This window comes from Amycolatopsis vancoresmycina (assembly GCF_000716785.1).
Lineage (GTDB): Bacteria > Actinomycetota > Actinomycetes > Mycobacteriales > Pseudonocardiaceae > Amycolatopsis > Amycolatopsis vancoresmycina.
The window spans coordinates 1-102,327 of the sequence record NZ_JNYY01000027.1; the positions used below are offsets into that span (position 1 = coordinate 1).

Sequence of the window (102,327 nt, forward strand, 5' to 3'; positions counted from 1 at the left end):
ATTCGAGACCTCGCACGTCGCGAATGACTCATTCGAGACCTCGCACGTCGCGAATGACTCATTCGAGACCTCGCACGTCGCGAATGACTCATTCGCGGCATCGGGGTGACGGCTGGTCACGGGCCCGGAACCTGCCGTCCCTCGGGCCGGAGCGGGCAGCAGCCCCGCGCCGGGCAGCGATCGCAGTCCACGTTTTCCTGCGCCTGGTAGTCCGGCCCCGCCGCCGAAGCGGCCGCCTTCTGGACCAGCTCCAGCCACTGCTTCCCCCCGACCTCGTCGAGCGGCGGCTGCGACCGCTCCGTCGCTCCCGTCTTGTTGTTCGCCTTCGCGACGTACACCAGCCGCGCGCCGCCCGCCTCGGTCCGGCCCTCGATCGCCCCCAGCAGCACCGCCAGCTGGTACGCCGCCAGCTGCGGGTGCGCCTCGGCGTCCGCGCTGGACACCGGCACCTTGCCCGTCTTGATGTCCACGATCACCGGCCGCCCCTCGGAGTCCAGCTCCACCCGGTCGACCCGGCCGCGCAGCAGCACCCGGACCTCGTCCGAGCCACCCACCGGCAGCTCGACCTCGATGTCCTGCTCGACGCCCGCTTCCTTGAGCTCCGCCCGGCTCTGCTCCAGCCACGTCGTGAAGTTGCGCAGCATCTGCTCGACCCGCCGCCGCTCCCGCCGCGAGAACCACGGCGCCCCGGCGTCGACGCGCACCCACGCCTCGTCCAAGGCCGCCTGCAGCTCGGCGTCCGTGCTGCCGGAGGCCACCGCCTGCGCGAGCCCGTGCACCAGCGTGCCCGTCACCGCCGCCAGCTGCGCCGGGTCGCTGCCGCCGTGCCGCTCGATCATCCAGCGCAGCGGGCACTTCGTGAGAATCTCCACTGTGGACGGTGAGATTCGGATGAGGTCGCCCGGCGGGTGCACCGGCTCGTCGGTGGACGCCGGGAGCAGGCCGTACCACGTCGACGGGTGCGCGCCCGGCACCTTCGCCTCGGCCAGGCGCGCCAGCTGCGTCGCCGCGCGGCGGCGCCGTGCCGGCTCCGCCTTGTCGTCGCAGACGACTTCGCGCAGCTCCCCGACCAGCTCGGCGAGCACCAGCGACCGGCCGGGCGGCTTCATCCGCGAGTCGAGGCCGCCGTCGTCGGCGCCGTTCTCCTCCAGGTCGTCGAGGAACCGGGAGGGCTGCTCGTCCTCGCCTGAGACCGCCGTGACCAGCAGCGTCTGCTTCGCCCGGCTCATCGCGACGTAGAACAGGCGCCGCTCCTCGGCCAGGATCGGCGCGGTCTGGGAGACGGCGTCGTCGTCGACCCCGGCCATCAGGTCCTTGAGCCGTTCCACGCCCAGCACGGATCCGCGCAGCCGCAGGTCCGGCCACGCGCCCTCCTGGACACCGGCGACGGCGACGACCGTCCATTCGCGACCGGCCGCAGCGTGCGCGGTGAGCAGCGAGACACCGTCGGACGGCACGGCCGCCGGTGCCAGCGTGTCGCCCGCGATCCGTTGCGCGCCAAGGTAATCCGCGAAGGAAGCCACGCTCGCCCGGGGCAGCCGGTCGACGTACCGGCCCGCGGCGTCGAACAGCGCGACGACGGCGTCGAGGTCGCGATCGGCCTGTGCGCCCAGCGATCCGCCGCGCTCGACCTGCTTCAGCAGCTTCTCCTGCAGCCCGCTTTCCCGCCACAGCTGCCACAGCACCTGCTCGACGCCGTCGCCGCGCGCCACCGCCTGGTGCGTCACCCGCAGCAGCCCGCCGACGCGCCGCACCGGCTCGGCCTCGGCGTCGGCCAGCCCGGCGAGGATGTCGCCGCCGCGCAACGCCTCCACGAGCAGTTCGTCGCTCGACCGCTGCCCGCCACCGGCCAGCTCGAGCCGGCGCAGCCCGCGCCGCAACCGCCGCAGCGCCAGCGGGTCCGCGCCGCCGAGTGCCGACGACAGCAGCATTTCGGCGAGGTCGACGTCGAGCAGTTCCGGCGCGGGCGCGAGCTTCAGCACGGCCAGCAACGGCCGGACCGCGGGCTGCTTGGCCAGCGGCAGCTCCTCGGTCGCCGACCCGATCGGGACGCCGGCGGCGCGCAACGCGCGTTGCAGGACGAGGAAAGTCCGCGCGGGCGACCGGACGAGCACCGCGATCTCCGACCACGGCACGCCGTCGACGAGGTGCGCGCGGCGGAGCTGGTCGGCGATCCAGCTCGCCTCGGCGGCCGGCGTGGGCATCACGCGCACGCGGACGTTGCCGCCCGTCGCTCCCTTGGGCGGGACGATCTTGCGGTGCGGCGACGCGCCGGGCAGCGTCGCGCCGATCTTGGCCACCGCGAGCCGGACGGCCGGGGCGAGCCGGTGGGCCGTGGTGAGCGTGACGGTCCGGCTGCCGTCCGGGTCGGCGTCGGCGAACAGGCTCGCGTCGGCGCCGCGGAAGGAGAACACGTTCTGGTCGGGGTCGCCGGCCACGACGAACTCGGCCGCGGTGTGCCCGATCACCCGGACCAGGCTGGTCTGCAGCGGGTCGAGGTGGTGGGCGTCGTCGACGAACAGGTGCCGGACGCGGGTGCGCTCGCGTTCGCGCAGCTCGTCGTCGTCCTCCAGGGCCAGCAGCGCGGAGGTGACGAGCTCGGCAGCGTCCAGCGCGGGCGCGCTCGCCACGCCGAGGGCGTTGCCGCCCGCGCCCTGCAGCTGGGTGACCTCTTCGTACTGCGCCCAGAACTGCCCGGCGGCGATCCACTCCTCGCGCCCGCGGCGGCGGCCCAGCTCGGCGAGGTCCTCGGGGCCGAGCCCGCGCTCGGCGGCGCGCATCAGCAGGTCACGCAGCTCTTCGGCGAAGCCGGGCACCATCAGGGCGGGCCGCAGCGCCTCGGGCCAGTACTCGGCCTCTTCGTCGAGGTCACCGGCGAGCAGTTCGCGCACGACGACGTCCTGTTCGGCACCGGCGAGCAGCCGCGGCGGCGGAAGCTCTTCGGCCATCGCCTCCAGCCGTAGCAGCGAGTAGGCGTAGGAGTGCACGGTGCGGACCAGGGGTTCGCGGACGGTCCGGGGCAGCGGCCGCGCCAGCTCGGGGTCGGCGGTCAGCCGCCGGGTGATGTCGGCGCGCAGGGCGTCGGCGGACCGGCGAGACGTGGTGAGCACCAGCACGCTCTCGGGATCGGCGCCCTCGGCGATGCGGCGGGTCGCGGCCGAGGCGAGCAGCGCGGTCTTGCCGGTGCCGGGGCCGCCGAGCACGCGGCGGAACCCCCCGGGCGCGGAGAGCAGCCGCCGGGCGCCTTCGTCCCAGGTGAACGAGGGTGTGGCGGTGACCGGCGTGCGCACCAGCCGCGCGTTCGCCTGCGCCGTTCGCCTCCCGTTCACCCCGCGATGGAACCACGCCGGGTCCCCCGGGTGGTGCACCGGCACGCTTGACAACGGCGAAGCTCGCCCCCGGTGCGGCGGACGGCTGCGGAAAGTGTCGGTGGTGTGCGGCAGAGTGTCGGTATGGACGACGTTCTGCACGAGCGCGTGCGGGAGATCATCGAGTCGGTACCGGCCGGCACGGTGGCGACGTACGGCGACATCGCGGCCCTGGCGGGCGCACCGTCGCCGCGCATGGTGGGCGCAATCCTCGCCGAGGACGGCCACGACCTGCCGTGGCACCGGATCCTGCGCGCGAACGGGACCCCGGCGCCGCATCTGGCCCACGACCAGCTGGAGAGGTTGCGGGCGGAGGGGGTGCTGGCCGATGGGCAGCGCGTGGACCTGCGGAAGTACCGGTGGAAGCCGGAGGGGGAGGAGGAGGTCGAGGGGTTGTTGTTCTAGGCGCGGCCGGGGAGGGGCCGGGGGGCCGCGGAGGAGTAGGACCGGACGGCAGGGCGGGCCTGGGTCCCGCGGGGTCGGCCAGAGGCCGGAGGGCCCGGGCGGGTGGCCGAAGCTCATGCGCTGGGCGCCGAGGCCGGAGGCGCGCCGATGCCATGGAACCCCGAGGCCGCGACCCAGTAGCCAGGGCCGGTAGCAGGCGGAGGCGCCGCGACCGCGGCCGTCCGGCGCTACCCCTTGCCCAACTTCGTGACCAGCAGCTTCACCAGCGCACCCAGCCGCTGGCGGTCCGGCTGCACCGTCCCGATGCCCGCCTCCTCCAGCGGTGCCGCCGTCACCGGGCCCACGCACGCCACCACCGTGCGCCCCCGCAGGGCCGCGAGCAGCTCGTCGTGGCGGCCGTACGACCGGGCCAGCGTCAAGAAGTTCGCCGCCGCCGGGGCGCTCGTGAACGCCAGTGCGTCCAGCTCGCCCGCCAGTACCGCGTCGATCAGCTCGTGCACCGGCGTCACGTCCGGCGGCGAATGCCAGCGGTACGGCTGCACCTGCACCACCGCCGCCCCGGCCCGGACCAGCGGGTCCGTGTGCTCCGGCAGCGGCGTTCCGTGCAACTGGACGGCCACCCGCGCGCCGTCCACCCCGGCCGCCGCCAGTGCGCCGAACAGCTCGGCGTTCGACTCCGAAGCCGCTGAAAAGGACTCCCGCAGGCCCGCGCCGCGGATCGCGCCGACCGCTTTCGGGCCGCGGGCGTAGATCCGGGAGTGCTCCAGCTCCGTCACGAGCCGGTCGCGCAGGCCCCAGTCCTCGGCCGCTGACAACCAGCCGCGAAAGCCCGCTCCCGTCGTCACCACCGTGAAGGCGACCGGCTCCGCCAGCACCGCCTCGGTGCCCGCGCGCAGCGAAGGGTCCGTGGCCAGGGGGACGATGGTGATCGTCGGCGCGTGGCGGACGTCGGCGCCGTAGCGCTCGAGGGCCGTGATGAAGTCGTCGGCTCGCCGCTCGGCCGTGACCCCGATGGCGATCCCGCTCAGCTCACCCATAGCACGCGCCCATCTCCTCGATCGCCTCGGCCAGCTCCGCCCGCAGGTCCGCCGGTTCGAGGACCTCCAGGTGCGGCCCGAAGCGCAGCAGCTCGCCGATGGCCGGTTCGCCCGGCTCCACCGGCAGCTCCACGGTGAGCCAGCCGTCCGCGTCGGGCTCGTTGCGGCACTCGCGCAAGGCGCGGGCGCCGACAGAACCTGCGTAGAACGGTACGAGAGCCTGCGCCCGCGGCGAAAGCCGCACCACCGCGACGCGCGGGTACATCCGGCGTTCGAACTGCTCGGACCACTCCTGCCAGTACCGCGCGAGGTCGAACCCGGCCGGCCGCTCGAACGCCTCGCCGAGGTCGGTCAGCTCGAGGATCCGCGAAATCCGGTACGTCCGGTCCGTGCCGTCGCAGCGGGCCGCCAGGTACCAATTGCCCGCCTTGAGGATCAGCCCCAGCGGTTCGACGTCCCGCTCGACGACCCGCTGCCCCCACCGCTCGTAGCGGATCCGGATCCGGTGCGACGACCACACGGCGTCGGCGATCGCCGACAGCGTCGGCAGGCTTTCGATGCCCCGGTGCCAGCCGGGAACGTCCAGGTAGAACCGCTCGGCGACGCGGCCGGCGCGGTCGCGCAGCTCCTCCGGGAGTGCGGCGTACAGCTTGAGCTGCGCCGCCGCCAGCACCGTGCCGAGCCCCAGCTCGGCCGCCGCGACCGGCAGCCCGGCCAGCGACAGCGACTGGGCCTCCTCCTCGGTCATCCCGGTGAGCCGGGTGCGGTAGCCGTCGACCAGCCGGTAGCCGCCGGTGCGGCCGCGGTCGGCGTACACCGGGACACCGGACGCCGAGAGCGCGTCGATGTCGCGGTAGACCGTCCGGACCGAAACCTCCAGCTCTTCGGCCAGCTCTTCGGCCGTCATCCGGCCGCGGTTCTGCAGCAGCAGGAGGACGGACAGCAGGCGGCTCGCACGCATGGTCCGATTTTGGCAGAAATACCTGACACGAGCTGACAGGTATGCCCGGCAGGGTGAGTCCCATGAACGGATTCACCACGAAGAACTGGGAAGAGAAGATCGTCAGCGGCACCGAGGGCGGCCCCCGCGTGGCGTACGCGCACGCCACCTTCGCGTACGAAGGCGTCCTCGAGGGCGAGTCGATCTGCGACCTTCTGCTGTACTACGCAGGCGAAGGGTACGAAAGCGGCGAGACGACGTCGCCGTGCTTCGAACGCTTCGAGGGCAAGGTCGACGGTCGCGAAGGGACGTTCGTCGTGCGCCACGAGTACACGTTCGACGCCAAGGGCATCGCCTCGGCGTTCACCGTGGTGCCGGGTTCGGGCACCGGCGAGCTGGCCGGGCTGACCGGCAGCGGCACCGCCGGTGGCGCGCTCGGCGAGGACAAGGTGGCCTACACCTTCGAGTACGCGTTCTAGGAGCTGCCGTGGACCGCCGTCAGGTACTCGCCTACCGCATCGCCGAGCACGGCCTGCACCGCTCGGCGAAGGACGTCGCCGACCTCGCGGTCGTCCGGGCCGGGCTGCAGGACAGCATGCGCGACACCGCGCTGCTCGCCCTGGTGGCCCGCCTCGGCGGCGAGGTGTCCCTCGAGGACGACCGGCTGGTCCTGGCCTGGACACTGCGCGGCGCGCCGCACTACCACCTGCGCGCGGACCTGCCCGAGGCGATCCGCGCGCTGATCCCGCTCGACGACGCGGACGCGCTGGCCCGCATGTTGTGGCAGCGCAAGGAAATGGCGGCGACCGGGCTGGCCGCGACCGAGGTGGTCTTCACGGCGGCCGCGGCGCTGCGCGAGGTCGTCACGGAACCGATGACGAAGGGCGCGGTCTCGACGGCGGTCACCCAGCGCCTGCCCCCGTCGTTCTCGCGCTGGTGCCGGGGTTGCAACGCGACGCACATCCAGGAGCAGCTGATGCGCATCGCGTCCCCGCTCGGCGGCGTCCGCCTGGTGACGGGGGCGTCCCCGGCGACGCTGGCCCCGCTGGAGGGCCGCGGCCGGCTGCGGAAGACCCCGGACCCGGCCGCGGCGACGGCGGTGATCGAGCGGTACCTGCGGTTGAACGGCCCGGCGTCCCCCGGCGAAGCGGCGGAGTTCGCGGGCACGGCCCGGGCGGTGGTGGACCGGACGTGGCCCGCGGACCTGGCTTCGGTGGAGGTCGAGGGCAAGACGCGGTACCTGCCACCGGACCGCCTCGCGGCTTTGGAAAGCCCACCGGAGCCGGACGTGGTGCGGCTGCTGCCCCCGCTGGACCCGTTCATCCAGGCCCGCGACAAGGCATTGCTCGTTCCGGACCCGTTGCGGCGCAAGGAGGTCTGGAAGATGCTGGGCAACCCGGGGGTGCTGCTGGCGGACGGCGACATCGCGGGGACTTGGCGCACGAAGGGCAGCGGCGCGAAGCTGACGTTCACCGTGACGGCGTTCGACCCGTTGCGCCCGGCGGTCCGGGAGGAAGCGGAAGCCGAGGCGGCCCGGGTGGCGGCGGCCCGGGGGTTCGAGAAGCACGCGGTCACCTGGGCCGGCTGAGCGCCCGCGGGGGCGCCCCCCGTCTTCCATTCTACCGGCCGGCACCGACAATTTCGGCGTCCCAACCGGGCCTCACACGCTGTGGGCGTCGATGTCGCCGTAGGACGTGGTCGCCCGGATGGTCAACCCCGCCGCACCCTCGTTCTTCAGCGCGTTGCGGATCCGCCCGTACGTCGTCCCCGCGTCCAGCGACGCCGACACCCCCGCCGCCGCGCCGACCGTGATGTTGCCCGCCTGGGTGCTCAGGACCACGTTGCCGCTCGCCGCCTCCGCGATGCGGATGTCGCCCTTGCCCGTCGTGATCTCCGCCGGGCCCGTCAGGCGGCCGATCGAGATGTCGCCCGCGTGGGCCGTCAACCGCAGGCTTGCCGCCTCGTCGATGACCACCTCGCCGTGCGCTCCCGAGACCGTGACGTCGCCCAGCGGGCCGTCGCCCCGCAGCTCCACGCTGGCCGCCTTGGCCTCGACCGACGAGCCCGATGGCAGCTCGATCGTCACGTCGATCGCGCCGGACGGGCCGAAGTACTGGTTCTTGGCCTCGAGCGAAACCCGCAGCACGCCGTCGGCGAAGGAGACCTCGGCCTGCGAAGCCGCCTTCACGTCGCGGCTCTTCGCGGGGTCGGCGGGGCGGACCTGGACCGTGCTGTCCGAGCGGTCGGAAGCGACGAACCGGACGCGGCCGGCCGGGATGTCGAGGACGGTGGCGATCGGGGCGGTGGTGGTGAACTTCTGCATCGGATTCTCCTTGACTCGGTGTGTGAACCCACCTTCGCCGGGCCCGCTGACACCGGAAGGCCACCGCACTGACACGGCCGCTGACACAGCTGACGCAGCCGGTCAGACGTCCACCGCCAGCCGGTATCCCCGCTTCACCACCGTCTGGACCACCTTCCCGCCGCCCAGTGACGTCCGCAGCCGCCCGATCGCCGTCTCCACCGCGTGCTCCTCCCCGCCCCCCGGCAACGCCGAGATCAGCTCCCGCCGCGACACCACCCGCCCCGGTGACGCAGCCAACGCACGCAGCAACGCCATCGGCGCCGGCGCCACTTCGCACCACTCGCCGTCCACGATGGCCGCCTGGCCGCGCAGCTCGATCGACCTGCCGCCCGCCCGCAGCCGCGGGGATCGCGCCACCAGGGTCTCCGCCACCGTGCGGGCCAGTGCGCCGATGCGCGCTCGGTGGGGCTGGACCGTCGGCACCCCCAAAGCCGCCAACGGTCCAGCCGTTATGGGGCCGACGCACGCCGCCACCACCGGGCCCGACAGCGCCGTGACCAGGCCGGGGAGCCGGCCCGTGCGCCGGGCCAGTGCGATGAGCGACGCCGCCGCCGGGGCGCTCGTGAACGGCAGTGCGTGGATCGAGCCGTCCAGGACACCGTCCAGGAGGCGGTCCACCGGGCCCGGGTCGGCCGGGCCGACCCAGCGGTACACCGAGATTTCGATGACCTCCGCCCCGGCCGCGCGCAGCGTGTCCACGAAGTACGGCAACGGCTCCCCGTGCAGCTGCACCGCGATCCGCAGCCCGTCGACCCCCGACGACAGCAGGTGCTGCAGCAGCTCCGCGTTGCTCTCCGACGCGGGCGAGTACGACTCCGACAGCCCGGCCGCCCGCAGCGCGCCGGTCACCTTCGGGCCACGGGCCAGCAGCGACGCCGACGAAAGCCGCGCCAGCAGCGGGTCACCCAGTCCCCAGCCCTCGGCCGCCTCCAGCCAGCCGCGGAAGCCGATGCCGGTGGTCGCGACGACCGCGTCCACCGGCGAGGACAGCAACGCGGTGGTCGCCGCGTGCAGCTCGGTGTCGTCCGTCAGCGGCACGATCCGGATCGCCGGGCCGTAGCGGACGCTCGCCCCCTTGCGCACCAGCAGCGCGCCGAGCTCGTCAGCCCGGCGCGCCGCGGTGATGCCGATCACGAAACCGGCCAGTGGGAGCACATCGCTCACGGGCTCTCCACTTCGACTACGCCTTCCCGCACGCGCACCTCGTACACCGGCACCGAAACGTCCGGAGCGTCCAGGCACCGGCCGGTTTCGAGGGCGAACCGTTCCTTGTAGACCGGCGACGCGACCACCGGCACGCCGTCCGCGTCGCCGACGATGCCGCGCGAGAGCACCGCCGCGCCGCTGCACGGGTCCCAGTTGGACAGTGCGAAGAACCGGTCGCCGGGCAGCCGGAAGATCGCCACCTGCACGCCGCCGTCGAGCAGGGCCGCGACCCCGGCGTGCTCGGGCACCGCGCCGGCCGGGCAGATCGCCGTCCAGGTCCGCTGGATCGAAGTAGTCATCGACGCACCTCCGGCACTCCGAGCATCACGGGCACTTTCTGCTGCCGCTCCGAGCGGAACGAGATGGCCGGGTCGGGCGTGCCCGGCGCGTTGACGAACGAGGTGAAGCGCGCCAGCTTCTCCGGGTCCTCCAGGACGCCCTTCCACTCGTCGGCGTAGTTGTCGACGTGCTTGACCATCGCCGCGTCGAGGTCCTCGCAGATGCCGAGCGAGTCGTCGACGATGACCGCGCGCAGGTGGTCGAGCCCGCCTTCGAGCTCCTCGATCCACGGCGCGGTCCGCTGCAGCCGATCGGCCGTGCGCACGTAGAACATGAGGAACCGGTCGATCGTGCGGATCAGGGTAGCAGTGTCCACATCGGACACGAGCAGCTCGGCGTGCCGCGGGGTGGTGCCGCCGTTGCCGCCGACGTAGAGGTTCCAGCCGTTCTCCGTGGCGATGATGCCGAAGTCCTTGCTCCGCGCCTCCGCGCACTCCCGGGCGCACCCCGACACGGCCGACTTGAGCTTGTGCGGCGACCGCAGCCCGCGGTAGCGCAGCTCCAGCTCGATCGCCAGCCCGACGCTGTCCTGGACGCCGTAGCGGCACCACGTCGACCCGACGCACGACTTCACCGTCCGCAGCGCCTTGCCGTACGCGTGCCCGGACTCGAAGCCCGCGTCGACGAGCCGCCGCCAGATCAGCGGCAGCTGGTCCACCGTCGCGCCGAACAGGTCGATCCGCTGGCCGCCGGTGATCTTGGTGTACAGCCCGAAGTCGCGCGCCACCTCGCCGATCACGATCAGCTTGTCCGGGGTGATCTCGCCGCCCGGGATCCGCGGGACCACCGAGTACGTGCCGTTGCGCTGCAGGTTCGCCAGGTACCGGTCGTTGGTGTCCTGCAACGTCATCTGCTCGCCGCCGAGCACGTGCCCGTTGCCCAGGGTGGCCAGGATGGACGCCACCGCCGGCTTGCAGATCGCGCAGCCGCTGCCCGAGCCGTAGCGGCCGATCAGCTCGCTGAACGTCGTGATCCGCGTCGCCTGGACGATCTCGAACAGCTCCGCGCGCGACTGCGGGAAGTGCTCGCAGACGGCCTTCGACTGCTCGACCCCGGCCGCGCTGAGCAGCTTGCCCAGCAGCGGGACGCACGACCCGCAGGCGGTGCCCGCCCGGGTGCACGCCTTGAGCTTCGGGACGGTGTCGCAGCCGTCCTCGTGGATGGCGTTCGTGATCGCGCCCTTGGACACCGCGTTGCACGAGCAGATCTGCGCCGCGTCGGGCAGCGCGTCGACGCCGACCGCGGCGCCGCCACCCGCCGGGGCGAGGATCGCGCCCGGCTCGGCCGGCAGCGGACGCCCGACCAGCGCACGCAGGGTGTTGTACTCGGTCGCGTCGCCGACGAGGACGCCGCCGAGCAGCGTCTTGCCGTCGTCGGTGACCACGAGCTTCTTGTACGTCCCGGCGACCGCGTCGTTGACGGCGACCTCGAGGGCACCTTCCGACTGAGCGTGCGCGTCCCCGAAGGAAGCGACGTCGACGCCCATCAGCTTCAGCTTGGTGGACGTGTCCGGTTCCGGGAACGTCCCGGCCCCGCCGGTGAGCTGCGCGGCGACGATCTCCGCCATCGCGTACCCGGGCGCCACGATGCCGTACACGCGGCCCTCGACCGCGGCGCACTCACCGATCGCGTAGATCGCCGGGTCGCTGGTGCGGCAGGAGGCGTCGGTCAGGACACCGCCACGCGGGCCGAGGTCCAAACCGGACTGCCGGGCCAGGTCGTCCCGCGGCCGGACCCCGGCGGAGAACACGACCAGGTCGACGTCCAGCTCGGTGCCGTTGCCCAGCTTGGCCAGCAGCCGCGAGCCGTCGGCCTCGATGGCGTCGGTGGACGTTCCCGTGTGGACGGTGACGTCCAGGTTGGTGATCAGCCGCCGCAGCAGCGCGCCGCCGCCCTCGTCGACCTGCAACGGCATCAGGCGCGGCGCCATCTCGACGACGTGCGGGGACAAGCCCATGTCCCGCAGCGCCTTCGCCGCCTCCAGGCCGAGCAGGCCACCGCCGATGACGACGGCCGAGCGACGACCGCGGCCCGGCTTGTCGACCGCGGCCGCGCGGATGCGGTCGAGGTCCTCAATGGTCCGGTAGACGAAACAGCCGTCCAGGTCGTGCCCGGGCACCGGCGGCACGAACGGCCGCGAACCGGTGGCCAGCACCAGGGCGTCGTAGGAAACGACGTCGCCGGAGGCCGTGGTCACGGTCTTCGAAGACCGGTCCACCGAGACGGCCAGCTCACCGAGCCGGAGATCCACAACGGAGTCGCCCGCGTAGTCCGAGCCGGGGAGCGCCAGCGTGGCCGGGTCCCAAGTGTCCACATAGGACGTCAGCGCCACCCGGTCGTACGCCGGGCGCGGCTCCTCGGACAGGACGACGATGTGCCAGCTGCCGGAAGGGTCTTCCGCACGCACCGCCTCCACGAGCCGGTGGGCGACCATGCCGTGTCCGGCGACGACCAGGGTGGGCATCTCAGACCTCCGCTCCCGCGAGCGCCAGACCGCGCTCACTCGTGGGCTGTTCGGCGGGCTTGCGCAGGTAGACCGCCCAGGTGACGGCGAAGCAGAGCCCGTAGAAGACGAGGAATCCGATGAAGGCGGGCACGCCGCTCTTCGCGTCGGCGAACGACTGCCGGAAGGCCAGGTTGATGAACAACCCGCCTTCGGCCCCGATCGCGCCGGCCAGGCCGATCAGCGCGCCGGACAGCCGCCGCGCCTTGAGCAGCTCGGCCGCCTCTTCGGCGCCGTTCGAGATCGCCACCTTCGCCTTGGCCCGGAAGATGGCCGGGATCATCTTGTACGTCGAGCCGTTGCCGATGCCGGTGAGCACGAACAGCACGATGAAGGCGATCGTGAACAGCGCCAGGGACTTCGACGTCGAGGCGAGGATCAGCACGACCGTGGCCAGCGCCATCCCGATGAAGGTGGCGAAGGTGACCTTGCCGCCGCCGATGCGGTCGGACAGCCAGCCACCGGCCGGCCGCGAGATCGAACCGAGCAGCGGGCCGAGGAACGTCACCGCGGCCGCCTGCAACGGGGTGCGGCCGAACTGGTTCTGCAGCACCAGGCCGAAGGCGAAGCTGTAGCCGATGAACGAGCCGAACGTGCCGACGTAGAGGAAGGACATCACCCAGGTGTGCGGGTCCTTGACGACCTCGCGCATCGCCTTCGTGTCGCCCTTCATCGTGGCGAGGTTGTCCATGAAGAAGTACGCGCACAGCGCCGCGATCACGATCAGCGGGAGGTAGATGAACAGCACCAGCCGGGGCGCGGTCGCGCCCGCCGTGCCGATCACCAGGAGCCCGACCAGCTGGATCGCCGCGACGCCGAGGTTGCCGCCGCCGGCGTTGAGGCCCAGCGCCCAGCCCTTGTGCTTCTCGGGGTAGAAGGCGTTGATGTTCGTCATCGACGACGCGAAGTTGCCGCCGCCGACCCCGCCGAGCGCCGCGACCAGCAGGAACGTGCCGAGTGACGTGCCGGGGTGCAGCACGATCGCGGCCAGCGTGGTCGGGATCAGCAGCAGCACGGCGGACACGACGGTCCAGTTGCGGCCGCCGAACTTCGCCACGGCGAAGGTGTAGGGCAGCCGCATCAGGCCGCCGATCAGGGTCGGCGTCGAGACGAGCAGGAACTTGTCCGCGGCGGAAAAGCCGTAGTCCTTGCCCATGAATAGGACGATGACCGACCACAGGGTCCAGATCGAGAAGCCGATGTGCTCGGCGAAGACGGAGAACCACAGGTTGCGGCGGGCGACATTCTTGCCGGTGGACTCCCAGAACTGTTCGTTCTCGGGTTCCCAGTGCTCGATCCAGTGCTTTCCTCGGTGGGCCACGGCGTTCTCCTCAGTGCGGGTCGGATCGGTCATTGCGCGGCGAGCCAGTTCGCGATGCCGCCGACGGTGTCGGTGCACCCGCCGCATCCCGTCGTGGCTCGCGTGGCCCGCGCCAGTGCGGGGGTGTCGGTGGCCCCGGCCTTCCAGGCTTCGATCAGCCGGCCCTTCGTGACGTTGTTGCAGCGGCAGATGACGGCCGCCGCGGGCAGGTCGGCGGGGCTGGCCGCGGGGGTGCTGCCGCTGGGCAGCGCGCGGCCGAGCAGGACGGCGAGCCGGTCTTCCGGCAGCGGCGTCCCGCGGTCGTGGAACTGGGTGATCGTGGCGGCCGCGTCGGGCAGGCCGAGCAGGATCGCCCCGGTGACGCGGTTTTCGCGGACGACGAGCTTGCCGTACCGGCCACCGGTGGGGTCGTTGAAGGTGAGCACCTCGGCGCCGTTGTCGGATGCTTCGAGCTGGGTCTCGCCGAGGGCGGCGAGGTCGATGCCGCGGGCCTTGAGCCGGGTGACGGCCGTGGTGCCGCGGTAGCGGGCCGCCGCGTTCGTCCCGGTGAGGACGTCGGCGAGGACCTCGGCCTGCTCCCAGGCGGGCTGGATCAGCCCGGCCGGGGCGCCGGGGTGACGGGCGCAGTCCCCGAGGGCGTGGATGCGGCCGTCGCTGGTGCGCAGGACGTCGTCCACAAGCACAGCTCCGTCGACGTCCAGCCCGGCTTCGGCGGCCAGGCGCGTTTCGGCGCGGACGCCGGCGGCGACCACGACCAGGTCGGCCGGGACGAGCGTGCCGTCGTCGAGCTTGAGCCCGTCGCCGGGCAGGTAGCGGGCGGCGGTGGCGCCGAACTTGAACGTCACGCCCATTTCGGTGAGCTGCCGGGCCAGCACGTGGCCGGCGGCCGGGTCGAGCTGGCGTTCCATGACGTGGCCCAGCGGGTGCACGACGGTCACCTGGTTGCCGCGCCCGGCCAGCCCGCGGGCGGCTTCGAGGCCGAGCAGGCCGCCGCCGAGCACCGCGACCGGGGCGCCGAAGCGGGCGGCGTCGAGGATCTTGGCGCAGTCGTCCAGGCTGCGGAACGCGACCACGCCTGGTCCCGCCTCCAGGCCCTCGACCGGCGGGATCCAGGGGTTCGCGCCGGTGGCGAGCACGAGGGCGTCGTAGTCCACAGTGGATCCGTCGGCGAGTTCGACGCAGCGCTTCCCGCGGTCGATGCGGGCGACGTCGACACCGAGGCGGAGGTCGATGTTGTGCCGCTGGGCCCACTCGTCGTCGTGGAGGCGGACGCTCTCGGCGCTCATGCCCCCGGCGACGACGGCGGACAGCAGCACGCGGTTGTAGGCCGCGTGTTTCTCGGCGCCGAGGACGGTCAGGCGGACCCGTTCGGCGATCGGGTCGCGGCGGCGGATCTCGTCGGCCAGCCGGGCACCGGCCATGCCGTAGCCGACGATGACGACTTCGCGGGGGGTCATGCGGCACCATCCACAGTAGACAGGGACACGGCACACACCTTGAACTCCGGCATCCGGCTCACCGGGTCGAGCGCGGGGTTGGTGAACAGGTTGGCGCGCTGTTCACCCGGGAAGTGGAACGGCAGGAAAACGAGATCGGGCTTGAGGCTTTGGACGAACCGGACTTTCGCGGTCATCTCCCCGCGCCGCGATCGGATCCGCGCGGGATCGCCTTCTTCGAGCCCGGCACGCTTGGCGGTGTCCGGGTGGACCTCGACGAACGCCTCCGGGACGACGTCGTTGAGCTCCTGCACGAGCCGGGTCTGGGCGCCCGACTGGTAGTGCTGCAGCACGCGGCCGGTGGTGGCCTGCAAGGGGAATTCCTCGTCCGGCAGCTCGGCCGGGCCGGTGTGCTCGACCGGGGTGAACCGCGCGCGGCCGTCCGGGTGGGCGAAGGCGTCGAGGAACATCCGCGGGGTGCCGGGGTGGTCGTCCGCCGGGACCGGCCAGTGCAGGGCCTCGCCCGCGCGGAGGCGGTCGTAGCTGACGCCGGAGTAGTCGGCGATGCCGCCCTTGGACGCGATCCGCAGTTCCTCGAACACCGTCTCGGCGTCGGCCGGGAACCGGCCTTCGGGCTGCCCCAGCCGGTGCGCGAGGCCGTTCAGGACGTCGAGGTCGGACCGGACGCCCGGCGGTGGCGTCAACGCCTTGCGGCGCAGCAGGATCCGGCCTTCCAGGTTGGTGAGCGTGCCGTCCTCTTCGGCCCACTGGGTGACGGGCAGGACGACGTCGGCGAGCGCGGCGGTCTCCGAGAGGACGAAGTCGGCGACGACCAGGAAGTCCAGTTCGGACAGTCGATCTTGGACGCGCTGCGAGCGCGGCGCCGAGACGACGACGTTGCTGCCGAACACCATCAGCGCCTTCGGGCCGTTGTCCTGGCCGAGCGCTTCGAGGAGTTCGGTGGCCGAGCGGCCGGGGCCGGGCAGGCTTTCGGCGTCGACACCCCAGACACCGGCGACGTATTCGCGGGCGGCCGGGTCGTCGAGCTTGCGGTAGCCGGGGAGCTGGTCGGCTTTCTGGCCGTGCTCGCGGCCGCCCTGGCCGTTGCCCTGGCCGGTGAGGCAGCCGTAGCCGGAGCCCTGGCGGCCGGGGAGGCCGAGGCTCAGCGCGAGGTTGATCCAGGCGCCGACGGTCGCGGTGCCGGTGGCGTGCTGCTCGGTGCCGCGGGCGGTGAGGACGTAGGCGTTGCGGGCTCCAGCGAGCTTCTCGGCGGCGAGGCGCATGTCGGCGGCCGAGACGCCGGTGACGCGCTCGGCGCGCTCCGGCCACCAGCTCGCCGCGATGCGCCACATTTCGGCGAACCCGCTCGTCCTCTCGTCCACATAGGACTGGTTCAGGTGACCGCCTTCGACGACGGCGTGCAGGATCCCCAGTGCCAGCGCGAGGTCCGTGCCGGGCGCGGGTGCCAGGTGCAGGCTCGCCAGCTCGGCGGTCGGGGTGCGGCGTGGGTCGACGACGATCAGGTCGCTGCCGCGCAGGTGCTGGGTGAACGGCGGCATGGTCTCGGCCGGGTTCGCTCCTGCGAGCAGCACGACGTCGGCGTTCTTGAGGTCGGTGACGGGGAACGGCATCCCGCGGTCCGCGCCGAACGCCTTGATCCCCGCGGCGGCGGCCGAGGACATGCAGAAGCGGCCGTTGTAGTCGATCTGCGACGTGCCGAGCGCTACCCGGGCGAACTTGCCGAGCAGGTAGGCCTTTTCGTTGGTCAGGCCGCCGCCGCCGAAGATCGCTACGCCGTCGGGGCCGTGTGCTTCCTGTGTTTCGCGGAGTTTCCGGGCGACGTGGTCGAGGGCGAAGTTCCAGCTCACCGGCTCGAGTGCGCCGTTCACCCGCAGCATCGGCGTGGTCAGGCGCTTCGGGGAGGTGAGGAGGCTGCCGGAGGTCCAGCCCTTCTGGCACAGGCCGCCTGCGTTGACCGGGAAGTCCCGCGGTGTCACTCGGGTGCCGTTGAGGCTCATCCCGCACTGCAGGGCGCAGTACGGGCAGTGGGTGTCTACCTGCGGCATCGGGCACCTCCTCGGCGGTTCGGGCTTGCCCTGACGCTAAGGAGGCCGTGTTAACCGGATTCGACCGAATGTTTCAGGCAGTTGACATTGCGGCGGTGTTTCCGGGGCCCGGTCGGTGAGATCGCCGTCCAGCTGGCGGGAGTTCGGAGGTCAGTGGGGCTGTCGGGGAGGTGACATGGGGGCTTGGGATGTGGGTCACAAGCTGCCAGTACTTGTTGGGTCGCCACCCCGAAGCCTGATTGTGACTACGGCCGGTAGCACCGCGTCAAGGCGGGAAAGCGTGCCTTGACCCGGTACTACCGGCCGTGTTCTGGCTTCGGATCGGGGTTGCGGGGGGCTGCTGCGCGGAGGCCGTCCAGGGATGCCTGGGTTGATCTTGGGTTCAGTGCGTTCGAGGCCAACCTGAACAGCACCGCTCTCAGCAGGAGCTGCGGCCACTCCGGCAGGTGCGCCCAGCGTTCGAGCAGGTCGCGGCCCGCTCCGCCCCAGGCCAAGGCATCTACCGCGACGATTGCCGCGCCGTACTCGCCCGGGCGGTAATACGGCACGAAGTCGACTACTCCCGGGATGTCGTCGCCGTCGAACAGCAGGCCTGCTAGGAGCTCTCCGTGCGCCACCTGCGATGGAAGCTTGATCGGGCGGCGGGCGCCTGCCAGGACCTCGAACCAGCGGCCGCCCTTTGTCTCCTCCAGGGGGACCTCGTGTTCCTCCCACGCCACTCGGTCGGCCACCGCGTCGACGTCGGTGCGGGCGTCCAGGAAGTCCGGGCGGGGTAGGCCCACCGTGGCCCGGTGCAGCTTCACCGCCGCCAGTACCGAGGCGTCGCCGCGGTGTTCCGGGGTGCCCGGGATGAAGCGAGCCGCCGTCCAGCCGCCGACGATCCAGCGGCCGTCCGTTGAGCGGACCGGGCGCCCGACCCGCAGGCCCGGCTCACGGATGTAGTCCAGTGCGTGTGCGGTCCACAGTGTGCGGACCTTGTCCGTTACCGGCTTGAGCACCAGGTCACCGCAGCGCCATGCCGTCGAATCCGGCAGGCGTTCGGCGCCTTCGGTAGGGCCGCCGAAAGTTGCGCAGACGTGCGGCGGGGGGCGTTCGAGGGTTGACCTCACCGCCGTGACGTTACCCGGCCGGGTGTTCCACGAATGAGAAGACGCGCTGCTCACGCACGGTTTCCCGGCCGGGCCGAACACACACTCTCAGTAGGTCGGCAGGCTCGGGTCGATCTGCTTCGCCCAGGCGAGCACGCCGCCGCCGAGGTGCGTCGCGTCCTTGAAGCCGGCCGCGTGCAGGGCCGCCAGGGCCTCCGCCGACCGCGCACCCGACTTGCAGTGCAGCACGATCGGCTTGTCCTGCGGCAGCTCCGCCAGCGCCTCGCCCGAGAGGATGCGGTCCTTCGGGATCAGCGTCGCGCCCTTGATGTTGACGATCTCGTACTCGTGCGGCTCGCGGACGTCGATCAGGGCGAAGTTCTCGCCGCTGTCGAACTTGGCCTTGAGCTCGGCCGGGGTGATCGTGCTGCCCGACGCCGCCGTGGCAGCCTCGTCCGACACGACGCCGCAGAACGCCTCGTAGTCGATCAGCTCGGTGATCTTCGGCGTGTCCGGGTCCTTGCGGATCTTGACCTCGCGGTACTTCATCTCCAGCGCGTCGTAGCTGATCAGGCGGCCGAGCAGCGGCTCGCCGATGCCGGTGATGAGCTTGATCGCCTCGGTCACCATGATCGAGCCGATGGACGCGCACAGCACGCCCAGCACGCCACCCTCGGCGCACGACGGGACCATGCCCGGGGGCGGCGGCTCCGGGTAGAGGTCGCGGTAGTTGAGGCCCTTGCCGTTCGGCGCGTCCTCCCAGAACACGCTGACCTGGCCCTCGAACCGGAAGATCGAGCCCCAGACGTACGGCTTGCCCAGCAGCACCGCCGCGTCGTTGACCAGGTAGCGCGTCGCGAAGTTGTCGGTGCCGTCGACGATCAGGTCGTACTGCTCGAAGATCTCCAGCGCGTTCGACGAGTCGAGCCGGTCGGTGTGCAGGTGCACCTTGACCAGCGGGTTGATCTCCGCGATCGACTCCTGCGCGGACGCGGCCTTGAGCTTGCCGACGTCGGACTGGCCGTGGATGACCTGGCGCTGCAGGTTCGACTCGTCCACGACGTCGAAGTCGACGATGCCGAGCGTGCCGACCCCGGCCGCGGCCAGGTACAGCAGCGCGGGGCTGCCGAGGCCGCCGGCCCCGATCACCAGGACCTTCGCGTTCTTCAGCCGCTTCTGCCCGTTCACCCCGACGTCGGGGATGATCAGGTGACGGCTGTACCGGGCCACCTCTTCCTTGGTGAGCTCGGCAGCCGGCTCGACGAGCGGCGGCAGTGCTGACATGGGTCCTCCATCTCGCGCGCGTATCGCGTCCATCCCACTATGCACAACGCGCGCAGGCAAATATGCCTTCCCGCGTCCAAGGAGTGGGACGGCTCAGCCTTGCGGTGTGGGGTTCGGCCAGGAGTTGGTCTTGCAGATGCGGCCGTCCTTGGCCACCTTGCCCTTGTCGCCGCCGGGGATGTCGTTGAGCATCGACACGTAGTCGTCGGAGACGCCGAACGACTGCTGCATCATCACCGGCGCCGGCTGGTCGTTGCCGCCGCAGCCGACGTGCTGGTTGCCCAGTGCGTGCCCGACCTCGTGGTTGATGGCGTACTGCCGGTACCCGGTCATGTCGGGCCCGTACGCCTTGGCGCCGCGCACCCAGCGGGCCAGGTTGATCAGCACCCGGCCGAGGCTCTTGCGGTAGCACGAGGCTTCGAACTTGATCTGGAACCCGCAGGCGTCCGGCCGGTGCGTGGTCTCCGGCGTGGTGAGGCTCACCTTGAAGGACGGGTTCGGGAAGTTGCCGTCCACCCGCTGGAACGCGATCTTGCCGTCCCAGGTCCAGCCCTGGGCCGGGTTCGACAGCGTGCCCTGGACGGCCGTGGCGAAGGCGTCGTCACCGGCGTAGCTCGCCGGGTCGATGCCGTCCTCGACCTCGACGGTGTAGGTGTACAGCTTCCCGGTGCCGATCTTCGGGCCGCTGCCCGGCACGACGTGCCACTTGCCGGTGCCGGCCTGCGTGAACGGGATGCCCTCGGGCAGGTCCGCGGTCGGCACCTTGAGGTCGACCGGGGTGGCCGGGTTCTCCGGGATGGGCTGTTCGCCGTTGCCGTCGATCGCGCCGCCGGAGGAATCGCCGCCCGCCGATTCGACGCCGGCCGCCGACGCGCCGGTGCTCTGCTCGGCGATCGGCTGGGCCGGGCTGTTGGCCGTGTTGACCACGACCAGCACGGTCAGCACGACCAGGATCGGCAGGGCGTAGACGCGCCAGCCGTAGGTCTTGGTGAGCTTCGCAACGCCGGACTTCGGCGGCGGGTCCGCCTTCTCCCGCGCGACCGGCACGTCCGGCTTCCAGGAGGCGCTCAGCGGCTCGGCGCTGGTCCGCCTGCTGCCCGGGCGGTAACGGTCCTCGCCGACGCGCTGCGCCGGCGCCTTCGACGGGCGGTACTGCCCGGTGCGCGGGGGGTCCGCGGGCTCCGGCGGCCGGCGGGCCGACGCGCGGTGCGGTGCCCGCCGATCCTCGCCTCGCGCGTCCTGCTTCACCCGGTCCACCGCACCAGGGTGCCACAGCGCCACCGAACCGTTATCGGCGACTGGCGGATCATCGAGTGAACCCGGCATCCCCCGATCGGGCTACCAGGTGCCCGCTTCGACGTGCTCCCACATGCCCAGCACGGCCTTCGCGACGACGACCGGGCGTTCCATCTGCGCCACGTGCCCGGTGCGCGGGAGCACCAGCAGCCGGGCCCGCGGGATCGCCCGCGCGGTCCGCGCCGCGCGCTTCACCGAGATGACGCGGTCCTGCCGCCCCCAGACCACCAGCGTCGGCGCCCGGACGAGCGGCGCGACCGACCACAGCGACGCCTTCCCCAGCGTCGACCACGCGCGGAAGATCGCGAAGGTGCTGCGGGCCATCGCCGGAGCGGCCCAGGCGAAACCGGCGCGGGCCCCGTGTTCCTCGGTCAGCTCGTCGAGCCGGCTGTCCGGGAACCGGGACGGGTCGGCGAAGCACAGCTTGATGACCTGCGCGGCGCGCTCCCGCGGCCCGAGCGCGGCCAGCTGCGCCCGCACGCGCGCGCCGACCAGCGGCAGGTAGGCGAACGCCATCCGCGGGTCCGACAGCCGCCGCGGGTCGAGGCGCAGGTCGGGCACGGCGGGCGAAATGAGCGTCAGCGTCTCGACCAGCTCCGGCCGCTGCGCCGCGACGAGCAGCGCGATCGCCCCGCCCATGGAGTTGCCGAACAGGTGCACCCGCCCGCCGCACTTCTCGACGTGCCGCACCACGACGTCCGCGTGCGCCTGGAGCGTGAAGTCGAAGCCGTCCTCGGGCTCGGAGTAGCCGAACCCCGGCAGGTCGATGGCGGAGCCGCCGGCCACCGGGGCGAGCAGCGCGGCCAGGTCGGTCCAGTTCGTCGACGAGCCGCCGAGGCCGTGCACGTAGACGGCGGGCACGCCGTCCGGGCCCGGCGTGCGCCGGACGTGCAGCCGGGCGGTGCCGACCTCCTCGAAGGCGGCGGGCCACGGCGGCGGGACCGGGTCGAGCGAGGGCAACGCCCTGGTCGAGAGGGGCACGTGGGTCAGCGGCGCCCGCGCCGGCACGGGGGTGTTCACGGATCCAGAATGCCCGACCCTTGGCGCGGCACACGTACCGGCGAGTAATCTTCAGGGCGACTTCACGCGGTGGCGACCCCGCCCGTCGAAGAAGAGATGACGGGAGGACGAAGCATGACGGAGATGACGCGGCTGCAGCAACGTGGGGTGCGGCTGCCCCGGACCGAGCGCCGGGCCCAGCTCCTCGCCGCGGCGCAGCGGGTCTTCGCCGAAAACGGTTACCACGCCGCCGCGATGGACGAGATCGCCGAGGTCGCGGGCGTCTCGAAGCCCGTGCTGTACCAGCACTTCCCCGGCAAGCTCGATCTGTACATCGCGCTGCTGGAGAGCCACGTCGACGAGCTGGTCAAGCGCGTCCAGAACGCACTGGACTCGACGACGGAGAACAAGCAGCGCGTCCCGGCGACGGTGGGCGCGTTCTTCGACTTCGTCAGCAACGACGCCGGCGCGTTCCGGATGGTGTTCGAGTCGGACCTGCGCGGCGAGCCGGCGGTCCAGGAAGCGGTCGACCGGGCGACGTCGGCGAGCGTGGACGCGATCACCGAGACGATCACCGCGGACGCCGGCCTCGACGAAGACAAAGCGCGCCTGCTGGCCGTCGGCCTGGTCGGGATGAGCCAGGTCAGCGCCCGGTTCTGGCTGGCCCACCACCAGTCGATGAGCCGCGAGGAAGCGGTGGCACTGACGGCCAACCTCGCCTGGCGCGGCATCGGCGGCGGCTTCCCGCTCAAGGACTCCTGACCGGCAGGCGGCGGCACTCCCCTGAAAGTGCCGCCGCCGGCCGGAATCAGCGGACGGCGGCGCGGACCAGGGCGCTGATCCGGCGCGCCACCTCGTAGGGGCGTTCCTGCGGGAGCATGTGCCCGGCGCCCGGGAACCGGACGAACTCCGCGTGCGGCAGCTCGTCCGCGATCACCTTCGCGTGCGCCAGCGGGCACAGCCGGTCCCGCTCCCCCGCCAGCACCACCGACGGCACGTCGCAGAGCGCGCCCAGGCCGCCGACGCCGCGGTGCGCCGCGATCGCGTCCAGGAACAGCCCCGCACTCGCCGGATGCGCGCGCAGCAGCTGCTCGACGACGCTGTCCACCTGCTCGCGGCCCGGGCGCAGGCCGAACACCAGCCGCCGGGCCCCCGACCGGACCATGCCCGGCCGCAGCCGCAGCGTGTCGCTCCGAAGTCCCGCCAGCAGCTTCGCCACCCGCGGCTCGAACCGTGTCACGCTCCGGCCCACCAGCCCGGGGAAGCCGAGGGTCAGCTTGTCCATGTCGCCGGACGACGTCGCGACGAACGCCGCGCCCGCCAGCCGCGACGCGACCAGCTCCGGGTGCCGTTCGGCGAGCACCATCAGCGTCATGCCGCCCATCGAATGCCCGGCCAGCACCAGCGGCCCGTCGGGGACGCGGTCGGCGATCAGCTCGGCGAGGTCGTCGGCGAGGCGGGCGATCGTGGCGCCACCGGGCCGGGCGGGCGTGGAAAAGCCGTGCCCGCGCAGGTCGTAGCGCAGGACCCGCAGGCCGGGGTCGAGCTGCGGCAGCACGAAGTCCCACGTCCGGTGGTCCTGCGTCCAGCCGTGCACCAGCACCAGCGTCACCGCCGAGTCGGCGGGCCCGGACTGCGAGACGTGCAGCGCGGCGCCGTCGCTCGTGACGAACCGGTGCGCGGGCGAGACGACGGCGGTCATCGGCCCGCCGGCAGCAGGAAGGACTTGCGCCAGAAGTACTTCCCCGGCAGCCCGACCAGCCCGGACTCCTGAAGGAACGGCATGATCTTCTCCCCCGCCCACGCGATCGTCCCCTGCCAGTGCGGGTTGTTCAGTGCCGCCTCGACGCCGTCGCGCGGCCGGATGCCGACCGCCTTGTAGACGTCCGGGTTGATGAACGCCCGCGTCACGAAGTACGAGATGAGCGCGATGATGAACTGCTGGTAGGCGATCTCGGCCTTCGACAGCTTCGCCATGCCGCGCGTCACCTCTTCGCGGGCGAAGGTGACGTGCCGGGCCTCTTCCAGGACGTGGATCCGGTTGACCATCCGGACCAGCGGCTGCACGCCTTCGTCGTTCATCTGCTCGCGCTGCAGCCGGTCCAGGACCTCCTCGGCGACCAGGATCGCGCCGTAGCGCGCCGGGCCGTAGGAGATCGTCGGCATCAGCTTCGCGAGCTTCCGCAGCCACGGCACCGGGCCGTAGGCGGGGCAGCCGATGCGCGCCGCCATCCGCGCGAACATCGTCGAGTGGCGGCATTCGTCGGCGATCTCGGTGAGCGCGAACTGGGCGTGCGCGGACGTCGGGTCCTGTTCGTAGACCTCCTTGAGCAGCATCTGCATGAGGAGGATCTCGAACCAGAGCCCGGTGGTCGCGACGCTCGCGACCTCGTGCTTGCCCAGCTCGATGCGCTGGTCGGGGGTCAGCTTGTCCCAGAGGTCGGTTCCGTAGAGGGAGGAGCGCTCTTCGAGGATGAACCGCTTGCCCTCGACCAGCGGCGCGGTCCAGTCGATGTCGACGTCGGGGTCGTAGAACTTGTTCGCCGACGACTTCAGCAGGCGGTCCGCGGTCTTTTCGCGGTCCGGTTCCTTCAGCGTCCGCGTCATTGCCGACACCCCTTCCGGATGTGTAACTTGAGGTAACAGTTACCTGTGCGTAGCATGACCCCCGTGATCGAACGTGTCAAGCGCTCAGGCAAGCAGCCCGGCAAGTCCTCCCGCGGCGAGGAAGCGACCGGCGACGCCCGGCGCGACCGCTGGCGCAAGCACCGGATCGCGCGGCGCAAGGAGTTCGTCGAAGCCGCGCTGCGGGCGCTCGACACGCACGGCCCGGACCTCGGCATGGAGGACGTCGCCGCGGAAGCCGGCGTCACGAAACCGGTGCTGTACCGGCACTTCGACGACAAGGCCGATCTCTACGTGGCGCTCGGCCAGCGCGGCACCGAGATCCTCTTCGAGCGGCTGATCCCGGCGATCAACGCCGAGCTGGCCCCGGTCCCGCGGATCCGGATGGCCCTGGACGCGTTCTTCACCGTGATCGAGGAGCACCCGAACCTGTACCGGCTGCTGGCGCACGGGCGGCCGGAGAAGCCGGTGTCGTCGGACGTCGTGGCCGAGGACAAGGAACTGATCGCGAGCGCGCTGACCGCGCTGCTCGGCGACTACATGCGGATGTTCAACATGGACTCCGGCGCGGCCGAGCCGTGGGCGCACGGCATCGTCGGCATGGTCCAGAACACCGGCGAGTGGTGGCTGGACCGCCGTTCGATGAGCCGCGACGCGGTCGTGGAGTACCTGACGCAGATCATCTGGGCGGCGATCGACGGGCTGACCCGCCAGAACGGCGTGGTCATCGACCCGAACCAGCCCCTGGAAGCCAACAAGGTGGTCCAGCTGGGCCGCGCCTCGGACGCGTTGGAGGAAACGTCATGAGCGAGCACGACGAAGACGGCTACAGCGGCGAAGCCACCCTGGTGGTGGACGGCGTTTCCCTGGCGGCGACGGTCGAGCTGCGCGGCTACTTCCAGCCGATCGACGGCTACTACCGCTGGTACGGCCGGGTGGCGGTGAACGACGAGCTGACCCGCCTGGCGGGCGGCAAGAAGAAGGCCGTCTCCATCCAGGCGGGCGCCCACTCGGCGACGGGCGAGCTGTCGGACCCGGACCCGTGGGGCCGCTACCGGATCACGGGCACGAGCACACCGCCGTTCCACGTCCCGACGACGCTCGAGGAACTCAACGCCTGATGCCGCGAATGACTCATTCGGGACCTCGGAGGTCCCGAATGAGTCATTCGCGACCTTCCAGGCCGTCAGGGTAGGCGCGGGCCGGGCAGCTCCACGCCGGGCAGCAGGCCGTTGGCGATGTCGGTGGCCCGCCACTTCCGCACGCTCAGCCGGACCGCTGTGACCGGCGCGGCCAGGAAGGGCGCGGCCTCGGGGACCTTGGCGACGAGCAGCTCGCGCACCCGCGCGTCCTCGTCGGCGGGCACGACCTCGGCGAGGGCCTGGGCCTGCAGGAACGGCTGCATCGGCGAGCCCGTCGAGACGACGACCGAGACCACCGGGTTCTCGCGGATGGCGGCCAGCGTCCGGCCGCGGTCTTCGAGGACGAGGTTGAGGGTGAATTCGCCGCTCTCGGCGAAGTAGACCCCACCGACCCACGGCCCGGTGCTGCCCGAGGTGGCGAGGAACAACGACTTGTGCGCGGAGAGGGTGCTCCGCACGAGATCCGCGACAGCGGTCGGCTCGAGTGTGGTCACCCGGCGAAGCTAGGCGGCAGAAAAGCGACACTCCAAGGAAAACAGCACAATCCGGTGAAACCGCTCCAGAAGGCGGCCTCCCGCGGCTGGTCGTGAGTGGTAAGGCGCGTTCTAACGCGCCTTACCACTCACGACGGGTCAGTCGCCGACGCCGAAGCCGACCTTGCGGACGTCCGAGGGGGCGATCTCGACGTACGCGATGCGGTCGGCGGGGACGATGTACTTGCGCCCCTTCTCGTCGTTGATGCGGAAGAGCCCGTCACCGGCCGTCAGGGCCTCGGCGACCAGCTTCTCCACCTCTTCGGGAGACTGGCCGCTGGACACCACCAGCTCGCGCGGTGTGTCCTTGATGCCGATCTTGACCTCCACGTGGGACCTCCGCTGGAAATTCGTAAGGGATGTGCCGGCCAAGGCTAACCGAACCGGCTCGTTCCGGTGGCGCATGTCCGCGCCCGACCGCGTCGTCACTTCCGGGTACTCCATCGCCGATCACCCCAGGCCGAGCGCCTGCATGCGCTTGGTGTGCCCCTGTTGCAACCGCCGGAACAGCGCGGCAATTCCGGAGAGGTCGCCCGAGCCGGCGATGATGAGCTCGGCCAGCCCGTCGCGCTCGGCGACGACGTACTGGGCCTGGGTCAGCGCCTCGCCGAGCAGCCGGCGCCCCCACAGGGCGAGTTTGTCGCGGGTCTTGGGGTCGGCCTCGATGCCGGCCGCGACCTCGCGTTCGGCGAAGGCCGAGTGGCCGGTGTCGGCCAGCACGGTCAGCACCAGGTCCTTGGTCTCCGGGTCGAGCCAGCTGGCGATCTCCCGGTACAGGTCGGCGGCGAGCCCGTCGCCGACGTAGGCCTTGACCAGCGACTCCAGCCACGACTTCGGGGGCGTCGAAGCGTGCCAGGCGTCGACCTGGGCCACGAACGGCGTCATCGCGTCTTCGATCTTGACGTCGTGCGCGGCCAGGTGCTGGGCGAGCAGGCCGTAGTGACCGATCTCCGCGGCCGCCATCTGCGCCAGCGCGGCCCGCCCGGCCAGGGTCGGGGCACTGCGCGCGTCTTCGGCCATCCGGTCGAAGGCGGACAGTTCGAGGTAGGCGATCACACCCAGAAGGTCGACTACGCCTTCTGAGATCTCTTTCGGCTCGGTCACGGGGGCAGGGTATCGCCGAAGCACCCGGGCGTGCCGCGACGAGACCGATCACACTGGTTCCGGCGCGCCGGGTACTGTCGAAAAACTGCTGACCAGGTACACTGGCGACCGAGATCAAGCTTCCGTACGCCATACCGGCGTCGGGAAACAGGCAGGTCACGAGACCTGCCGACGTACTGCAATGTGCGTGCACGCCTCTTCCGGCATTCCCGGGACGGACCGGTTCCGCGCTTCGAAACCAAGCGCCAGGGACCAGGGTTTACTCCCGGTCGAGTGTCGAGCGGACCAACGGCGGTGCGCGCTGGTCACGAGAGAGGCGATCACCCTGACCGCAGAAATTCCCACAACCGAACAGACCCCCGCCGTCGCGCTGGAACACAGCGAGACCGGCCCGGCCGCGCTCGACACCTCGCACCCGCTGCAGGCGGGCGTCGAGGTCGAGCCCGAGGCCCCGACCTTCGCGTCCTTCGGCGTCAAGCCGGAGATCGTCAAGGCGCTGGGCGAGGCCGGCATCGAGCGGACGTTCGCCATCCAGGCGCTCACCCTGCCGCTGGCCATGGCCGGGGACGACCTCATCGGCCAGGCCCGCACCGGCATGGGCAAGACGCTGGGCTTCGGCGTCCCGCTGCTGCACCGCGTGCAGGTCCCCGGCGACGGCACCCCGCAGGTGCTCGTCGTGGTGCCGACCCGCGAGCTGTGCATCCAGGTCGCCAACGACCTCAAGGGCGCCGGCAAGCACCTGGGCATCCGCACCCTGGCCATCTACGGCGGCCGCCCGTACGAGCCCCAGATCGAGGCGCTGCGCAAGGGCGTCGACGTCGTGATCGGCACCCCGGGCCGCCTGCTCGACCTGGCCGAGCAGCAGCACCTGGTGCTCGGCAAGGTCCGCGGGCTCGTGCTGGACGAGGCCGACGAGATGCTCGACCTGGGCTTCCTGCCCGACATCGAGCGCATCCTGCGGATGGTGCCGGACGAGCGGCAGACGATGCTGTTCTCGGCCACCATGCCCGGCCCGATCATCACGCTGGCCCGCACCTTCCTGCGCCAGCCGACGCACATCCGCGCCGAGGAGAACGACGCCGGCGCGGTCCACGAGCGCACCACCCAGTTCGTCTACCGGGCGCACTCGATGGACAAGCCCGAGGTCGTCGCCCGGATCCTGCAGGCGGCCGACCGCGGCCTCACGATGATCTTCAGCCGCACCAAGCGCACCGCGCAGAAGGTGGCCGACGACCTGGTCGAGCGCGGCTTCGCGGCCGCCGCCGTGCACGGCGACCTGGGCCAGGGCGCCCGCGAGCAGGCGCTGCGCGCGTTCCGCTCCGGCAAGGTGGACGTGCTGGTCGCGACCGACGTCGCCGCCCGCGGCATCGACATCGACGACGTCACGCACGTGATCAACTACCAGTGCCCGGAGGACGAGAAGACCTACGTCCACCGGATCGGCCGCACCGGCCGCGCCGGGCGCACCGGCGTCGCCGTCACCCTGGTCGACTGGGACGAAGAGCCGCGCTGGAAGCTCATCTCGGACACCCTCGGCCTGGACATGCCGGAGCCGGTGGAGACGTACTCGTCGTCGAAGCACCTGTTCGAGGACCTGGGCATCCCGGAGGGCACCACCGGGCGGCTGCCGCTGGCCAAGCGGACCCGCGCGGGCCTGGCCGCCGAGGAGGAAGAGGACCTGGGCGGCAAGAAGCGCGGCCGTCGCCGTGGCGAGCCCGCGTCGGAAGACGCGCCGCGCAAGCGCACCCGGGCCCCGCGGAAGCGGACTCGCGGCGGCGCGCGGGCGGCCGAGGCGATCGAGGCCGCGGACAACGCCGCTGGTGCCGGTGCTGCGGAGGACGCTCCTTCGGAAGGCCGCACCCGGACCCGCCGCCGCACCCGCACCGGCAACGCCCCGGAGGCGACCGGCCCGGCCGTCGAGAAGGAGGCCGGCGAGAACGCCGAGCGTCCGGCTCGCCGACGCCGCCGTCGCCGTCCGGCCGCGACGTCTGATACACCTGCGTCGGCAGACTGAGGCTTCTCCATCGGGGGTTCGGTACGTGAGCGACGGCGAGAAGGCGGCTGAAGAGTCGCCTGCCTACGGGTCCGAGGACGTACTCGAGGACGACGCCCCCGAGAGCCCCCCGCCCGTCCCGCGGGTCAAGGCACGGCGTTCGCCGTGGAACCGCGGGCGGGACCGGGTGATCGCCGCGCTGATCGCGGTGCTCGTGCTGGCGGTCGCGCTGGTCATCGGCGCGACGAGCGACAGCGCGGCCACCGACCGGACCGAGGCGGGCCCGCCGCCGCCGTTGCCCGCGGCGCCGGACAAGGTGCCCGGGTCGATGGCGGAGATCTGGAGCGCCCCCAGCGGCGCGACGCCGATCCCGGTGGTGGCGGGCGACTCGGTCGCCACCGCGGACGGCGGCGAGGTCGCCACCCGCGACCCGCTGACCGGGCAGATCCGCTGGCACTACACGCGTGACCTGCCGTTGTGCACGCTGGACTCGGTGTGGGGGCGGCTGAACGCCGTCTACCACAAGACCCGCAACTGCAGCGAGGTCACGCAGCTGGACCCGGCGACCGGCCGGATCACGGCGCAGCGCAACGGCAACGCGGAGCTGGGCACCCAGCTGGTCGACGACGGCTCCCACGTGACGGCCACGGGCAAGCAGCTCCTCACGACCTGGCGCGACGACCTGGTGCAGAGCGCGGAGTACGGCCAGGTCCCGGCGCTGGTCAACGCGGGCAAGCAGCCCCGGACGGGCTGCACGTACGGCACGGTGGCGGCGGCGTCGAGCAAGGTCGGCGTGATCGAGCGCTGCCCGGGCGACCCGGCGGACCGCCTGACGGTGTACAAGGCGGCCCCGGAGAAGGACGACGAGCCGCAGGTCGCGTTCAGTTCGGTGCTGGCGGGCAAGCGAGCCCGCGTGGTGGCGATGTCGGGCGACCTGACGGCGGTGGTGCTGCCGGACCAGAAGCTCCTGGTGGTCTACAACGGCGACGGAACCCAGCGAGCGGCGTACCCCCTGGACGTCCCCCCGGCCGACTTGGCGGCCGACCCCCCGTCGGGAGTGGAGGCGACGACCCAGACGGCGGCAAACGTGTACTGGTTCAGCGGGTCGAAGGTGGTGGCCCTGTCCCGCGACGACCTGGCGCCGCGCTGGACGTTGAGCAGCGCTTCGGGCCCGGGGGTGACGTTCGCGCAGCAGCTGGTGGTCCCGATCAAGGGCGGCCTGGCGGTGCTGAACGAGAACGACGGTTCGACGATCCGCACGGTCGGGGTGGACCGCCGCGGTTACGCGGGAGTGGTCCGCTTGGCCGCGGCCGGCCCGGTCCTGCTGGAGCAGCGCGGCCCAGTCCTGGCGGCGCTCAAGTAACGCGCCGCAGCGTCTTCACGAGGAAGCCGTCGATCCTCAGGAGGGTGGCCGGCGAGACCGGCGGCGCCTGCCAGCCGGCCCGCTCCATATGGTCCACAATGGACTGATCGAGGCCGATGCCGTAGGTCTCGACGTACTGCGCGGCATCACACCGCCAGTAGTAGGCACCGTCGGTCATGACGCCCGACCCACCGGAGACGCCGAACCGGCCTTCGAGCACGTCCTCGGTGTACTCCATGAGCGCGATCACGACGGTACCGTTCCGGAGGTACCGGGCCACCTGTTTCCGCAGGTCACCATCGAGCCGGCCGACGAGCGGCCGCAGCAGGCCGGGCTCGAGGCCGAACGGGGTGTCCCCACCGGGCCCGAAGACACCGAGCGGCTCGGGCACCGGGCTCTCGTGGTTCGCCGCGGCCACGTCAGCCGAGCCAGAAGACGGCCGCGGTGGCGGCCGCGAACAACACGACGGCAACACCCCCGCCGGCGGCGGGCAGCCCGACGCGCCGATCGGCCACGCGCTGAGCCGCCAGCGCCAGCACGGCAGCCAGGGGATGCCCGACCAGCGAAGCGGCCCCGGGCCCCGGAGCACCGGTGAACAGGCACACCAACCCGACGACCAGCACGCCGACGGCCAGCACGGTGAGCCCGGCGGCCAGCGAGCCGGTGAACCCCCGCCACCAGCGACCACGATCCTTCGCCGGCTTCGTCGCCGAGCCCGCCTCGGCAGCCACCGGTGCGATCCGCTCAGGCTCGACACGCCCCTGCTCCACGGTGGGTGCCTCGGCCGCAATCTCGGCCTCGTCAGCAGGCGAGGTGGCCCCGGCCGGATCCCGGCGTGCCGCCGATACCTCCGTACCGCCACGCCCCTCAGCCGAAGCCGGGGGCCCTCCAGCCGGCCGCGCCGCGCTACGGCCGGCGGCCGAAGCCGCGGGCCGCTTGGACGGCACCTGGCCCTCCGGCCGCACCTCGGCGCCGGGAGCTGCCGGGCCCGGGCGGTCGGGCTCCGGCGGTGGCGCTGCGGCCAGTTCGTCGGTGTCCGGTGAAGCCACGTTCCCTCCCGTTCAGGGCGCGAGCAGGTCCCAGGGCTGCGCCTGCGGGGCCGCTTCCTGGCCCGCCGGGCAGCTCGGCCGGAAGTCGCACCAGGCGCAGCGCCGGTCCGGGCGGGGTGGGAACAGCACGTCCCCGTCGCCGCCCGCCTCCAGGGTATCCGTGGCCAGGCGGAGGTCCCCGGCCGTCTCCTCCGCGCGTTTGAGCTGCCGCTGCAGGCTCTCCGAGGTGTGCTCCGCCGCCGCGATCGTGCCCGTCGGCAGGTGGTGCAACTCCACCGTCGTGCACGGCATCCGCAACGTCCGGGCCGCCGCCACCGCGTACAACGCCAGTGCCTGCGACGCCCGGGCCTCGTACTCGTCCGGGGGACGGCGGCCCGTCTTGTAGTCCACGATCACCAGCGAACCGTCACGCGCGTCGATCCGGTCCGCGCGGCCCTCGATGATCATCGACGGGCGCTCCCCCGGCGTGGCCGTGACCGGCGCCGACACCCAGCGCTCCAGCCCGACCGGGTCGTGGGTCACGTCGTTGTCCTCGACGTACTCCGCCACCCAGCCCTTCGCGCGCGCCCGGTACCGCGCCGCCTGCTCCTCGCTCTCGAAGCCCGCGTCCTTCCAGAACTCCGCCACCAGCGCCACCGCCCGCTGCGGCACGCGCTTGAGCACCGGCAGGTCGAACAGCGCCCGCAGCGCGTTGTGCACCACCGCGCCGAGCGTGCTGTGCGCCCACGGCCCGGTGCGCTGCGGGGTCGGCCGGTCGAGGTACGAGAGGCGGTACCGGCGCGGGCAGTCGTCGAAGGTCGCCAGCCGTGCCGGCGAGACCTTCGTGAGCCGCACCGGTTGCGCGACGCCGAAGTCGAAGCCCATCTGCTCCTTCACTCCGCCCACGCTACGCACCACCACCGACACTTTTTTCGGGGGTTCGGGTGGCGGAGCCCCCGACATGGGGCGAAGCCCCAGATGTCACGGCCACTTTCCGCGCGGGGCGACCCGGGCCCCGCGCGGAAAGCCCGGCTAACGCACTACCAGGACCGTGTGCGTGCCACCGGAAACCGTCAACGGACCCGCGGCCCGCACCGCACGCCCGTCCAGCAGCACGAGACGCCCCGAAGGCACCACCAGCGAACCCGAAGTCCCCCGCGGCGCGGAAACCGTCAACGAGAACACCGAACCCTGCTGCGACCACGAAGCCGACAACGCGCCCTTCGGCGTCGGCACCGCTCCGCGCGCCCACGAAACCGGACCCGGGTGCGGCGAAACCGTCCAGGTCGCGAAGCCCGGCGACGTCGGCGAGACGCCCAGCAGCTCGTTCGTCAGCGCCGGGACGACTCCGGTCGACCAGCCGTGCGCCGCCGACGTGTACCCCTGCTCGTAGTGCGAACCGCCCTCGCCGATGCCCTCCCACGCCGTGATGCCCGGGTCGTGCGTGGCCATCCAGCCGTACATCCGCTTGATCTGGTCGATCGCGGACGCCGCCTGCCCGGTCCGGAAGCGCGCCTGCAGCTCCGGGAACGACGTGAACGCGTACACGCGCTTCGTCCCGTCAGAGACGAGCGTGTCGTTGTCCATGAACGGGTTCCCGTACGGCAACGCGCCCGCCGCAAGCCGCGCCAACGCCGAAGCGGCCTGGGCGGGCGAAGCGATCCCGGCCAGGATCGCGTGGCTGTTGCCGTCCTGACCGTGCCGCACCGCGCCCTCGGCCGAGTCGAGGTAAGCGCCCGCCGCCGGGTCCCACAAGTGAGCATTCACGGCCGTCGCGACGCCCGAAGCACGCGAAAGCCACCGCTCCGCGTCGGCCGCGTGGCCCGTCGCGCGAGCCAGACCGGCAGCGCCCTGAAGCGCCCGGACGTACAACGCGTTGTAGTACGTCACTTCGCCCGTACGCGGCAGGAAAGCGTAGTCGCCGTAGCCGCCTGTGCCGTTAAGCCCCTTCGCGAGCAACCCGCGCGAATCGGTGACCGACGGATACCAGCTGTCGAGCGCCTTCACGAGGTGCGAGTAGCACGAAGACGCGTACGCGGTGTCGCCCGTGTAGAGCACGTAGTCCCAGCTCGACGTCACCCACCAGAGCGGATAGTCGAACAACGGCAACGTGTAGCCGTTGATCGACGCGGGCGGGATCCAGCCGTCCGCGCGCTGGTGGTCGGCCAGGTCGGCGAGGACGTTCCGCGCCGCCGTGCCGTCCTGGTGCGTCAGGTACTCCGTCAGGCCCGACACCGCGACATCGCCGACGTACGGGTCCCGGTCGCGCTTCGCGCCGTCGTGCAGCACCAGCTTCCCGTCCAGCGACGGCGAGAACGCGCCGCGAGGGTCCACATCGGACTCGCGGAAGGTGTCCATGCCCAGCTCGTTCGTGTAGGACGCCGCGTACCAGTAGCGGTTCAGCTCCTCGTCGGACGACTCGAACCAGCCGCGGTAGGTCGACGGCGTCCCGAGGAACGGCGTGAAGTCGAGCGAGACGCCGCTGATGCGCACCTCACCGGACGGCTGGGCCAAAGGCGCATCCGAGGCCAGCGCGTCCAGGCTGATCCGCAGGTAGCGGAAGCCGTGCAGGCCGTCGGCGCACACCTGGTTGCCGGAAGCGCAGCCCTTCGTGTCGCGCCACACCGTCGGCGCCGAGGGCACGGCGTACTGGTCGGTACCCGGACCGCCGGAGAAGTCCGAGCGGGTGAAGTCGGAGCGTTCGCCCAGGTACTGGCGGGTTTCCGAGAACGCCAGCCGGACGCCGGGGCGGTTCGCCGACGCCCCCGCGAAGGCGATCTTCGGGTACCCGGCGACGACCTTGCCGAAGTCGACGACGGCGGTCGGCACCGGCGGATCGGCGACCACGCCGGGCCACACCTCGGCGACCCGGCTGAACTCGCCCGACGGGGTGTTCTGGTCCTTGGTCACGGTGATCCGGACCTGCGCGGTCGTCACCGGCCGGTCGAAGGTCACCGCGCGCTGCACGGCGGTGTTGCCGGTCACGGAAGCGGCCACCCGCCACGCACCCGCGTCCAGCACCTCGACCGTGAAGTCCTGCGGCACGCCGTCCACATTGGACAGCACGGTGACGCCGGGCAGCGCGACCGGCGCGCCCGCGGTGATCGTCAGTACGTCCGGGTAGGCGCCGATCGTGTCGTCGTTCCAGAACGTCCCGGTGTTGCCGTCGACGGCGTTGCCGGGGTCGTAGGTCCGGGGCTGGCCGTTCCCGCCGTTGTTCGGCGAGTGGAACGACGACGCGGCCGCGGTGGTGCCCGCCGGCCAGACCGGCTTCGGCGGCGGCGCCTGCCGCTTGAACGTCGCCACCCCGCGCCCGAGCAGGCCGTCCGGGTTCGCGACGTCCCCGGTGGCGGACAGCACCTTCACCGGCCGGACGTCCCGGCTCGAAGGGGCGACGACGTACTTCTGCCAGCCGGGCGTGGCGCCGGCCGGCGCGGCGACGACACCGCTCGCCACCAGCACCGTGACCGGCAGGACTGCTCTGAGCCACTTCATCGAGGCCTCCGCAAGGCGTTGAATCGTTTCAACCGCTGAGCTGAGCTTCAGGCTGCGGGAGCGGTGCCAACGATGTCAACGACCCGGACGCATCCTGTCCGGCAGGACAACCCGGGTGGCGGGTCAGTTCCCGCCGGCGATGAACCCGCGGACGGAGTTCGCGACGAGCTCCACCGCGATGGCCGCGAGCAGCAGGCCGGCCACCTTGGCCAGCAGCGTGATGCCGCTTTCCTTGATCAGCCGGATGACGACGCCGGAGTAGCGCATGCAGAGGTAGATCACGAAGTGCACGGTGACGATGGCCAGCGCCAGGGCGATGTACGCGCCGAGGTGCCCGTCGGCCTGCCGGACGAACACGATGGTCGCGGCGATCGCGCCCGGCCCGGCCAGCAGCGGCGTGCCGAGCGGCACCAGGGCCACGTTGACGTCGTCGGCCGCCGCCTCCTGCTCGTGGCCGTTGCTGGTGAGCAGCTGCAGCGCGATCAGCAGGAGCAGCAGCCCGCCCGCGCCCTGCAGCGCGGGGATGCCGATGCCGAGGTAGGCCAGGATCGCCTGGCCCGCGATCGCGAACAGGCTGATGACCAGCAGCGACACCAGGACGGCCTGCCGGGCGGCGCGCGCCCGGGTCGCCATCGGCTTGCGGCCGACCAGGCTCAGGAACACCGGCACGGTGCCGGGCGGGTCCATGATGACGATCAGGGTGATCGTCGCGCTCATGAAGAGCTTCGGGTCGAAGAAGTCGGCGATGGCCATGTCAGCCCTTCACGACCTGGAACCCCGTCGCCCGCGAAACGAGTTCCTCGAACTGCCCGGGGCCGGTGGTGCACTCGCCGAGCGCGATCGTCTTGTTGGTGCCGTGGTAGTCGCTCGAGCCGGTGAAGACGAGCCCGAGCTCGGCGGCCAGCTCGCGGACGCGGGCCCGCGTCGGCGCGTCGTGGTTCGGGTGGTCGGCTTCGACGCCGGTGAGCCCGCGCGCGGCCAGCCCGGCGAGGGTGTCCTCGCTGATCGTGGCGCCGCGGCTGAAGGCGAAGGGGTGCGCGACGACCGTGACGCCACCGGCCGCGGCGATCATGTCGATGGCCTCTTCGACCGGGGTGTCCCGGCGGGCGACGTAGTAGCCGCGGCGGGGGCTCAGGTAGTCGGCGAAGGCCTCGTCGACGGACTTGACCAGCCCGGCCCGGACCAGCGCCTGCGCCAGGTGCGGCCGTCCCGGCGGCGAGTCCTCGGGCAGCAGGCCGAAGATCTCGTCGATGTCGATCGGGAGCCCGTCGGCGGCCATCCGCTCGGCCATCCGGCGCAGCCGCGTGCGGCGCTCGAGGCGCAGCCGGGTCTGCTCGGTGACGACGGGCTCGGACGTCGGGTCGAAGAGGTAAGCGAGCAGGTGGACGCTGATCTGGCGGCCCGTGTCGGGGTCGATCGACACCGTGGAGAGCTCGGCGCCGGGAACCAGGGTCAGGCCGGGTGACACCGCTTCGGAAGCGGGCGCCCAGCCCGCGGTGGTGTCGTGGTCGGTGATCGCGACGACGTCGAGCCCGGCTTTCGCGGCCGCGGCGACGAGCCCGGCCGGCGTGTCGGTGCCGTCGGAAGCGGTGGAATGGGCGTGCAGGTCGATGCGCATCGTGTCCATTGTCGACGATGCGCTGCGTCACACGCGCGGCGGGATCAGCCGACCGGCTTCTTGCCCCGGGCGGCCCGCTGCGCCTTGATCATGGAGAAGCGTTCGGCCTGCTTCTGCTTGTCGCCGAAGACGAGCTCCGAGATCGTGTCGTAGAACTCCTCCGGCCGCGGCAGGAAGTCGATCTTGTTCAGCGCCTGGATCTGGCCGGCGGACTCGACCACCATCGTGCCGTAGCCCATCATCCGGCCGGTGGCCGTGCGGACGTAGCTGAGGTCGGTGACCTTGCTGATCGGCATCATCAGCACCTTGGTGGTGAACACCCCGGTCGTCATGACGAACCGCTTGTCGGTGACGACCAGGCGCTCGACCCACCACTCCATCACCACGTAGGCGAACCGCAGGACGACGAGCAGCGCGACGTACCAGAGGATGTTCTGGCCGATGTACAGCGCCGGCGGCAGCAGGTAGGACACCAGCACGCAGACGGCCAGCAGCGCGGCCGCCTCGAAGGTGTCCCACAGCAGCACCGCCCAGTGGCGGCGGATCCGGATGACCCGCCGCTCGGTGTCGAGGAGGTACTCGTCGGGGTCGCGTGGCGCGAACATGGTTCGAGGGTAGCCCCGAATCAGCCCTTGAACACGTTGCTGACGAAGGTGATCACCGATTCGGCCGAGCTGCGCAGGAAGTCGATGATGTTGCCGACGAGGCCGGCGGCCTGCCCAGGCTGGGCGATGACGAAGAACAGCACCAACGCGATACCGGCGAGGCCCGCAATCTTCTTCACGTTCACCGCGATCAAATCCCGTCTCTTACGGTGACACCGGACAACAGCAGTTTTTACGTTGTACCGCACTGAACAGGCACGTGGGAGGAAAGTCCCGCGCTTGGGTCAGCACGCCGTCCGAAGTGTACCGTACGGCTACTCTCCGTGTACAGGACATCCGTTTTCAAGTCGATTGCGTCTACCCTTCGGGACATGGAGGGCCTCACCAGCACCACGATCCGCTGTGTCGGCGGGATCGTGTTCGACGCGTACGGCCGTTTGCTGCTCATCCGGCGCCTGAACGACCCCGGTTCGGGGCAGTGGTCGCTGCCGGGTGGCCGAGTCGAACCGGGCGAATCGGACGAAACGGCCGTGATCAGGGAGCTGCGGGAGGAGACCGGCCTGGACGTGATTCCGGGCACATTGGTCGGTTCGGTGCGGCGGGGGAGCTACCAGATTTTCGACTACGCCTGCGAGGTCGGTGGCGGAATTCTCACGGCTGGTGACGACGCATCGGACGCGCGTTGGTCCGATGCGGCAGACCTTGCCGGGCTGGAGGCGGCCGGCGCACTGGTCGACCGCCTTTACGTGACGTTGCGTGACTGGGACGCCCTGCCGCGGGCCTGACAGCGGCTCGCCAGTGTCGCGAATGACTCATTCGGGACGTCCGAGGTCCCGAATGAGTCATTCGCGACGTTCGGGCCGGGCCGCACTCACAGCGGCAACCAGGTCATCCGCTGCCCGTGCGGCGCGGTCCGGGCCAGCGCGTGCGCCTCCGGCTTGCCGTCCTCCCACCGCACGACACCCAACGTCGCCAGGCCGTCCGCGCCCGCGAGGTCGTCGCGGCCCGGCAGCACGAGCTCCAGCCCGGCGCCGTAGAACTCCTCCGAGACCCACCACACCGGCCGCGAAGCCGCCAGCTCGGCCAGGCCCGCGACGAACGCGGACCGCCGCTCCGCCGGGAAGTACGCCAGCGCGTGGCTGGTGATCACCACCAGCGGCCCCGCCAGCGACCCGGCCGCCGAGGCCAGGTCGTCGACGCCGTCCCCGGTGATCAGCCGCGGGCGGTGCTTGGCCTGCTCGGCCGCCGCCGTCCGCAGCAGCCGGATCCGGTCCGGCTGGTCCGCCCAGACGCACGCCTCCAGCCACGCCAGCTCGTCCTCGTCCGACAGGTCCACCGGGGCCCGGTCGAGGCCCGCCCGATCGAGCACCGCCAGCTTCTTCGGCAGCTTCGGGACCACCGCGCCCGCGGCCAGGTCCAGTGCGCAGTGCAGCCCCACCGCCGCCTTGGCCGGGCCGGCCGTCAGCTGGTCGCCGCCGTCGCACTGGTAGCGGTAGCCGAACCGGTCCAGCCCGAGCAGCAGCCCCGCGCTGCAGCCGACCTCCAGCAACGAGACCTTCCCGCCCGCTTCGCGCGCCGCCCGCGCGACCCCCGGGTACAGCAGCGCGGCCCGCCGGACCTCGTTGGTCTGCGTGTAGCGCGAAGCGATCAGGGAACGCGCCTTGTCGGCGCGCTCCAGCAGGAACGACCGGAACAGCGGCCAGGTGTCGGAATCCACGCCGTCGAACCCGCCCAGCGACGGGTAGTACCGCGACAGCGGGTGGATCGGGTCCGCCTGCACGAGCCGGTGCGCGACCGCCATCAGCAGCGTGCCCCGGACCTCGCCGTCGCGGGCCGAGGCGAGCAGCCCGGCGACGTCGTCGTCCGAGGCCGCCTGCAGCGCCAGGTGCTCGTACAGCGGCGAGACCCCGCGCGCCTCGACTTCCGCGAACGTGCGGAGTACCGCCTTGATCCCGTCCAGGTCCATCAGAGCCTCATTCGTGCGGCACCGGCCGGCCCGGCTGCTCCCCGCCCCGAGTCTCCCCGTACGAGCGCTTGGGCACCATCACCTTCCGCCGGAAGGTGCACACGATCAGGCCGTCCTGCTTGTAACCGCGCGTCTCGACGTACACGACACCGCGGTCGTCCTTGGACTTCGACGGCGTCTTGTCGAGCACCTCGGTCTCGCCGTAGATGGTGTCGCCGTGGAAGGTCGGCTTGACGTGCTTCAGCGACTCGACCTCGAGGTTCGCGATGGCCTTGCCGGAAACGTCCGGCACGGACATCCCCAGCAGCAGCGAGTAGACGTAGTTGCCGACCACGACGTTCTTGCCGAAGTCGGTGGTCTCCTCCGCGTAGTGCGCGTCGAGGTGCAGCGGGTGGTGGTTCATGGTGATCAGGCAGAACAGGTGGTCGTCGTATTCGGTGACCGTTTTGCCCGGCCAGTGCTTGTAGACCGCACCGACCTCGAACTCCTCGAAATACCGGCCGAACTGCACTCGTCATCTCCCGTCACGTAACACCGCGTGAGCCTGGTACGACACGCATCCGTAGTGAGGAGTACCCTCAACCATCGGTGTTCGCGCGTCAACGCGAGCCCCGCCACGTTGCACCCGGCCCGGAGGAGGTGAGGAACTCGATGAGTAGTGGCGATAGTCCGCTCCCTAGTAGTCCCAGCGTTCCTGCCACTCCCGCCGGCCGGCTCATCTCCTGGTAGGCCTTCTCGTCCCGGGAACGCTGGTGTGTCGCCGGGCGGACGCTTTCCGCCCCTGGTCCGTCGTCTCGCACGACCACGCACGACACCAGGAGATCCCATGCCTGCCATTCCCTCGCTCGGCGGCCTGCGCGGCCGCGGCAACAAGGGCACCGTCCCGGTCCGCCCGGTCCCGGTGCCGCTGTCGGCCTACGTCGTCGACTGCGCCGTGTACGTCGGCGGCGAGCGCCTGCCCGGCCGCTGGAGCCACTCCGAGGCGATCAAAGAGGTCCGGAAGCGGCACGAGGGGTTCGTCTGGATCGGCCTGCACGAGCCGGACGCCCAGCAGATCCAGGGCGTCGCGGACACGTTCGGGTTGCACGAGCTGGCGGTCGAGGACGCGCTCGAAGCGCACCAGCGGCCGAAGCTGGAGCGCTACGACGACACGCTGTTCCTGGTGGTCAAGACCGTGCGGTACGTCGAGCACGAGTCACCGACCACGGCGAACGAGATCGTCGAGACCGGCGAGCTGATGGTGTTCCTCGGCCGGGACTTCGTGATCACCGTCCGGCACGGGAACCACTCGGGCCTGGCGCGCCTGCGCCGCGAGCTGGACGACGACCCCGAGCGCCTGCAGCTGGGGCCGGCCGCGGTGGTGCACGCGATCGCCGACCACGTGGTCGACCACTACCTGGACGTCACGGGCCGGATCGAGAACGACATCGACGTGATGGAGGCGCAGGTCTTCGCGCCCCGGTCGCAGATCAGCGCCGAGCAGATCTACCTGATGAAGCGGGAGGTGCTCGAGCTGCGCCGCGCGGTGATGCCGCTGGCGACACCGGTGCAGCGCCTGGCCGAGGGCTACACGCGGCTGGTGCCGGACGAGGTCCGCTCGTACTTCCGCGACGTCGCCGACCACCTCACGACGGTGTCCGAACGGGTGGCGGCGTTCGACGAACTGCTGTCCACCCTGGTCGACGCGACCGTCGCGAAGATCTCCCTGCAGCAGAACACCGATATGCGCAAGATCACGTCGTGGGCGGCGATCATCACCGTGCCGACGATGATCGCGGGCATCTACGGGATGAACTTCGACTACCTGCCCGAACTGCACTGGAAGTTCGGGTACCCGCTGGTGATCACCGTGATCCTGGCGATCTGCCTGTTGCTGTACCGAATATTCCGGAAGAACGGCTGGCTCTAGGTCCCCTTTCGTTCCACCGGATTCCTTCGGAGAACCGTCATGTCCAGGATGCTGTCCAACCTCAAGTTCTGGGCGCTCGCGCTCAGCCTCGTCTGGATCTTCGTGATCACCTTCGTCATCGTCGCCGACCCCGGGTTCGCGCACGGGATGAAATAACGGCGGAGCGTCCTATCCTGGGCGCATGCCGAAAGCGCTGGTCGTCTCCGACGAGGTCGACGAGCGGTTGTGGACCGACGCGGTCCGCGCCGTCTCCGTCGACCTCGTCATCGGCGCCGGCGACCTCCCCTACGACTACCTCGCGTTCCTGGCCAGCGCGCTCGACGCACCGTGCGTGTTCGTGCCGGGCAACCACGACCCGGACCTGAGCGGCTACACGCGCTACGGCGGGCTGTCCATGAAGGACGGTTTCCCGACGGTCTGGCCGGGCCCGGCGGGCGGCATCAACGCCGACGGCCGGGTCGTCGACGTCGCCGGCCTCCGGTTCGCCGGCCTCGGCGGCTCGATCCGCTACAACGACGGGCCGAACCAGTGGACGCAGCGCCAGCAGGCCCGCCGGGCCCGCGGCCTGGTGCGCCGCGCCCGGTTCCGGCGGTGGCGCGACGGGCGTGACGTCGACATCCTGCTGACGCACTCGCCGCCGCTGGACCTCGGCGACCGGCCGGACCCGCCGCACCGCGGGTTCGCGTGCCTGCACCGGACGATCGAGGTGCTGCGCCCGAAGTGGCTGCTGCACGGGCACATCCACCCGCACGGCGAGCCGGTGCCGGACCGGGTCGCCGGCGCGACGCGGATCCGCAACGTGGTGGGCCACCGGATCATGGAGTTCTCATGAAAGAGACCGGGTTTCCCCGCGCCGACGCGGAGAACGACTTCCTCCGCGCACGCCGGGGCCAGGTGCTCTCGCGGCTTTCGACGTGGCTGCGCCGCGAGCCCGACGACGTCAACATCATGCTGCCGTTCCACGAGGTGGTGGAGGCGCTCGGCTACCTCGGCGAGCACCGGATCGGGCTGCGGGTGATCAAACTGGACTCGATCGTCGGCACGGTCGACCGCAGCCGCGACTTCGACCGCCGGTTCCGCCCGACGTCCGCGCGCGTCCGCGAGCGCTGGGAGCGCCTGGCGCTGGCCGCCCGCCGCGGCGAGGAGATCCCCCCGATCGAGGTCTACCGCGTCGGCGAGCTGCACTTCATCATCGACGGCCACCACCGGGTCTCGGTCGCCCTCGCCCAGGGACTGTCCACAATAGAGGCAATGGTGACGGTGGTCCGCACCAAACTGGACCCGAGCGGGATCCGCCACCGCGGCGACCTGATCGTCAAGGACTACCGGCGGCTGTTCCTCGAGCGCGTGCCGCTGACCGGGCACGCCCGGGCGTCGGTGATCGTGTCGGACCCGTGGGACTACGCCCGGCTGGGCGAGCACGTGGAGGCGTGGGGCTTCCGGTTGATGCAGGACGAGGGCAAGTTCTGCGACCGGGCGAGCGTGGCGCAGCGGTGGTTCGACGAGGAGTTCGTCCCGGTGGTGGCGATGCTGCGCCAGGCGGGCCTGATCGGGGACCGGACGGACGCCGAGGCGTACATGTGGGTGGCGGCGGAACGGTACCGGCTGATCCGGACCCACCGCTGGGACGACGACGTGATCGAGGCCCTGCGGGCACGGCAGCACTAGAAGTCCAGTCCCGGCGTCAACGCCAGCTGCCGCACCTCCGCCAGCGTCAACGTCGGCTCCGTGCGCTGCTTCGGCAGCGGCACCCCGGCCTGCTCCAGCACCCCGCTGTCGTTCGACCAGAACTGCACCACCGCTTCCGGCGTGGCCAGTGCCACGCGGTGGGTCAGGATGTCGCCGGACTGGAGCGTCGACAGCCACAGCAAGCCCTGCGGGGTCGGCTCCGTGCGGCAGAGGATCTCCTCCGGTTCTTCGCACGGCGGGCCGCCCGAGTTGCGGCTGGGCACCATCAGGACGTACACCGATCCGGAACCCCGTGCGTCGGTCACCCGGACCCCCATGTGGAACAACGCGTCCCGTGGCTCGTCTCCCGCCGGGTCGGCGATCAGGTGGAACGGGTCCTCCGGTGGCTTCTCCCCCGGGATCGTCAAGCGCGTGATCTGCGCGTCCGGTGGCAGCAGCGAGCGCACCGCGCGGCCCACCACGCAGCTCAGGCGGTCGACCAGGGCCGCGCGTGTGTCCGAAGCCGTCGGGCAGGGCGCGTTCGCCACTCCGCCCCGGTGCGGCAGCACCACTACCGCCAGGCCCATGGCCAGCACCACCACGGCCAGCGCCACCGCTCCCGTCAGCAGGTGACGCCGGCGCGCCAGGCGGGCCGCCGACAGCACCGCCTCCCCGGACAGGCCGATCGGGGGCTCGTCTTCGGTCACGTACGCCGTCAGCAGGGACCGGATCTCTTCCATCACCACTCCTCGGCGGTCGGCGCCGGCAGGGCCGCGCGCAGGGCCTCGACCCCGCGGGCCGTCTGGGACTTGACCGTTCCTTCGGCGACGCCGAGCAGCGCCGCCACCTCGGTCACCGGGAGGTCTTCGAGGAACCGCAGCACCACCATCGCGCGCTGCCGGGGCGTCAACCCGGCCAGTGCCCGCTCCACGTCGAGGCGCAACGGCGTGTCCCGGCCCGGCGGGGACTCCGCCTCCGGCACGGACGGCGTCACGTACTCCCGCCCGGATTTCCGGCGCCCGGCCAGGAACAGGTTCAGCAGGATGCGGCGCGCGTACGCGTCGGCCGTGTCCGGGCGGACGCGCCGCCAGCGCCGGTACAGCTGGACGAACATCGCCTGCACCAGGTCCTCGGCGCCGTGCCAGTCACCGCAGAGGGCGAAGGCCACGCGCCGGAAACGCTGGACGCGCGCGGCGAAGTACTCGCTGAAATCGAGGTCTCTCGACACCCCCTTATTAGTGCGCGGGGCCCCCGGAAGGTTCAAGCGTCCCCCGTGCGAGCTACGCGCGGTTGTCCACTCGACGGTGACGATTCCCGGCCGCCGCATCCCTAGCGTTCGAGACATCCGCGGGACGGGCCGCGGACGACGCGAAGGGGTTCTCATGAGGCTCGTTTGGCAGTTCCTGGCCGTGGCGGCGGTGGCGTTCGCCGGGCAGCTGTGCGTTGCCGCGGTGGACGGAAATCCGTGGCTCACCCTGCTCTTCGGCGGACTGACCGCCGTGCTCGCGGTGTTCGCCTACCGCTGGGTGGTGCGCAAGACCGAGCAGCGCCCGGTGACCGAGCTGGCCGGGTCCGGCGCCCGGAGTGCGCTCGGCCGGGGGGCGGTGATCGGGCTCGCCCTGTTCGCGGCCGTCATCGCGAACATCGCCCTCCTCGGGGACTACGAGATCCGCGGCTGGGGCAGCGTGCCGGGGGCGCTCGGGCTCGTCGGCTTCATGGCCGCCGCCGCGGTGACGGAGGAGCTGCTGTTCCGCGGCATCCTGTTCCGGATCGTCGAGAAGTGGCTCGGCACCTGGCTCGCGCTGGTGCTGAGCGGCCTGGTGTTCGGCCTCATGCACCTGTTCAACGAGCACGCGACCCTGTGGGGCGCCATCGCCATCGCCATCGAGGGCGGCGGCCTGCTGACTTCGGCGTACATCGCGACGCGCAGGCTGTGGCTGCCGATCGGCCTGCACTTCGGCTGGAACTTCGCCGGGGCGGGCATCTTCGGCGCGGTGGTCTCCGGCCAGGGCGCCCCGCAGGGGCTGCTGGCCGCGGCCACGTCCGGGCCGTCGATCGTCACCGGCGGCGACTTCGGACCGGAGGGCAGCCTGTACTCGGTGCTGTTCTGCTTCCTGGCGACGTGCGTGTTCCTGCGGCTGGCCCACCGCCGCGGCCGGCTGGTGCCCCGGCGCCGCGGCGAGCGGACCGCCGACGTCACTACACTTCCCGCGTGATCGAGCACCGGGCGGCCCTGGCGCGCTGGCGCCGGCTCGACCCCGTGGTCCGGGACCTCCCGCTCGGCCTGGTGTTCCTGGCGGCGGCGTTCGTGCCGATCCTGCAGAACCACGGGACGGAGCTGGGCGGCGTGCCGTCGCGGGCCCTCGACGTCCCGGGCGTCGGGGTGCTCCTGCTCGAAACCCTCCCGCTCGCCGGGCGGCGGCGGTGGCCGGCGCTGTGCCTCGCCCTCGTGTCGCTCGGCTTCGCGCTCGACCAGCTCCGCGGCTACCACTCGGTCGCGGGCACGGCACTGGGCATCGCGCTGGTGAGCGCGGGCGCCCACATCAGCCGGCGCCGGCGCACCGCCGCGGTGGCGTTCTCCGCGGCCTACGTGCTCCTCTCGGTCGTCCTGCACCAGCTCGGTTCCGAGCCCGTGGCGGAGTACGTCACCTTCTACGTGCTGCTCGCCTTCGCGTGGGGCATCGGCGCGTGGTTGCGTTCCACCCGCGCGGCGGAAGCCGAGCGCCGCCGCCGCGTCGCCGCGGACACGCTCGCCGCGGAACGCACCCGCATCGCCCGCGAGCTGCACGACGTCGTCACCCACCACGTGACGGCGATGGTCGTGCAGGCCGAGGCCGCCCGGTACCTCACCGCCGCACCCGAACGCCTGGCGGAGACGCTGACCGCGATCACCGGCACCGGCCGCCGCGCCATCACCGACCTGCGGCACCTGCTGGACCTGCTCAACCCGGACCACGGCGAGGACGGCACGCCGCCGCCGGGCGGGCTCCGGCCGCTCGTCGAGCACGCCCGTCAGGCCGGGCAGCCGGTCGAGTTCACCGAAGAGGGCACGCCGGCGGAGTCCGCCGGCAGCGCCGACCTGGTGGCCTACCGGGTCGTGCAGGAAGCGCTGACGAACGCACTCAAGCACGCCCGCGGCTGCCACACCGAGGTCCGGGTGCGCCACGGGGAACGGGAGATCGAAGTGGAGATCGCCACGGCCGGTCCGCCGAGCGTGTCGCCCGGCGGGAGCGGGCGCGGCCTCGCCGGTCTCCGCGAACGGGTCGGCCTGCTCGGCGGGGACTTCAGCGCGGACGCGGACGGCGGTGCCGGCTTCGTCGTGCGGGCCCGGATCCCGACCGGGAGCGGGTCGTGATCCGGGTCCTCGTCTGCGACGACCAGATGCTGATCCGCACCGGGCTGGTGACGATCATCGGCGCGCAACCCGACTTCGAGGTGGTCGGCGAGTGCGGCGACGGGCGCGCCGCGGTCGACCTCGCCGCGCGGCTGCGCCCGGACGTCGTCGTGATGGACGTGCGGATGCCGGTGCTCGACGGCATCGAGGCCACCCGGCTGCTGGCCGGGGCCGGGGTGCCGCACCCGGTCAAGGTGCTGGTGCTGACGACGTTCAACCTGGACGAGTACGTCTACGAGGCCTTGCGCGCCGGCGCCAGCGGGTTCCTGCTCAAGGACGCGCCACCGGACCGGCTGCTGCACGGGATCCGGACCGTGGCCACCGGCGCGGCGCTGCTGGACCCGGAGGTGACGCGCCAGCTGGTGGGCAGGCACGCCGCCCGGATCCGGCCCGCACCGGGCGGTGCGCCCGAGCTCCCGCTGACCCCGCGTGAGTTGGAGGTCCTCCGGCTCATCGCGGACGGCCTGTCCAACAGCGAAATCGCGGCGCGGCTCGTGATCAGCCAGGAAACCGTGAAGACGTTCGTTTCGCGCATCCTGACCAAGCTGCAGCTGCGCGACCGCGTGCAGGCCGTCGTCTACGCCTACCGCCACGGCCTGGTGACGTGACCGGGAAACCCGGTCACGTCACCGGGAATCACATGTGCACGGCGCCCGGCGCCGCTTCACCCTTCGGGACGCCCGGGCGCAGCAGCAGGCCGCTGAGCACCGCACCCGCCACGAAGATGACCGCGGCCCAGGTGAACGCCGTCGTGTAGCTCTCGATCGCGGCCTCGGCCGCCAGCTGCGGCGTCGGGACCTTGCCCGCGAGGTAGGCCGTCGCCGCGTTGCCGGCGAGCGTCGACAGCAACGCCGTGCCGATCGAACCGCCGACCTGCTGCATCGTGTTCACCGCGGCGGACGCGACACCCGCGTCATGCGCCTCGACGCCGAACGTCGCGACGCTCATCGCCGGCGCCATCGCCAGCCCGATGCCGAAGCCCATCACCAGCAGCGGGCCGAGGACGCCGGAGGCGTAGGTGCTGTCGAGGCCGATCCCGCTCAGCCAGAACAGGCCGGCGGCGGCGATCGCCATGCCGGTCGGCACCAGCGGCCGCGGGCCGATCCGCGGGAGCAGCACGCTCGTCGCCACCGTGGCGGCCAGCATCAGCGTCGCCACCATGGGCAGGAACCCGACGCCGCTCTGGATCGGCGTGAACTGCAGGTTCTGCTGCACGTAGAAGGTCAGGAACAGGAAGATCGCGAACATGCCGATGGCGAGCAGGAACATCGCCAGGTACGAGCCGCCGCGGTCCCGGTCGAGCAGCACGCGCAGCGGCAGCAGCGGGTGTTCGACGCGCTGCTGCAGCCACACGAACACGCCGAGCAGCACCACGCCGGCGGCCAGGAAGCCCCAGACCGACACCGCCGACCAGGAGTCCGACTCGGCGTTGGCGAAGCCGTAGACCAGCGCGAACAGACCGGCGGAAGCGGTGACCGTGCCGGGGAGGTCGAGCTTCGGCCGCGGGCCGTCGTCCTTCTGGTTGCGCAGGAGGACCGAGCTGCCGGCGAACGCGACGACCGCGAAGATGATGTTCACGAACATGCACCAGCGCCAGTCGAGGTACTCGGTGAGCACGCCGCCGAGCAGCAGGCCGACCGCCGCGCCGCCACCGCCGATGGCGCCGAACACACCGAACGCGCGGCCGCGCTCCTTCGGGTCGGTGAACGTCGTGGTCAGCAGCGAAAGCGTGGCGGGCGCGAGCAGCGCGCCGAACACGCCCTGTGCCGCCCGGGCGACCAGCAGCATCTCGATGTTGGTCGCGAAGCCGCCGAGCGCGGACACCGCGGCGAAGCCGGCCAGGCCGACGAGGAGGGCGTTCTTGCGGCCGAAGAGGTCCGCGATCCGCCCGCCGAGCAGCAGCAGGCTGCCGAAGGCGAGCGCGTACGCCGTGACGACCCACTGCCGGGCGTCGTTGGAGAAGCCCAGGTCGAGCTGGGCGGACGGCAGCGCGATGTTCACGACGGTCGCGTCCAGCACGACCATCAGCTGCGCGATGCCGATCATCACCAGGATCAGCCAGCGTCTGGCGTGGTGGGGGTTCTCGGCGGCGCGCGTGTCCCCCGACGGCGCGACGGCGAGCGTGGACTCGGACATGAAAGATCCTCACAGAACGTGATCGGAAGACTATGTGGAGTAGGTATCTCCCCTTACTCACCCCAAGGTACACAAGAACCGGAGATAGCGCCTCTACTTCTCGGGTTAGACTGGACGCATGGCACGGGACGCTGGTCCCGCCGCACCGGCGCGGCCGCTGCGGCGTGACGCTGAACTCAACCGCCGTCGCATCCTCGCGGCGGCCCGCGAGGTGTTCGGCCGGCGCGGGCTCGAAGCCACGCTGGACGACATCGCCCACCACGCCGGCCTCGGCGTCGGCACGGTGTACCGCCGCTTCCCCAGCAAGGAACACCTGGTCGAAGCGATGTTCGCCGAGCGGATGGAGGAGATCGGCACGCTCGCCGAACAGGCGCTGAAGGCCGACGACGCCTGGCAGGCGTTCGTCGACTTCACCTGGAAGTCGATCGAGCTCCACTCGGGCGACCGCGGGCTGCGCGAGATCATGCTGTCGAACAAGTTCGGCCACGACCACGTGGCGGAATCGAAGGCCCGCCTGGTGCCGTTGATCACACAGCTCGTCGAGCGGGCCCAGGCGGCGGGCGGCCTGCGCGCCGACTTCGCCCCGACGGACACCCCACTGCTGCACATGATGATCGGCTCGGTGATCGAGTTCACCTCGGCGGTGGAGCCGGACCTGTGGCGCCGCTGCCTCGCGATGCTCCTGGACGGGCTGCGCGCGCAGCCCGGCAAGCCGTCGAAGCTGCCGCGGCCGCCGCTCGGGGTGGACGAGATCGACGAAGCGATGTCCTGCTGGCGTCCCTGAGACGCGAAGCGCCGGTGACCCCTTCGGATCACCGGCGCCGCGAGACGATCTGTCGGATCGGGAGTGCTACTCGGCCGGGATGACCGCCCACAGGATCAGGTAGGCCACGAACTGCGGCCCGGGCAGCAGGCAGGACAGCACGGCCAGCAGCCGGACCGTGCCGGGCTTCATGCCGTACCGCTGGGCCAGGCCCGCGCAGACGCCGCCGATCATGCGGCCGTGACGCGGACGGGACAGCCTGCGGGTGACCGGTGCGCTCATCGTCTTTCCCTTTCCTCGAATTTCCGATACCTCCACTTCACCACCGGAGTACCCGCTTCCGCATCGCTCGCGGGAAGGATCGCTCCCTTAGGGGACGGCAAAGGCGAAAAACGTTCAGGCGACCGGCGAAACCCGGGTGCGCTCTGCGAAATCCGCCTGAACAGCGGGTTCGTCCGGAGCGATCCGGAGAATATTGAGAGATGTCCCCGTCAGGGCTGGTTTTTCCGCGCGATGTGGTGATACTTGCACCCCGTGTACCCGCGTCCGAAAAGCTTGGCCGTCGCGATGCTCTGCGCCCTGCTCACCGCCGGCTGCGCCGCCACCCAGGCCGCGCCCGAGCAGAATTCCGGGCCGACGCCGCTGACCGCCGCCGATGCGCTCGGCGACTTCGGCAGCGTCGACTACTGCAGCCTGCTGAACGTGCCGGCGGTCGCGCCCGGCGCGGTCGCCGTTCCGACGTTCGAGAGCTGCCACGCCCAGGCCGGCCCGCGGACGATCCTCGTCGGGCCGCTGGCCTTCGACTCCGACCCGAACATCAAGCCCTACGACTACCCCGGCCCGGTGCCCGACGGCGTGGCGGTCCAGCAGTCGATGTTCAACGACCGCAGCGCCTGCACCCGCGCCATCACCTTCGCCGACGGCAACCGGCTCGACCTGTCGGTCACCGACAACGGCAGCGACCAGGGCGGGCGCTGCGACGTGGCGGACGCCGCCGTCGGCTCGGCGCTGGCCGCGATCACCGCGCACAAGGTCGGGCGGCTGACGTTCCCCGACCGCTCGTGGGGCCGCGTGGCGCCCTGCGTCCTGCTCGACACCCACGACCTCGACAGCGCCGCCGGCCCCGGCGGGCGGCCCGCGACCGGCCTGTCCGGGCACAGCTGCATCCGCGGCAAGGTGAGCCTGAAGCTGACGGTGGAGACGGCGGAGCCGGCCGGGCCGTCCGAAAAGCTCGGCGGCCGCGACGCCCGCGTCCGGCTGGCCGGCGCGTTCTGCCTGGTCGACGCGACCCAGCCGGCCCCCGGCCTGCCGGGCCGGCGCGAGCTGGCCGAGATCAGCGTCGTCGAAACGGCAGGCACCGCGGGCGACGCCACGTGCGCCCTCGCCCGCACGGCGGCAACATCGATCCTCCCCCGCCTCCCGACCCCCTGACCCCTCGTGAGTGAGAAACAGTGTTAGAACACTGTTTCTCACTCACGACCGGTGCGGCAGGGTCAGTCCTCGTAGGTGAGGTTCTTGCCGTTCGACGGGTCGAACAGCTTGATCTTGTCCGCGTCGTACCAGACCTCGAGGTCGGCGTTCTCCGCCGCCGACGACTCGGCCGACAGGCGGGCCACGATCTGGGACTCCGCGCCCGGGACGTCGGACGAACCGCTGTCCGCGGCCAGCTCCGCCAGCTCCTCGGACGTCGCCGTCTCGCCCTCCAGCGTGAAGTGGGCGAACTTCTCGGAACCCATCGACTCGAGCACGTCGATGTGCGCGGTGAACGTCCCGCCGCTGCTCTTGTCGACGACCAGCGCCGCGTCCTCGAAGTGCTCCGGCCGGATGCCGACGATCACCTCGCGGGGCGCGTTCGCCCGCTCCACCAGCTGCCGGACGCGGTCCGTCAGCGGTGTCGTGCCCAGCGCGCTGCGCAGCTCGTTGTTCTCCAGCGTCGCCGGGACGAAGTTCATCGACGGCGAGCCGATGAACCCGGCCACGAACAGGTTCGCCGGGTTGTCGTAGAGGAACTGCGGCGAGCCGATCTGCTGCACGTACCCGGCCCGCAGCACCACGACCCGGTCGCCCAGCGTCATGGCCTCGGTCTGGTCGTGCGTCACGTACAGCGTCGTGGTGCCGAGCTGCTTCTGGATCTTCGACACCGACGTCCGCATCTGGCCGCGCAGCTTGGCGTCCAGGTTGGACAGCGGCTCGTCCATCAGGAACGCCTTCGGGCTCCGCACGATCGCCCGGCCCATCGCGACGCGCTGGCGCTGGCCACCGGAGAGGTTGGCCGGCTTGCGGTCCAGGTGCGCGGTCAGGTCGAGGATCGTCGCCGCTTCCTCCACCTTCGCCCGCACGGTCTTGTCGTCCACCTTGGCCAGCCGCAGCGGGAAGGCCATGTTCTCCCGGACGCTCATGTGCGGGTAGAGCGCGTAGGACTGGAACACCATCGCGATGTCCCGGTCCTTTGGCGCCTTCTCGTTGACGCGCTGGCCGTCGATGCGCAGCTCACCGGCGGAGATGTCCTCCAGGCCGGCCACCATGTTCAGCGTCGTCGACTTCCCGCAGCCGGACGGGCCGACCAGGATGATGAACTCGCCGTCGGCGATGGTGATGTCCACTTCGGACACGGCGAGGGCGCCGTCGGGGTACTTCTTCGACACCTTGTCGAGCACGATCTCTGCCATAGCGCTACCCCTTCACCGCACCGGAGGTCAGCCCCGCCACGATGCGACGCTGGAAGAACAACACGAACACAATGATCGGGATGGTGATCACGACCGCGGCCGCGCACACCTGCCCGGTCGGGTCCTCGAACTGCGAGGACCCGGTGAAGAACGACAGCGCCGCCGGCACCGTGCGCGACGCCGTGGTCGACGTCAGCGAGATGGCGAACAGGAAGTCGTTCCAGCAGAAGATGAACACCAGGATCGCCGTGGTGAACACGCCCGGCGCGGCCAGCGGCGCGATCACCTTGCGGAACGCCTGCGCCGGGGTGGCGCCGTCCATCTTCGCCGCCTTTTCCAGCTCCCACGGGATTTCCCGGAAGAACGCCGACAGCGTGTAGATCGACAGCGGCAGCGCGAACGTGATGTAGGGCAGGATCAGCCCCGGCCACGTGTCGAACAGCCCGATGTTCCGCTCGATGTTGAACAGCGGCGTCACCAGCGACACCTGCGGGAACATCGCGATCAGCAGCGACAGCCCGACGAGCACCTGCTTGCCGGGGAAGTCGAGCCGGGCGACCGCGTACGCGGCCATCGTGCCCAGCACCACCGCGATCACGGTCGAGATGATCGCGATGCCGATCGAGTTGACCAGCGCCAGCAGGAACTCCGACGTCTGGAAGATGTCCGCGTAGTTCTGCCAGGTCCACGACTGCGGGACGAACGACCCGTCGGTGATCGTGTCCTTGGTCTTGAACGACAGCGAGACGACCCAGAGCACCGGCACCAGCGCGAACACCAGCACGAGGATGTCGACCAGGCCCCACCTGACTTTGCGGCCCGTCGTGACGGTTCCCATCGTCATCAGCGCTTACCCCCGTTGTCCGAACCAGGTGCGGCCGTGCCGAACACCTTGATGAAGATGAACGCGATGATCGCCACCGTGATGAAGATCAGCACGGCCATCGTCGACCCGATGCCGAGGTTGAGGCCCTTGACGAGGTTGTCGTAGGTCTGCATCGACACCGACCCGGTGTCCTGCGCGCCGTTGGTGAGCACGTAGATGTTGTCGAAGATGCGGAACGCGTCGAGCGTGCGGAACAGCAGCGCCACCAGGATCGCCGGCTTCATCACCGGCAGCATCACCTTCGTGAACCGCTGCCACGCGCTCGCGCCGTCCATCGCCGCCGCCTTGAGCAGGTCGTCCGGCACCAGCGCCAGGCCGGCCATCAGCAGCAGCGCCATGAACGGCGTGGTCTTCCACACCTCGGCGCCGATGATGATGAACAGCGACGGCCACTGCTGGGTCAGCGGGGCCGCGTCGGCGGCGAGGAAGTTCGCCAGGTAGCCGGTCTTCGGCGTCCACGCGTAGTACCACGAGAACGCCGCGACGACCGTGACGATGCCGTACGGGATCAGCGCGACGGTGCGGACCAGGCCGCGGCCGACGAGCGTCCGGTGCATGATCAGCGCCAGCGCCATGCCGAGCACGAACTCGATCGCCACCGACACGACGGTCAGGAACATCGTGGTGCCGAACGCCGTCCACCAGTACGAACTGGACAGCACGGCCGCGTAGTTGTCGAAGCCGATGAACTTCTGCTGCGCCGGGAACCGCAGGTCGTACCGCTGCAGCGACAGCCAGAGCGAGTAGAGGATCGGGTAGCCGGTGACCGCGATCATCACGACGAACGCGGGCGCGCACAGCCACAGCCCGAGCCGCCGCTCGGCCTTCTTCCCTTCGGAGAGGGCGGGTTTGCCCTTCTTGTGCGACGTCGCCTCCCCGGCGACCGTGGCCCCGGCGGTGTCGGCCGGGGTCGAGTCCTGGACGGTCACGGGATCACTCCCTTCGACTGGAGCGCGTCACCGAGCTGCTCCCGCAGCTTGGCCGCGGTGGCCTGCGGGTCGATGTCCGACGGCGGCGAAAGGATCTTCGAGATGACCGTCGAGGCGTTCTGGTACGCCGGGGTCAGCGGGCGCACCGCGGCGGTCTTGAGCGCGGCGAGGATCGCGTCGCGCATCGGGTACTTGATCGCCATGTTCGGGTTGTCGTCCGACGCCGGCTTGCCCGGGTCGAGCGGAACGTCGTTGTGGTAGACGGATTCGATGCTCGGCGGCACACCGTCGTTGATCGCCGAGATCTTCTGGCTCTCCGGGCTGCGCAGGCACAGCGCCGCCTCGAACGCCTCCGGCTTGTGCTGCGAATACGTGCTCACCGCCAGGTCGAACCCGCCGATGGTGGTCCGGGCCGGCATCCCGGCCTGCGCCGCCGGGTAGACCGCCCACTTGAAGTGCGGCAGGTCCGCCTTCTTGTCCTTGGCGTAGGCGGCGTAGACGTACGGCCAGTTGAGCTGGAAGCCGGCCTGGCCGCGCTGGAACGCCTGCCGGATGTCGTCCTCCTTCATGTTGCTCAGCGACGGGTCGGTGAGCCCGGAGGTCGAGACCTTTTTGAGCAGCTCCAGCGCCTTGACGGCCCCGTCGTCCATCACGACGGACTTGCCGTCGTCGGACAGGATGTGCCCGCCCATCGACGCGACCAGCGTGTTGTAGAAGACGACCAGGCCCTCGTACTGCGCGCCGGTGAACACGATCTCGTAGGGCTTGCCCTGCCCCTTGAGCTCCTGGGCCTTCTGCATCATCTCGTCCCAGGTCGCCGGCGGCTGCGGCGAGATCCGGTCGTCGTACCAGAGCAGCTGGACGTTGGTGTTCTTCGTGGCCGCGTAGAGCTTCCCGTTGTGGGTCGCGGTGTCCAGCGGGCCCTGCAGGACGCCCTGCGACGCCTCGGTCTTGTTCTGGCCGGTCCACTCCTCGGCCCAGCCGGCTTCGGCGAACTCCGAGACCCACGTGACGTCGAGGCCGAGGATGTCCATGGCGGTGTCACCCGCCGCCAGCCGGCGCGCCATCTGCAGCCGCTGGTCGTCCGCGCCGCGCGGCAGCTTGTTGTAGACGATTTCGTACTTGCCTGCCGCCTTCGCGTTGCAGGTGTCGACAACTTTCTGGAAGTTGTCCTCTGGCGACATGTAGATGTTGATCTTCAGTCCGGAACTCGTCCCGCACCCGGCCAGCATGCCGGTCAGCAATGCCCCTGCCCCCAGCAGGACTGCGGTGCGGCCGGGCGAGCGTCCCCGTTTGCCCGCGCCGATCCTCTTCCCCATAAGGCCTCCTCACCCGCGTGCACGCCGGATGCCATGGCGCCCGGAGGGCACCACGACGCGATGAGGCGAAACCGCGCCAGCACCCCGACGTGCTAGTGCTCGGGCCGCCGCGCTGGTGGGGCGAGGCCGCCCGACTGGTGTCGGACAACCTATGCCGGGCGATCACACCCCGCAAGCAGTATCGGTAACGATTCAGCCCACCGCGCGTCGAATCGTGATTTTTCCCTGGTAACAGAGGGGTTTTCTAGGGGTTGGCGGGCGGCGGTTTCAGTGCCAGCTTGGCCAGGAGTTCCCGGCCCTGCTCGGCCGAGCGAGGCTGGCACAGGACGTCGTACCGGCCGGCGACGAGCTGGCTCGCCGAGGAGAAGTCCCGGCGGCGGCCGCGGGACATGCTGTACCCGATCGCCGCGAACATCAGCCCGGACAGCACCCCGAGCACGACCCCGGTCAGCACCTGCAACGCGAAGCCCTGGTTGACGAACAACCCGAGCAGCAGCCCCGCGAACAGCCCGAACCACGCGCCGGACACCGCGCCGGTGCCGAGCACGCGGCCCCAGGTGAGCCGCCCGATCACCCGCTCGACGAGCATCAGGTCGACGCCGACGATCGTGACGTCGCCGACGGCGAACTCGCTCTCGGCGAGGAAGTCGACCGCCTGCTGCGCCTCGCCGTAGGTCGCGTACGACCCGATCGGCCAGCCGGTCGGCGGGGTCGGCAGCCGCGGCAGGCCACCGGGCGCCCGGCCCCCGCCAAAGGGACTACTCACCATCATCACCTGCGCACTCGTGGGTCCTGGGTGTCCATCTTGTCAAGAACACCCGGACCGTGCGAGCGGCTTACCCCGAAAGGCCGGGCACAGTTTGTCGACAGAGCGACAATCGCGGTCACGACCGCGACTTGTACTCCCGCAGCAGGCCGCGGCTGATGATCGTCTTCTGGATTTCGCTCGTGCCCTCGCCGATGAGCAGGAACGGCGCCTCGCGCATGAGCCGCTCGATCTCGTACTCCTTCGAGTACCCGTAACCGCCGTGGATCCGGAACGCGTCCTGGGTGACCTCGGCGCAGTACTCCGACGCGATCAGCTTGGCCATCCCGGCCTCGACGTCGTTGCGCGCGCCGGAGTCCTTGAGCCGGGCCGCGTTCACCATCATCAGGTGCACCGCCTCGACCTTGGTCGCCATCTCGGCCAGCTTGAACGCGACGGCCTGGTGCTCGGCGATCGCCTTGCCGAACGTCTTGCGCTGCTGCGCGTACTCCACCGCCAGCTCGAACGCCCGGATCGCGATGCCGCAGGCGCGCGCGGCGACGTTGACGCGGCCGACCTCGACACCGTCCATCATGTACGCGAAGCCCTTGCCGGGTGCTTCGCCGAGCACCATGTCGGCACCGATCTCGTAGCCGTCGAAGACCGCTTCGGTCGTGTCGACGCCCTTGTAGCCCATCTTGTCGATCTTGCCGGGGATGGTCAGCCCGGGCGCCACCTCGCCGAAGCCCTCGGGCTTTTCGACCAGGAACGTCGTCAGGTTCTGGTGGGGCTTCTCGGCGCCCTCGTCGGTCTTCACCAGCAGCGCGATCAGGTTCGACGAGCCGCCGTTGGTCAGCCACATCTTCGAGCCGTCGATGACGTAGCCGTCGCCGGTCTTCTTCGCCCTGGTCTTGATGGCCGCGACGTCCGAGCCGAGGTCGGGCTCGGACATCGAGAACGAGCCGCGGACCTCGCCGGTGGCCATCCGCGGCAGGAAGTGCTGCTTCTGCGCGTCCGTGCCGTGGCGGGAGATCATGTGCGCGACGATGAAGTGCGTGTTGATCACGCCGGACACGCTCATCCAGCCCCGGGCGATCTCCTCGACGACCAGCGCGTAGGTCAGCAGCGACTCGCCGAGCCCGCCGTACTCCTCCGGGATGGTGATCCCGAACAGGCCCATTTCCTTCATGCCCTCGACGATGTCGGCGGGGTAGGTGTCGGCGTGCTCGAGCTCCTGCGCGTGCGGGATGACCTCCTTGTCCACGAACTGGCGGACGGTCGCGAGGATCTCCGACTGCACGTCGGTCAGGCCGGCGGTCTGGGCGAGACGGGCCATCACGGCTCCCTTTCCGGAGTACGACGCCGCTCCCGGCGCTGGGTTACCGGTGAGTATGACCCGAAACGCCCGGCGCTGCTATGAGGGCGCTCACGCTCCGGGGAACCGCGCCGGGCCGGGACGGTCCCGGACCGCCCCGGCTAACGTGGTCCCCACACGTACGAGGGGGACCCGCCATGACCGACCCGTCCGGGGACAAGGACCGCCCGGCCGCCGACCCGACCGCGGCCTACGACCCGCCGCCGGCCGCGGAAACGGCGTCCTACGAGCCGGAGAAGTACGACCCGCCGTCGGGCGACGCCACCATCGCCGAGGCGACCCCGGCGGACACGACCGCGTCCACGGACACCCCGGCCGCCGCCGACACGACCGTCGCCGCGGAACAGCCCGGCCACGTTCCTCCCGGCGCGTACGCCCCCGGCGATCTGCCCCCCGGCGCGTACGAAACCCCGGCCGCGTACATCCCCGGCACGCCGTACGCGCCTCCCGGCCAGCCTTACCCGCAACAGCCGTACCCCCCGGCGTACGGGCAGCCGTACACGTCGCCGTACCCGCAACCCGTGCCGTACGGCCAGCCCTATGCCGCGGCTCCGCGCGGGCAGGACAACGCGCTGGCGATCGGCGCCCTGGTGTGCTCGATCCTCGGCTTCTGCTCCGGGATCACCGCGCTCGCCGGGCTCGTCATGGGCCACATCGCGCTGAGCAAGACGAACCGCGGCGAAGCGGGCGGCCGCGGCTTGGCCACGGCCGCCGTGATCGTCGGCTACGTCGTCGTCGCGCTCTGGGTCGGCTTCGTCACCACCCTGATCATCCTCAGCGGCAGCGGCTACCTCGACAGCTAATCCGCGGGCAGCACCGCGTCGCCGGGGCTGCGCGGCGACGGCGTCGCGTGGCCGTTCACCTCCGGCTTCGGCTCGGCCGCCTGCTGCTCGGGCGGCGGCGCGGGCTTCGGCGTCTGCGCGTCGAGGAACCGCAGCAGCTCCACCGGGAACGGCAGCACCAGCGTCGAGTTCTTCTCCGACGACACCTGCACCACGGTCTCCAGCAGCCGCAGCTGCAGCGCCGAGGGGGTGTCGGCCATCGTCGCCGCGGCCTGCGCGAGCTTGTGCGACGCCTGCAGCTCACCGTCGGCGGAGATGACGCGCGCACGCCGTTCCCGCTCCGCCTCGGCCTGCCGCGACATCGAGCGCTTCATCGCCTCCGGCAGCGCGACGTCCTTGATCTCGACGCGGTCGATGTGGATGCCCCAGTCCAGCGCCGGGCTGTCGATCATCAGCTCCAGGCCCTCGTTGAGGCGCTCGCGGTTGGAGAGCAGGTCGTCGAGGTCGCTCTTGCCGATGATCGAGCGCAGCGACGTCTGCGCGACCTGGCCGACCGCCGACCGGTAGTCCTGGACGTTGACCGCGGCGACGACCGGGTCGATGACCTTGAAGTAGACGACCGCGTCGACCCGGACCGTGACGTTGTCCCTGGTGATGCCGTCCTGGGCCGGGATCGGCATGGTCACGATCTGCATGTTGACCTTCTGGATCCGGTCGGCGAACGGCATGAGCACCGCCAGCCCCGGTTCCCGCACCTTCGACCGCACCCGGCCGAACCGGAAGACGAGTCCGCGTTCGTACTGCTTCACCACCCGCAGGCTGGACGCGAGCCAGGCCCCGCCCGCGATGACGACGGCGCTGAGTATCTCCACCACCATGGCTGCTCCCGGGGTTGCGTTTCCCCCTGAAAGCCCAGCGTACGCCCGCCGGGAAGCCGACGAAATGCGTTCGACGCGGCTGCCAGGCTGGGGTGGTGACCGACCTTCGCATCCCCCCGTTGTTCGCCGCCCGGGCACCGCGCGTGCTCGGCGACGGCGCCGTCCCGTGGCTGGCGGCCCTGCCGGAGCTGGCCGCGGAGTACGCCCGCAAGTGGGGCCTGACCTTCGAGGGCGAGGCGATGCACGGTTACGTCGGCGTGGTCCAGCCCGCGCGCCTGCCCGACGGCACGCCGGTGGTGCTGAAGCTGGGCTGGCGCGACGCGGAGTCCGCCGACGAGCCGCTCGCACTGTCCACATGGGCCGGTCGGGGTGCGGTGCTGCTGCTGGACTCCGCGCCGGACGACGGCGTCCTGCTGCTCGAACGGCTCGACGCCGGCCGCACCCTCGACGACCTCCCGCTGCGCTCGGCGATCCCGCTCATCGGCGCGCTGGCGCAGCGCCTCGCCGTCCCCGCGCCCGCGTCGATGCGGCGTCGCCTGCGCACCGAAGCAGCGGCGTTGACCGAGGAACTCCCCCGCCGCTGGGCCGAACTCGGTGAGCCGTTCGAGAAGCGGCTGGTCGACGACGCCGTCGCGATCTGCCGCGAGCTCGGGCCGTCGGCGGGTGAGCTGCTGGTGAACGAGGACCTGCACTTCCAGAACGTGCTGGCCGGCACCCGCGAGCCGTGGCTGGTCATCGACCCCAAGCCGCTGGCGGGTGACCTCGAGTGGGGCGTCATCCCGCTGTTCTGGAACCGCTTCACCGAGTCCACACTGGACGAACGGTTCGCGCTGATCGTCGCTTCGCACGAACTGGACGCGGAGAAGGCACGCGCCTGGACGCTGGTGCGCGCGGTGCAGAACTGGATCTGGATGGTCGAAGAGTCGCTCGAATCGGGCGAAGACAGCGACGACCCGGCGTTCATCACAGTGGCGGAAATCGCTCCCTGGGCAGCCAGCCGATAGTGTCAGCGGCATGGCCGCGGTCAACAGGGTTTTCGCAGCTCAGCTGTCCGGGTTGCCGGTATTCGGCCCCGACGGCGAGTCCATCGGCCGGGTCCGCGACCTGGTCGCCGGGCTGCGGCTGGACGCGCAGCCGCCGCGGATCCTCGGCCTGGTCGTCGAACTGACCACCCGGCGGCGCGTCTTCGTCCCGATGCTGCGGGTCACCTCGATCGAACCGACCGCTGTCACGCTCGCCACCGGCTCGGTCAACATGCGCCAGTTCAACCAGCGGCCCAACGAGGTCCTGGTGCTCGGCCAGCTGCTCGACGCGCACGCGACGCTGGCCGGGTCCGGCACCCGGATCACCGTCGTCGACGCCGGGATGGAGCCGACCCGCACCCGCGACTGGGTGCTGGCGAAGCTCGCCATCCGGGAGCGGCGGGTCGGGCTGGGCCGCCGCCGGTCGGCGATGCAGGTGCTGCCGTGGCCGGAGGTGGCCGGGCTCGGCCTGACCGACCTCGCCGTCCAGCCCCAGGGTGCCGGCCAGCTGCTCATGCTGTTCGACACCATGCGCCCGGCGGACATCGCCGCGACCGTGCGCGACCTGCCGCTCAAGCGCCGCCACGAGGTCGCCGACGCGATGGACGACGAGCGCCTCGCCGACGTCATCGAGGAGCTGCCGGACGACGACCAGAAGGAGCTGCTGGCCTACCTGGCCGAGGAGCGCGCGGCCGACGTCCTGGAGGCGATGAACCCCGACGACGCCGCCGACCTGCTGGCCGAGCTGGCCCCGGCCGACCAGAGCCGGCTGCTGGAGCTGATGGAGCCGGAGGAGTCGGCGCCGGTCCGGCGGCTGCTGGAGTACTCGTCCGACACCGCGGGCGGCCTGATGACGCCGGAGCCGGTGGTGCTGACCCCGGACACGACGATCGCCGAGGCGCTGGCCCACATCCGCAACGCCGAGCTGCCGCCGGCGCTGGCCAGCATGGTGTTCGTCTGCCGGCCGCCGACCGCGACGCCGACCGGGCGGTACGTCGGCGTCGTCCACTTCCAGCGGCTGCTGCGGGAGCCGCCGGCCGAGCTGGTGGCCAGCGCGGTCGACACCGGGCTGCCGCCGCTGAAGCCGGGGGCGTCGCTGGCCGAGGTCACGCGGTACTTCGCGGCCTACAACCTGACCTGCGGGCCGGTCGTCGACACCGAGGACCACCTGATCGGCGCGGTCACCGTCGACGACGTCCTCGACCACCTGCTGCCCGAGGACTGGCGGGAGACCGGGCTGCACGACACCTTGGAGGAAGACCGTGCCTGAGCTGTCCCCGGGACGGCGGCTGGACCAGCCCCGCAGCCAAGCGCGGTTCCGGCTGAACATCGACCCGGACTCCTTCGGCCGGTTCACCGAGCGGATCGCGCGGTTCCTCGGCACCGGGAAGTACCTGTTCTGGCAGACGCTGATCGTCGTCGTGTGGATCGTGCTGAACATCACGGCGGTGTCGCTGCAGTGGGACCCGTACCCGTTCATCCTGCTCAACCTGGCGTTTTCCACGCAGGCGGCGTACGCGGCGCCGCTGATCCTGCTGGCGCAGAACCGCCAGGACGACCGCGACCGCGTCTCCCTGGAGGAGGACCGGAACCGGGCGGCCCAGACGAAAGCGGACACGGAGTACCTGGCCAGGGAGCTGGCGGCGCTGCGGCTGGCGATCGGCGAGGTGGCGACGCGCGACTACCTGCGCAGCGAGCTGGACCGGCTGCGGGAGGACCTCGACGTCAAGCCCAGGAAGTCCCGCACTCCTACCGGCTCGTAACTGAGCCGTTAACGGGGGTAGCCACGGTTGGTCCTGCGGCGGCCACCACCTCGGCGGTGCTACCGAGCAGGGCGCCGGCGGAGATGCCGAAGATGCGGCCGATCTCGTAGAGGTCCTCCACGCTCCACCGCCTGTCACCCTTGAGGGTTTTGGTCATCTTGGCCGACGTCCATCCGAGGGAGTCGGCGAGCTCTTGCTGGGAAAACATGTCGCGTGCGGCCATCAGGATCCTGACGTTCCTGGTGATGTTGCGCTGCGCGTCGGTCGTTTCCATGGCTGCCATGTTGGCATATCTCAAACTTTGATCGCAACGATGTCCCGGTTTTGACCAGCTGAGCTACCCGTTTGGAGCATAGTTACCGGTTTGAGACTTGTGAACTTCCAAATTGGAAGCTAGCTTTCCACTATGGCACTCACCCCCACCGAACAGAAGGCCCGGGTCCGTCTCGGCGAGGACCTGGGGACGTGGATCGAGCGCTACCGCAAGGACGACCGGTCGTGGCGCTGGATCGCGAAGCAGCTCGCGACGGCGACCGCGGGGGAGGTCGACGTGACCGGCGAGTACCTGCGGCAGATGTTCAACCGCCAGAAAGCCGCTTGACCAGCAAAAAGGACGCCCACCCCGAGGCCGTGCAGGGCTTCGGAGCGGGCTTGACCACGAGCCTCAGGAAAGGACCCTCGTGACCAGCACGGAGACTACCGCCCCGGCCGGGAGGTACCCGTACCTCGCCGACGCGGGGCGTCAGCGGGATCAGCTCGACTGGCTGCTCGCCTACGAGCTCGGCGAGAAGCCGACCGACTGGAAGCGCGACCCGGACGTGCTCGAGCAGCTCGTCAGCGCGGGGTACGCCTCGTGGTCGGTGCAGGGCTACGCCTTGACCGAGCGCGGCCGGGCCCTCGCGCTGCGGATGCGGCGCCTGAACCAGCTCGTCGACGAGCAGCAGCCGACCGAGGTGTTCGCCGCCGTTCCCGCCGAGCCGGAGCCGGTCGTCGAGCAGGTCGAGACCGAGCCCGCCGAGGGCACGCTCACCGGCGTCTCGGGCACCGGCCGGCACCGGGTCGTGAAGAAGACGCCGGGCTGGCTGATGGTCGCCTGCCTCGCCGTGCTGGCCGTGCTCGACGAGCTGGTCACGCGGGTGGCGTACCGGATCGCCCGGTTCGTCACCGCGCACGCCCGCGGGCTGGCGTGGTTCGTCCTCGGCGTGCCCGCGCTCGCCGCGGGGATCGTGCTGGGCACCACCGGCGTGCTGTGGGTGATCCGATGACCGCCCGCTTCACGTTCGAGCTGCCGAGCGACGTCACGCGGCGCGCGCTGCGCTTCCCCGCGGTCCGGCTCGCCGCGTTCCGGCTGCGTATCCCCGCCGGAGAGCTGGCGACGTCGGCCGCGGTGCAGGAGCAGCACCGCGCCGCCGTCGACGAGGCCGCCCACGAGGGCGAGCGGCAGCCCTGCCTGCACTGCCAGCTGGAGGGCCACGACGTCCGGTGGCGCGGCTACCCGGTGCTCGACCCGGGGCCGTGCCCGCCGGGCGACGTGATCCAGGACGTCGTCGAGGGCTGCCACTGCTGCTTCTGGGGCGTCCCCGGCCGCCGCGCGCTGTCGCTCTACGACCGGCTCACCCGCGAGGCCCACCAGGGCCGTGACGTCCCGGTCGAGCACCTCGACCGCCGTGGCCGCTGGTCCAAGTTCCAGACCCGATTCGAGGTGGCGTGACCATGGTGAACCCCGCTGACCGGATCCTCGGCGAGGAGCTGGGGCCGGACGACGACAACCCGACGCCGCGCGGCCGGTCCGCGAACGCGACGCCGATGGGCGGCGGTGGCTGCCCGCTGCGGCTGGCCGAGCTGGCCGGCGTCGGTGGCGTGGTCGTGGCGACGCTGGCGGCCGCGCTGGTGGGGCGGTGGCGCCGATGAGCACCGCCGACGAGCGCCCCGTGCACGTCCGCCGCGCCGAGGCGCTGCGCAAGCTGGCCGACCTGATCGAGAACGACCCGGCGTTCGACGAGCTGGTCGTATTCCCGCTGACCTACTTCCACTCGCCGCTCAACGCCCGCGACGACGCGCGTGCCGACCTGCAGCTGTACGTCAAGACGCTCACCGAAGCTGGCGCGGTCGTCGAGATCGACAACACGCCGGACCGGTGCGAGGTCCGCGTGGACCTCGGGCCGCTGCAGATGAAGGCGTGGGCGTTCGCTCACCAGCTCGCTGTCGACGCGCCGCCGCCTCCGCCGAAGTACGAGCCGATCACGCAGGGGCTCACGTCGTGACCGCGGTGGCCGAGAAGATCACCAAGCCGGGGATCTACCCCGGCGTGCCGGACGAGGTCTACCACGCGGACCCGGTCGAGGGCGGCTCGCTGTCCTCCACCGGCGCCCGCGAGGTGCTGCACTGCCCGGCGAAATTCCACCACGGGCGGCTGCACCCGCGGCCGCCGAAGCGCGAGTTCGACCTCGGCCACGCCGCCCACCACCTCGTGCTCGGCGTCGGCCCGCGGCTCGAAGTCGTCGACGCGATGGACTACAAGACCAAGGACGCCCGCGCGCAGCGGGACGCCGCCTACGCGGCCGGCGCCGTGCCGCTGCTGCCGCACGAGTACGACCAGGTCGAGGAGATGGCCGCGGTGCTCCGCGCGCACCGCACCGCGTCGGCTCTGCTCGGCGGCGCGCTGCACTTCGAGCTGACGCTGGTGTGGCAGGACCGGCTGACCGGCGTGATGTGCCGGGCCCGGATCGACTGCCTCAGCGTCGCGGCGAACGGGCGGGTGCTGATCGTCGACTACAAGACCGCCGTGTCCGCGGAGCCGCGGACGATCGACCGCGTGGTCCAGGACCGCGGTTACCACCAGCAGATGGACTGGTACATGGCCGGGGTGATGGAGCTCGGTCTGGCGAAGGCCGCGCCGGTGCCGCTGCTGATCGTTCAGGAGAAGACACCGCCGTACGTGGTGACGGTGTCGCAGATCTCGCGGTCCTTTTTGGACATGGCGGACGTGAAGAACCGTGCCGCGCTGGAGCTCTACGCGCTGTGCTCCCGCACCGGGCACTGGCCCGGCTACGCCGAAGACGTCGTGATGACGACGCCGCCGCCGTGGGCCGAGCGGCAGTTCCAGGAAGAGCTCGACCTCGGGCGCTACGACATCAAGGGGAAGGCAGCAGCATGACCACCAGCAACGGGCGGGAGATGACCCTCGCCGCCGCGGCCGCCGCGCCGGACCGGCTCGGCCAGGCCACCGCGGTCGAGCAGTCCCGCGCGATCGCCGAGGTGCAGGGCGCGATCGTCGTCGCGCAGCAGTGCCCGCGCGACGTCCAGGGCGCCATCGCGTCGATGCGCGAGTCGGCGCGGCAGCGGGAGTTGGCCAAGCGCGCGTTCTTCAAGTTCCCGCGTGGCGGTTCGAGCGTGCAGGGCGCGTCCGTGTACCTCGCCCGGGAGCTGGCGCGCTGCTGGGGGAACATCCAGTACGGCGTGTCCGAGCTGCGCCGCGACGACGTGCACGGCCAGTCGGAGATGCAGGCGTACGCCTGGGACGTCCAGACGAACTCCCGGGTGGTGACGACGTTCGTCGTGCCGCACATGCGTGATCGGGCCGTCGAGAACGGTGGCCCGCAGAAGCTCACCGACATGCGGGACATCTACGAAAACAACGCCAACGCGGGTGCCCGTCGGGTCCGCGAGTGCATCTTCTCGATCTTGCCGCCGTGGTTCGTCGAGGAGGCCAAGAAGATCTGCATGAAGACGCTGGAGGACGGCGGCGGTGTCCCGCTGGCTCAGCGCGTCGCGAATCTCACGGCGCACTACGCGCAGGACAGCATCACGCTCGACGACTTGGAGAAGAAGGTCGGCCGCCCGAATCCGAAGTGGACGCACGTCGATCTGGCGCAGCTGGAGATCACGCTGACGTCGCTGCGGAACGGTGAGACGACGCGGGAGCTGGAGTTCCCGCCGGATGACTCGGCGATCAAGACGAAGGACATCGTCGGCGGCGAGCAGGAGAAGGCCGCCGAGCCGAAGCCGACACCCTCGGCCCCGTCCTCCGGACAGGAGCACCCGACCGGGGAATCGGTGTCTCCGCCGCGCGACGGCGACGCTGGGACCGTGCCGCCCGAACAGCCCAACGAGCCGACGAGCCAGGGCGGCTACGAGGTGACCGAGCAGACCGGCGTCACGGTCGAGGAGCTTCCGGGCCCCGGCGCCAAGCCGACGACCCACGAGGACCAGGCGGACGACGACGGCGGCGAGCAGCTGCCGTCCAGCGACGGCCCGAAGCCCAAACGCGACCGGCTGAACGAGTTCGGCGCCCTCCTCAAGGACGGCCACGGCCTCAGCCGCGAGGACGGCCTCGCCGTCGTGTCGATGATGCTGGACCAGCCGATCACCGCGCTGAGCCAGCTGTCGGCCGCCGAGGTCGAGTACCTGTTCCGCCAGGTCGGCAGCCGCTCCAAGGACGAGTTCGCCGGCATGGTCGAGCGGGCGCGCCGGATCGCGGCAGGTGGCTGATGTCTGCGGCGCGGCAGTGGGTGGAAGGCGACCGGCAGCCGCGCAACGACGACGTCCGGCAGGTCCGCGGCGTGAGCGGCGTCGTGTGGTCACGCAGCGAACCCGCCGGGCTGTTCTGGTTCCCCCGCGAAGGCGGCCTCATCGCCTCGTGGGACGAGCTGCTCCGGATCGACGGCCCCGTCACCGCCGACCGGTCCGCGCTGCCGCTGGCGCTGTTCGACCTGCCGGAGGCATCGTGACCAACCGGTGCCAGCGCCCGCAGTGCGGGAAGAAGCTAACGGACCCGAAGAGCCAAGCGCTCGGCTACGGGCGCGTGTGCTACCGCAAGCAGTTCGGGCGTTCCGCTCCCGCGCGGCGCGGGACGCCCGTCGGCCCGATCGCGCTGTTCGACGTGCCCGGCGCACCGGAGAAGCCGCTCGGCCGGGACGCCCGGCGCACCGTCCGGCAAGCGCAGGAGATCCAGCGCGGCTTTCACCCGCTCGGCGTCGCGCTCCGGATCTTCCTGACCTGCACCCCGACGCCCCGCGCGGCGACGACCGCAAGGCGCCCGGCCCGCGGTGCAGCACCTGCAAGCACCGCGTGCTGCCGATCCGAGAGACCGCCGGCACTACCCGAAGTGCAACTTCGGCGGCGACCTCCGCCGCGCCACCGCCGGACCCGGCACCGACTGCCGGAAGTGGTGGCCCGCCTGCCAGGACTACAGCCCGAAAGGAACTCCATGACCGAGAAGTACGAGGTCACCCTCAGCTACGAGCGCGTCCTGACCTTCCAGATCGACGCCGACAGCGCGCACGACGCGTACGAGCGGGCCCGCGAGGGCTTCGAGTACGGCGACCTCCGGCCGGACGACGAAGCGATCAGCGAGCTGCAGCTCGAAGAGATCAAGGCAGGGGCCCGCGAAATCAGGGTCAGCCGTCACCTCAACTACAGCGCGCCGAAGGACTCCAACGGCCTGACGCCGTGGACGTTCGTCGCGCACGGCCGCGGCGGTCGGCTCGGCCAGAACCCCGACCTGAAGGCGCTCCTGCAGGAGCACTTCCCCGCAGCTTGACCCGCTGGCCGTTCGGCCCCTTCCCCGCCGCACGGCCAGCACCCGCGGGGCCCGGAGGCGCGGCCGGGCCCCGCACCCCCTACGACCAAACCGGGAGGTGATCTCCAGTGGCAGACACCAGAACCTGCCGCACGTGCGGTGAAACTAAGCCGCTCCTCGGCGGCTTCTACTGCACCAGGCGTTCCAACGGGCGCCGGTACTGGCGTTACGACTGCAACGAGTGCGACAACCGGAAGCGAAACCGGTCCGTGCTCCAGCCCACCGCGCCCGCCCCGCCGCTGCCAACCCGCGAGCAAATGCGGGCCTGGTACGAGTCCGGCTGCCGGATCGCATGACCACTGCCGAAGCCGACCCAGACACCCCGCGGCCCGTCGGCCGCTACGAGTGGGAGAACGTCATGCGCCGCCTCGCCGATCCGAAGCAGCTCTCCGACGAGCTGCAGCGCGCCGCCCTGCTCCTGGCGACGTACGCCGACCCGGACGGCACCCGCGTGCGGCCCGGCGAGCGCGAGTTCGCCGACGCGCTGCGCAAGAGCCCGGCGACCGCGCAACGCCGCGTGGCGCAGCTGCAGCAGCTCGGCTTCCTTCAGCTCGTCGCCCGCGGCGGCGGCCGCGGACCCGGCCGGCGGGCCTCCGTCTACCGGCTGACGCTCCCCGCCGATCTGCTCGACCGGTTCGACGTGCGGCCGCCGAGCACGACCTCGCGCGGCCCGATGACCCTCGTAACTCCCCTCAACCAGAGCGAGGGCAGTTCCCCGAAGAACTTCCATCACCCAAGCATGAGGGGAGTTCCCGCACCGTCCCCTGTGGACAACTCCGAAACTCCCCTCACCCAAGCTGAGGCCAGTTCCGACGGCGCCGCACAAGAACTCCCCTCAAATAACACCGTCACGAAAAAGAACTCCCCTCAAATCAACCAAGAACTCCCCTCACCCATGGGTGAACCACACCAACCAACTACACCAACCACAAAAGCCACCACCACTACTCCCGACCCAGCGCAACCACAGCACGCGCACGCGACCAGTTCGACCCCGATCGAACTCCGCCCCACCCGCTGCCCCCACGGCCTCCGCAACGCCGAACGCCCCGACGGCACCCCCCGCTGCCCCGCCTGCCGCCGCGGACTCCCCGCCGGAGGTGCCACGTGACCGACTTCGCCACGGCCTTCGGCAAACGCCTCAAGCTCGCCCGCAGCACCGCCGGCCTCACCCAGACCCAGCTCGGCGAACTCATCGGCCTGACCCGCAGCAGCGTCGCCAACCTCGAAGCCGGACGCCAAGCGGCCAGCGCCGAACTCGCCGTCCGAGCCGCCAACGCGGTCGGTGCCGGCGTCCAGTGGCTGCTCACCGGCGACGCCAAGATCGCGCTGCCGCGGGACCCGATCGACCGCCGAGCGCTTCGCGTCATCGCCGCCAGCCTCCGCCACGCCGTGCACGACCTCGACGTCACGCTCGGAGCCGACCCATGACGCGTCGCAAACCGCGGGCCAACCTCCGCGCCGGCCTCTGGCAAGACCTCCCTGGCCGCGGCCCCGTCCCCGCCGAAGACCTCCGCTTCGAAGAGCAGACCAGCCCGCTCACCCGCCCCTGCAAAGGCTGCGGATCCCAACCCGGACAGCGCTGCACCCGAGCCGGACGCGGCGGCCGAGTCGACCTCAAGGGCTACCACGACAGCCGCCTCAACCCCGTCAACCCATCAGCATCTGAAACCCAGGAGAACCCGTGAACCAGCAGAAACACACCGAAGACCTCCACATTGGTCGAGGTTGGCTCAACCGTGCCGCCGAGATGCTCGACTCGTGCGAGGACCACCTGTCCGACGCCGAGTTCGCCCGCGCCGCAGCGACGATCGGGCACGGCTTCGTCGCCCTGGCACACGCCAGCCAGGCGCTGGACGCGATGGCCGCGACGGCTCGTCGGCGTGCGCTGTTCGATGTCGCGGCTGAGCGGGAGGAGCGAGCGGCGGCCGAGGCTCGGCCGCATGACGACGAACTCCACGCGTCCGGCGTCGGCTCGCTCAGCGAGGCCATTGCGCTCGCCCTCGGCGACGCCTACGCCGGAATCGAGTTCGAGGACCCGACCTTCGAGCGCGGCACCGAGGCCGTTATGGAGGTTCTCCGGGAGCGCGACGAGCAGCAGCCGAAGCACGCGCTCGACGAGGACGTGCTCTGGGTCGTCGCCGACTCGGACGGCCCGATCCACGCCGGTACCCAAGCGGCTGCGCAGAAGTGGGCCGACGAGAACCGCGACGACTACGAGGGCCTGACCGTCACCACGATGGAGGTGGACCGTGGCTGACGACGTGGCCGGCGCTGTCCGCCGGACTTCCCGCCCGACGCCATACCCCCGGCCGTCCGGTGATCACCAGACCCCCGAAACGGGCGCCCCAGTCGCGCCGAGCGCGACGAACACGGCCACCCCGGTGTCCCAGGACCCCGGAACCGACACAGGCCAAATGGGGGACGAAATCGCCGAGTGGATCGGCGGCTCCCGCGCGGACGTCGACCAAGTCGTCGCCGAGTACGGCGCCCTCCCCGAGTGCACCGCCTGCGGCGGCTCCGGCAAGGACGACCACGCCACCGCCTTCGAGGCCCCGCTCGCCGTCCACTTCGCCGGGCCACCCGTCGAGATCGCCGGCCGCCGCCGCCAGCTCTGCATGTGGTGCGGCCACGTCCTACGCGACATCGACCTCGCCGAGGGCCCCGTCGCGCCCTGGGTGGACGTGTGGCCCGTCGGCAAGCTCGTCCGCCTGGAGGACGGCGTCGGCAGCGTGCTGGACCAGGAGCCCGGCGCCGAGTTGCCGCCCGGCTGCTGCGCCCTCCCCGACGACGAACCGGGCGAAGAACCGCCGGCGCAAGCCGCTGACCAGCCGGAGGACCTGGGCGAAACCGGGCCCGACGAAGCGCAGGAAACCCGCGCCGCCGCCGACTGGCCGGCCGAACCCGCCGACCAGCGCTGGGACGAGCGTGAGCTCCTGGAGAACGACCCGGGCGACGCCATCGACGGCGGCGCCAGCGACGAGGACGGAGACCGCGGTGCCTGAGCCCGAACTCTGGCCGAACGAGGCCACCTCGAGCGCCGTCGGCCGTGCGCTGACCGACGTCGAGGCGATCGCGCGCAGGGCCGCCGACGAAGGTTTCGGCGAGCTCGTCGACGTCGCGCAGGACACCATCGCCGCGCTCGACGACCTGGCGACGCAGATCGACGCCACGATCGACGCGCAGGACGAGGACGGCGACCGTGGCTGACATCCCGCCCGACTGGATCCCCGAAGACCCCGACGGCCACCGCTGGGTACGCCCCGAGTCACCCGCCTGCCCGAACTGCAAGTGCTGCAGCGACCAGCTGTGCACCACGGCGAAGCAGGACGACTCCATGTGCTTCTTCCTCGTGGGCGGCCGCCCCGGCGTGATGGACGTCAGCGACTGCCCGTGCGCGCCGCTCGTGCCCCCTGGGGTCGACCGTGGCTGACCGCACCCACACCTGCCCCGGCGGCTGCGGCCGCCAGGTTTTCACCGATCAGTTCGCCTGCCGCGCCGACTGGTACCGGCTCCCGCTCGACTACCGCCGCGCCATCACCAGCAACTACCGCGTCCACCCCACGAACCACCTGGCCGCCATGGCCGCCGCGATGGAGTGGTACCGCGCCAACCGGGGGACCACCAGTGCCTGAGCACACCGTGCAGTCCCTTGGCCTGACCCGGATCTGGACCGGCCTTGGCCCCCGTGACTTCGCCTACCGCGGCCACGGCTACTCGGTCGAACCCGGCACCAACCGGTACTGGCGGCTGCGTGCCCTCGGCGGCGAGCAGATCGCCACCGCAAGCACCCGCCGCGAAATCCTCAACCACCTCGGCCGCATCCTCGACGGCGGCGGCCCCACCACCGGGCCGCCCGACGTCACCATCCGCCCCCTCACGAAACCGATCATCACCCTGCACCTCCCCGAGGAGGTACCCCGTGGCTGACGACTGGAAGTCCTATGTGGACCTCGACGGCACGCACGTGATCGTCGCCGCGAACTCACCCAGCACCGCCGGCGAGCTGCTCGAGCAACGCGGTCTGCACCGCGCGCAGATCGTTCAGGCGTGCGGCAGCGAGCCCTACGCGCTCGGCGAGCTGGCCGACTACGTCTGGAGCTCCGGTGAGTTCGCCGTCCGCTACGAGCTGGTGCCGCGGATCCGGTACGCCGTCGGCGTGCTCGACCAGGTCGCGCAGGCCCTCAACGGGGAGGTGCCGGCCGGGATGCTGCGGAAGGTCTCCCGGGTGCTGCAGGGCGTCGACGAGGTGCCCCATGGGTGAGCACCGGATCACGGAAGCCGAGCTGCAGCAGCGCATCGTCCAGGCCGCCGGGCTCTACGGCTGGCGCGTCGCCCACTTCCGCCCCGCCCGCACCGTCCAGGGCTGGCGCACCCCGATGCAGGGCGACGTCGGCGTGCCCGACCTGATCCTCGCCCGCGACGGCCGGGTGCTGCTGGCCGAGCTCAAGTCCGACCGCGGCCGGCCGACTCCGGATCAGGAGCTGTGGCTGGAGGCGCTCGGTGACCACGGGCGGCTGTGGCGGCCGGCCGACTGGATCAAGATCAATAGCGAACTCCTCCGGAGGCACCGATGACCGACGTCCGCCAGCTACTTGACGCCTACGCGGCATCGACCCCCGGCGTGTTCTCGACGTTGCCGCCCATCGTGGCGATGGAGCTGCGCGAGGCCGTCGCACCGAAGGCGTTCGCCGCGCTGCGCGCCGCCCTCGACGAGCACAAGCCGCACCAGTTCTTCTCCGACGAGCCGATGGTCTGCGTCGGCTGCACCTGGGACCCGGACGACACCGAGACGCACGTCGCCTACCCGTGCCGGACTGTCCAGGCCATCACGACCGCGCTGGAGGCGAAGTGAGCACGCCGGAGAAGCCGCGGCCATCGCTCGACGAGACGCTCTCGCTCATCGACGACACCCTCGCCGCGCAGACCGCCCTGCCTCCGCTGCCGCCCGTCGTCGGCGACTACCTGAGCGGGATCCCCCTCGACGTCCGGCCGCTCCCATGCCGGTGCGTCGTCACGCCGGTCGAGCCGGTCGTCCGCGACGGCAACACGTTCACCGTCACCACACCCGGCATCTACGCGTTCGGCGCCGAGCTCGGCCGCGCCGGCCTCAGGTCCGTCGCCGAAGCGAGCGCCGAACTGCTCGGCCGAGAACGCCCGCCAGCCGAACCGCTGGTCGTCGTGCCGCCCATGAAGACCGGCTGGCTCGCTCGCGCCCTCCACCGCCTCTTCACCTGACCACCGATCCGCCTGGAGAACCCCATGCCCGACACCAAACCCCGACGCACCGCCGCCAACCGCGACTTCGAACTGCTCGACGCCGCCCGCCGCGGACAACTCACCTGCACCCGCGACCACGACCTCAACCCCACCTACCGAGGACCGTTCCCCATCACCGAACCCGACCGCGCAGCGATCATGCGGCTCGTCCTGCGGGGCGCTTTGCGGTACGAGCAGGCGGGGTCGCACGGCTTCGGTGTCGGCCGGCTGCTACCCCGGGGCGCCCGGTGACGCCGAAGCGGCGGACGGGCACCGGCCGCGCCGCCGTCGACCACATCGCCGCCGGCCTCACCGACGCGCTCTCCACGCTCTCGAAGGTCACCACCGCGCAGGCCGCGATCGCCGAGGTCGCCCGCGGCGACGTCGCGAAGGCCACTGCGCTGCTCGACCGGCTCGACGACCAGCTGCTCGACGCGATCGCCGACGCCGCGGCCACGCTGCAGCACCTGGCAGCGACCGTCCACTGCGTGTGCGGCGGCCGCCGCTGGGTCAACGACGAGAACTGGTCGCCGGCGTACCCCGAGCTGTGGCGCGGCGAGCGCTCGCCCGGCGACGGCCTCGTGCCATGCGGGAACTGCAACTTCGGCGGCTGGGACGTCGATCCCGTCGAGGTGCAAGAAGGGAAGTCACCATGAACCCGCGACCATGCGTGTTCGACCACCTCCGAGGCGACGAGCAGGCCATCGCCGCCCCCGGTCTGCTGGTCTGCCACCGCTGCAGCAGCCAGATCCGCGCCGCCGTCGACTACCTCGGCCGCATCTACGACGGGCTGCAGGACGTCGACGAACTCACCCCAGGCGGCCACCCGGACGGCGCCGGAAGCAACACCGTGCCAGGCCCGCGCTCACCCGCGGTCGACGCGCTGCTCGTCCACTCGGACCCGCGGTCCTTCGCCGACGTCGGCGACCACCCGGCCGCTCTTGCCACGATTGCCGGCTGGGCCCGGTTCATCCGTGAGGAGCGCGCCCACGACCTCGCGCCGGCCCAGCTGCGCGCCACCGTCCCGGCCGGCCGAATCTCGATGGAGCGAGAGCTGGCCACGATTCGGTTCCACTGGGACTGGCTGATGAGCCTGCCGATCGTGCTGCGCCTCGAAGCCGAAGTGAACGAGCTGATCACCGGCCTGGAACTGGTGCGCCGCCTCAACCCGCCCCCGATCCGGATCGGCAAATGCCCCGTCGTCACCGCGATCGAGCCGCTCCCGGACGGCGGCGAGCTGCCGCTGCTGTGCGGCACGTCGTTGCGTGTCCGCCCCGACGACGTCGAGGTCCGGTGCCGCAGCTGCCACACCGTGTGGCCACGGGCCCGCTGGCACGAGCTCGGCGACCCGTGGGCCGACTACCCCCACCTGTCCGCCGAGCTCGGCGTCACGCTCGGCACGCTGAAGCGATGGGCCTCGACGGACGGCTGGCGCTCGAAACGCTCGGCCACCTCGGGCACCGGCGTCCGGCGGCTGTTCCTGCGCGCGGACGCGCTGGCCTCGTACGAGCGGTACCGCGGCCCGTTGCTCGGCCAGGCAGGATGACCGCCATGGCCGAGGACCCCCGGATCGAGCAGTACGAACGCGAACGCGCGGACGCGATCGAGCTGGCGCACCGTGCGATGCTCACCTCGTACATCGGCGCACCGCCGCCCGGCCTACGCGGCGATGCTGACCGCATGGTGGCCGCGTTGATCAACGCGGGGTGGACACCGCCGTCCGAGCCGGCCACGGAACACGCCGAGCAGTACACAAGCGGCGCCATGCTGGTCCGCAACCCCGCGCCCGAGGTTGAGCGCGTGTATCCGCTGACGCAGTGGATCCAGGACCAGCAGCGGCACGGCGGCCGGATCTTCAAGCGCCGCGTGATCGTCGTCGACGACTGGACCGAGGTCCCGCGGGCGTAGTCTGCGGCCCGCGGATGCGCTCCGCACGAAGGGCCCCGGCGGAGTGCCGGGGCCCTTCGCCAACGACGGACCAGCTCACCCGCCCGAAGCAGCCGCCTGCTCGAACGCGTCGTTGAGCGACATCACCTCGACCTGCGCACCGCTCAGCACGTTGATCACGCCCTGCACCTTCGCGTTCAGCGCGTCCGCTCCGGCCGTCGACCCGAGCGTGCTGCAGGCCGTGTTCACAGCGTCCGTCAGGATGTCGATGGCCTGCGTGACGCCGGCGACCGCCTCACCGACGCGTGCCGTAAGACCGCGGACGGTTTCCGCGTTCTCCTGCGTGGTACCCAAAACGTTCTCCTCTGACTGCCCCGGGGGAATGGCCCGGCGGATGTGCTGACGGCGTGGCTCCGCGCGGATATCACGTCCATTGTGGAGCATCGGCGAACGCCGAAGATGACGCGTGACGGGGAGCCCTCGTCAGCCCGGTCTCGATCCCGGGGACGCCCGCGCCTCCCGGCGCAGAACGTTTCGGCTCAGCGGTTGGATAGCTCGTGGCCGGCGGAGTGCTCGCCGCGGAGCAGCTGGCGCTCGAAGTCGCGGACCGGCTGCGAGTCGATGTCCCGCCGCCAGGCCGCGAGCATCGCGGACAGTAGCTGGTCGACCTCGTCCAGGGCGGTCACCGGTTCGTCCTGGGCGCTCACTGGCGCCGCCCGGTCAGGAACACGGCCAAGGCCAAGGCGCAGGCGGCCGGGACGACCAGGCACCACCAGCCGGTGTCCCAGAGCCACGTCCACGTCGTGGCGATGATGTCGACGATGTGCTGCAGCACCGCGATCACTCGCCCTCGACGGAGACGCCGCGACGGCGCAGCTCGTCGATCACGATCTTGCGGTTCGCCTCGGCCTGCTCCTGCGCGATGCCGCACACCGCGGCGACCTCCAGGAAGTCCGACAGCATGCCCTGCAGGTCTTCGCTGGTCATCGAGCGGGCGACGTTCTCGCGGCGCGCGCGGGTGTGGCGCTCGGCGACGATGTTGGCCAGCTGCTGACGTCGTCCCGCGTCCGTCTCGGCCTGCCCGCCCGGGTACGCCGCCTCGTCGACCGTCGGCGGGTTTTCGAGGCAGCGCACGAGCACGTCGGCCGCGTGGCGCAGCGCGACGTCGGGGAAGGACGTGAGGTACGCGACGGCGCCGGGCCGAGCGGTGAAGCCGTAGGTGGTGCTGGGAAACTCAGGCACGGTGGTGTCCTTTCTGGACGGTGCGGCGTGGGCGAGAGACGAAATATCTTGCGAGAAAACCTCTTGCCGTGGCGGCGAGGTGAGCGCCCTCCCGGGACTCGAACGCCGGGTGTCTGCCTGCAGGGCGGAACGGGTGGCCCCCGGCCGGGGGCCGGGCGGCTAGGCCGCCCGGCGGGCCATCTCGGCGAGGATCAGTTCCCGGTACTCCCGCCATTCCTGCTTGCGCTCTTCGAACCGGGGGCCGTGGAAGAGGGGGTGGTTGCGGCGGATCATCCAGTCGGCGTAGTCCAAGTCTTCCTGGAGGCTTTCGACGGTGCCGGTGGTGAGGGATTCGGCGATCTCTTCGTCTCGCATTTGGTTCCTCCGGGGGTTTCGCTCTCTTGCTGATGTAATAACTATAGCACGGGTGTAGCCACACCAACAATAGGGAACCGAGAAATTCCCCGGAGAAATTCCGGCGAACGCTCAGGCGGCGGCCAGCAGCTGCGCCGCGCCGAGGTTCTGCGAGAGGTGACGCCCCGGCCGAGTGGCCGGGGCGAAGGGCTGTCAGGCGGCGATGCGCTCGGCAGCCTGCTCGATCGTCAGGCGCTCCGTGGAGCGGTCGACGTTGACGAAGCGGGCGGCGGTCTTGAGGTCCCAGCCCACCGCGTACACCTGCACCATGTGGCCGTTGATCACGCGCTGGCTCGTCTGGTAGACGGTGCCCGAGGCGTCGCACTTGCCCGGGGCGGCTTCCGCGCGAACGAACAGGGCTTCGATGTCGGCGGTGTGGGCGGTGGTGGTCATCGGGTCCTCCGTGGTTCTTGGTGTGACTACACCTTACCTAGGTGTGGCTACACCGGTCAAGTACTCCAATCGGGTGTTGCCACACCGTGGTACCGTCACCCCATGCCGAACCAACGCGCCGAGGGACTCGTCATGGTCCGCGTCTGGGCCCCCGAAGACCTCTGGACCAACGCCAAATCCATCGCCACCGCCAGCGGCATCGACGGCAGCAAAGCCGTCCTCGCCTTCCTCCGCTGGTACACCGGCGAACCCGGCGCGCAGCTCCCGGAGCCCGCCACACGCAAGGAGCCCGACCGTGCCTGACCAAGCCACCGCTTACACGCCATGCGGCCTCGACCTCACCGGCCTCCGCGCCGGCCAGCTCGTCAGCTACCAAGGCGTCCTCTACGACGTCGAACGCCTCGAAGTCCGCGAGACGCTCGGCGGCCGCAACCGCGACACCGGCGCCCCGATCATGAACGAGACCAAGGTCGAGCTGCGCCTGCTCCGGGCCCGCTGGACCGACGAACCGTGGATCGAAACACCGACCGACGTCCTCGCGCTGCCGGACTTCAGCGACCGGCGCGTGACGCCGGTGATCAACGGGCAGGCGTACTACCTGCATTCGCTGGACCTGCGCGGCGCCTACATCACCGGCGTCCGCGGCAGCTTCTCCGGCGTGGCTCCCAAGCCGGAGCAGATCGACGTCGAGCTCATCCGGAGCCCGCCGGGTGACCGGAGGCCCGACCGTGCCTGACCCCCCGACCTGCTCGAAGTGCGGCAACGCGCCCGCCGGCTCCGGCGGCATCCTCTGCCCGTCGTGCTTCGCGACCATCGCAGCCAAGCGACTCCCGGAGGCACCGTGACCACCGATCCGACCGTGTGGAAGATCGCCATCCGGGACGACATCCGCGCCCGCATGGTCACCAACCCCGACCCGTACTGGGCCAAGACCGAGTCCGAAAAGGACTGGCTGCTGAGCAACATGATCAAGCGGCCGCGGGAGGACTACGACGTCGTCGAGGTCCTCGGCCCGATCGACCGCGCGATCGACGACGAGCAGGAGCGGTGGGAGCGCGTGCGCGCCGAGCTCCGGAACGGAGGACGGCCGTGACCGCGGACCCGGGGCCGTTCGGAGAACCGCGGCCGTTCGTTGCGGAGCCGTGCGGCTACTGGCGCACCGAAGCCACCATCCGCTACGTGGACGGCCGCGAGGTGGCCTGGACCGAGGTCGTGCTCGGCGACTCGGCCGACGATCCGCGGGCCGAACTCGTCAGCCTCGCCGTGACCTGCGACGACACGGCTTGATCACCCTGCTTGCCGCCTGACCAGCAGCGAACGTATATTTCCGATCGTGGGTGCGGTGTCGAAACCGCCCCGCGGACCCCGCCGAGGCGAGCACCTCGGCCTTACCCCCGGTGAGCCCCTGCTCCCGGGGGTTTCTTCATGCCACCGGGAAGGACGTAACCCGATGACCCTCGACCTCGCCAACGACTGGCGCGACCGCCACCCCGGCACCCAGCACTTCGGCGGCCTCTTCGCCTACGGGCCCGAGCTGACGGCCGGTCTCAGGAAGCTCGTCGAGGCGAAGGACTGCTTCGTCCGCGTCGCCGTGGCCAAGGCCGAGGACACCAAGCGCGCCGCCGAGCTGGCCGAGCACGGCGTCGAGCACCTCGACCTCGGCGGCCAGCCGTGATCTTCCTCGTGCTCACCGCCGTGCCGCTCGTCGCCATCGCGGTCGCTGACCTCCGCCGCGGTGTGCGGCCCTTCACCCGCCTGGGAGGTGGCCGATGATCGAGATCACCGTCAAGCTCCGCTCCAAGGTCGGTCCGGACGGCCGCGGCCAGTTCCAGCCCACCAGCTTCACCGAGTGGATCGGCCGCCGCGTCGAGGTCACCGGCCTCGACCCCGCCCTGCACCACGTGCTCAAGGCCGTCGAGAACACCGAAGACGGCGCCACCAGCACCCTGACCATCGAGAGCCACGCCGAGCAGGGCCCGGACATCACCGCCGACCTCTCCGTCCGCTGGGACACCCCCACCAGCGAGGTCCGCGCGCACGTCGACGGCGAGCACCTCGTCACCGCCCGCCTCGACGCGCCGCTGCAGCCCGGCCAGACTGTCCGCGCCGGCGACCAGCTCTACACCGTCGCCGACGTCTCCCACCCCGCCCGTCAGGACGACGGCACGACGGACGGCCCGGACTACCAGCACGTCGAGCTCACGCCGATCGAGGAGCCGCCGCCGGTGCGGGACCTCGGCGCGTCCGCGTTCGGCGCGCTGCTGGCTGGCGGCTGACGATGCCCAGGAAGCCCGGCCGCCCGGAGAAGCGTCCCTGCGCCGGCCGCAGCACCAGCACCGGCCAGCCGTGCAAGAACTCGGCGATCAGGGGCGGCACGGTCTGCACCGTCCACGGCGGCCGTGCCCCGCAGGTCGCGGCCAAGGCCGCCGTGCGGGCCGAGCTGGAGAACTGGGGACTCGGCGACACCAACGTCGACCCTGGCGAGGTCCTGCTCAAGCTGGTTTCGCAGTCCGCGGCGCGGGCCGAGCGGTACGCGCGGCTCCTCGAGGAGGCGTACGACGCGGCCGAGCGGCTGAAGACCGCGCACGAGGCCGAGCTGCTGCTCGTCGAGGACGAGCCGGACGGTTGGGACGACGAGGAACGGCCGGAACGGGCCGCGACGCAGGCCGCGCGCGCGGACCTGCGCCGGATCTTCTCCGTCGGCGGGGTCGCCGCGCTGGTCGGCCACACCTACGACAGCTCGAAGGACGGCGGGATCTACGCCACCGGTGAGCAGATCCGCGGCCTGGCCGACCTCGAGGCCAAGGAGCGCGACCGGTGCGCGAACTTCGCCGCGAAGGCCGTCGCCGCCGGCCTCGCCACCCGGCAGGTCGAGCTGGCCGAGCGGCAGGGCGCGCTCGTCGCGCAGCTGGTGCTGGCCGTGTTCGACGAGCTGGGCCTCACCGACGAGCAGCGGGAGGCGGCGCCCGATGTCCTCGAACGCCACCTCCGCCTGGTCGCGAGCTGACGTAGCGGCCGGCCTGTCCGCGGTCGAGCAGCTGCGCGCCGCGAACACCGCGCGTCGGCTCGCCCGGGACGGCGGAGAGTGGACGCGGGAGCGGCTCGGTGAGCACCTGTGGTCGATGCAGGTGCAGGCGCTCGACTCCATCCGGGACAACCGGTTCACCGCGGTGCAGGCGTGCCACGGCCCGGGGAAGTCGCGGATGGCCAGCCGGGCGGCGGCGTGGTGGATGGAGACCCACCCGCCCGGCACGGCCCGGGTCGTCACGACCGCGCCGACCGGCGACCAGGTGAAGGCGATCCTCTGGTCGGAGATCAACAACGCGGCGTCGACCGCCGAAGCCCGCGGCGAACCGTTCCGCGGCCGGATCAACGAAACCGAGTGGAAGATCGGCAAGCAGCTGCTCGCCTTCGGCCGCAAGCCGTCCGACTACAACCCGCACGCCTTCCAGGGCATCCACGCCCGCTACGTCCTCGTCATCATCGACGAGGCGTGCGGCGTGGTGAAGCAGTTCTGGACCGCCGCCCGCGCGCTGACCACCGGCGAGCACTGCCGGATCCTCGCGATCGGCAACCCCGACGACCCGAACAGCGAGTTCGCGCGGGTGTGCGCGTCGGACCGCTGGAACGTCATCAAGATCAGCGCGTTCGACACCCCGAACTTCACCGGCGAGTGGGTGCCCGACGAGCTGCGCGAGGTCCTGGTCGGACCGTCCTACGTGGAGGACATGCGCCGCGAGTTCGGCGAGGACTCCCCGATCTACTCCGCGAAGGTGCTCGGAGAGTTCCCGCTCGACTCCGACGACGGCGTCGTCCGCTACAGCTCGCTCAAGGCCTGTTCCGCGCCGGAGCCGATCCCGCGGACCGATGCCGAACTACTGCCCGTCGAGCTCGGCGTCGACCTCGGCGCCGGCGGGGACGAGACGGTGATCCAGGAGCGCCGCGGGATGGTCGTCGGCCGGACGTGGTCGCTGCGGACGACGGACGCGATGGTCGCGGTCGGCCACGTCCTGCGCGCGGTCGAGGAGACCGGGGCCACGTCGGTGAAGCTCGACGTGATCGGGATCGGCTGGGGCGTCCACGGGCGCCTCGTCGAGCTGAAGGGGCAGGGGAAGCTGGACTGCTCGGTGATCGGCGTGAACGTGTCGGAGACCAGTGACCACCCGGAGAAGTACGCGCGGCTGCGCTCCCAGATCTGGTGGGAGGTCGGCCGGCGCCTGACCGAGGACCGCGGGATCGACTTCTCCGGCCTCGACGAGCAGCGCCGCGACAAGCTGTTCGCGCAGCTGGCCGCCCCGAAATACACCCTCGACTCGTCGGGCCGGATCGTCGTCGAACCCAAGCCCGACACGAAGAAGCGGCTCGGCCGCTCGCCGGACCAGGCCGACGCGCTGCTGCTGGCCTTCTACCGACCGCACGGCGGCGCCGGTGACGCACTCGACTGGCTCAAGGCCACCAAGACCGCACAGACAGGGGGACGCTGATGCCCGCACGACGTCCCGGCCGGATCATCCCGCGCACCGTGACGCGCCGCGTCGCCGCGCGGCCGCTCTCCGTCGAGAAGAGCCTCCCGGCCGGCCTGACCGGCAACCTCGCCGGCGGGGTGCGGGACATGGCGGCGCAAGTCGCCGTGGCCACCCAGCAGCAGCTGCAGCACCTCGGCGAGCAGACCCCGATGCCGCGCGACACCTTTCCGTACGCATTCGGGCCCGGAACGCCGCTGTACCCGTCGCCGCTGGACCCGGTGCGCGCCGACACGGGCCGCGCGGAGCCGCGGATCTACGAGTACCCGGTCTCCTGGAACCTCCCCGGCACCAGCACACGGTTGGTGCCATGGCAGGTGCTGCGCCGCGCGTCGAACATCGGCGTGATCCGGGACTGCATCCGGATCCGCAAGAACGAGATCGTCTCGCTCAAGTGGGACATCTCGGTGTCCCAGGACGCCGTCGAGGCCGCGCAGCGCGACGCGCCCGGCAAGTCCCGCGCGGACATCGAGCAGGACCTGCAGGCCCGGCTAGCACCGGAGCGCGCCCGGATCACCGCGTTCTGGAAGAAGCCCGACAAGGGCAACGGCTACGACTTCGGCGCGTGGATGATGCAGGCCCTCGAGGAGCACCTCGTCCTGGACGCGCTGGCGATCTACCCGCGGTACACCCTCGGCGGGGACCTGTACTCGCTGGAGGTGCTCGACGGGTCGACGATCAAGCCGCTGCTCGACAACCGCGGCGGCCGGCCGCTGCCCCCGTACCCGGCGTACCAGCAGATCCTGTACGGCTTCCCGCGCGGGGAGTACACGGCCGACACCGACACCGACGACGACGGCACCCAGCTGACCGGCGGCTACGACGCGGACCAACTGATCTACCTGCGCCGCGAGGTGCGTACCTTCTCGCCGTACGGGCTGTCCGCCGTCGAGCAGTCCCTGACGGACGTCGACCTGTGGATGAAGCGCATGGCGTGGATGCGCGCCGAGTACACCGACGGCGTCATGCCCGCCGGCTGGATGAAGAACGACGGCTCGTCCGGCTGGACCCCGCAGCAGACGCTGGAGTACGAGCGGTTCTTCAACGACATCTACGCCGGCCAGACCGACGAGCGGCAGCGGTTCCGGATGCTGCCGCCGGGTGTCGAGCCGGTCGAGGGCCGCAACGGCGCGGACGAGAAGTACAAGCCCGACTACGACCTGCACCTGCTCAAGCTCGTGGTGGCGCACTTCGACATGTCCATCGCGGAGCTGGGGTTCACCGAGGCGAAGGGCCTCGGCTCCTCCGGCTACCACGAGGGCCAGGAGGCCGCGCAGCAGCGCAAGGGCACCCGCCCGGACCTGGAGTGGATGGCCGGGATCATCTCGGACATCTCTCGGACGCATCTGGCGATGCCGGCCGAGCTGGAGTTCAAGTGGCTCGGCCTGGACCAGGAGGACGAGGCGTCGGCGGACACCCTGAACCGGGCCCGTGTGGACGGTGCGGGGATGACGCTGAACGAGTGGCGGGACGAGCTGGGGCGTCCGCGGTACTCGTTCCCCGAGGCGGACATGCCGATGATCGTCAGCAGCCGCGGCGGGATCGTGTTCCTCGACGGCGCTTCGAAGCTGGAGCCCGCGGGGGTGGTGATCCAGCCGCCGACCAAGGCGCCGGACGCGCCGGGAGAGCCCGGCGACAAGCTGGAAGCGGACGACGAGCAGGACACCGAGGACGGTGAAGAGACCGCCCCGGCGGCGGCCGGCGCGGCGAAGGAAGCCGAGAAGGCCGCCTACCGGCGCTTCACCGCCAAGGGGCCCCGCGCCCGCGAGTTCCAGTGGAAGCACCACACTCCGGCCGAAGTCGCTGCGCTGACGAAGGCAGGTGGTGGCGGCCCAAAAGCCCGAACCGGCCAGACCTGGGCCGGGTGGACGAAGGACGAGGAAACCGCGGCCTACTGGGCAGTACGCCTGTCCCGGGATTTGCGTGGAGCGACTGACACCCAGGCGCTCGCCGACGCCTGGGCCACTGCCCGCGGCCTCGCCAAGTCCACGACGGACGACCGGTCGAACCCGGCGAACATCGCCGACGCCCGGATCTGGCTCTCCACCCAGGGCGTGCCTCCGGCGCTGCGCAACGTCCTGACCGAGGTGCTGCACGGCATCTGGACCGACGGCCACTACGTCGGCGACCGGTCCGCGGTGTGGGTCCTGCGGGACGCCATCGTGTCTACGGCCGAGGCCACCGGAGTGGCGCTGCCGGTCCAGGCGGCCGGGCACGCCGCGGCCGGACTGAAGATCGACTGGGCCGGGTGGACACCGGGCGACACCGACGCCGCACGAGCCCTCCTCGACGGCGGCCTCGACCGGCTGCTCGAGCAGGCCGGGGTGACGATCAACTCGGTGCTGGCCGGCCGTCTCGACGCGCTCGCGGAGATCCTCGCCGACGGCATCACCGGCGGCCTGGCGCCGGACACCATCGCGCGCGGCCTCGACGAGGTCCTGGCGGACTCGAAGTGGGCGTCGCTGGTCGCGGAGACCGAGACGTCGCGGGCGATCAACTTCGCGACGCAGGGCCGGTACCTCAACGCCGGGATCACCGCGAACACGTGGATGACCGCCGCGGACCAGCGGGTGTGCCCCGCGTGCATGGAGAACGAGGACGCCGGGCCGGTGTCGATTGGCCAGTCCTTCCCGAGCGGGGCGTCTGGGCCGCCGGGGCATCCGCGGTGCCGGTGCGCGCTCGCCCCGGACGTGCAATCGATCGCCGACATCGCTTGGCCGACGCTCGCCGACGAGCTGAACCCGACAGGAGCAGCATCATGACCACGACCACCACGGTCTACGCCGAGATCGTCAAGGCCGAGCGGAACGAGGACGGCGACCTCGTGGTCGTCGGCAAGGCCACCGGCCCGGACCTCGACCTCGACCAGCAGATCTGCGACCCGGCGTGGCTGGGCAAGGCCATGCCGACCTGGTTCTCGACCGGGGCGAACATCCGCGAGCAGCACTCGTCGATCGCCGCGGGCGTCGGCACCGAGCTGGAGCAGTCCGGCGACTCGTGGATGGTCACCGCGCTGGTCGTCGACAAGGGCTCGGCCGAGAAGGTGGAGAAGAAGGTCCTGAAGGGCTACTCCATCGGGATCTCGAACCCGCGGGTGGTGAAGGACGCGGCGGCGCCGGGTGGCCGGATCGTCGGCGGCGACATCGTGGAGGTGTCGCTGGTGGACCGGCCGTGCAATCCGACGGCGATGCTCAGCCTGGCGAAGGCGGCGAAGCCGGGCATGACGGTGAAGGCGTCCGCGTTCGACCGCGAGCACGGCCTCGTGAAGACCGAGGAGTTCGTCGAACTCTCCGAGCAGCCGGCCGCCGACGAGCAGGACCGGGCGGCCGAGATTCCCTCAAATGAGGGTCCCGACGAGACTGAGCAGGCGGCAGAGCCGGACACGACCGCGGCCGCCGCGGCCGCCGCCGAGCTGAAGGCCCTGCTCCCGAACCTGACGAAGTCGACGTCCGAAGAGGACATCGCGTCGGCGCAGGACGCCATCGCGATCATCGGCCGGATCATCGTCTCCGAAGCCGAGTCGCTCGCCGCCGGCAACCTTTCCGACGCCTGCGACATCGACGAACTGCTGTGCGCAGTCCGGGCGCTCAAGTGGTTCATGATGATGGAGGCCGAGGAGGATCTCGAGGGCGACGCGATGGTCACCATCGGGCTCGCCGACCTCCCGGACACCACGAAGACCTCCGCGCCCGCGGTCGAGAAGACCGTGGGCGCGGATGACCTCACCGCCCTGGTGAAGGCAGCAGTCACAGAGGCCACACGGGCTTCCGAAGAGCGCATGAAGGCGCTGGAGGCCGAACTGGCGAAGGTGAAGGCACTTCCCGCGCCCGGTGGACCCGTTCTGACGCGCACCGCGCAGGACACCCAGAAAGCCGCGTCCAAGGACGCCGCTCTGGAGAAGGCAGCCCACTACCGACGCATGGCCGACGCGACCACCGACCTGAAGGCCCGGCAGGGCTACCTCGAAATGGCCGCCGCGCTCGACGCGTCCTAGAGCAAAGGAAAATCCCGATGCCGACCGCAGTTCCCTCCCCCACGGAGATGTTCTCCGACGCCACCACGGCGACCGAAGTCGCGACCCGGTTCGAGGACTACAAGGCCACCCTCGCCAAGTCCCACACCGGCGCGGAGCACGACATCTTCGACCCGAGCACGAAGACGATCGTCAAGGGCGCCCGCGCCGCGAACGCCACCGCCGAGCACATCGCGAACATCACCAAGTCCGTCCCCTCCGAGGTGCTCGCCTCGATCCAGGGCGAACTCGACGCCCTCAAGGCCGTCGAGGCCGACCTGGCCAAGGACTGGACGCTCACCAACCCGAACGCCACCGGCCTGGTGCCCTACGACCTGGAGGCGCCGGCGAAGCTGCTCGTGCCGCGGCTCACGCCGCTGCGCAACGTGATCCCGCGGGAGAAGGGGCAGGGCACCGCCAGGCAGTTCAAGCGGATCACCGGCTGGTCGAACTCCGGTGTCGGCGGTGTCGCCGACCAGTCGGCGTTCATGAACAGCGACACGGTGCAGACGTCGTTCGGGTCGCTGGCGCTGCGCCGCGGCGCGAAGATCGCCTACGCCTCGGACAACAAGTCCGTGATCTACAAGGAACAGAGCCTGTCGGACCAGGTGAACTGGTCCGCGCAGTTCGCCGGGCAGGGCTTCCAGGACATCCGCAGCCTGTCCCAGACGGCGCTGCTGTGGGCAACGTTCGGCGCCGAAGAGCGCTCGCTGCTCTACGGCCGTGGCACCGACACCGGCTTCGTCGGCGCCGTCTCCGCCCCCGTCATCAGCTCCTCGACCGCGACGACGGGCGGGACCATCGCGGCCGGCACGTACGCGATCGTGGTCACCGCGAAGACCGGCTTCGGTGAGACCGCGGTGTCGAACAACCCGTCCCAGGTCACCACAGGTGCCACGTCGACGATCACCGTCAACGTCACCACGGAGCCGGCCGGGTCGCTCGGCGTGTACAACCTGTACGTCTCCCAGGCGGGCGGCGCGGTGGGCACGGCGACGTTCCAGACCCAGTTCGTCGGCAACACGATCACCATCACGGCGCCGCCGTCGAACACCGGCGCGGTCAACCCGGGTGCGACGAACACCTCCGCGTCGGCCGCGGCCTACGACGGGTTCCTCACCGTCCAGGCCGACCCGAACCAGACCGGCTACTTCAAGCGCCTCAACGCCGCCCTCTCCACGGTGAACCCGGGCGCCGAGTTCCAGGCCGCGTTCCTGTCGCTCTACCAGAGCGTGAAGGCCGACCCGGACGACGTCCTGTGCGACGCCAGCGTGATGAAGGAGGTCGGCGACCTCCTCAAGACCGCGTCGTCGGCGAACTACCGGCTCAACCTCAACGGCGACGGCCACGGCCACTTCCTCGGCACCAGCATCACCGGCATCGAGAACCAGGTGACCAAGAAGATGGTCAACCTGGACGTGCACCCGTACATGCCGCAGGGCAACGCCCTGATCCGCTCGCGGACGCTCCCGGTCCCGGACTCGGAGGTCAACGCGACCGCCGCGGTCATCGGCCCGCAGGACTACATGGCGGTCGACTGGCCGGTCGTGCAGTTCACGTACGACCAGAGCACGTACATGTACAACGCGCTCGTGCATTACGCCCCGGGCTGGTCCGGGCTGATCAGCAACATCCTCTGACCCTCTCCCCGGAGGGAAACCCCGGGCGGCGGCGCGTTCCCTTAGCGCGCCAACGCGTCGCCGTCTGGGTCCCTTTTGCCGCGCTCCTCGGCGGCAGCGCCTCGTCACCGCTGCCGCCGAGGTCCTCGCGACCGTCCACCTTGGAGCATGATCATGGCGAAAGACCCTGTCGTCCTCGCGTCCCCGCTCACGCACGGCTCCCGCTTCCAGACCGAGACGGTCGCCGGACGGCTGACCGTCGCGACCCTGGGGGACAAGCTCACCGGCGCCGGAGTGGCCGCGGTGATGGCCGTGCTGAACACCTACTACGGGTCGACGCTGACCGCGGCGCAGCTGGCCGCGCTCAAGGGCGTCACCGGCGACAACTACGTCTTCGTCGGCGCGTGCGACGTGATCGCCGCGGTCGCGCCGGGCACCGAGGCGGCGCTCGGCGCGCTGCTGGTGACGGCGATGAAGACCGCGGGCAACACGGTGCCGGGCTGATGGACGGCGTCCGCGTCTGCGCGCCGGACGGCGCCGCCCGCCAAGTCGAGGTCAACGGGCGCCGGTACCACTCCCGTGACGGCGTCTACACCATGCGCCCGGCCGACGCGCGGATGCTGCGCGCCGCCGGCGGTTTCGCCCCGAACCTCGCCGCCGGGACGGTGCGCGGCGGCTACCGCTGCGAGTGCGGGTTCGGGTCCCACTTCAAGACGTGCGGCCGCTGCGGCCGCGAATGCGCGAAGGAGCAGTGACGATGGCCGAGTCGAACCGCGAAGAGGCGCAGGCCCTGTACGAGCAGATGACGGTGGTGGACCTGCAGGCCGAGCTCGGCGAGCGGACGCCGCCGCTGCCGAAGACCGGCACGAAGCCGGAGCTGGTGGCGCGGCTGCTCGACGCCGACTTCCCGCCGGCGACCCCGTCGCCGGACGAGGCCGAGCAGCCCGACGTCGCGCCGGACGCCGACCAGGCACCCGACGTCGAGGATGGCGAGCTGTGCGCCGTCTGCTGGCCCGACGGCTGGCCCAGCTCCGACACGAACAACGCCTCGTGCGAGCACGGCGTCTGGGACCGCTGACCCACCACAGAAGGGAGGTGCGCCGTGCTCACCCAGCCCTACGTCACGCCCGCCAGCTTCAAGGCGTACCCCACCTTCATCCCGCTCACCAACCTCCGCCCCGGCGACGTCGTCGCGGCGGACCAGGACGCGCAGCTGAACAACATGCTGCTCACCGCGTCCCAGTGGGCCGATGACCAGTGCGCGATGGGCACTCCCGGCGGCTCGATCTGCGCGCACGTCCAGGTCGACAATGTCCGGCTCCGGATCTCCCGGGCCGGGCGGATCTCCCACCACGCCGACCACTCCCCGGTCACCGCCCTCACCGGCCTGGCGATCGGGCCCTCGCCGGACTCCCTCACCGCGCTCACCGACCTGTCGAACCTGTGGATCGAGGACGGCGTCCAGATCGTCGGCTACCCCGCCGGCGCCGCGGCCCCGGCGATGAACGCGCTGCAGTTCGGGGCGCCGGTCACCTCCGGGGAGATCTACGCCCGCTGGACCTACGTCGCCGGGTTCGTCGCCACGCTGCTCGCCACCGCGGTGGCGGCCGGGGACGCCTCGTTCACGGTGACCGACCCGACCGGGATCGTCGCCGGCACCGTGCTGCGGGTGTGGGATCCCGGCGTCGAGGAAGCCGTCACCGTCGCACCCTCGTACGTGGCCGGGTCGACGACCGTCCCGATCGTCGGCGTGTTCGCGAAGGCGCACAACCCAACCGCGGCGGCGATCAGCGTCTCGAACCTGCCGACGACGGTGCGGCAGGCGGTCATCTTCTACACGATGGCGCTGCTGATGCGCCCGGACGAGGGCGTCGGCGACAGCTTCCCGGATTCGCGGGTGTCGCCGTCGATCCGCGCGGACGACTCCCGCAAGGACGGCTCGGGCCTGGTGACCGAAGCGATCCGGCTGCTGCAGGACTACAACCGTGTCCGCTAGCAGCGTCCTGAACGGACTGTGCACCTACTTCGGTGGCGCCTACGACGCGGACACCCGCACCTACCGGACTCCGCAGGTGGCCGGGCTCGGCGTGGTCCGCAAAGCGTTCGCGAAGGACGACGTCGGCGCTGACTACTACCTCGGCATGGCGACCGGCACTCCGTCGGGGAGCCAGCTGGTGGTGCAGCTGCCTGGCGGCGCCGAGCGGCGCGTGGCCAGCCCGGCGGTGAAGGGCTGGAAACGGGTCGAGCACCGCGTCGAGCTGCACTGCTTCCTGATCTCCTCCGCGCCGTTCGGGGAGGACGCGCAGGACGACGCCTACGCCCTCCGCGACGCCATGATCGCGAAGATCCACGCCGACCCTGCGTGCGGCAGCGGCGGCTTCGAGAACCTCGGCTTCCAGATCGGCGAGGGCGAGCTCCTCGAATGGGACCTGGCGCAGGCCGAGGCGAAAGCCGGGATCACCAAGGGCTATCTGCTGATCAAGACCATCGCTGTCGAGTACGTCCAGGCATGAAGGAGCGCGCGATGCCCGCGAAGAACACCAGCCCGGAACCGGCCGCCGACGCCCCGCCGCCGGAAGAGACCGCGGCGCCCGTCGAGACGTCCGGCGCCGACTCGGCCCCCGACGCCGAGCCGACGCCGGACCCGCCCGCCGCCCTGGAGCCGGGCCGATACCGGTTCACCGGCCCGTACGCGCAGACCTACATGAGCCCGCCCTCGTTCGTCGCCGAGCCCGGCGAAACCTACGACTGGCCCGCCGGACCGCCGGCTGACGGCCGCTGGATCAAGGAGAACTGACCATGCCCGCTGCCGTCGGCACCTTCGCCTCCGCCAAGCAGTTCGTCGGCATCGCCGTCGAGTCCGCGCCCGGCACGCCGGTCGCGATGACCACCACCATCGCGTGCGACAAGTTCGAGTGGGAAGACAAGCCGGTCTGGCTCGACGACACCGCGTGGACCGGGTCGATGGTCGGGACGCGCGGCAAGCAGGCCGGCGTCATCAAGACCGACTTCACGATGTCCGGGAACGTCTACGGCGACACCATCGGGTTCCTGCTCCGCAACATTTTGGGCGACGTCGCCTACACCGGCGGCACCAACGCCGGGTCGTCGACCACCACGACCGGCGCCCTCGTCGCCGGGACCACCACGGTCGTCCCGGTGACCTCGGCGACCGGCATCGTGCCCGGCACCGTGCTGGCCATCGACACCGCCGCGTCGCTCGAGCTGGTGACGGTGCTGTCGGTCGTGTCCCTGAACGTCACGATCACCGCGCCGGTCGCGAAGGCGCACACCTCCGGCGCGACGGTGCAGCCGGTGACCGCGCCGTTCAACTCGAAGTTCTCCGTCTACAACGGCGGCAACGGCCAGCCCGTCACGCACACCCTCACGCACTTCAGCGGTACGCCTACGGGTACGGGCGCGCGGGTGCTCCCATCGGCGTGCCTATCGGACTTGACGCTGAAGTGGAACGCGGAGACGGCGCTGTTCACCTACGAGGCGAAGGGCAGCAGCTGGCCGTCGCAGATCGCCGGCGCGGCGCCGACGGCGGCGCCGTCGACGGTGCCGCCGATCGCGGCGTGGCGGGTGACCATGGGCGTGGCGGGCCCGGCCTCGGGGGGCACGCTGGTGTCGGTGGCGACGGACGGCGAGATCTCGATCAAGCGGAAGCTCGATCCGATGTACACCGGCCAGAACTCGCAGAATCCGCTGATCATCCAGCGGGGCGAGGTCGATGTGACCGGGAAGGCGAAGTTCATCGCGGTCACCTCGTCGTTCACGACGTCGACGTCGGCGGAGCAGGCGTTCCTCTACATGATCAACAACACGCAGCCGCAAATGCAGCTGGTGCTCGACAACGGCGTCGCCGGGGCCGGGGACATCAAGCACACCATCAACCACCAGTCGTGCGCGATCACCGCCTCGAAACTCGACGGCGGCAAGGACGCGATCATGTGGGACACCGAGTTCCAGGGCATCCCCACCACGACCGACGCCGGTGTGTCGGGCGGCATCTCGCCGATCGCCTACACCCTCGCCAACGCGGTTCCCCCGCAGACCTACTGACCCTGCAACGGTTTTCACCCTTCGATGACGGGATTGGAGTAGTCCACATGGCACAGAAACGGTTGGAACTGCCTTCGGGTGGCTGGGTCGAGCTGAAGGACCCGAACTTCCTGCGCGGCAAGGACCGCGACGCGCTGATCCGGCAGCTCAACGGCGGCAAGAACGGCAAGATCGACGTCAACGACCCGGACGCGACGATGGACGCGGGCCTGCGGGCCGTGAAGATCATGGCCGGGATCATGATCACGGCGTGGTCGCTGCCGTACGAGCCGGACCCGGCGGACGACGGCACCCCGCGGTCCTGGGTGCTGCCGTCGGTGGACTACACCATCATGGACGAACTGCTCGCCTCCGACGTCGTCCTGATCGAAGAGGAACTGAAGGTGGCGCAACGGGTCCTGATGCCGCAGAAGCCGTCGCCCGATCAGCACGCGGACCCGGAGTCCCCTTCTGGGCCCGAGAGCGCGTAAGGGCGCGTCTCTCGGGCGCATGGAACGGCCAGGAGATCCCCGAGCCCGACACCGTCGAGAAACGGCTGTGGGATTCGGCGTTCTCCGATTTCTGGTGGCTGGAACGGTTCGGCCTCGAACCCGACCGCGTCCGCGCGTTGCCGCTCAACACGCGGGACCGGGTCCCGCTCATCGCCGCCGAGGCAGATCGCATCGCCGAAGCCGAGATGAAGAAGAGCAGCCGGTGAAGGGGGTGGCCCGGTGCCCGTCGTGCTGCGCGTCACCGGGCTCGACGAGCTCCGGGCCTCCCTCGTCGCCTCGATCGGCCGCGCCGACGAGCTGACCCGCGTCGCCACGGTGACCGGGCTCGGCCTCATCGAGACGTCGATCAAGGAGCAGCTGCGCAAGAGTAGCCACCAGAAAGGCACCCCCACCCCCGCCGCCCCCGGGCAGCCCCCGTCGCTGATCACAGGGAACCTGATGCGGTCGATGGCGCTGCGGGGCCCGGTCGGCGGTGACGGCCGCTACGCCGGCGCGGTCGGCCCCACCGCCGTGTACAGCCGGATCCAGGAGCTCGGCGGCGTCTGCGGCCGCAACCGGACGGTCCGGCTCCCGACGCGCCCGTACGTCACGCCCGGCGCCGAAGAGGCCATCCCCAAGGTCCACGCCACGTTCATCGCCGCCTGGTCCGGGATCTTCGCGTGAGGGGAGGCCACGGTGGCTGAGTTCATCCCGCCCGTCGTCGTCGAGCTGACGGCCGGCATCGGCGAGTACTCCGCCGAGTTCGCCCGCGCCGGTGAGCAGGCCGCGGCGCTCGGCGCCGAAATGGGCGCTGCTGGGGAACAGATCACGGTCAGCACGACCGAGGCGGCCGCCAGCATCGATCGGCTCGCGGTCGCGACGACCGAAGAGGCCGCGAAGGTCACCGCCTCGAACGAGGAGATCCTCGCGTCGATGCGCGCCCTCGGCGTCCAGGCGGACCGGACCGCGGAGCAGTACTACCTGGCGCAGACCAGGATGGCGGCGTCGACGCAGAAGCTGGCCTACGACATGGAGGTCGCCGAGGCGAAGGCGATCGCGTCGACGGAGGCGCTCGGCGCCACGATGACGAAGGTCGCGGCGGAGACGGACGCCGGGTTCGGCGCGAAGATGGCGGCGGCGCAGAAGCCGCTGATGCTGGTCGGCGCCGCGGCCGCGGTCGTCGGGGTGGCCACGGTCAAGATGGCCGGCGACTTCGAGAGCTCGACGAACCGGCTGGTCACCTCCGCGGGCGAGATCCACTCGAACCTCGAGATGGTCCGCCAGGGCATCCTGTCGATGGCCGGTGAGGTCGGCTACTCCGCCGAGGACCTCTCGAAGGCGATGTACACCATCGAGAGCGGCGGGCGGCACGGCGCGGAGGGCCTGCAGGTGCTGCGGGCCGCGGCCGAGGGAGCGAAGGCCGAGAACGCCGAGCTGAAGACCGTGGCCGACGCGGTGACGTCGGTGCTGGTCGATTACCACCTCCAGGGCGAAGACGCCGCCGCGGTCACCTCGAAGCTCGTGGCCGCCACGTCCGCGGGCAAGACGACGTTCGAGGAGCTGTCCGCGTCGATGGCGTCGGTGCTGCCGGTCGCGTCGGCCGCGCACGTCTCCCTCGACGACATCCTCGGCGATCTCGCCTCGATGACCGTGCACGGCATGAGCGCTCAGCAGTCCGCGCAGAACCTCGCCGATGTGATCCGGCACATGCAGAACCCGACCCAGGTGCAGACGAAAGAGCTTGCCCTGATGGGGATTTCGGCGCAGAACCTCGCTGACGACCTGTCCAGTAAGGGGCTTTCGGGGACGCTGCAGGAGATCTCGAACCGGATCAGGCAGTCGATGGGCCCGGGCGCCTCGAAGGTCATCTTGGACCTGGGGTCGGCGCTGCGGACGCTGCCGAAGGACGTCCAGGCGCTCGGCCAGAAGTTGATCGACGGCTCGATTTCCCAGGCGGCGTACAACAAGCAGGCGAAGGCGATGGACCCGATCGCCGCGCACCAGGCCGCCGCGTTCGCCACCCTCGCGGCCAGCACGCACGTCATCGGCAACGAGCAGATGACCGGCGGTCAGGTGATGCAGTCCTACGGGGCCGCGCTGGCGAAGGCGACCGGCGACGCCACCGGCCTCAACGTGGCGCTCATGCTTACCGGCGAAAATGCCGAGACGACGAACAACGCCGTCCACACGGTGGCCGGCGCGGCCACAGAGGCCGGAAACCACGTCAAGGGCTGGGCCGACATCCAGGGCACGTTCAACCAGAAGGTGTCCGAGGCGAAGGACGGGCTCGGCGCGCTGGCCATCAGCGTCGGGGAGAAGCTGCTCCCGGCGATGTCGTGGCTGGTGGACAAGATCGCGATCGGGGCGAAGTTCCTCGCGGACCACAAGGTCGCGGCTGAGGCCCTCGCGATCGTGATCGGTGGTGCGGTGACGATCGCGTTCGCCGCCGCCGCGGTCGCGGCGTGGAACTTCACCGCAGCGATCCTCGCCGACCCCCTGACCTGGATCGTGATCGCGGTCGTCGCGGCGATCGCGCTGCTGGTGTTCGGGCTTGTGGAGCTGTTCACCCACCTGTCGCAGATCGGCGACTTCTTCGCCACCATCTGGAATGCGGCGTGGAAGTGGACGTCGGACCGGATCACCGACATCGTCGGATTCGTCAAGGGCCTGCCGGGGAAGCTCTGGGATGTCCTCTCCGGACTCGGCGCGAAACTGGGCCAGCTGGCGAAGGACGCGTGGGACTGGTTCACCCGCGGCCTCAAGAACGCCTGGAACGCAACGATTGCGTGGTTCCGCAACCTGCCGCACGAGATCGGCTACGCCATGGGGTTCCTGGCCGGGACCCTGATCAAGCTGGCCATCGACGGCTGGAATGCCTTCACCCGCGGTCTCAAAACCGCCTGGACAGCCACGGTCAAGTTCTTCCACGACCTCCCGGGCAACATCGCCGACTTCTTCGTGGGCATCACGACGTGGCTGGTCAACACCGGCCGCGATCTGCTCATCGGCCTCTGGAACGGGATCAAGAACGGGTGGACGAACATCGTCCAGTTCTTCCACGATCTGCCGCACAACGTGAAGACCTGGCTCAGCGAAGCCGGAAACTGGCTGGTCGACTCCGGCTGGCACTTGCTCGTCGGGCTGTGGAACGGCATCAAGAACGGCTTCAACAACACGATCCAGTTCTTCACCGAGCTCCCCGGGAAGGTGAAGAGCTGGCTGTCCGGCGCAGCGAGCTGGCTCTACAACGCCGGTGCGGACCTGCTTCGCGGGCTGTGGAACGGGATCACGTCGATGATCGGCTGGCTCGGCCGGCAGGTCCAGTCGTGGGCGCACGGCGTCGTCGACGGCATCAAGTCGGCGATGGGCATCGCCTCCCCGTCCACGCTGACGCACGAGGTCGGCGGGTTCCTCGTCGAGGGCCTCGCGAACGGCATCCACGCGAACACCCCGCTCGCGGTGTCCGCGGTGCAGGCGATGACCCGGAAGGTCCTCGACGCGCACCAGACGGCCGGCCTGAGTCTGCCGTTGGCGCTCGAAGGGTCGATGTCCACGTCGGCGATGGGTGTTCGACCGGGCGGTGGCCGTGAAGGGCTGTTCGGGTCGCTGACGTTCGTGATGAACCCGCGTGACGTCGCGAAGCTGCTGCAGCAGGGCGTTCTTCGCTACGACCTGCGGAACTCCTCGAACGGGTTGGTGGTGAGCGCGTGAGCCGGGTCTATCCGCTGATGTCCATCACCGCGGACTTCACGCAGGGGCCGCCGAACATCCCGGGGAACTCCGGGGTGCAGTTGCTGCCCGCGACAGCGGCCGGGAACAACCCGGCCTGTCGCGGATGGTCGACGACCCGCGGCCGGCAGTACGAGCTCGACGTGGTGCAGGCGGGGACGGCGTCGCTGGATGTGGTGGATCCGGCGGAGTGGTTGAACCCGGTGAACACCAGCTCGCCGTGGAACAGCGGGGCGAATTCGTTGTTGCCGTACCGGTGTACGCAGATCGCGGCGTGGTGGAACGGCGCGACGCTCAACACGGCCGGGAATCTGCTGAACGCCACGAACATGATCACCGGGTCGACGGTGAACTACGATCCGTCGTTCGAGTCGGGCGGCCTGGGTGGCTGGTTCGGGATCGCGGGGTCGCCGACGCTGGTGTCGTCGACGGCGCAGCATTTCGACGGCGCGAAGTCGGTGTCGATCACCTACAACGCCGGTGGGGATGTGGCGGCGGTGGCGCTTCCGGCGACGGTGCCGGGACAGGTGTGGACGTTCAGCCTGTACGTGTTCGTCCCGGCCTCGCACACCGTCACGGCGTCGCTGTACAACTTCCCGACCGGGGCGCCGCTGGCGTCGTCGACGTCGTCGACGACCGGGGCGTGGCAGCGGCTGACGCTGACGGGGACGCCGACGACGCGGTACGCGATCGTGCAGCTGTCGGTGGCGTCGGGGACGACGCCGACGACGGTGTTCGTCGACGCGATGCAGCTGGAATTCGCGCCGGCCGCGTCAGCGTTCACGACATCGGGGCCGACGTTCTACGAGGTCTATACCGGCTACATCGAGCGGTACCCGCAGCAGTGGGACTCCCAGGGCTTCCGGGGCTTGCGGCCGCTGGAGGCGGTGGACGCGCTGTCCGTGCTGTCCCGCACGATCATCTCCCAGTCCTACGCCTCCACCGTGCTCGCAGATGGTCCCGGAGTGTTCATTCCCTACAACGATGATGCGTTCCCCACCTCCGTGCAGCTTCCGGCAGGCGGACAACCGCCGATCGCGTACCAGCAGATCGGATCGAACTCCGCCAGCGTGACGTTCGGCGGAGACACATTCCTGGACGGCTCAAGAGCTGTCTCCTTGTCGCAGCAAAATGCCGACCCCGTGACATCCGGCGATTCCACGCAAGTTACGTGGCTGGGAACTCGCCAGGGCGGTTTCGCCATGAACCCGCAAGCGTTCAGCCTTGAATGCTGGATCAAGTGGTCAGCTGGTCAGGTTTATTTCGGGGGCGGCTCCATGCGGGTCGGCGAGTCGACCGTTGGCGAAGTGACCGGCCCTCAGAACTACATCGGCTGGTATACCTTCGCAAATGTACTAGCAATTAGGTACACAGATCCAAACAACGCCGTGCAGTACTATTTCGGTTTTATAGGGCTGACGAGTTCTGGACTACCCTTCTTCGCTGATGGAAAGTGGCATCACCTGACGTTCGTCGCCCTTGGAAGTAACAACGCTCAGTTCTCTCTCGATGGTGTTGTTTCGTCGGTTCACGCCTATGCCTCAACGCCACCGGCGATGTCGCTGAATAACTTCTACATCGATGTTACGACGAACTTCGGTGACCCAATCTCGACCGCTGCTATCGCGAACATGGCTGCGTATCCTTTCGCGCTTTCGTCCGCTCAGCAGACTGCGCATTACAAGCGCGGGATCGGTTACCTCGGCGAGAAGTCCGGCGCGCGTGCCCTCCGACTGCTCACGAAGTACTGGTCAACCAACGTCGTGACGGACACCGGCGTGACGTCGATGGCCACCGACTTCTCCTACAGTGGCCGGTCGATGCTCGATGTGCTGCAGGAGATCGCCGACACCGAGAACGGCCTCGTGTGGACCGACGCCGCCGGGGTCGTGCACCAGGACTCCCGCGAAACCCGCTACACCGCAACAACTTCGTCGACCTCGCAGTTCACCTTCGGGGAGAACAGCGGCGCTGGAGAGCTGCCGTACGAGGAGCTGGAGTACGACTACGACCCCACCTACGTCTACTCCGAAGCCGACCTCACCGCAGGCGGCTCCGGAACCCAGCTCCCCGCGATCGTGAACGCGACCAGCCAAACCGCGTACGGGCAAAGGATCCTCTCGAAGACGCTGCAGATGCAGAACGACTGGGACGTCAACCAAGCCGGACTGTTCTACGTCCAGCGGTACGCGAAACCGGCCGGCGCCGCCGGGACCGGCGTGCCCCCGCGTGTCTCGAAGATGACGCTCAACCCCGCGGCGAACCCGAAGCTGTTCACCGCGGTGCTGTCGATGGACATCGGCACCCGGATCACGGTGAAGCGTCGCACCAGCGCGGTCACGATCTCCGGCGACTACTACGTCGAGGCGATCAACCACGACGCGGCAGGTGACGCGTCGTCGTGGAAAACGGAGCTGGAGCTGTCGCCGGTGTTCGTGTCGCAGCCGTGGATTCTCGGGGACGCCACGAAGGGCGTGCTCGGCTCGACCACCGTGTGTGTCTACTGAGGACGGAGAACGATGGGTATCCCCACACCGACCATTCCGTCCTTCACGGACGGCCAGATCGTCCACGCAACGGATCTCAACGCGTTGGCGTCGAACCTGACGAACCTGTACCTGTACAACAACGCCGGGTTCACGACGCAGAAGCCGTGCGCGATCGTCAAGCAGACATCGGGGCAGTCGATCCCGAATAACGCGGACACCGTCGTGAACTTCCAGTCGGCGGTGATCAACACCGACAACATGTGGACCGCGTCGGTGCCCGGCCAGCTCACCATCCAGCACGCGGGGATCTACCTGCTCAACGGGCAGGTTTTCTACCAGGCCATCGGTTCGCCCACCCTCGCGACGAACATGGGCGGCTACATCTGCGTCAACGGCACCACGTCGTCCACGAACGCCGTCGGTGCGGGCGGCACGAACGCCGGGCAGGGCGCCGCAGGTCCGACGGCGAACATGGCCGCCTTGGTGAACTTGGCTGCCGGGGCAACGGTTTTCCTGGAGGCGACGCAAACCACCGGTGCGAGCCAGACGCTCCGCACCAACTTCGGCGGCAGCTTCCTGGCCGCCATCTTCATCACGCCATCCACATAGGACAGACAGGGGGTGGACGTGGGTGACCTCGCATCGCTGCTTCCCGGCATCGCATCCATCATCACGGCGCTCGGCGGTGTCTACCTCGGACACCGCGCCCTCAAGACCGGGTCACGGCGGGAGCGGCGGGCGGCGGCGCAGCGCGTCATCGACCGCGCGATCGGCGCGGACGACGAAGCCCAGGACGACGACGATCGGCGCGACGCGCGCGCGGAGCTGCTCCGGCAGCTGCGCGAGCTGGAGGACGAGGAGGACTCATGACGGGTGACCCGATCGACCGGACGCTCGTCCAGCCCGCCGCCGAGCAGGCCCGCGACGACCGGTCGCACCGGCTGCTCTACTTCGCCGGAGCCCTGATCGTCCTCGGCGTGCTCGGCCTCGCCGTGTGGTCCTGGGTGTCGATTCACACGCTGCAGGGGCGCATCGACGCGGCGACGGCGTCCGGCCAGCAGCTGTACGACCAGGTGAAGCAGCTCGGCGGCACGCCGATCGTGGCGCCGCCGCAGCAGCCCGGTCCTACAGGCGCGACCGGCCCGGCCGGCCCGCTCGGCCCGATGGGGCCGACGGGCGCCCCCGGTCAGTCGCCACCGTGCCTGGCGACCGAGACGCAGTGCATCGGGCCCGCGGGCCCGACCGGCCCGGCTGGTACCGCGGGCGCGCCCGGCGAGACTGGCCCGGCGGGCCCCACGGGTCCGGCTGGTCCAGCCGGGCCCGGCGGGCCGGCAGGAAGCCCCGGGGCGGACGGCAAGGACGGCGTCAGCGTCACCCGCGCCTACTTCGACCGGGACCCCAACGGCCAGTGCAGGACCTACGACGACTTCTCCGACGGCCGGACCCGGGTCGACCAGGGCCCGGCCGGGGATGCGGCCTGCGCGCCCGCGCAGAACCCGCCACCGTCGGCGGTGCTGCCGACCGGAACCACGCTCCGACGGAGGTACACGTGACCCGAACCATGTACGACGCCGTGACCGCCGCGAACATCCCCGGCGACGCCCTGATGGTGGCCGGCTACATCGACCGGATCGTCCTGGCGCCGTGGACGGACGCCGACTGGATGCGGTTCCCGCGGGCGGTCAAGGTCGAGATCGTCAAGAAGGCGAGCTCGAACCGCGGGCACGTCCTCGACGTCGAGCCCGGCGACGCGCGGCCCGACGAAGCGCCCGGCTGGGTGCGGATGCGCCGCGCCGCCGGGGCGGACCCGACCGTGTACTGCAGCTGGTCGGCATGGCCGACGGTCCGGGCCGCGTTCGCCGCGGCAGGCGTCGCCGAGCCGCACTGGTGGATCGCGCGCTACGACAACGACCCGACGATCCCGGCCGGCGCAGTGGCGAAGCAGTACCGCGGTGACGTCGCCCCGGGGTTCGACGTGTCGGCGGTCGCGGACTACTGGCCGGGCGTCGACCCGGCACCCGGCGGGAACGGCTCGCCGACCGAGCAGGGAGAGGACGAGGACATGATGCGAGTCGACTGCAAGGCGATCCCGAGCAACGGGTTCGCCACGCTGGATCTGGCCGGGGGCGACGACGCCCGGATCACGATCTACCCGGGCCGTCAGCCGGTGTGGATCGGCGACGTGTTCTGGTGGGGCGAGGGCCACGTGCCGGGCGACAACACGACCGGCGGCCTGGGCAACAACCCGTCGCCGGGGCCGGACGCCCTGCGTGTCTCGGCCATCACGACCTTCCGGTGCCCGAAGGCGCTGCTGGCGGAGGTCAACTTCTCGTCGAACACCGACTTCCACATCGTGGCCCGCGGCTGATCCAGCCAGAAGGAGGACAGAAACGTGACATCGAACTGGGTGCAGAAGGCCGAGGGCCAGCTGCTCAACGTCGTCGAGAGCAAGGTGAAGGCGGCCAGCACCACCGCGGCGCTCGTCGGCATCGCGACCACGGAGCTGGGCCTGTACGTGTTCCACGGCGCCGTCCCGGACTGGGCCACCGGCGCGGTCGGCGGCCTCGTCACCGGCGCCCTGAGCTTCGTGGCCGGCTGGCTGGCGAAGCACACCCCGCGTACCCCGGCCGCGCCGCCCACCGCGGCACCGCCGGTCGATCCGGCCAGCTGACCCCAGAAACCGCGTTCGGGATCCCGAACGCGAAAAAGCGCCCCCCGAGCTCCACACGGAGCTCGGGGGGCGCCTTCGCTGCGTCCTGGGGCGGGCCCGCCCCGCCGAGGGGGGAGGGACGGCACGGGCCCGCGGTCCGCAGCGAGAACGGTCCGCTATCGGACCGCCGACTCGTACTCCTTGGCTTGATCCGGCGTCAGCAGATGCGACACCCGCACCAGCACCGGGCCCGCGACATAGTCGTATTCGGGATCCAGCCCCTTAGTAGCTGCCTGGACGAGGTCCATCCGAGCCTTCGCGCCGGCCTCGTCGGCGAACACCTCGACGCTGCCTCCGCGGTCCGTGCTGTCGGGCGCCGTGCCGTCCAGCTGGTCGACCGGGATGCGGCTGTCGGCGAAGGCCGCCTTCGAGGTGTAGCCGTTCGGGCGGCCGAGGAGGTGGTTCGGGTCGTCCTCGGCGGTGTAGGTCTTGACGAGCTTGACGGTCGGGATCTTGCCGGCCAGCTTGGCCACGACCTGGTCGGCGGACGCAGCCGGCGCCGGGGCGGCGGCCGGCGTGGAGCTGTCGGCGCTGCTGCAGCTGACGAGCAGGAAGCTGGCGGCGGTGGCGGCGAGCAGGGCGGCGGCGGTGCGGTTCGGCATGGGTTCCCCTCAGGCTGGCGTGGTGGCGTCCTGTTGGTCGGTGTTGACGGTGTGGTTGTTACGCACCGGCGCCGGGCCCCCGGGTTTGGAGGGCCGGGGGCCCGGCTCCGCGCCGGCGTGATCCCGACGCGGCTTGGGGCCGCCCGTCGCCCCGGGAGGTTGTGTGCGGGGACGAGGCAACGGGCGGCGCTGGGGCCCTGCCGGGACCTGGGGGTACCGGCCTCGGCAGGGCTGGCCGCCGCTGCTCAAGGCGGCCGTTCCGCGATCACCCAGTTCGCCTGCCGACCGGGTCCGCGGAGTGGGAACCTGGCCGCCGCGCCCGTCGGGGTCGGCGCGGCGGCCAGGCGGCTCAGGCAGCCGGTACGTCCGGCGGTTCGGACGGCGGCGGATCGGGCTTCGGCGAGCGGCTCGGGTCGTAGTCCAGCAGCTCGGCGTCGGTCAGCTCGGACACCCGCACACCCCATGGCGTGAACGTGAACTGGTCCTGGATGTAGCGGGCGGGCGGCCGCTCCTGGCCGTCCACTACAGCCCCTCGTACCAGTGCTCGCACACCCAGGCTGCTCCCGAACCGGCCCGGTACGCCGTCTTGCACCAGCTGCAGGTGTTCGCCGCCCGGTCGTGGTCGGACCATCCTGCCTGCTCTCGATCGGTCGCGCGACGATGCAGAAGCCCGGGTGCCGGCGTCATCCTGATGGCGAGTGCGGCCGTCATGATCCGCCCCGCTTGAGCAGGTCACCGATGGCGTAGTGCAGCTGGGACATCAGCTCGATCGCGGTGGCCCGGAGCCCGAAGCCCACGCTGAGGAGCGCGGTGGGGCCGTCGCCGATGCCGAGCGCGAGCCGGAGCTTGCCGTCGTTGTCGTGTACGAATCCCACGTTCACCTCGACGTCCCGGCCGATCGGGTCCACAGCCTTGATCGGTTTTCTCTCGTACGGCCACCCTCGCGTCATGCTGGCCCCCAGCTGGTCGGTGGTGCCGACCGCAACAGAGGCATCGTGTGTCCGAGTGTGGTCGGTGTTGACGTCCACAGTGTCTACGTCGGTCATGGTTCACCGCAATGGCCTGATCGAGTGACCCTCGGATCGGTCTGGAAGTGGGCCCTATGCTCTGTGGCATGGTGAACAACCAACGGCGCACGACCGGGACACCGAAGGCGCGCAGCTTCGGAGCCGCCGTTCGCGAGGCCCGCGAGGCCCGCGAGCGCGAGGTCCGTGAGGACCGCGAGCAGCGCGACGGCCGCCGCTGGACGTTGCGTGCCGTCGCTGGCCAGCTCGGCATCGACCCGAGCCGCCTCTCGAAGATCGAGACAGGCAAGGCTGTCCCGAGCGCCGACGTGGCCGAGCGGATCCTCGATCACCTCGGCGTGACCGGTGATCACAAGGCCGAGGTGATGGCGCTGCTGCAGGGCGCGGAGACCGAGGCCCCGTGGTACGCGAACACGCTGCCGGAGCAGCGGCAGCACACCAGCATGATCGTGGAGGCTGAAGACGTCGCCCGGGAGATCGTGTCCTACACGATCGGCGTCGTGCCCGGCCTGCTCCAGACGAAGCGGTACGCGAGGGCGATCATGGTGGGCGGCGGCAATCCGCTGCCAGCCAGCGAAGTGACCATCCGGGTGATGACGCGGATGGGCCGTCAGGGCGTCCTTGCCGAGGAGCGCGAACACCCGGTCCACCTCGTCGCGCTGATTCACGAAACGGCGCTGCGCCAGCGGATCGGCGGCGTCGACGTGATGATCGAGCAGCTGGAGTTCCTGCTCAAGATGATGCGGCGCAGCAACGTCGACGTGCGGATCGTGCCCGACGCCTTGGACTGGCACGAGGGCCTGGAGGGCAGTTTCAGCCTGATTTCGCCGCGTGAGGATGCGGACCTGTACCCGCTCGTGTTCTTGGAGCCTGTTTTTGATGCCGTCTGTGGGTATGGGTCGGGCCTCTGCTAGTGATCTAGACACCACATCATGATCACAACCAGCAGAGGCCCGGTCTTCTTT

124 protein-coding genes and 1 pseudogene are annotated in these 102,327 nt (G+C 70.9%); 75 read left to right on the forward strand and 50 right to left on the reverse strand.

From position 1 onward, the window contains the following. Positions 1-116 precede the first annotated feature (116 nt). On the reverse strand, positions 117-3,290 hold the full coding sequence (locus OO60_RS39465; protein ID WP_033263303.1) for an ATP-dependent helicase: 3,174 nt from the start codon (positions 3,288-3,290) through the stop codon (positions 117-119). 162 nt (positions 3,291-3,452) lie between these two features. On the opposite strand from OO60_RS39465, the gene OO60_RS39470 reads away from it, so the two are divergent. Beyond that, positions 3,453-3,773, forward strand: a complete 321-nt coding sequence (locus OO60_RS39470; protein WP_033263304.1) for an MGMT family protein — start codon at positions 3,453-3,455, stop codon at positions 3,771-3,773. Positions 3,774-4,000: 227 nt separating this feature from the next. Here OO60_RS39470 and OO60_RS39475 read toward each other — a convergent pair whose 3' ends face one another. Further along, entirely contained in the window at positions 4,001-4,810 is an 810-nt protein-coding gene (locus tag OO60_RS39475; RefSeq protein WP_004558592.1) for a uroporphyrinogen-III synthase, read from the reverse strand. Continuing rightward, complete coding sequence (locus tag OO60_RS39480) at positions 4,803-5,771, reverse strand: helix-turn-helix transcriptional regulator (protein WP_004558593.1); 969 nt, start codon at positions 5,769-5,771, stop codon at positions 4,803-4,805. The genes OO60_RS39475 and OO60_RS39480 overlap by 8 nt, the downstream gene beginning before the upstream one ends. Before the next feature lie 62 nt (positions 5,772-5,833). On the opposite strand from OO60_RS39480, the gene OO60_RS39485 reads away from it, so the two are divergent. Continuing rightward, entirely contained in the window at positions 5,834-6,229 is a 396-nt protein-coding gene (locus OO60_RS39485; RefSeq protein ID WP_004558594.1) for a DUF3224 domain-containing protein, read from the forward strand. An 8-nt stretch (positions 6,230-6,237) separates the two neighbouring features. Beyond that, positions 6,238-7,338, forward strand: coding sequence for a DNA glycosylase AlkZ-like family protein (locus tag OO60_RS39490; protein ID WP_004558595.1), 1,101 nt, complete (start codon positions 6,238-6,240; stop codon positions 7,336-7,338). Positions 7,339-7,410: 72 nt separating this feature from the next. Here OO60_RS39490 and OO60_RS39495 read toward each other — a convergent pair whose 3' ends face one another. From OO60_RS39495 to OO60_RS39545, 11 genes are all read right to left on the reverse strand, one after another. Further along, complete coding sequence (locus OO60_RS39495; protein WP_004558596.1) at positions 7,411-8,073, reverse strand: DUF4097 family beta strand repeat-containing protein; 663 nt, start codon at positions 8,071-8,073, stop codon at positions 7,411-7,413. 102 nt (positions 8,074-8,175) lie between these two features. Further along, positions 8,176-9,279 carry a uroporphyrinogen-III synthase gene (locus tag OO60_RS39500; RefSeq protein WP_004558597.1) on the reverse strand — a complete coding sequence of 368 codons (1,104 nt, stop codon included), beginning with the start codon at positions 9,277-9,279 and terminating at the stop codon, positions 8,176-8,178. Continuing rightward, complete coding sequence (gene nirD / locus OO60_RS39505) at positions 9,276-9,620, reverse strand: nitrite reductase small subunit NirD (RefSeq protein WP_004558598.1); 345 nt, start codon at positions 9,618-9,620, stop codon at positions 9,276-9,278. Before nirD ends, OO60_RS39500 begins: the two co-directional genes overlap by 4 nt. After that, positions 9,617-12,124, reverse strand: a complete 2,508-nt coding sequence (gene nirB / locus OO60_RS39510; protein WP_004558599.1) for a nitrite reductase large subunit NirB — start codon at positions 12,122-12,124, stop codon at positions 9,617-9,619. Before nirB ends, nirD begins: the two co-directional genes overlap by 4 nt. Before the next feature lies 1 nt (position 12,125). Continuing rightward, positions 12,126-13,517: a nitrate/nitrite transporter gene (locus tag OO60_RS39515; RefSeq protein WP_033263305.1), complete on the reverse strand. Its 1,392-nt coding sequence runs from the start codon at positions 13,515-13,517 to the stop codon at positions 12,126-12,128. After that, a complete protein-coding gene (locus tag OO60_RS39520; protein ID WP_004558601.1) occupies positions 13,514-14,941 on the reverse strand; it encodes an FAD-dependent oxidoreductase in 1,428 nt (475 codons plus the stop codon). The genes OO60_RS39515 and OO60_RS39520 overlap by 4 nt, the downstream gene beginning before the upstream one ends. Further along, positions 14,938-16,986, reverse strand: a complete 2,049-nt coding sequence (locus OO60_RS39525) for a molybdopterin oxidoreductase family protein (RefSeq protein ID WP_033263306.1) — start codon at positions 16,984-16,986, stop codon at positions 14,938-14,940. The genes OO60_RS39520 and OO60_RS39525 overlap by 4 nt, the downstream gene beginning before the upstream one ends. Before the next feature lie 296 nt (positions 16,987-17,282). Next, entirely contained in the window at positions 17,283-18,095 is an 813-nt protein-coding gene (locus OO60_RS39530; protein ID WP_033263307.1) for a TIGR02569 family protein, read from the reverse strand. An 87-nt stretch (positions 18,096-18,182) separates the two neighbouring features. Beyond that, a complete protein-coding gene (gene moeZ, locus OO60_RS39535; protein ID WP_004558604.1) occupies positions 18,183-19,358 on the reverse strand; it encodes an adenylyltransferase/sulfurtransferase MoeZ in 1,176 nt (391 codons plus the stop codon). 93 nt (positions 19,359-19,451) lie between these two features. Further along, positions 19,452-20,615 (reverse strand): DUF3152 domain-containing protein, encoded by a 1,164-nt coding sequence (locus OO60_RS39540; protein ID WP_033263308.1) that lies wholly within the window; start codon positions 20,613-20,615, stop codon positions 19,452-19,454. An 81-nt stretch (positions 20,616-20,696) separates the two neighbouring features. Beyond that, positions 20,697-21,674 carry an alpha/beta fold hydrolase gene (locus tag OO60_RS39545; protein ID WP_033263309.1) on the reverse strand — a complete coding sequence of 326 codons (978 nt, stop codon included), beginning with the start codon at positions 21,672-21,674 and terminating at the stop codon, positions 20,697-20,699. A gap of 114 nt (positions 21,675-21,788) precedes the next feature. Between OO60_RS39545 and OO60_RS39550 the strand changes: the two genes are divergently transcribed. Next, complete coding sequence (locus tag OO60_RS39550; protein ID WP_003095505.1) at positions 21,789-22,415, forward strand: TetR/AcrR family transcriptional regulator; 627 nt, start codon at positions 21,789-21,791, stop codon at positions 22,413-22,415. A gap of 46 nt (positions 22,416-22,461) precedes the next feature. On the opposite strand, the gene OO60_RS39555 is transcribed toward OO60_RS39550, so the two are convergent. Both OO60_RS39555 and OO60_RS39560 read right to left on the reverse strand, forming a co-directional pair. After that, positions 22,462-23,355 (reverse strand): alpha/beta fold hydrolase, encoded by an 894-nt coding sequence (locus OO60_RS39555; protein ID WP_003095502.1) that lies wholly within the window; start codon positions 23,353-23,355, stop codon positions 22,462-22,464. Continuing rightward, positions 23,352-24,260: an AurF N-oxygenase family protein gene (locus tag OO60_RS39560; RefSeq protein ID WP_003095500.1), complete on the reverse strand. Its 909-nt coding sequence runs from the start codon at positions 24,258-24,260 to the stop codon at positions 23,352-23,354. Before OO60_RS39560 ends, OO60_RS39555 begins: the two co-directional genes overlap by 4 nt. A gap of 54 nt (positions 24,261-24,314) precedes the next feature. Between OO60_RS39560 and OO60_RS39565 the strand changes: the two genes are divergently transcribed. After that, positions 24,315-25,085 carry a TetR/AcrR family transcriptional regulator gene (locus OO60_RS39565; RefSeq protein WP_003095497.1) on the forward strand — a complete coding sequence of 257 codons (771 nt, stop codon included), beginning with the start codon at positions 24,315-24,317 and terminating at the stop codon, positions 25,083-25,085. After that, complete coding sequence (locus tag OO60_RS39570) at positions 25,082-25,399, forward strand: DUF4873 domain-containing protein (RefSeq protein ID WP_003095493.1); 318 nt, start codon at positions 25,082-25,084, stop codon at positions 25,397-25,399. Before OO60_RS39565 ends, OO60_RS39570 begins: the two co-directional genes overlap by 4 nt. A 65-nt stretch (positions 25,400-25,464) precedes the next feature. On the opposite strand, the gene OO60_RS39575 is transcribed toward OO60_RS39570, so the two are convergent. From OO60_RS39575 to OO60_RS39585, 3 genes are all read right to left on the reverse strand, one after another. Next, positions 25,465-25,914 (reverse strand): pyridoxamine 5'-phosphate oxidase family protein, encoded by a 450-nt coding sequence (locus OO60_RS39575; RefSeq protein WP_033263310.1) that lies wholly within the window; start codon positions 25,912-25,914, stop codon positions 25,465-25,467. Positions 25,915-26,052: 138 nt separating this feature from the next. Beyond that, the gene (locus OO60_RS39580; protein ID WP_003095490.1) at positions 26,053-26,283 is read right to left on the reverse strand and encodes a DUF3107 domain-containing protein; all 231 of its coding nucleotides are present in this window, start codon (positions 26,281-26,283) and stop codon (positions 26,053-26,055) included. A 120-nt stretch (positions 26,284-26,403) separates the two neighbouring features. After that, on the reverse strand, positions 26,404-27,057 hold the full coding sequence (locus tag OO60_RS39585) for a ferritin-like fold-containing protein (protein ID WP_033263311.1): 654 nt from the start codon (positions 27,055-27,057) through the stop codon (positions 26,404-26,406). A 181-nt stretch (positions 27,058-27,238) separates the two neighbouring features. On the opposite strand from OO60_RS39585, the gene OO60_RS39590 reads away from it, so the two are divergent. Both OO60_RS39590 and OO60_RS39595 read left to right on the forward strand, forming a co-directional pair. Then, on the forward strand, positions 27,239-29,071 hold the full coding sequence (locus OO60_RS39590) for a DEAD/DEAH box helicase (protein WP_003095486.1): 1,833 nt from the start codon (positions 27,239-27,241) through the stop codon (positions 29,069-29,071). A 25-nt stretch (positions 29,072-29,096) separates the two neighbouring features. Next, a complete protein-coding gene (locus tag OO60_RS39595; protein WP_003095485.1) occupies positions 29,097-30,413 on the forward strand; it encodes an Rv3212 family protein in 1,317 nt (438 codons plus the stop codon). On the opposite strand, the gene OO60_RS46140 is transcribed toward OO60_RS39595, so the two are convergent. The 8 genes from OO60_RS46140 to OO60_RS45645 all read right to left on the reverse strand — a co-directional run bounded on the left by OO60_RS46140 (position 30,406) and on the right by OO60_RS45645 (position 37,344). Further along, complete coding sequence (locus tag OO60_RS46140; RefSeq protein WP_155848951.1) at positions 30,406-30,804, reverse strand: hypothetical protein; 399 nt, start codon at positions 30,802-30,804, stop codon at positions 30,406-30,408. The two genes, OO60_RS39595 and OO60_RS46140, sit on opposite strands and share 8 nt — an antisense overlap. Before the next feature lie 28 nt (positions 30,805-30,832). Continuing rightward, positions 30,833-31,144: a hypothetical protein gene (locus OO60_RS39605; protein ID WP_003095480.1), complete on the reverse strand. Its 312-nt coding sequence runs from the start codon at positions 31,142-31,144 to the stop codon at positions 30,833-30,835. 330 nt (positions 31,145-31,474) lie between these two features. Then, complete coding sequence (locus tag OO60_RS39610; protein ID WP_003095477.1) at positions 31,475-32,326, reverse strand: RecB family exonuclease; 852 nt, start codon at positions 32,324-32,326, stop codon at positions 31,475-31,477. Positions 32,327-32,473: 147 nt separating this feature from the next. Further along, positions 32,474-34,936 carry an alpha-L-rhamnosidase-related protein gene (locus OO60_RS39615; protein ID WP_003095474.1) on the reverse strand — a complete coding sequence of 821 codons (2,463 nt, stop codon included), beginning with the start codon at positions 34,934-34,936 and terminating at the stop codon, positions 32,474-32,476. A 123-nt stretch (positions 34,937-35,059) separates the two neighbouring features. Continuing rightward, complete coding sequence (locus OO60_RS39620) at positions 35,060-35,689, reverse strand: MarC family protein (RefSeq protein ID WP_003095471.1); 630 nt, start codon at positions 35,687-35,689, stop codon at positions 35,060-35,062. A gap of 1 nt (position 35,690) precedes the next feature. Continuing rightward, positions 35,691-36,563: a PHP domain-containing protein gene (locus tag OO60_RS39625; RefSeq protein WP_003095469.1), complete on the reverse strand. Its 873-nt coding sequence runs from the start codon at positions 36,561-36,563 to the stop codon at positions 35,691-35,693. Between the two features lie 35 nt (positions 36,564-36,598). Further along, a complete protein-coding gene (locus OO60_RS39630) occupies positions 36,599-37,159 on the reverse strand; it encodes a PH domain-containing protein (RefSeq protein ID WP_003095467.1) in 561 nt (186 codons plus the stop codon). A 20-nt stretch (positions 37,160-37,179) separates the two neighbouring features. Further along, positions 37,180-37,344: a hypothetical protein gene (locus OO60_RS45645; RefSeq protein ID WP_162146229.1), complete on the reverse strand. Its 165-nt coding sequence runs from the start codon at positions 37,342-37,344 to the stop codon at positions 37,180-37,182. 186 nt (positions 37,345-37,530) lie between these two features. On the opposite strand from OO60_RS45645, the gene OO60_RS39635 reads away from it, so the two are divergent. Beyond that, the gene (locus OO60_RS39635) at positions 37,531-37,944 is read left to right on the forward strand and encodes an NUDIX hydrolase (RefSeq protein ID WP_033263312.1); all 414 of its coding nucleotides are present in this window, start codon (positions 37,531-37,533) and stop codon (positions 37,942-37,944) included. 86 nt (positions 37,945-38,030) lie between these two features. Here OO60_RS39635 and OO60_RS39640 read toward each other — a convergent pair whose 3' ends face one another. Beyond that, positions 38,031-39,125 (reverse strand): DUF2332 domain-containing protein, encoded by a 1,095-nt coding sequence (locus OO60_RS39640; protein ID WP_003095458.1) that lies wholly within the window; start codon positions 39,123-39,125, stop codon positions 38,031-38,033. A 7-nt stretch (positions 39,126-39,132) separates the two neighbouring features. Then, complete coding sequence (locus OO60_RS39645; protein ID WP_003095455.1) at positions 39,133-39,636, reverse strand: MaoC family dehydratase; 504 nt, start codon at positions 39,634-39,636, stop codon at positions 39,133-39,135. A 315-nt stretch (positions 39,637-39,951) separates the two neighbouring features. Here OO60_RS39645 and corA point away from each other — a divergent pair, with 315 nt between their 5' ends. The 3 genes from corA to OO60_RS39660 all read left to right on the forward strand — a co-directional run bounded on the left by corA (position 39,952) and on the right by OO60_RS39660 (position 42,702). After that, positions 39,952-41,034: a magnesium/cobalt transporter CorA gene (corA, locus tag OO60_RS39650; RefSeq protein ID WP_003095452.1), complete on the forward strand. Its 1,083-nt coding sequence runs from the start codon at positions 39,952-39,954 to the stop codon at positions 41,032-41,034. Between the two features lie 181 nt (positions 41,035-41,215). Beyond that, on the forward strand, positions 41,216-41,866 hold the full coding sequence (locus OO60_RS39655) for a metallophosphoesterase family protein (RefSeq protein WP_003095445.1): 651 nt from the start codon (positions 41,216-41,218) through the stop codon (positions 41,864-41,866). Next, positions 41,863-42,702 (forward strand): ParB N-terminal domain-containing protein, encoded by an 840-nt coding sequence (locus OO60_RS39660; RefSeq protein ID WP_003095442.1) that lies wholly within the window; start codon positions 41,863-41,865, stop codon positions 42,700-42,702. Before OO60_RS39655 ends, OO60_RS39660 begins: the two co-directional genes overlap by 4 nt. On the opposite strand, the gene OO60_RS39665 is transcribed toward OO60_RS39660, so the two are convergent. Both OO60_RS39665 and OO60_RS39670 read right to left on the reverse strand, forming a co-directional pair. Next, positions 42,699-43,442: a hypothetical protein gene (locus OO60_RS39665; protein ID WP_003095439.1), complete on the reverse strand. Its 744-nt coding sequence runs from the start codon at positions 43,440-43,442 to the stop codon at positions 42,699-42,701. The genes OO60_RS39660 and OO60_RS39665 overlap by 4 nt on opposite strands. Beyond that, a complete protein-coding gene (locus OO60_RS39670) occupies positions 43,442-43,930 on the reverse strand; it encodes a SigE family RNA polymerase sigma factor (RefSeq protein ID WP_003095438.1) in 489 nt (162 codons plus the stop codon). Before OO60_RS39670 ends, OO60_RS39665 begins: the two co-directional genes overlap by 1 nt. A gap of 154 nt (positions 43,931-44,084) precedes the next feature. Here OO60_RS39670 and OO60_RS39675 point away from each other — a divergent pair, with 154 nt between their 5' ends. From OO60_RS39675 to OO60_RS39685, 3 genes are read left to right on the forward strand one after another with little or no spacing between them, the layout of a single operon-like run. Beyond that, positions 44,085-44,918 (forward strand): CPBP family intramembrane glutamic endopeptidase, encoded by an 834-nt coding sequence (locus tag OO60_RS39675; protein ID WP_003095435.1) that lies wholly within the window; start codon positions 44,085-44,087, stop codon positions 44,916-44,918. Beyond that, positions 44,915-46,057 (forward strand): sensor histidine kinase, encoded by a 1,143-nt coding sequence (locus OO60_RS39680; protein WP_003095432.1) that lies wholly within the window; start codon positions 44,915-44,917, stop codon positions 46,055-46,057. The genes OO60_RS39675 and OO60_RS39680 overlap by 4 nt, the downstream gene beginning before the upstream one ends. Beyond that, entirely contained in the window at positions 46,054-46,704 is a 651-nt protein-coding gene (locus OO60_RS39685) for a response regulator (RefSeq protein WP_003095430.1), read from the forward strand. Before OO60_RS39680 ends, OO60_RS39685 begins: the two co-directional genes overlap by 4 nt. Positions 46,705-46,732: 28 nt before the next feature. On the opposite strand, the gene OO60_RS39690 is transcribed toward OO60_RS39685, so the two are convergent. Then, complete coding sequence (locus tag OO60_RS39690; protein WP_003095427.1) at positions 46,733-48,232, reverse strand: MFS transporter; 1,500 nt, start codon at positions 48,230-48,232, stop codon at positions 46,733-46,735. Positions 48,233-48,350: 118 nt separating this feature from the next. Between OO60_RS39690 and OO60_RS39695 the strand changes: the two genes are divergently transcribed. Next, on the forward strand, positions 48,351-49,016 hold the full coding sequence (locus OO60_RS39695; protein ID WP_003095424.1) for a TetR/AcrR family transcriptional regulator: 666 nt from the start codon (positions 48,351-48,353) through the stop codon (positions 49,014-49,016). A gap of 66 nt (positions 49,017-49,082) precedes the next feature. On the opposite strand, the gene OO60_RS39700 is transcribed toward OO60_RS39695, so the two are convergent. After that, positions 49,083-49,277, reverse strand: coding sequence for a PspC domain-containing protein (locus OO60_RS39700; RefSeq protein WP_003095420.1), 195 nt, complete (start codon positions 49,275-49,277; stop codon positions 49,083-49,085). 252 nt (positions 49,278-49,529) lie between these two features. Between OO60_RS39700 and OO60_RS39705 the strand changes: the two genes are divergently transcribed. Continuing rightward, positions 49,530-50,426, forward strand: coding sequence for a hypothetical protein (locus tag OO60_RS39705; RefSeq protein ID WP_240490747.1), 897 nt, complete (start codon positions 49,530-49,532; stop codon positions 50,424-50,426). Positions 50,427-50,488: 62 nt separating this feature from the next. Here the strand turns inward: OO60_RS39705 and OO60_RS39710 are convergent, their stop codons facing one another. The 6 genes from OO60_RS39710 to OO60_RS39735 all read right to left on the reverse strand — a co-directional run bounded on the left by OO60_RS39710 (position 50,489) and on the right by OO60_RS39735 (position 56,879). Continuing rightward, entirely contained in the window at positions 50,489-51,664 is a 1,176-nt protein-coding gene (locus OO60_RS39710; protein ID WP_003095413.1) for an ABC transporter ATP-binding protein, read from the reverse strand. A 4-nt stretch (positions 51,665-51,668) separates the two neighbouring features. Then, the gene (locus OO60_RS39715) at positions 51,669-52,508 is read right to left on the reverse strand and encodes a carbohydrate ABC transporter permease (RefSeq protein ID WP_003095410.1); all 840 of its coding nucleotides are present in this window, start codon (positions 52,506-52,508) and stop codon (positions 51,669-51,671) included. Then, positions 52,508-53,479, reverse strand: a complete 972-nt coding sequence (locus OO60_RS39720; protein ID WP_003095407.1) for a carbohydrate ABC transporter permease — start codon at positions 53,477-53,479, stop codon at positions 52,508-52,510. Before OO60_RS39720 ends, OO60_RS39715 begins: the two co-directional genes overlap by 1 nt. Beyond that, a complete protein-coding gene (locus OO60_RS39725; RefSeq protein ID WP_033263313.1) occupies positions 53,476-54,798 on the reverse strand; it encodes an ABC transporter substrate-binding protein in 1,323 nt (440 codons plus the stop codon). The genes OO60_RS39720 and OO60_RS39725 overlap by 4 nt, the downstream gene beginning before the upstream one ends. Positions 54,799-55,042: 244 nt before the next feature. After that, the gene (locus tag OO60_RS39730) at positions 55,043-55,570 is read right to left on the reverse strand and encodes a YflT domain-containing protein (protein WP_003095400.1); all 528 of its coding nucleotides are present in this window, start codon (positions 55,568-55,570) and stop codon (positions 55,043-55,045) included. Between the two features lie 112 nt (positions 55,571-55,682). Next, positions 55,683-56,879 carry an acyl-CoA dehydrogenase family protein gene (locus OO60_RS39735; RefSeq protein ID WP_003095397.1) on the reverse strand — a complete coding sequence of 399 codons (1,197 nt, stop codon included), beginning with the start codon at positions 56,877-56,879 and terminating at the stop codon, positions 55,683-55,685. Positions 56,880-57,055: 176 nt separating this feature from the next. Between OO60_RS39735 and OO60_RS39740 the strand changes: the two genes are divergently transcribed. Continuing rightward, positions 57,056-57,721, forward strand: coding sequence for a DUF4190 domain-containing protein (locus OO60_RS39740; protein ID WP_003095395.1), 666 nt, complete (start codon positions 57,056-57,058; stop codon positions 57,719-57,721). On the opposite strand, the gene OO60_RS39745 is transcribed toward OO60_RS39740, so the two are convergent. After that, positions 57,718-58,578, reverse strand: a complete 861-nt coding sequence (locus OO60_RS39745; RefSeq protein WP_003095392.1) for a slipin family protein — start codon at positions 58,576-58,578, stop codon at positions 57,718-57,720. The two genes, OO60_RS39740 and OO60_RS39745, sit on opposite strands and share 4 nt — an antisense overlap. Positions 58,579-58,670: 92 nt before the next feature. Here OO60_RS39745 and OO60_RS39750 point away from each other — a divergent pair, with 92 nt between their 5' ends. The 3 genes from OO60_RS39750 to OO60_RS39760 are packed head-to-tail and all read left to right on the forward strand — an operon-like array spanning position 58,671 to position 61,363. Next, positions 58,671-59,582 carry an aminoglycoside phosphotransferase family protein gene (locus OO60_RS39750; protein WP_003095389.1) on the forward strand — a complete coding sequence of 304 codons (912 nt, stop codon included), beginning with the start codon at positions 58,671-58,673 and terminating at the stop codon, positions 59,580-59,582. Between the two features lie 10 nt (positions 59,583-59,592). Further along, positions 59,593-60,870 (forward strand): magnesium transporter MgtE N-terminal domain-containing protein, encoded by a 1,278-nt coding sequence (locus tag OO60_RS39755; protein WP_003095384.1) that lies wholly within the window; start codon positions 59,593-59,595, stop codon positions 60,868-60,870. Beyond that, positions 60,863-61,363 (forward strand): DUF1003 domain-containing protein, encoded by a 501-nt coding sequence (locus OO60_RS39760; RefSeq protein ID WP_003095381.1) that lies wholly within the window; start codon positions 60,863-60,865, stop codon positions 61,361-61,363. The genes OO60_RS39755 and OO60_RS39760 overlap by 8 nt, the downstream gene beginning before the upstream one ends. On the opposite strand, the gene OO60_RS39765 is transcribed toward OO60_RS39760, so the two are convergent. Next, positions 61,350-61,637 (reverse strand): helix-turn-helix domain-containing protein, encoded by a 288-nt coding sequence (locus OO60_RS39765; RefSeq protein WP_162186963.1) that lies wholly within the window; start codon positions 61,635-61,637, stop codon positions 61,350-61,352. The two genes, OO60_RS39760 and OO60_RS39765, sit on opposite strands and share 14 nt — an antisense overlap. Before the next feature lie 132 nt (positions 61,638-61,769). On the opposite strand from OO60_RS39765, the gene OO60_RS39770 reads away from it, so the two are divergent. The 26 genes and pseudogenes from OO60_RS39770 (at position 61,770) to OO60_RS39890 (ending at position 74,111) form a co-directional block, all read left to right on the forward strand. Further along, positions 61,770-61,964, forward strand: coding sequence for a hypothetical protein (locus OO60_RS39770; RefSeq protein WP_033263315.1), 195 nt, complete (start codon positions 61,770-61,772; stop codon positions 61,962-61,964). A gap of 79 nt (positions 61,965-62,043) precedes the next feature. Then, complete coding sequence (locus OO60_RS39775; RefSeq protein WP_033263316.1) at positions 62,044-62,628, forward strand: hypothetical protein; 585 nt, start codon at positions 62,044-62,046, stop codon at positions 62,626-62,628. Continuing rightward, the gene (locus OO60_RS39780; RefSeq protein ID WP_033263317.1) at positions 62,625-63,074 is read left to right on the forward strand and encodes a hypothetical protein; all 450 of its coding nucleotides are present in this window, start codon (positions 62,625-62,627) and stop codon (positions 63,072-63,074) included. Before OO60_RS39775 ends, OO60_RS39780 begins: the two co-directional genes overlap by 4 nt. A gap of 2 nt (positions 63,075-63,076) precedes the next feature. Continuing rightward, positions 63,077-63,274, forward strand: a complete 198-nt coding sequence (locus OO60_RS39785) for a hypothetical protein (RefSeq protein ID WP_033263318.1) — start codon at positions 63,077-63,079, stop codon at positions 63,272-63,274. Further along, a complete protein-coding gene (locus OO60_RS47000; RefSeq protein WP_162186964.1) occupies positions 63,271-63,627 on the forward strand; it encodes a hypothetical protein in 357 nt (118 codons plus the stop codon). The genes OO60_RS39785 and OO60_RS47000 overlap by 4 nt, the downstream gene beginning before the upstream one ends. Beyond that, complete coding sequence (locus OO60_RS39795) at positions 63,624-64,520, forward strand: PD-(D/E)XK nuclease-like domain-containing protein (protein WP_033263320.1); 897 nt, start codon at positions 63,624-63,626, stop codon at positions 64,518-64,520. The genes OO60_RS47000 and OO60_RS39795 overlap by 4 nt, the downstream gene beginning before the upstream one ends. Further along, entirely contained in the window at positions 64,517-65,854 is a 1,338-nt protein-coding gene (locus OO60_RS47595) for a hypothetical protein (protein ID WP_063749454.1), read from the forward strand. The genes OO60_RS39795 and OO60_RS47595 overlap by 4 nt, the downstream gene beginning before the upstream one ends. Further along, positions 65,854-66,093, forward strand: coding sequence for a hypothetical protein (locus OO60_RS39805; RefSeq protein ID WP_003087050.1), 240 nt, complete (start codon positions 65,854-65,856; stop codon positions 66,091-66,093). Before OO60_RS47595 ends, OO60_RS39805 begins: the two co-directional genes overlap by 1 nt. Then, positions 66,090-66,170 (forward strand): annotated as a pseudogene (locus OO60_RS48495) (DUF6011 domain-containing protein); the annotation flags it as partial. The gene OO60_RS39805 and the pseudogene OO60_RS48495, both read left to right, overlap by 4 nt. A 402-nt stretch (positions 66,171-66,572) precedes the next feature. Continuing rightward, positions 66,573-66,905 (forward strand): hypothetical protein, encoded by a 333-nt coding sequence (locus tag OO60_RS39810; protein WP_003087052.1) that lies wholly within the window; start codon positions 66,573-66,575, stop codon positions 66,903-66,905. Positions 66,906-67,236: 331 nt separating this feature from the next. After that, on the forward strand, positions 67,237-68,055 hold the full coding sequence (locus OO60_RS46790) for a hypothetical protein (RefSeq protein ID WP_155848910.1): 819 nt from the start codon (positions 67,237-67,239) through the stop codon (positions 68,053-68,055). Beyond that, positions 68,052-68,375, forward strand: coding sequence for a helix-turn-helix domain-containing protein (locus OO60_RS39820; RefSeq protein ID WP_003087056.1), 324 nt, complete (start codon positions 68,052-68,054; stop codon positions 68,373-68,375). Before OO60_RS46790 ends, OO60_RS39820 begins: the two co-directional genes overlap by 4 nt. 253 nt (positions 68,376-68,628) lie before the next feature. Beyond that, positions 68,629-69,204: a hypothetical protein gene (locus tag OO60_RS39825; protein WP_033263322.1), complete on the forward strand. Its 576-nt coding sequence runs from the start codon at positions 68,629-68,631 to the stop codon at positions 69,202-69,204. A gap of 157 nt (positions 69,205-69,361) precedes the next feature. Continuing rightward, a complete protein-coding gene (locus OO60_RS39830; protein ID WP_003087059.1) occupies positions 69,362-69,949 on the forward strand; it encodes a hypothetical protein in 588 nt (195 codons plus the stop codon). After that, entirely contained in the window at positions 69,942-70,154 is a 213-nt protein-coding gene (locus OO60_RS39835; RefSeq protein ID WP_003087061.1) for a hypothetical protein, read from the forward strand. Before OO60_RS39830 ends, OO60_RS39835 begins: the two co-directional genes overlap by 8 nt. Next, a complete protein-coding gene (locus OO60_RS39840) occupies positions 70,147-70,377 on the forward strand; it encodes a hypothetical protein (protein WP_003087068.1) in 231 nt (76 codons plus the stop codon). The genes OO60_RS39835 and OO60_RS39840 overlap by 8 nt, the downstream gene beginning before the upstream one ends. Next, positions 70,370-70,579 (forward strand): hypothetical protein, encoded by a 210-nt coding sequence (locus OO60_RS39845; protein ID WP_003087070.1) that lies wholly within the window; start codon positions 70,370-70,372, stop codon positions 70,577-70,579. The genes OO60_RS39840 and OO60_RS39845 overlap by 8 nt, the downstream gene beginning before the upstream one ends. Then, positions 70,572-70,874 carry a hypothetical protein gene (locus OO60_RS39850; protein ID WP_003087073.1) on the forward strand — a complete coding sequence of 101 codons (303 nt, stop codon included), beginning with the start codon at positions 70,572-70,574 and terminating at the stop codon, positions 70,872-70,874. The genes OO60_RS39845 and OO60_RS39850 overlap by 8 nt, the downstream gene beginning before the upstream one ends. Next, complete coding sequence (locus tag OO60_RS39855; protein ID WP_003087075.1) at positions 70,867-71,208, forward strand: hypothetical protein; 342 nt, start codon at positions 70,867-70,869, stop codon at positions 71,206-71,208. The genes OO60_RS39850 and OO60_RS39855 overlap by 8 nt, the downstream gene beginning before the upstream one ends. Next, positions 71,201-71,521 (forward strand): VRR-NUC domain-containing protein, encoded by a 321-nt coding sequence (locus OO60_RS45250; protein WP_003087078.1) that lies wholly within the window; start codon positions 71,201-71,203, stop codon positions 71,519-71,521. The genes OO60_RS39855 and OO60_RS45250 overlap by 8 nt, the downstream gene beginning before the upstream one ends. After that, positions 71,518-71,799 (forward strand): hypothetical protein, encoded by a 282-nt coding sequence (locus OO60_RS39865; RefSeq protein ID WP_003087081.1) that lies wholly within the window; start codon positions 71,518-71,520, stop codon positions 71,797-71,799. Before OO60_RS45250 ends, OO60_RS39865 begins: the two co-directional genes overlap by 4 nt. Then, entirely contained in the window at positions 71,796-72,182 is a 387-nt protein-coding gene (locus OO60_RS39870) for a hypothetical protein (RefSeq protein ID WP_003087084.1), read from the forward strand. Before OO60_RS39865 ends, OO60_RS39870 begins: the two co-directional genes overlap by 4 nt. Before the next feature lie 24 nt (positions 72,183-72,206). Continuing rightward, positions 72,207-72,455: a hypothetical protein gene (locus tag OO60_RS39875; protein WP_003087087.1), complete on the forward strand. Its 249-nt coding sequence runs from the start codon at positions 72,207-72,209 to the stop codon at positions 72,453-72,455. After that, a complete protein-coding gene (locus tag OO60_RS39880; protein WP_003087089.1) occupies positions 72,452-72,859 on the forward strand; it encodes a hypothetical protein in 408 nt (135 codons plus the stop codon). The genes OO60_RS39875 and OO60_RS39880 overlap by 4 nt, the downstream gene beginning before the upstream one ends. After that, complete coding sequence (locus OO60_RS39885; protein ID WP_155848911.1) at positions 72,856-73,749, forward strand: hypothetical protein; 894 nt, start codon at positions 72,856-72,858, stop codon at positions 73,747-73,749. The genes OO60_RS39880 and OO60_RS39885 overlap by 4 nt, the downstream gene beginning before the upstream one ends. Before the next feature lie 5 nt (positions 73,750-73,754). Then, positions 73,755-74,111 carry a hypothetical protein gene (locus OO60_RS39890; RefSeq protein WP_003087095.1) on the forward strand — a complete coding sequence of 119 codons (357 nt, stop codon included), beginning with the start codon at positions 73,755-73,757 and terminating at the stop codon, positions 74,109-74,111. Positions 74,112-74,186: 75 nt separating this feature from the next. On the opposite strand, the gene OO60_RS39895 is transcribed toward OO60_RS39890, so the two are convergent. The 6 genes from OO60_RS39895 to OO60_RS39910 all read right to left on the reverse strand — a co-directional run bounded on the left by OO60_RS39895 (position 74,187) and on the right by OO60_RS39910 (position 76,118). Continuing rightward, a complete protein-coding gene (locus OO60_RS39895) occupies positions 74,187-74,444 on the reverse strand; it encodes a hypothetical protein (protein WP_003087099.1) in 258 nt (85 codons plus the stop codon). 185 nt (positions 74,445-74,629) lie between these two features. Then, positions 74,630-74,860 carry an anti-sigma-D factor RsdA gene (locus OO60_RS47005; protein ID WP_338059666.1) on the reverse strand — a complete coding sequence of 77 codons (231 nt, stop codon included), beginning with the start codon at positions 74,858-74,860 and terminating at the stop codon, positions 74,630-74,632. After that, positions 74,794-74,934: a hypothetical protein gene (locus OO60_RS47010; RefSeq protein WP_162146224.1), complete on the reverse strand. Its 141-nt coding sequence runs from the start codon at positions 74,932-74,934 to the stop codon at positions 74,794-74,796. The genes OO60_RS47005 and OO60_RS47010 overlap by 67 nt, the downstream gene beginning before the upstream one ends. After that, complete coding sequence (locus tag OO60_RS39900; protein WP_003087103.1) at positions 74,931-75,332, reverse strand: hypothetical protein; 402 nt, start codon at positions 75,330-75,332, stop codon at positions 74,931-74,933. The genes OO60_RS47010 and OO60_RS39900 overlap by 4 nt, the downstream gene beginning before the upstream one ends. A gap of 159 nt (positions 75,333-75,491) precedes the next feature. Beyond that, the gene (locus tag OO60_RS39905; protein ID WP_003087106.1) at positions 75,492-75,686 is read right to left on the reverse strand and encodes a hypothetical protein; all 195 of its coding nucleotides are present in this window, start codon (positions 75,684-75,686) and stop codon (positions 75,492-75,494) included. A 192-nt stretch (positions 75,687-75,878) separates the two neighbouring features. Continuing rightward, the gene (locus OO60_RS39910) at positions 75,879-76,118 is read right to left on the reverse strand and encodes a hypothetical protein (protein WP_003087107.1); all 240 of its coding nucleotides are present in this window, start codon (positions 76,116-76,118) and stop codon (positions 75,879-75,881) included. 102 nt (positions 76,119-76,220) lie between these two features. On the opposite strand from OO60_RS39910, the gene OO60_RS46800 reads away from it, so the two are divergent. The 27 genes from OO60_RS46800 to OO60_RS40050 all read left to right on the forward strand — a co-directional run bounded on the left by OO60_RS46800 (position 76,221) and on the right by OO60_RS40050 (position 99,696). Further along, positions 76,221-76,421 carry a hypothetical protein gene (locus OO60_RS46800; protein WP_039910817.1) on the forward strand — a complete coding sequence of 67 codons (201 nt, stop codon included), beginning with the start codon at positions 76,221-76,223 and terminating at the stop codon, positions 76,419-76,421. Next, a complete protein-coding gene (locus OO60_RS39915) occupies positions 76,414-76,854 on the forward strand; it encodes a hypothetical protein (RefSeq protein WP_003087108.1) in 441 nt (146 codons plus the stop codon). The genes OO60_RS46800 and OO60_RS39915 overlap by 8 nt, the downstream gene beginning before the upstream one ends. 105 nt (positions 76,855-76,959) lie before the next feature. After that, the gene (locus OO60_RS39920) at positions 76,960-77,211 is read left to right on the forward strand and encodes a hypothetical protein (protein WP_003087109.1); all 252 of its coding nucleotides are present in this window, start codon (positions 76,960-76,962) and stop codon (positions 77,209-77,211) included. Next, entirely contained in the window at positions 77,208-77,405 is a 198-nt protein-coding gene (locus OO60_RS39925; RefSeq protein WP_003087111.1) for a hypothetical protein, read from the forward strand. Before OO60_RS39920 ends, OO60_RS39925 begins: the two co-directional genes overlap by 4 nt. Before the next feature lie 163 nt (positions 77,406-77,568). Continuing rightward, positions 77,569-77,793 (forward strand): hypothetical protein, encoded by a 225-nt coding sequence (locus tag OO60_RS39930; protein ID WP_003087112.1) that lies wholly within the window; start codon positions 77,569-77,571, stop codon positions 77,791-77,793. Between the two features lie 94 nt (positions 77,794-77,887). Further along, positions 77,888-78,394, forward strand: coding sequence for a hypothetical protein (locus OO60_RS39935; RefSeq protein ID WP_003087114.1), 507 nt, complete (start codon positions 77,888-77,890; stop codon positions 78,392-78,394). Between the two features lie 2 nt (positions 78,395-78,396). After that, on the forward strand, positions 78,397-79,125 hold the full coding sequence (locus tag OO60_RS39940) for a hypothetical protein (protein ID WP_003087117.1): 729 nt from the start codon (positions 78,397-78,399) through the stop codon (positions 79,123-79,125). Continuing rightward, a complete protein-coding gene (locus OO60_RS39945) occupies positions 79,088-80,602 on the forward strand; it encodes a hypothetical protein (protein ID WP_003087120.1) in 1,515 nt (504 codons plus the stop codon). The genes OO60_RS39940 and OO60_RS39945 overlap by 38 nt, the downstream gene beginning before the upstream one ends. Beyond that, a complete protein-coding gene (locus OO60_RS39950) occupies positions 80,602-83,403 on the forward strand; it encodes a minor capsid protein (protein WP_003087123.1) in 2,802 nt (933 codons plus the stop codon). Before OO60_RS39945 ends, OO60_RS39950 begins: the two co-directional genes overlap by 1 nt. After that, the gene (locus tag OO60_RS39955) at positions 83,400-84,635 is read left to right on the forward strand and encodes a hypothetical protein (RefSeq protein ID WP_003087126.1); all 1,236 of its coding nucleotides are present in this window, start codon (positions 83,400-83,402) and stop codon (positions 84,633-84,635) included. The genes OO60_RS39950 and OO60_RS39955 overlap by 4 nt, the downstream gene beginning before the upstream one ends. 17 nt (positions 84,636-84,652) lie before the next feature. Then, positions 84,653-86,293 carry a hypothetical protein gene (locus OO60_RS39960; RefSeq protein WP_003087129.1) on the forward strand — a complete coding sequence of 547 codons (1,641 nt, stop codon included), beginning with the start codon at positions 84,653-84,655 and terminating at the stop codon, positions 86,291-86,293. Positions 86,294-86,446: 153 nt separating this feature from the next. Then, positions 86,447-86,776 carry a hypothetical protein gene (locus OO60_RS39965; RefSeq protein ID WP_003087131.1) on the forward strand — a complete coding sequence of 110 codons (330 nt, stop codon included), beginning with the start codon at positions 86,447-86,449 and terminating at the stop codon, positions 86,774-86,776. Next, entirely contained in the window at positions 86,776-87,027 is a 252-nt protein-coding gene (locus OO60_RS39970) for a hypothetical protein (RefSeq protein WP_003087134.1), read from the forward strand. The genes OO60_RS39965 and OO60_RS39970 overlap by 1 nt, the downstream gene beginning before the upstream one ends. A 2-nt stretch (positions 87,028-87,029) precedes the next feature. Further along, on the forward strand, positions 87,030-87,350 hold the full coding sequence (locus OO60_RS39975) for an SAP domain-containing protein (protein WP_033263324.1): 321 nt from the start codon (positions 87,030-87,032) through the stop codon (positions 87,348-87,350). Between the two features lie 24 nt (positions 87,351-87,374). Next, entirely contained in the window at positions 87,375-88,268 is an 894-nt protein-coding gene (locus tag OO60_RS39980; RefSeq protein ID WP_003087141.1) for a hypothetical protein, read from the forward strand. Next, positions 88,258-88,785 carry a hypothetical protein gene (locus OO60_RS39985; protein ID WP_003087144.1) on the forward strand — a complete coding sequence of 176 codons (528 nt, stop codon included), beginning with the start codon at positions 88,258-88,260 and terminating at the stop codon, positions 88,783-88,785. Before OO60_RS39980 ends, OO60_RS39985 begins: the two co-directional genes overlap by 11 nt. An 11-nt stretch (positions 88,786-88,796) precedes the next feature. After that, positions 88,797-89,069 (forward strand): hypothetical protein, encoded by a 273-nt coding sequence (locus tag OO60_RS39990; RefSeq protein WP_033263325.1) that lies wholly within the window; start codon positions 88,797-88,799, stop codon positions 89,067-89,069. Positions 89,070-89,071: 2 nt separating this feature from the next. Beyond that, positions 89,072-90,337, forward strand: coding sequence for a hypothetical protein (locus OO60_RS39995; protein WP_003087149.1), 1,266 nt, complete (start codon positions 89,072-89,074; stop codon positions 90,335-90,337). Between the two features lie 47 nt (positions 90,338-90,384). After that, entirely contained in the window at positions 90,385-90,807 is a 423-nt protein-coding gene (locus tag OO60_RS40000) for a hypothetical protein (RefSeq protein WP_003087152.1), read from the forward strand. A 240-nt stretch (positions 90,808-91,047) separates the two neighbouring features. After that, positions 91,048-91,491, forward strand: coding sequence for a hypothetical protein (locus OO60_RS40005; protein WP_003087155.1), 444 nt, complete (start codon positions 91,048-91,050; stop codon positions 91,489-91,491). Between the two features lie 12 nt (positions 91,492-91,503). Then, positions 91,504-94,518, forward strand: coding sequence for a phage tail tape measure protein (locus OO60_RS40010; protein WP_003087158.1), 3,015 nt, complete (start codon positions 91,504-91,506; stop codon positions 94,516-94,518). Beyond that, entirely contained in the window at positions 94,515-97,043 is a 2,529-nt protein-coding gene (locus OO60_RS46805) for a hypothetical protein (protein ID WP_155848913.1), read from the forward strand. Before OO60_RS40010 ends, OO60_RS46805 begins: the two co-directional genes overlap by 4 nt. Before the next feature lie 12 nt (positions 97,044-97,055). Then, the gene (locus tag OO60_RS40030; protein ID WP_003087171.1) at positions 97,056-97,634 is read left to right on the forward strand and encodes a hypothetical protein; all 579 of its coding nucleotides are present in this window, start codon (positions 97,056-97,058) and stop codon (positions 97,632-97,634) included. A gap of 18 nt (positions 97,635-97,652) precedes the next feature. Further along, positions 97,653-97,895, forward strand: a complete 243-nt coding sequence (locus tag OO60_RS40035; protein ID WP_155848914.1) for a hypothetical protein — start codon at positions 97,653-97,655, stop codon at positions 97,893-97,895. Continuing rightward, positions 97,892-98,578 carry a hypothetical protein gene (locus OO60_RS45255; protein WP_051767948.1) on the forward strand — a complete coding sequence of 229 codons (687 nt, stop codon included), beginning with the start codon at positions 97,892-97,894 and terminating at the stop codon, positions 98,576-98,578. The genes OO60_RS40035 and OO60_RS45255 overlap by 4 nt, the downstream gene beginning before the upstream one ends. Then, positions 98,575-99,393: a hypothetical protein gene (locus OO60_RS40045; RefSeq protein WP_240490888.1), complete on the forward strand. Its 819-nt coding sequence runs from the start codon at positions 98,575-98,577 to the stop codon at positions 99,391-99,393. The genes OO60_RS45255 and OO60_RS40045 overlap by 4 nt, the downstream gene beginning before the upstream one ends. Positions 99,394-99,417: 24 nt before the next feature. Next, positions 99,418-99,696, forward strand: a complete 279-nt coding sequence (locus OO60_RS40050; protein WP_033263326.1) for a hypothetical protein — start codon at positions 99,418-99,420, stop codon at positions 99,694-99,696. Between the two features lie 155 nt (positions 99,697-99,851). On the opposite strand, the gene OO60_RS40055 is transcribed toward OO60_RS40050, so the two are convergent. The 3 genes from OO60_RS40055 to OO60_RS46815 all read right to left on the reverse strand — a co-directional run bounded on the left by OO60_RS40055 (position 99,852) and on the right by OO60_RS46815 (position 101,383). Next, a complete protein-coding gene (locus tag OO60_RS40055; protein ID WP_004560723.1) occupies positions 99,852-100,337 on the reverse strand; it encodes a hypothetical protein in 486 nt (161 codons plus the stop codon). 349 nt (positions 100,338-100,686) lie between these two features. Further along, positions 100,687-100,860: a hypothetical protein gene (locus OO60_RS46810; RefSeq protein WP_155849043.1), complete on the reverse strand. Its 174-nt coding sequence runs from the start codon at positions 100,858-100,860 to the stop codon at positions 100,687-100,689. A gap of 184 nt (positions 100,861-101,044) precedes the next feature. Then, positions 101,045-101,383 carry a hypothetical protein gene (locus tag OO60_RS46815; RefSeq protein WP_156081356.1) on the reverse strand — a complete coding sequence of 113 codons (339 nt, stop codon included), beginning with the start codon at positions 101,381-101,383 and terminating at the stop codon, positions 101,045-101,047. Between the two features lie 68 nt (positions 101,384-101,451). Here OO60_RS46815 and OO60_RS40065 point away from each other — a divergent pair, with 68 nt between their 5' ends. After that, positions 101,452-102,276 carry a helix-turn-helix domain-containing protein gene (locus OO60_RS40065; RefSeq protein WP_162146256.1) on the forward strand — a complete coding sequence of 275 codons (825 nt, stop codon included), beginning with the start codon at positions 101,452-101,454 and terminating at the stop codon, positions 102,274-102,276. Positions 102,277-102,327 lie beyond the last annotated feature (51 nt).

Bases quoted from the DNA above. Each gene is read 5' to 3' on its own strand.
- OO60_RS39470 (WP_033263304.1), top strand. From the start codon at position 3,453: ATGGACGACGTTCTGCACGAGCGCGTGCGGGAGATCATCGAGTCGGTA.
- OO60_RS39475 (WP_004558592.1), bottom strand. From the start codon at position 4,810: ATGGGTGAGCTGAGCGGGATCGCCATCGGGGTCACGGCCGAGCGGCGA.
- OO60_RS39480 (WP_004558593.1), bottom strand. From the start codon at position 5,771: ATGCGTGCGAGCCGCCTGCTGTCCGTCCTCCTGCTGCTGCAGAACCGC.
- OO60_RS39485 (WP_004558594.1), top strand. From the start codon at position 5,834: ATGAACGGATTCACCACGAAGAACTGGGAAGAGAAGATCGTCAGCGGC.
- OO60_RS39495 (WP_004558596.1), bottom strand. From the start codon at position 8,073: ATGCAGAAGTTCACCACCACCGCCCCGATCGCCACCGTCCTCGACATC.
- nirD (WP_004558598.1), bottom strand. From the start codon at position 9,620: ATGACTACTTCGATCCAGCGGACCTGGACGGCGATCTGCCCGGCCGGC.
- nirB (WP_004558599.1), bottom strand. From the start codon at position 12,124: ATGCCCACCCTGGTCGTCGCCGGACACGGCATGGTCGCCCACCGGCTC.
- OO60_RS39515 (WP_033263305.1), bottom strand. From the start codon at position 13,517: ATGACCGATCCGACCCGCACTGAGGAGAACGCCGTGGCCCACCGAGGA.
- OO60_RS39520 (WP_004558601.1), bottom strand. From the start codon at position 14,941: ATGACCCCCCGCGAAGTCGTCATCGTCGGCTACGGCATGGCCGGTGCC.
- OO60_RS39525 (WP_033263306.1), bottom strand. From the start codon at position 16,986: ATGCCGCAGGTAGACACCCACTGCCCGTACTGCGCCCTGCAGTGCGGG.
- moeZ (WP_004558604.1), bottom strand. From the start codon at position 19,358: ATGTCAGCACTGCCGCCGCTCGTCGAGCCGGCTGCCGAGCTCACCAAG.
- OO60_RS39550 (WP_003095505.1), top strand. From the start codon at position 21,789: ATGACGGAGATGACGCGGCTGCAGCAACGTGGGGTGCGGCTGCCCCGG.
- OO60_RS39555 (WP_003095502.1), bottom strand. From the start codon at position 23,355: ATGACCGCCGTCGTCTCGCCCGCGCACCGGTTCGTCACGAGCGACGGC.
- OO60_RS39560 (WP_003095500.1), bottom strand. From the start codon at position 24,260: ATGACGCGGACGCTGAAGGAACCGGACCGCGAAAAGACCGCGGACCGC.
- OO60_RS39565 (WP_003095497.1), top strand. From the start codon at position 24,315: ATGACCCCCGTGATCGAACGTGTCAAGCGCTCAGGCAAGCAGCCCGGC.
- OO60_RS39570 (WP_003095493.1), top strand. From the start codon at position 25,082: ATGAGCGAGCACGACGAAGACGGCTACAGCGGCGAAGCCACCCTGGTG.
- OO60_RS39590 (WP_003095486.1), top strand. From the start codon at position 27,239: ATGTGCGTGCACGCCTCTTCCGGCATTCCCGGGACGGACCGGTTCCGC.
- OO60_RS39610 (WP_003095477.1), bottom strand. From the start codon at position 32,326: ATGGGCTTCGACTTCGGCGTCGCGCAACCGGTGCGGCTCACGAAGGTC.
- OO60_RS39615 (WP_003095474.1), bottom strand. From the start codon at position 34,936: ATGAAGTGGCTCAGAGCAGTCCTGCCGGTCACGGTGCTGGTGGCGAGC.
- OO60_RS39620 (WP_003095471.1), bottom strand. From the start codon at position 35,689: ATGGCCATCGCCGACTTCTTCGACCCGAAGCTCTTCATGAGCGCGACG.
- OO60_RS39625 (WP_003095469.1), bottom strand. From the start codon at position 36,563: ATGGACACGATGCGCATCGACCTGCACGCCCATTCCACCGCTTCCGAC.
- OO60_RS39630 (WP_003095467.1), bottom strand. From the start codon at position 37,159: ATGTTCGCGCCACGCGACCCCGACGAGTACCTCCTCGACACCGAGCGG.
- OO60_RS39635 (WP_033263312.1), top strand. From the start codon at position 37,531: ATGGAGGGCCTCACCAGCACCACGATCCGCTGTGTCGGCGGGATCGTG.
- OO60_RS39640 (WP_003095458.1), bottom strand. From the start codon at position 39,125: ATGGACCTGGACGGGATCAAGGCGGTACTCCGCACGTTCGCGGAAGTC.
- corA (WP_003095452.1), top strand. From the start codon at position 39,952: ATGCCTGCCATTCCCTCGCTCGGCGGCCTGCGCGGCCGCGGCAACAAG.
- OO60_RS39655 (WP_003095445.1), top strand. From the start codon at position 41,216: ATGCCGAAAGCGCTGGTCGTCTCCGACGAGGTCGACGAGCGGTTGTGG.
- OO60_RS39660 (WP_003095442.1), top strand. From the start codon at position 41,863: ATGAAAGAGACCGGGTTTCCCCGCGCCGACGCGGAGAACGACTTCCTC.
- OO60_RS39665 (WP_003095439.1), bottom strand. From the start codon at position 43,442: ATGGAAGAGATCCGGTCCCTGCTGACGGCGTACGTGACCGAAGACGAG.
- OO60_RS39675 (WP_003095435.1), top strand. From the start codon at position 44,085: ATGAGGCTCGTTTGGCAGTTCCTGGCCGTGGCGGCGGTGGCGTTCGCC.
- OO60_RS39690 (WP_003095427.1), bottom strand. From the start codon at position 48,232: ATGTCCGAGTCCACGCTCGCCGTCGCGCCGTCGGGGGACACGCGCGCC.
- OO60_RS39695 (WP_003095424.1), top strand. From the start codon at position 48,351: ATGGCACGGGACGCTGGTCCCGCCGCACCGGCGCGGCCGCTGCGGCGT.
- OO60_RS39700 (WP_003095420.1), bottom strand. From the start codon at position 49,277: ATGAGCGCACCGGTCACCCGCAGGCTGTCCCGTCCGCGTCACGGCCGC.
- OO60_RS39710 (WP_003095413.1), bottom strand. From the start codon at position 51,664: ATGGCAGAGATCGTGCTCGACAAGGTGTCGAAGAAGTACCCCGACGGC.
- OO60_RS39715 (WP_003095410.1), bottom strand. From the start codon at position 52,508: ATGACGATGGGAACCGTCACGACGGGCCGCAAAGTCAGGTGGGGCCTG.
- OO60_RS39725 (WP_033263313.1), bottom strand. From the start codon at position 54,798: ATGGGGAAGAGGATCGGCGCGGGCAAACGGGGACGCTCGCCCGGCCGC.
- OO60_RS39730 (WP_003095400.1), bottom strand. From the start codon at position 55,570: ATGATGGTGAGTAGTCCCTTTGGCGGGGGCCGGGCGCCCGGTGGCCTG.
- OO60_RS39735 (WP_003095397.1), bottom strand. From the start codon at position 56,879: ATGGCCCGTCTCGCCCAGACCGCCGGCCTGACCGACGTGCAGTCGGAG.
- OO60_RS39740 (WP_003095395.1), top strand. From the start codon at position 57,056: ATGACCGACCCGTCCGGGGACAAGGACCGCCCGGCCGCCGACCCGACC.
- OO60_RS39745 (WP_003095392.1), bottom strand. From the start codon at position 58,578: ATGGTGGTGGAGATACTCAGCGCCGTCGTCATCGCGGGCGGGGCCTGG.
- OO60_RS39755 (WP_003095384.1), top strand. From the start codon at position 59,593: ATGGCCGCGGTCAACAGGGTTTTCGCAGCTCAGCTGTCCGGGTTGCCG.
- OO60_RS39765 (WP_162186963.1), bottom strand. From the start codon at position 61,637: ATGGAAACGACCGACGCGCAGCGCAACATCACCAGGAACGTCAGGATC.
- OO60_RS39770 (WP_033263315.1), top strand. From the start codon at position 61,770: ATGGCACTCACCCCCACCGAACAGAAGGCCCGGGTCCGTCTCGGCGAG.
- OO60_RS39780 (WP_033263317.1), top strand. From the start codon at position 62,625: ATGACCGCCCGCTTCACGTTCGAGCTGCCGAGCGACGTCACGCGGCGC.
- OO60_RS39785 (WP_033263318.1), top strand. From the start codon at position 63,077: ATGGTGAACCCCGCTGACCGGATCCTCGGCGAGGAGCTGGGGCCGGAC.
- OO60_RS47000 (WP_162186964.1), top strand. From the start codon at position 63,271: ATGAGCACCGCCGACGAGCGCCCCGTGCACGTCCGCCGCGCCGAGGCG.
- OO60_RS47595 (WP_063749454.1), top strand. From the start codon at position 64,517: ATGACCACCAGCAACGGGCGGGAGATGACCCTCGCCGCCGCGGCCGCC.
- OO60_RS39805 (WP_003087050.1), top strand. From the start codon at position 65,854: ATGTCTGCGGCGCGGCAGTGGGTGGAAGGCGACCGGCAGCCGCGCAAC.
- OO60_RS39810 (WP_003087052.1), top strand. From the start codon at position 66,573: ATGACCGAGAAGTACGAGGTCACCCTCAGCTACGAGCGCGTCCTGACC.
- OO60_RS46790 (WP_155848910.1), top strand. From the start codon at position 67,237: ATGACCACTGCCGAAGCCGACCCAGACACCCCGCGGCCCGTCGGCCGC.
- OO60_RS39830 (WP_003087059.1), top strand. From the start codon at position 69,362: ATGGGGGACGAAATCGCCGAGTGGATCGGCGGCTCCCGCGCGGACGTC.
- OO60_RS45250 (WP_003087078.1), top strand. From the start codon at position 71,201: ATGGGTGAGCACCGGATCACGGAAGCCGAGCTGCAGCAGCGCATCGTC.
- OO60_RS39865 (WP_003087081.1), top strand. From the start codon at position 71,518: ATGACCGACGTCCGCCAGCTACTTGACGCCTACGCGGCATCGACCCCC.
- OO60_RS39875 (WP_003087087.1), top strand. From the start codon at position 72,207: ATGCCCGACACCAAACCCCGACGCACCGCCGCCAACCGCGACTTCGAA.
- OO60_RS39885 (WP_155848911.1), top strand. From the start codon at position 72,856: ATGAACCCGCGACCATGCGTGTTCGACCACCTCCGAGGCGACGAGCAG.
- OO60_RS39890 (WP_003087095.1), top strand. From the start codon at position 73,755: ATGGCCGAGGACCCCCGGATCGAGCAGTACGAACGCGAACGCGCGGAC.
- OO60_RS39905 (WP_003087106.1), bottom strand. From the start codon at position 75,686: ATGCGAGACGAAGAGATCGCCGAATCCCTCACCACCGGCACCGTCGAA.
- OO60_RS39910 (WP_003087107.1), bottom strand. From the start codon at position 76,118: ATGACCACCACCGCCCACACCGCCGACATCGAAGCCCTGTTCGTTCGC.
- OO60_RS46800 (WP_039910817.1), top strand. From the start codon at position 76,221: ATGCCGAACCAACGCGCCGAGGGACTCGTCATGGTCCGCGTCTGGGCC.
- OO60_RS39930 (WP_003087112.1), top strand. From the start codon at position 77,569: ATGACCCTCGACCTCGCCAACGACTGGCGCGACCGCCACCCCGGCACC.
- OO60_RS39935 (WP_003087114.1), top strand. From the start codon at position 77,888: ATGATCGAGATCACCGTCAAGCTCCGCTCCAAGGTCGGTCCGGACGGC.
- OO60_RS39940 (WP_003087117.1), top strand. From the start codon at position 78,397: ATGCCCAGGAAGCCCGGCCGCCCGGAGAAGCGTCCCTGCGCCGGCCGC.
- OO60_RS39945 (WP_003087120.1), top strand. From the start codon at position 79,088: ATGTCCTCGAACGCCACCTCCGCCTGGTCGCGAGCTGACGTAGCGGCC.
- OO60_RS39950 (WP_003087123.1), top strand. From the start codon at position 80,602: ATGCCCGCACGACGTCCCGGCCGGATCATCCCGCGCACCGTGACGCGC.
- OO60_RS39955 (WP_003087126.1), top strand. From the start codon at position 83,400: ATGACCACGACCACCACGGTCTACGCCGAGATCGTCAAGGCCGAGCGG.
- OO60_RS39960 (WP_003087129.1), top strand. From the start codon at position 84,653: ATGCCGACCGCAGTTCCCTCCCCCACGGAGATGTTCTCCGACGCCACC.
- OO60_RS39965 (WP_003087131.1), top strand. From the start codon at position 86,447: ATGGCGAAAGACCCTGTCGTCCTCGCGTCCCCGCTCACGCACGGCTCC.
- OO60_RS39970 (WP_003087134.1), top strand. From the start codon at position 86,776: ATGGACGGCGTCCGCGTCTGCGCGCCGGACGGCGCCGCCCGCCAAGTC.
- OO60_RS39975 (WP_033263324.1), top strand. From the start codon at position 87,030: ATGGCCGAGTCGAACCGCGAAGAGGCGCAGGCCCTGTACGAGCAGATG.
- OO60_RS39990 (WP_033263325.1), top strand. From the start codon at position 88,797: ATGCCCGCGAAGAACACCAGCCCGGAACCGGCCGCCGACGCCCCGCCG.
- OO60_RS39995 (WP_003087149.1), top strand. From the start codon at position 89,072: ATGCCCGCTGCCGTCGGCACCTTCGCCTCCGCCAAGCAGTTCGTCGGC.
- OO60_RS40000 (WP_003087152.1), top strand. From the start codon at position 90,385: ATGGCACAGAAACGGTTGGAACTGCCTTCGGGTGGCTGGGTCGAGCTG.
- OO60_RS40030 (WP_003087171.1), top strand. From the start codon at position 97,056: ATGGGTATCCCCACACCGACCATTCCGTCCTTCACGGACGGCCAGATC.
- OO60_RS45255 (WP_051767948.1), top strand. From the start codon at position 97,892: ATGACGGGTGACCCGATCGACCGGACGCTCGTCCAGCCCGCCGCCGAG.
- OO60_RS40055 (WP_004560723.1), bottom strand. From the start codon at position 100,337: ATGCCGAACCGCACCGCCGCCGCCCTGCTCGCCGCCACCGCCGCCAGC.
- OO60_RS46815 (WP_156081356.1), bottom strand. From the start codon at position 101,383: ATGACCGACGTAGACACTGTGGACGTCAACACCGACCACACTCGGACA.
- OO60_RS40065 (WP_162146256.1), top strand. From the start codon at position 101,452: ATGGTGAACAACCAACGGCGCACGACCGGGACACCGAAGGCGCGCAGC.